Source organism: Thermostichus sp. MS-CIW-15 (assembly GCF_054060575.1).
This window is the reverse complement of record NZ_JBSSDI010000005.1, coordinates 1-112,208: the sequence shown is the minus strand read 5'-3', so window position 1 is coordinate 112,208 and position 112,208 is coordinate 1. Positions and strand designations below refer to the sequence as shown.

The window sequence follows — 112,208 nt, the reverse complement described above, 5'->3', positions numbered from 1 at the left end:
GATTATGGGCCAGAGGCCCGGCGAGAGGCCTCCGCAAACTGAGCGCTGGGTGGCTGCTGCTGTTTACTGGATCATCCTGGCTTTTGTGTTGGTGGCGGCGCTGAATGCCCTACAGCTTCAGGCTGTCTCCGATCCGCTCAACAGGTTTTTGGGGGAAATCTTCGTTTATCTGCCACGGGTGGGTGGGGCGCTGGTGCTGCTGGCTGTGGGCTGGGCGGTGGCTACAGTTGCCCGGCTGGCAGTCATCCAGGGGCTGCGGCGTTTCAACCTCGATGAGCAGTTGGCCCGGCCTCTACAGCAGGAAAGCGCTGCCGGTGAGGCAGGCGTAGAAGGAACCCCGACCGGCCAAGAGGGAGGTACAGAGGTCACCCCTTTCCTACTGAATGAAACCTTGGGCAATGCCCTTTACTGGCTGATTCTGCTGTTCTTTCTGCCGATCATCCTGGATACCCTGAACCTACAGGGGCCGCTGCAGCCGGTGCAAAACCTGCTGGATCAAATCCTGTCGATGGTACCCCGCATTTTGGGAGCGCTCATCATCGCTGTGGGGGGCTGGTTTCTGGCTCTCATCGTGCGTGGGATCGTTTCCAATTTGTTTAACCGCTTGGGGGCACGCTTTGGCATTCCCCAGCTGGCCCAAACGGTGGGCACAGTGGCCTACGTCTTGGTGTTGATCCCGGCAGTGATTGCCGCCCTCAAGGCCCTGGAAATCCGGGCCATCTCCGATCCAGCGGTGGCGATGCTGGAGCAGGTGTTGCGGGCCATTCCCCGAATTGCAGGATCTGCTCTCATCCTGGCCGTGTTCTACTGGCTGGGGCAGTTTTTGGCTGGCTTGGTGACCCAGTTGCTGCAGGCAATCGGTTTCGACCGCTTGGCTGCCGGCCTTGGTTTGCCCTCGGCCCCTGCTCCTGAAGCTCCCGCCGCCGAAGGGGATCCCTCAACCTTGGTGAAGCGGCGCACTCCCTCTGAGATTGCCGGCTTGGTGGTCTGGGTGGGCGTGGTCTTGCTCGGGGCAGTGCCGGCGGTGGAGCTGCTGCAGTTTGCTGCTTTGACCGACATCGTGGAGGGGCTGTTGGTCATTTCCGGGCGGGTGCTCATCGGCGCCTTAGTGTTTGGGATCGGTCTTTACCTATCCAATTTGGCCCATTCCATGATTAAGAGCCTCGGCAACCCCTCCTCAGGAATGCTGGCGCAGGCGGCGCGGGCGGCCATCCTGGTCTTTGTCGGCGCCATGGCCTTGCAGCAGATGGGCGTGGCCACCGATATCGTGGTGCTGGCCTTTGGCTTGGTGCTGGGCGCGATTGCCGTCGCGGTGGCCTTGGCTTTTGGCTTGGGAGGTCGCGATGTAGCTGCCGAGCAGATCCGGCAGTGGCTTAAGCGGGAGTGAAGTCTTGGAGACGGTTAACCCTGTCTAGCTTCCCAGAGCTGCAAGATAAAAGCCTGCCCCGCCTGGCAAAACGTCCGGCGGGGTTTCAATTGGATTGCGCTGAGACCTTTTAAGCTGCTTCCGGAACTTTGGCCTCTTCTGCTGCTGCTTCCTGCACCACAATTTTGCCCCGGAACACAACATAGTTGTAGATGTTGTAGGACAAGATAACCGGGATCAAAAAGCCAATAAAGGTAAGCATAAACACCAGCGAACTGGGAGAAGCTGCTGCCTCGTAGATGGTGACGCTGGGAGGAATAATGTTGGGGAAAACCATAAACCCCAGGCCAATAAAAGAAAGGGCAAAGATGAGAAAGGTATAAACCAACACGCTAGTTTCTTCTCGCCGGCGCAGGCTGCGCAGCAACAGAGCCACCAACAAAAGCCCCAAAACGGGGATGGCAGCAAAGATATAGAAAAGAGGAGGCGAGAAAAGTTGGGAGCGCGCTTGCTCCGACATGATGGGGGTGCTGATGGTGATAAACACTGCCCCCAGCAACGTTGTCCAGGTGGCGATGGTTGCCGTTTTGTAGTAGGTTTTCTGGAGTTCCCCCGTGGTCTTCACAATTAAGTAGGCCGAGCCAACTAAGACATAGCCCTGAATCAGGGTGAGGGCCACCAACACTGTCCGCCAGGTCAGCCAATCCCAGGGGCTGCCGGCAAAGTGGCCGGCTTCATCAACGCGGATCCCTTCGAAGACGCTGCCCAGGGCAAACCCCTGGCCCAGCGCCGCCAAAAAGCTACCCACCCCAAAGGCCAGGTTCCAGACCAGCTTGTTGTCGGCGTTTTCCCGAAACTCGAAGGAAACGGCCCGCAAGATCAGGCCCACCACCATGATCACCAGCGGCAGGTAGAGGGCGTTGAGAATGGTGGCGTAGGCGAGGGGGAAGGCCCCGAACAGGGATCCCCCCATCAGCACCAGCCAGGTCTCGTTGGCATCCCAAACATTGCCCAAGCTGGTCATGAGAATGCTGCGGCGCGTCTCGCTGGAAGCCGTCAGGGAAAGGATGCCAACCCCCAGGTCAAATCCATCGAGCAGAACATAGAGAAAGAGGAATAGACCGAGGATAAAAAACCAGACTTGAGGCAGAAACTGCTGCAAAGGCTCGAAAGATTCCATGGTCCTTCCCTCCGCTTTAGGTATTTCTAGCCAGGCTAGTTCGAGACAGTTCCCAACTGCGATGTCGCCTGGGCAGCGGCGCTACCGAGCTTCCGCCGGCCGGCGATCCGGCTCGTGGCTGGCAGGCTCGATCACGATCACCGGCTGGGTTGCCGGAACGGGGGCAGGCAGCTCCAGATTAGGCCCTTTGCGGATGATGCGGCTGCCAAAGTAAAGAGCGGCCACGAAAAACACCGTGTACAAGGCGCTCAGGCCGACCAAAGAAAACAGCACCTCTCCTGGCGGCAGCGGCGAAACCGATTCCGCCGTGCGCAGTTGCTCGTACACAATCCAGGGCTGCCGGCCCACACAGCGGACGATCCAACCGGTCTCCACGGCAATGTAGCCCAGCGGGCCAGCGAAGACCCAGGCCCACATCAGCCACTTCTGCTGGGAGAGGGCCTCCGCCGACAGCTTGCCCCTCAGCCACTGGATTAAGGTAACCCCCATAAGCCCGGCCAGAAAGAGGCCAATGGCCACCATCGTCCTAAAGGAGTAGTAGATCAGGCCAATCAGGTGAGGACGATTTTGCGGCTCCCAAGCCTTCAAACCATAAACCGGTCGATCCAGCCTGGGCTTAAACTCCAGCAGATAGCCCAGGGCACCAGGGATCTTCACCTCCCACTCGTTGCGCTCCTCTCGGTCGTTGGGCAAGGCCAACAGGCTCCAATCCGCCCGCTCGCCGGCGGGGATCGTCTCCCACTGCGCCTCCATGGCCGCCAGCTTGGCCGGTTGATAACGATACACTTGCTCCGCGCTCAAGTGGCCGATAAACACCTGCAAGGGGGCCACCACCAGAGCCATCGCCAGGACCACTTTGAGGGAACGGGAAAAAAACTCGCCATGCCGCCCCTTGAGGATGTACCAGGCACTGATGCCACCAACCACAAACAAAGAAGTCTCCAGGGTGGCAAAGAACATGTGGAGAAAGCTGTTGAGCATAAAGGGATTAAAAATGGCCTGCAGGTAGTCGCGCACCACAAATTTTCCATCGACAAATACCCCACCTGCCGGCGTCTGCAGCCAAGAGTTGGCCGTCAGGATCCAAAAAGTGGAGAGATTGGCGCCGAAGGCCACCAGGATTGTCGAGATCCAGTGAATGATCGGCGGCACGCGCTCCCAGCCAAAAAGCATGATCCCCAGGAAGCTGGCCTCCAGCATAAAGGCCATTGTGCCCTCAAACCCCAGGACGGTTCCAAAAAAGTCTCCCACTGCTTCCGAAAAAGGGGCCCAGTTCATGCCAAATTGAAAGGCCATCGGCAAGCCAGAGGCCACGCCAATGCCAAAGTTCAACACATAGATCTTCGACCAAAAACGGGCGTGGCGATAGTAATCGAGGTTGCGAGTCTTCAGCCAGAGCCCCTCAATAACCACAAGATAAATAGACATTCCTGTGGTTAAAACCGGCCACAGCATGTGAAAAATGGCCGTGAGGGCAAACTGGAGACGAGAAAGTGCAAGGGTATCTAGAAACATGATTGGCACCAAGTTTGGATGGGCGAATTCGACTTTTCCCGACAATCTCTGCTACAGCTTGTGCAGGCACATCCCTATGTAGGGGGGATATCTCCTCAGCTGCAGACATCCCTACCCATTTGAATGAGGCCGGGAAGGCTATCCTCTTTGTTCCTTCTAAGATCGCATCTTGACCAAGACCATCGATGGGCTGCTCGATTCTAAAGGTTAACTTTAGGATCCTGAGAGGAGGGGTTCTCTTCGTGTAAAGCAGACTACAGAATAAACAGGGTTCTAAACTCGGCAGCCTAGGGATCCGCGTCCGGGCTCCCGAAATGGCTGGTGGAGAGGCGGGAGTAACGTCATGCAAATTGGCCGCAGAGCCTGCCAGAATTGGGATCCCGGCTTGAGTTGGCAGTGTGGGAGGAAAATGTCGTTTGTCCCGCTGGTGCACTTTCTTGCCCGATCGGGCTCGATGCAAGAGTTGGCCGCCCGCTTGAGATCGCGGCGGCGGGCTGCCATTCAGGGGGCAGGTCGGATCGCGAAGGGGCTAGTTGCCTCGGCTTTGGCCCAGCAGGAGGGAAGATCCCTATTGGTGGTTACCGCCACGCTGGAAGAGGCGGGCCGCTGGACAGCCCAACTGGAGGGCATGGGCTGGGAGAGCGTGCAGCTTTATCCCACCTCCGAGGCTTCCCCCTATGAGCTGTTTGACCTGGAGCCGGAGTTGGTGTGGGGACAATTTCAGGTGCTGGCCGACTGTCTCCAGGGCAGAAAGGGCATGGCCATTGTGGCTACGGAGCGGGCCTTACAACCCCACCTTCCCCCACCAGAGGTGTTTCAGTCCTTCTGCCTCAAGCTGGAACCCGGCGCGGAGCTGTCGCCGCAGCAGTTGGGGCAGCAGTTGAGTCGTCTGGGCTATCAGCGGGTAAGCCTGGTGGAAAGCGAGGGACAGTGGAGCCAAAGGGGCGATATTCTCGATATTTTCCCGGTGGCCTGCGAATGGCCGGTGCGCCTGGAGTGGTTTGGCAATGAACTGGAGCGGCTGCGGGAGTTTGACCCGGTGAGCCAGCGCTCTCAAGACGGGATCCCCTCTGTCTGGCTGACCCCCACCGGCTATGGACCCATCCTCTGGCCGGCTCTGCAGGAAAAAGCCGATCAGCTTTCCCAGGGTCTGCGGCAGCAGTTGGAGCAGTCGTCCCCTCCCCCAGAGGGCTTGCGCCGCTTTCTTGGCCTACTTTACGATCCGCCGGCCAGCCTGCTGAGCTATTTGGATCCCAATACCTTGATCCTGATCGACGAGCCAGAGCAGTGCCAGGCCCACAGCCGGCAGTGGCTAGACCACGCCCAGGAGCAGTGGCAGTTGGCCCAAGCTGCTGAGCCGGCTCTAGTGCCCTTCCACCGTCCCTTTGATCTTGCGGCTCCCGACTGGGATCCCTTCCCCCGCCTGTTGGCCCGGGCTTTTGCCCCTGCCGGCGAGGTTGAAGCGGCCCTTGACCTCAAAAGCCGGCCTGTCCCTGCCGCTCCCCACCAGTTTGGATCCCTGGCCAAAACCCTGCGCGAGTACCGCAAGCAGCAGTTGCGGGTGTGGATCCTCTCCGCCCAGCCCTCCCGCACGGTGGCCTTGCTGCAAGAACACGACTGCCCGGCCCAGTACGTGCCCAACCCCAAAGATTTTCCAGCCATTGAACGCCAGCTCCAGTCCTACACGCCGGTGGCCCTGAAGTACTCCGGCTTGGCAGATCTGGAGGGGTTTCTCCTGCCCACGCTGGGGTGGGTGGTGCTCACCGACCGCGAGTTTTTCGGCCAGCACAGCCTGGCCACCCCCACCTATGTGCGCAAGCGCCGCCAGGCCAGCTCCCGCCAGGTGGATCCCAACCTGCTCAAGCCGGGGGATTTTGTTGTCCACAAGGCCCATGGCATCGGCCAGTTCTTACGGCTGGAAAGCCTCACCATTGGCGGCGAAACCCGAGAATACCTGGTCATTCAATACAGCGATGGCTTGTTGCGGGTGGCTGCCGACCAGGTCAACTCCCTCTCGCGCTACCGGGCCAGTGGAGATGGGCCCCCTGCACTGCACAAAATGTCCGGCAGCACCTGGGAAAAGACCAAGCAAAAAGTCAAAAAGAGCCTGCGTAAAGTGGCCCTTGACCTGCTGCAGCTCTACGCCAAACGGGCCGAACAGGAGGGCTATGCCTTCCCGCCCGATTCTCCTTGGCAACAGGAGTTTGAGGAGTCTTTTCCCTATCCTCTAACACCGGATCAAATTCGCGCCGTCCAGGAGATCAAGCGGGATATGGAGTCTCCCCGCCCCATGGATCGGCTGCTGTGCGGGGATGTGGGTTTTGGCAAAACGGAAGTGGCCATCCGCGCCATTTTCAAAGCCGTAACCGCCGGCAAACAAGTTGCCCTTTTGGCGCCAACCACCATTCTCACTCAGCAGCACTACCACACCCTCAAAGAGCGCTTTGCCCCCTACCCCATTCAAGTGGGCCTGCTCAACCGCTTCCGCACTCCCGAAGAGAAAAAAGAGATCCTGGCCCGCCTCAAAAGTGGCGAACTCGATGTCATTGTGGGCACCCACCAACTTTTGGGCAAGGATGTGCAGTTTCGCGATTTGGGTCTTCTGGTCATTGACGAAGAACAGCGCTTTGGCGTCAACCAAAAAGAGAAAATTAAACTCCTCAAAACCCAGGTGGATGTGCTCACCCTTACGGCTACCCCCATTCCCCGCACGCTGTACATGGCTTTGTCGGGGTTGAGGGAAATGAGCCTGATCCAGACTCCCCCGCCCTCGCGGCGCCCGATTAAAACTCACCTTTCTCCCTACAATCCTGAGGTCATTCGCACGGCTATCCGCCAAGAGTTGGATCGCGGCGGGCAAGTCTTTTATGTGGTCAACCGCATTGAAGGGATCGAAGAGACCAGCGCCAAATTGCGGGAATGGGTGCCCGGTGCCCGCATTGCCATTGCCCATGGGCAGATGCCGGAAGGGGAGCTGGAAGCGACCATGCTAGCTTTTAACAACGGAGAAATCGATATCTTGGTCTGCACCACCATTATTGAATCCGGTTTAGATATTCCCCGTGTCAACACTATTTTGATCGAAAATGCCCAGGAGTTTGGTCTGGCTCAGCTTTACCAATTGCGAGGACGGGTGGGCCGGGCCGGGATCCAAGCTCATGCTTGGCTGTTCTACCGAGAAGATGGCATCCTCACCGAAGAGGCCCGCAAGCGCCTGCAGGCCATTCAGGAATTTACCCAACTGGGATCCGGCTATCAGTTGGCGCTGCGGGACATGGAAATTCGCGGCATTGGCAACCTCTTGGGAACTCAGCAATCCGGACAACTCAACGCGGTGGGCTTTGATCTCTACTTGGAGATGTTGCAAGAGGCGATTCGAGAAATTCGCGGCCAAGAGATCCCGCAGGTGGAAGACACGCAAATTGACCTCAATATAACGGCCATGATCCCGCAGAGCTATATCCCTGACGAAGATCAAAAGATGCAGGCCTATCGCCAATTGGCGGCTGCCGGCTCTCGGGTCGAACTGTTGCAAATTGCCCAGGAATGGCAGGATCGCTTTGGCCCCTTGCCCAAGCCCACCCAGGAGCTGCTGCGGGTGATGGAGCTGAAGATTTTGGCCCGCACGCTGGGCTTTTCCCGCATTAGGCCGGCCAAGGAGCATGTGCTTTTGGAAACCCCCATGGAGGAGCCGGCCTGGAACCGCCTCAAGGAAGCCCTGCCGGCCCATTTGCAGTCTCGCTTTGTCTATCAGCCGGGCAAGGTGACGGTGCGGGGCCTGGGAATGGTGCCTGCGGCCCAGCAACTGGAGAACCTTTTGCAGTGGCTGGACAAAATGAGCTTGGCCCTGATGGAAGCCCGGATCCCAACAGCCACCTAGTCCTGGCTGCGGGGGGGCTGGGCTCTGCCGTGAGAAACTGGGATGGATGGCCGGCCCTTCTCGGGTGGAACTTTTGCACTCCCTTTTGCCTCGTGTTTGCCCCATGAAGGTTCTAGAAGCCCACCACCTTCAGAAAACCTACCGGCAGGGGGGCAAGGAGGTTCGGGCAGTGGTGGATGTCTCCCTGGCGATTGCGGCAGGGGAGATCCTGGCTTTTCTGGGGCCCAACGGGGCCGGCAAGACCACCACCATCAAGATGATCGCCGGGCTGATCCAGCCCGATGCCGGCAGCGTGCGCATCCTGGGGCGGGATCCCCACGCCGATCCGGGTGCGCTGGCCCAGGTGGGAGCGGTGCTGGAAGGCAATCGCAACCTCTACTGGCGGCTTACCCCCTTGCAAAACCTGGAGTACTTTGGCGTGCTGCGGGGGTTATCCCCCAGAACGGCTCGCCAACGGGGGGCAGAGCTGCTGGAGACCTTTGGCCTGGGGGAGAAGCGGGATGTTGCCGTGCAAACCCTTTCGCGGGGTATGCAGCAGAAGGTGGCCATTGCTGTTGCCCTTCTGCACCAGCCGGCTCTGCTGTTGCTGGATGAGCCTACCTTGGGGTTGGATGTAGAAGCCGCCCAAGCGGTGAAATCCTTGATCCGCCAAATTGCCGCTTCAGGTCGGGCCATTCTCCTCACCACCCACCAACTGGATATAGCCGAGGCGCTCTCAGACCAAGTGGCTGTGATCGAGCGGGGGATAATTATTGCCCAAGCTCCCACGCAGGAGATGATCCGGCAGTTTGCCGGCGCCGCCGGCTCTTACCGGATTGAGTTGGAGCAGAAGCTGGATCCCAGCCGGGCGGAACGCCTGGCCCAGCAAGGGGTGGAGATCCTGGGATCCCATCAGCTGCGCTTCAGCGGCTCCTCGGAGACTTTGTATCAGGTGCTGGAGATCCTCAAGCCCTTGCCCTTGCTCAGGATCAAGCGCGAGGAAGCGGATCTCACCCACATTTTCCTCAAGCTGTTGAAAAGGAGAAGGGAGCAGGGATGAGGCCACTGCTGTACCTATTTTGGGCCGAGCTGAAGCGGGCCTGGATCCAGTACATCCGCTATCCGGCAGAAGCCCTGGGCGGGATCCTGATCACCACTTTTTTCTTCTATGCCCTCTTTGCCGGCGCTCAGTATGTGGCGGGGCCGGCCTCGCAGTTTGGACAACGGCTGGATGCGGTGGTGATTGGCTATGTGCTCTGGACGCTGGTCATTTTTGTGGTCAACGACATTGCCCTCAACCTGCAGGTGGAAGCCCAGACAGGCACCTTGGAGCAGGTGTTGCTCTCGCCCTTTTCGGCGGCCACCCTGTTTTTGGCGCGGGCCTGCGCCAGCTTGGTGCTGCGCTTTTCAACCGTTGTCGTTATCTTGGGGATCATCCTGTTGCTTACCGGCAGCCGGCTGCACTTTCCCCCCACCCTGTTGTTGCCGTTGGCGAGCGTGGTGCTGGGGGCCTATGGCTTCTCGTTTTTGCTGGGATCCGCCGCCTTGATTTGGAAGCGCATCCAACAACTGTTGATCCTCAGCCAATTTGGCCTGCTGTTTCTGTTGGCCACCCCCACAGAAGAGTGGTCGGGATCCCTGAAGTGGCTGGGGCAGATGCTGCCCATGACGGCGGGGGCCGGCTTGCTGCGAGATGTGATGGTGCGGGAGGCGGGTTTGGATCCCTTGCGGCTGCTCATGGCTCTGGCCAGCGGCGTGTTCTACTTCGCCTTGGGGCTGCTGGCCTTTCGCCGGGCGATGCAGCTAGCCAAACAGCGCGGCATCCTGGGATCCCAGTAGGACGTTGTCAGAGGGAGCGTCGGTCGCCAGGGGAGCGCAACAGGTGAGGGAAGTGGTACTCCACGGCGCCGGTGGTTAGGTTGTTCTCGGGGGAGGCAATGCCCCGGCGGCTCAGCTCTCGCAGCGCCTTTTCAATCTCGTCAAAATCAGCAGGCAGTTCGATGGCGATCTCCGAGAGGGTGAGGATCCCCTGCCGCTGCTGCGCCAGCCGCAGGATCTCCCGCATCAAAGCCTGACCCTTCAAAGGCTGAGGCGGCGCCGAGACCCCCTTGGCGGGAGCCGGAGAGGGGCGGATCCCCTGCAAGACGGCCAGCTTGAAGTTGTGGTCGTCCACCATGCCTGGGATCAGAAACAGGTCGATCAACTGGCCAAAGCCCAAGAGCCCAAAGGTCAAAAGCCAGAGAAGGCCCGTCACAGTCTTGCCCAAGTAGAGGCGATGGACACCGCAGATGCCGAATATGCCCAGCGCCCAGAGGAGATAGGCAATACCGACCGATTTGGGCTCGGCGGGGAGCAGCAGGTAGCGAGAGCTCATAGGGACTCGTCCAGAAGAGGTGGGGCAGGTAACCCTAGTCTGCCATCTTTTGCGTTGGACAACCCTCCTTCCCCTGTCCTAAAAAGCAGGCCTGGATGTGGCTTCAAGCAGAAAAGAGCCTGAAAATGGGATCCAACCCTTCCATCTTGCAAAACTTCGTCACACTGAGGAAGCGGGGGTCACGCCTACCGAAGGCCAAGGAAGCTCGATGCTTGAGCCCATCTTGATCGGGTTGAGTGCTGTGCTCTGGGGCCTCCTCTGGGGCTACGCCACGCTGCTGGTCCTGCTGGTGAACTTCAAAGAACAGGGATCCGTTTACGCCTACCCCATGCAGGCCGTGCTGGATCGCTTTGTGGAATCGCTGGGGCTGGGCTGGCTTAAGGATCTACATGCCATGCAACTGCAGCCGCTGCGCCGGATTAGCTACGCCCTCTTTGCCGCCGTTACCCTGGGCGTCGTCTTGATGCTCTGGGTCTTGGGGTAAGAGGCCTCCTCAACAATCCTGGGTCTGCCCCCGAGGGAGATGGAAAATAGACTGCAGCTTTTTCAGGCAAGCCTGGATCTGGGCCATCTCTTCTGGATCCAACTTCTGAAAGCGCTCCTTTAGGTAGGCCACATGGGCCGGGAAAACCTGCTCAAACAGTTTTTCCCCCTCTTCGGTAAGCACGATCTTGAAGCAGCGGCGGTTTTCTGGGGGTACCTCGCGGCGCACCAACCCCTTCTGCTCCAGGCGATCCACGATCCCGGTCAGCGTCCCCTTGGTAACCAGTGTCTTCTGGGCCAGGACATTCATCGTCAGGCCGGGGGTGTTGCCGAGGGTTACCAACACGTCAAATTGGGGGGCAGTCAGCCCCATCTGCCGAATGTGAGCGCCGGCGTAATTTTCAAAGGCTTGGTAAGCCCGTGCCAGATCCCTCAGCAGCCCCAAAAAAGGCTCCCGCGCCGCCACCACCGAGGGCTTGAGGGCCTCGCCTTGGGGAAGCGGAGAGGACAGAGACTCAGCAGAACTGGGCATCGCTGCAGATCGTCGAACGAGACTAATCCATCCGACAAGAACAGTTTTGGCTTCATGATAGCCGACTGCAATATAGTCCTAATGCAAATTGACGGCCATTACGCCAACTCCATGAAGCTATTCCATCCCAAGGCAGCGTACAAGAGCTCTCTCCATATCCAGAGGGGGCTTAGGGAAGCGGGGCGAAGACCGGAAACGGCCCAGTGTGTTTCCAGCTTATTTTCAGCGACCTCGAGCCTCAGCCCTGGGGATCCCGGCTGCGTCTGGGCGGATCCCTCGGACGAGATGTCGCCATCTGGCTGCTGCGGCTGCGGAAGTTGGATAGTAAACTACCCGACTCCGACCGCCCCCCTTCCCCCCGTATACGGGGGGATGTAGGGCGGCTGGTTTACAGCAGCCCCCAAAAGTGCAATGACATAGGCGCTACGCTTCGCTGATGCTAACGCTCCGTTGTAGTCTGCGTCCCACCACAACCTTCACCCCAGCCCGCAGCGCCTTGTAGTACACAAACTGCCTCAGTTGATAGAACGCCCAACTATTGGACCGCCGACGCTCGGTTTTGTTGCGCGGCTGTGAGTTGACACGCTCTCTGATTCCAGTGAGGTCTGCCCAGGCAATCGTGCTATCGGTCGCCTTTGCCCTGGAAACAATAGCCTTGGAGATGCAGGGATTGACCCAGGTTTGCAAGCGTCTCTCCTGACCAGACAGCCGTTGCAGCAGTTCCCGACATCTCCGCCGTGAACTGCGTCTGCCCTGACTGGCTTTTTGTTGGAGGATCGCTCTCAACCAGAAGTAGTGGTCTCTGACCTGGTTCAACGGCTGTCCATGCCAGTTATCCCCCTCTGAGGTGTGTGCAATGTCTTTTCTACCCAAGTCCACCCCCATGACCTTGGCGGTGTTTTGCGGCTCCGGCAGGTCATGCTCCACACAAATCTGGATGGAGTAAGAACCCTCTTTGCGTTTGACCACCGTGGCCGATTGGGGATTGGTGCCGGCCAGCATCCCTCGTTGATAGTTGCCGATGGACAGCTCCAACCGTTCCCGCCCCTCAACGGTGGTGAGCGATACTGTCCAGTCTTTCGCTCGGAAGGAGAAGATGCGGGCAGCGTAGGTCACGAAGCCCGCCTTGAAGGCTTTGACCGGACGGTTTTTTCTGGCTGGCAGTCTTGCGGGCAGATACCACCCATCTGCATACCTGTTGTGCCAGGTTGCTGGATAGGCCAAAGCGGGCACGGATGTCGCGGTAACCCAGAGATTGGAGCTTAAGGGCGTTGAGGATCTTCTCCGGCGTGTTTTGGTTGACCCAGTTCAAGGCCTGCACAAAGGCGTCCAGAGTCGCATCCAGCTTGGCGGCTTGGGAATTAGATACCTTGAGCTTGCAGGAGATGGTCAGGACTTGAGTCATGCTGTGATGGTACATCAACAGACCGCATTTCTCCCGTCACTGACCGGCCCGGCCCCCGGCCCCCCAGTCCCCCCGTATACGGGGGGGATATAGGGGGGTACGGAGCAGGGCTCCTGCGGCTTCTAGCTGAATGGAAAATCACCATCGAGGCTCAAACGGCAAGGTACCCATGGCACACGCTGCAATTATCCTTACGATCCTGCTGGGCTTTTGGGGAGTGGTGGTCAAGCGCAATCTGATCATGAAAATCTTGGCCATGGATGTGATGAGCACCGGGGTCATCGCCTTTTTTGTCATTTGGGCCGCCCGCACCGGCGTGTTCACTCCCATCTACAAGCCCTGGCGCCAGGTGGACTATGCCGACCCGGTTCCGCAAGGAATCATCCTCACGGCCATCGTCATCGGCCTGTCGGTACAAGCCCTGATGTTGGTGGGGGTGATGAAGCTGTCCCGCGATCATCCCACCTTGGAAGTGGAGAGTATTGAGCAGGCGGTAGCTGATGACTGAGCTGACGACCGAACTGACGTTGGTCTGGGTGGCACTGCCCTTTTGGCTGGCCTTTGCCACCTACTTGCTGCCGGCTTTGACCCGTCCCAGCCTGGTCATCATGGCTGGACTGACGATAGCCTACGCAGTGCAGCAGGGAGGCCTGCCAGGGGCAACTGCTGCGCCGTTGGAGCTCCAGTTGCTGGATCACTTCGGGGTGACGTTGCGGATCGATGGCAACGCCGCGGCCATGCTCCTGGCCCATGGCCTGGTCACCCTTGGGGTGGCCCTGTATTTGGATCGGCGCTTTGTGGGCAGCCGCTTTCTGGCCATGCAGTTGCTGATCGTCCACGGCAGCGCCAACGCCGTCGTCATCAGCGCTGACCTGATCAGCGTCTATGTGGCCCTGGAGGTGCTCAGCATCGGCGTGTTTTTGCTGCTCACCTACAGTCGCCGAGCAGAGTCCCAGCCGATCCTGGGGGAAAGCGCCCCGCACCGCTCTCGCGACCGTCAGCTCTGGGTGGGGCTGCGCTACCTGTTCATGAGCAATGTGGCCATGCTCCTCTACCTGGTGGGATCCATGCTGGTCTATGTGCGCACCGGATCCCTGGCGATGAGCGGCTTGGCCCTGGCCGACCCCACGGCTCTTGCCTTGATTGCCGTTGGCCTTCTGGCCAAGGGGGCAGTCTTCGTCGCCGGCCTGTGGCTGCCCCTCACCTACGCCACTGCCGATCCTGTCATTGCGGCGGTGCTCAGCGGTTTTACTACAAAAGCAGGCGCCATGGCCCTTGTGCGCTGCAGCGAGTTCTCGCCCGTCTTGGCGCAGGGGCTGCCCTACTTCAGCGCAGGCGCGGCGGTCTTTGGGATCCTTCTGGCTTTGATGGCCAGCACGCCCCAGCGCCTTTTGGCCTGGAGCTCGGTGTCGCAGATGGGATTTGTCATCGCTGCACCCCAGTGGGCGGGTTTGTACGGCCTGGCCCATGGGCTGGCGAAGCCCTTGTTGTTTGTCGGGGCTGCGATAACCAATCGCTGGCGCTGGTCGCTGCTGATCTTGGGGACGGCCTCGCTGGCGGGGGTGCCCGGCACTTTGGGCTATGCAGCCAAGGCCCTTAGCTTGTCAGCTCTGGATCCCTGGCACGAGTGGCTGCTGGTGGGGGTTACTGTCGGCACCACCTGCATAGCCGTGCGGGTGCTGCGAGCTTTTCCTTCTCAAACAAACGGGGACACTACCCCGGCAGCCGGTTGGCCAGACAAGGTGGCCCTAGTCCTTTGGGGCGGGGGCTTGCTCTGGTTCTGGCTGCCAGCGGCCTATGACGTCGATAATCTCATCAAGGCGTTCCTTAGCTTGGGCCTCGGGATCCCGCTGGGCTGGTTTTGGGAGCGAATTCCTGTGAAGGGATGGCGTCTGGATGAAGGGCTAGAGGCAGTGGTGGGCGGCTTGAGCGTGGTGTTGGTGCTGGCCTGGATTCTGCTAAGTGGAGTGAACCATGTGGCGCTACCCTGAGTTGGGCTTGCTGGAAATTGGCCTGCGGCTTTTGATTTGGTTTTTGCTGACGGGTAATCTGAGTTGGGACAATGTGGCCATCGGGGTGGCGGCGACGCTGCTGCTGCCTCGGCAGGCCTCTGCGCCGGTGCGGTGGCGGGATTGGGGGCGGGTGCTCAGGGAGATCGTTTTCGCCGTTCCGAAAGCTTACTGGGAGGCCTTTGAGATGATCCTCAGACCCCACACCGTAGAGGAGGTTGTATACAAACAAACTCTCCCCAATCGTTCGGCGGGACTAGTGTTTCTCGACATCTTTTTGATTACTTTTACGCCCAAAACCATTGTGCTCAATTGCGATGCCCAAGGCACCTACGAGGTGCATCTGCTCAAGCCGCGGGAGGAGGCGTGAATCTACTGCTGTTTCTGCTGACTTTGACCCTATGCCTGCCGCTGTATGCCGCCTGGCTGAAGGAGGATATTTGGCAGACGATGCTGGCTTTTGCCAGCTTATCGACCAAGACGGCCATCCTGGTTTTGGTGGTATCTGTGGTGCGGGATGACTGGATGATCGGGATTGTGGGGGTCTTGATTTTGTCGGTGGGCAATGCAGCCCTAATGCTGCTGGCCCACGTGCTCAAGCGCTTGGAAATGCTTTAAGGGGAATCAACATGGAAGTTTTGGTGGAGGCTCTCAGCTATCTTCTGTTTGGGATCGGGGTGCTGTTTTGGCTGTGGGGAACAGCGCCGCTCCTTGGGGATCGCTCGATTTTGTTTAAGCTGCACGGCCTTTCGGTGTCGGACACGCTGGGATCCATGAGCATCATGCTGGGGCTGTTGCTGCGGATCCCAAGGGAGTGGCCTCTGCTGGTGTTGGCCCTGATTTCCTTGGCCATTTGGAACACCATCTTGGGCTATGTGCTGGCCTTTTGCTCGCAGCGCAAGTCCCTATAGGAGGACAGGATGGAAGAGACTTTGTTGCTGGTGATCGCCCTGCTGTTGCCCTTGACGGCTGCCTTGGTGGTGACCCAGACCAATCCCTATCATGCCTTGGTGATGCGCGGCATTCTGGGATCCATCGCTGCTCTGATCTATGCCTTGTTTGGGGCGGCGGATGTGGCGCTTACTGAGGCGCTGGTGGGCACCATGCTGTCGATTACGCTCTATGCCATCGCGGTGCGTTCCTCGTTGAGTATGCGCTTGGGCGTTCTCGAAGACAGTCCTCTGTTGGCGGCCAGGACCTCAGCAGCACAGCAGTTGTTACAGCAGATGCGCCAAGGGCTACAGCAGTACCACATGCGTCTGGAGTTGGCCGTCTATGGAAGTGCAGAGGCGTTGTTGGCTGCCCTTCACAGCCGGGAGGTGCACACCATTGCCCTTGAGCCCGATGAGGAGGTGGCAGAGTATCGCTTGGTAACGCGCGTGCCCCGCCTGCAGGCCATCTTGACGCAACAAGCCCTGCTTTCTGAGGTCCTCCTGCCATGAGGTGGTTGTACGGGGTGGCGGCGCTGCTGGCAGCCTTGCAGCTCATGGTTGCCGACGCGGGAGCTGTTTCTCCTGCCTTTGAGCCTGTGGCGGTTCTGGCCGGAGAAAGCGGCGTGCCCAATACGGTGACGGGCTTGATCCTGCGCAACCGCCTTTACGACACCGTCTTTGAAGTCGTCGTGTTTTCTACGGCCATTCTGGGCGCGCAGTACCTGCTGGCGGATGAGCGACCGACGGCCAATGTAGCTCAGTTTACCGATATTCCCTCAATTGTGTTGGCGCGGGTGGGGGCCACCATCTCCGCTCTGATTGGGGTGGAGCTGGCCATTCGGGGTCACCTGACGCCGGGCGGGGGGTTTGCTGCCGGCGTGGCGGGAGGAACGGCGATTGGCTTGGTGGCGATCACCGCCTCTTCGACCTGGATGGAGGCCATCTACAAGCGGTGGCAAGCCGCGATGTGGGAGAAGCTGTCGGTGGTGACGTTTATCGGGGTGGCTGTAATCGCCCTGGCCGGTTGGGAACTACCCAAGGGCGAGCTGGGGGCACTTTTTAGCGGCGGCTGGATCCCAATCCTCAACATTTTGGTGGCCATCAAGGTGGCGCTGGGATCCTGGGCGGCGATTTTAATTTTTATTCGCTACCGCGGCTTGTTATGAAGGCTCGAACGGGTTGATAACGCTCGTGTCAAGGCAATACATCGTGGGCGGTGTTATCTTCTTGCATCCGCTCGAAGTCCGAATCTTCACCAATGTTTGGGATCGATCCGAGCACTTGGCAAAGGACTTTTTTGCAAGTTGGAGTAAGACTTGCTTGAGGATTTTGCGATGTTCGGCTTCTGCACTCCCACCGTGAGGCCTAGCCCTTTCTTTCAGAACTTTGACAATGGCCCCATCAACGTTGCGAACAATTGGAGTGGCCGTAGAGCGTCTCCTCGATCGGCAGATCCATGGATGGCTTTGCCGCAAAGATAGCGTTGACAGCAGGACGTTTCCCTGTCCGTTGAGCAACTTGACCTGCAGGCGACCTCTACAATAGAAGGCTGACCCTGCCACCCCTGGGATCCCTATGCCGCGCCGTACCGACATTCACAAGATCTTGCTCATCGGAGCGGGGCCGATCGTCATTGGCCAAGCCTGCGAGTTCGACTACTCCGGCACCCAAGCCTGCAAAGCCCTGCGAGAAGAGGGCTACGAGGTGATCTTGGTCAACTCCAACCCGGCCACCATCATGACGGATCCCAGTATGGCGGATCGCGTCTACATCGAGCCGGTGACGGCAGACTTTGTGGCCCAGATCATCGAGCGGGAGCGCCCTGATGCCCTCCTTCCCACCATGGGGGGACAGACAGCTCTCAATGTAGCGGTGGAGCTGGCCCGGCGCGGGATCTTGGACCAGTACGGGGTGGAGCTGATCGGGGCCAAGCGGGAGGCCATCGAAAAAGCCGAGGATCGGGAGCTGTTTAAGCAGGCGATGCAGCGGCTTGGCCTGGCGGTGCCGCGCTCGGGGCTGGCCCGCAGCCTGGCCGAAGCCAAGCAGATCGCTCACGAGATCGGCTATCCCCTCATCATCCGCCCCGCCTATACCCTGGGGGGCACAGGGGGAGGGGTGGCCTACAACCAAGAAGAATTTGAAGAGATCTGCGCCGCCGGCCTGGAGGCCAGCCCGGTCTCTCAGATCCTGGTGGAGGAGTCGGTGATCGGCTGGAAGGAGTTTGAGTTGGAGGTGATGCGGGATCTGGCGGACAACGTGGTGATCATCTGCTCGATTGAAAACATCGACCCCATGGGGGTTCACACTGGCGACTCCATCACCGTGGCCCCGGCCCAGACCCTCACCGACAAGGAGTACCAGCGACTGCGCGACTACGCCATCGCCATCATGCGCGAGATTGGGGTGGAAACGGGGGGATCCAACGTGCAGTTTGCCGTCAACCCCGCCAACGGCGAGGTGCGGGTGATCGAGATGAACCCGCGGGTTTCCCGCTCTTCTGCTTTGGCCAGCAAGGCCACCGGGTTTCCCATTGCCAAGATCGCCGCCAAGCTGGCCGTAGGCTACACGCTGCCGGAGCTCCCCAACGACATCACCCGCAAAACCCCGGCCAGCTTCGAGCCCACCCTTGACTATGTGGTCACCAAGATCCCCCGCTTTGCCTTTGAGAAGTTTCCCGGCTCGGAGCCGGTTTTGACCACGCAGATGAAGTCGGTGGGGGAGGCGATGGCCATTGGCCGCACCTTCCAGGAGTCCATCCAGAAGGCCTTGCGATCCCTGGAGATCGACCGCCCCGGCTTTGGCAGCGACCGGCCTGAAGTCTTCCCCACCCCAGAGGAGGTGCGGGCCAACCTGCGCACCCCCAACCCCTTGCGCCTCTTGACCATCCGCACGGCTCTGCTCATGGGCTTTTCCGTTCAGGAAATTGCTCAGCTTACCCACATCGATCCCTGGTTTATCGACAAGCTGCAGGAGCTGGTGGAGGTGGAGCAGGTCCTCAAGGGGCGGGAATTGGGATCCCTGAGTGCTGAGGATCTGCGCCACCTTAAGCAAATGGGCTTCAGCGACCGGCAGATCGCCCACCTGACCGGCTCCAGGGAAGCCCAGGTGCGGGCCCGTCGCCAGAGCTTGGGGGTGATCCCCACCTACAAGACGGTGGACACCTGCGCCGCCGAGTTCGAGGCCGCTACCCCCTACCAGTACTCCACCTACGAGAGCGAGTCCGAGACCTTCCCCACCGCCAAGCCAAAGGTGATGATCCTGGGGGGCGGTCCCAACCGCATCGGCCAGGGGATTGAGTTCGACTACTGCTGCTGTCATGCCGTCTTTGCTCTCAGACGCCTTGGCTATGAGACCATCATGGTCAACTCCAACCCCGAGACCGTTTCCACCGACTACGACACCGCTGATCGCCTCTACTTCGAGCCCCTGACCCATGAGGAAGTGATGAACCTGGTAGAAGCGGAGCAGCCGCTGGGCCTAATCGTGCAGTTTGGCGGCCAAACCCCCCTGAAGCTGGCCCAGGGGCTGGCAGCAGCCCAGGCCCCCATCTGGGGCACCTCTCCTGACTCCATCGACATAGCCGAGGATCGCGGCCGCTTTGGGCGCCTGCTCCAGGAATTGGGGATCCGCCAGCCGGCCCACGGCATTGCCCGCAGCGTGGAAGAAAGCCTGGAGATTGCCCGCCGCATCGGCTACCCGGTGGTGGTGCGGCCCAGCTATGTGCTGGGGGGACGGGCCATGGAGATTGTCTACTCGGATCAAGACCTGCGGCGCTACATGCAGCTAGCCGTGGCGGTGGATCCCGACCGTCCCGTGCTGGTGGACCAGTTTCTGGAAGACGCGGTGGAGGTGGATGTGGATGCCATTGCCGACCACACCGGGGCTGTAACCATCGGCGGCATCCTGGAGCACATTGAGCAGGCCGGGATCCACTCGGGCGACTCCGCCTGTGTCTTGCCCAGCCGCACTCTCAGCCCTGCTGTGCTGCAGGTGATCCGCGACTGGACGGTGAAGTTGGCCCAAGCTCTCAAGGTGGTGGGGCTCATTAACGTCCAATACGCCGTCCAGAAGGAGCAGGTTTACGTTCTGGAAGCCAACCCGCGCGCTTCCCGCACCGTGCCGTTTGTCAGCAAGGCCATCGGCCACCCCCTGGCCGGCTACGCCGCCCAGGTGATGAGCGGCAAAACCCTGGCGGAGCTGGGCTTTACCCAGGAGGTGATCCCACCCTACGTGGCGGTCAAGGAGGCAGTGCTGCCGTTTCACAAGTTCCCCGGTAGCGACGCCCTGCTGGGGCCAGAGATGCGCTCTACTGGTGAGGTGATGGGGATTGATACGGACTTTGGCCGCGCCTTTGCCAAAGCGCAACTGGCTGCCGGCCAGGACCTGCCCCTAGAGGGCACGGTGTTCATCAGCGTCAGCGACCGCGACAAGCAGGCGGTGATCCCGGTGGCCCAAGAGTTTGTCCAGCTGGGCTTTCGCCTGCTGGCCACTGCCGGCACCCAAAAAGTGCTGGCCGAGCACGGGATCCCGGTCGAGAAGGTGCTCAAGCTGCACGAGGGCCGGCCCCACGTCATCGACGCCATCAAAAACCGCCAGATTCAGCTCATCGTCAACACCCCTTCCGGTGTCGAGGCGCAGCAAGATGGCCAAAAGATCCGCCGCACTGCCCTGGCCTACAAGATCCCCTTGGTCACCACCCTGGCCGGGGCCAGAGCCACCGCTGCCGCCATCCGCGCTCTGCAGTCGGGATCCCTGGGGGTGAAGTCGCTGCAGGAGTTTCACGCCGAAATGGGACGATAGATCTCAGCCTTCTTGGGTTGCCTTTCTGAAGAAATTCTTAAGACCTTAACCTTAAGAAACTCTGAAGTTCTCGGTTGGCGAAAGTGGCTTTGGCTGCCCAGGAAAAGCTGAGACCAATGCATCAAAATCGCAACACTGATTTGCCTATTTGTATCGATAAATCAATTTGTTTCACATTCTGGCTGCGCAAGTTAGGGATCCCTGCCGGCATCCCGAAAACTGTCTAGTTTGGAAGAAAGCTCCCTCAGGCCAGGCCTTGTCGGGCGCTCTCCTGACGTCGGCTTGGCAAGCCCAAGAGAGAGGGGCTTTGGTGAAATTTTCTAGGAGTTGGCCTATGAGTACGGTCATTCGTCGCTCCGCGGCCGCGCGGCGGCTCTGGAGTTGGGAAAGTTTTTGTCAATGGATCACCAGCACCGAAAATCGGCTGTATATCGGCTGGTTTGGCGTATTGATGATCCCGACGTTGTTGGCGGCGGTCTTCTGTTTTGTTATCGCTTTTATTGCCGCTCCGCCGGTGGATGTGGACGGGATCCGCGAGCCGGTGATCGGCTCTTTGTTGGGGGGCAATAACCTCATTTCTGCGGCGGTGGTGCCCACCTCAGCCGCCATTGCCCTGCACTTTTACCCCATCTGGGAAGCTGCCTCTTTGGAGGAGTGGCTCTACAACGGCGGCCCCTACCAGCTCATCGTGCTCCACTTTTTAATCGGCATCTGGTGCTATTTGGGCCGGCAGTGGGAGCTGAGCTACCGGCTGGGCATGCGCCCCTGGATTGCGGTGGCTTTCTCCGCCCCAGCGGCGGCTGCGACGGCGGTGCTCTTGGTCTATCCCATCGGCCAGGGCAGCTTTTCGGAGGGGCTGCCGCTGGGCATTGCCGGCACCTTCCACTTCATGCTGGCCTTCCAGGCGGAACACAACATCTTGATGCACCCCACCAGTTGGCTGGGGGTGGCGGGGGTGTTTGGCGGCGCCCTGCTGGCGTCTCTGCACGGCTCGCTGGTGATCTCCAGCCTGATCCGGGAGACCTCGGAGGAGGAGTCGGCCAATGCTGGCTACCGCTTTGGCCAAGAAGAAGTTACCTACAACTTCCTGGCCGGCCACTACGCCTTCTTGGGGCGGCTGGGGATCCCCGGCCTTGGCTGGCGCAACAGCCGTTCCGTCCACTTCTGGATGGCGGCTCTGCCCACCGTAGGGATTTGGGCGGCAGCCATCGGCATTGGGATGATGGCCTTTAACCTCAACGGCTTTAACTTTAACCAGTCCCTCCTGGACAGCCAGGGCCGGTTCATCCCCACCTACGCCGATTTGATCAACCGCGCCAATCTGGGGATCCAGGCCATGCACGCCCCCAACGCCCACCACTTTCCTCTCTTGCTAGCGGCCAAGGTGGACTAGGGTCGATCCAGCCCGAAGGCACGGTGGGCGGCCTGGAGGGCACGCACCCCCTGCTCCCGCCGCACCACGCAGCTCACCTTAATCTCTGAGGTGCCGATCATCTCAATGTTGATCCCGGCGTCGGCCAGAGCCTTGAACAAACGGGCAGCCACGCCGGGATATGTTTCCATCCCGGCACCGACGATGCTGACTTTGGCAATGTCGTGGTCGGTCTCGACCCCCGCCGCCTGCAGCTCCTCGGCCACCTGCCGGCACACGGCCTCAGCCGCCCTGGCCTGATCCTGAGGCACCGTAAAGGCGATGTCGGTGCTGGGGATCCCGTTGTGGTAGCCCCGCTGGCTTTGGATGATGGTGTCGACGATGATACCGGCAGCGGCCAGGCGTCCAAACAGATGGGCAGCCGTCCCCGGGCGATCCGGCACCTTGCGCAGGCCCAGCCGCGACTGCTTCAAATCCAGGGCAACGCCGCGCACCGGGTGGTCGCTTGGGCGGGGATCCCCGCAAGGGGCTGCCTTGACCCGATGCAAATGGGGGATCACCTGGAACGCTTCCCCCAGCGCCAGGGCGGCCTCCCCGGCCCGCTCGTCAGCCACCACACAGCTCACCTTGATCTCCGACATGGAGATCATTTGGAGATTGATCCCAGCTTCTGCCAGCACCTGGAACATCTGGGCGGCAATGCCCGGGCGGCCCATCATCCCCACCCCGGCAATGCTGACTTTGGCCACCGCCTCATCGACGATGACTTCCCTACACCCCAGCTCCTGGCCCACCTGCCGCGCCACGGCTGCCGCCTGGGCCGCCTGCGCCCGGCTGACGGTAAAAGCAATGTCGTTGATAGGGGATCCCTCGGCTGCACTGAGGTGGAGCGACTGCAGGATTAAATCGACATTGATCCCGGCTGCCGCAATTTCCTGGAACAGTTGCGCGGCAATGCCCGGGCGATCCGGCACTCCCACCAGCACCAACTTGGCCTGATCCCGATCCAGCTCCAGCGTATCCACTGCCTGGCCCAGCTCAATGCTGCTGTCGGCGGGGCGAGGACGGGGAGGGGGAGCAAGAATGAGGGTGCCCTCGGATCCCGCCTGCAACGGTTCCAGGCTGGAGCGCACCCGCAGCTTGACGCCGTAGTTGCGGGCAATCTCCACCGAGCGGGGGTGGAGCACCTGCGCCCCCAGGCTGGCCAGCTCCAGCATCTCGTCGGCGGTAATCTCCGGCAACAGCCTGGCCTCGGGTACCTTGCGCGGGTCGGTGGTAAAGATCCCCGGCACATCGGTGTAGATCTCACACAGCTCTGCCCCCAAAGCCACCGCCAAGGCCACCGCTGTGGTGTCCGATCCCCCCCGCCCCAGGGTGGTGATCTCCAGCTCCGCCGGGCTGGTGATGCCCTGAAACCCGGCCACCACCACCACCTCTCCCCGCTCTAGGTGTTGCCAGAGGCGGTCGGTGTGGATGTGCAAAATGCGGGCCCGCCCGTGATCCCGGGTGGTAACAATCCCTACCTGAGCCGCCGTCAGCGAAACGGCAGGATAGCCCAAGCGCTGCAGCGCCAAGGCCAGCAGGGCAATGCTTACCTGCTCGCCCGTGGAAAGGAGCATGTCCCACTCCCGCCACTGGGCCGGTGTGGTCGGGGATCCCTGCAAGATCTGCTCCCCCAGCTCCACGAGGCGGTCGGTTTCGTCCCCCATGGCCGAGACCACCACCACCACCCGCTGCCCCCGATCCACCGTGTGGGCCACCCGCTGGGCCACGGCTTGGATGCGCTCGATGGAGCCGACGGAGGTGCCGCCGTACTTCTGGACAATTAAACCCGCTTGCATGGCTTGGGCTGAGCTGGTTGGACGTGGTTTGGATCCTACCCCGAACTAGGCCAAGGCCAGCCAGCTTTGCAAAAAGGGCGGCACCGGCAGCAGGATCAGCACCAGCAGCGTCAGCATCCCCAGCCCCAGCAGATCCCGCCCCTCGTCCAGCTCCGTGACGTCGTTGAGGGCCGGCTCGTCGGCGCTGGAGATGACAAACAGCAGCAGCGCCCACAAGAGTAGCCAGGGCTGCACCGTCAAAGCCAACAGCAGCACCAGCCAGCGAGCTACCCGGCCCACATTGGCTCCCATCTGCTGCCCGTACACCGCGTGGACAATGTGCCCCCCATCCAGTTGGCCCACCGGCACCAGGTTAAACGCGATCACCACCAGGCCCAGCCAGCCGGCAAAGGCCAGCGGGTGCAGATCGATCACCTGGCCCGGCTGCAACTGATCCCCCAGCACCATACGCGCCAAGATCGCCAGCAGCACCGAGAGGCGTGGGTCGATGCGATGGAAGCTAATTGGGGTGGGCTGCCCCTCCGGCACCGCCGGCGGATCCCCAGGCGCCGAAAAGGACAGCCCCAGCAGCAACATCGCCAAAGCAACCAGGCTGCCCGCCAGCGGCCCGGCAATGGCAATATCAAACAACACCTTGCGGTTGGGCACCGGCTCTTTCAGCTCGATGAAAGCCCCGAAAGTTCCCAACACAAAGGGCACCGGGATGAAATAGGGCAGCGAGGTTTTGATGCCGTGGCGGCGGGCCACCCAGTAGCGGATCCCCTCATGGGATCCCAGAATGGCCAGGATCCCAACTGCGTAGGGCAACCCCTTCAGCAGAGACGGGAGATGCAGCAGCCGGTCAGGGCCGACCCCAGCCGCCTGGGCCCCGGCAGTGAGAGTCGTCCAAAAGGTAAACAGCAGCAGCCCCAGCGCCAGCAGAGGCCACTCCTGCTGACGGGTTAGGGAGCGCCGTGCCGCCGGGTTGGGCACCAAGGCAAAAAAAGGCTTGCCGGCAAACCCCTCCTGCAGCACCACCAAGAAGCGTTTGCCAAAAGTGTTTTCTACATTGCGCTGCACCCGCTCATAGGCTTCCGTGGGATCCGCCCGCAAATTGCCGCGGCAGATGATGGCCTGGGGACGGTACTCCACGCTTTGCAAATAAAAAACATTCCAGGGGAAGCAGTGGTTGAGCTTTTCTCGCGGCACCTCCGAGATGGGGGTGTGGACAAGAGCCGCCGAGGCCAGATCTGCAGCACTGTCCTCCTTTTCTTCCTCTGCTTCAAGCAAAGACTCGCGATCCGATCCCGCAACCGGCGAGGTGTTTTCCGCCCCCGGTTGAGAGCCTGCCGTTGGAGGTCGGAGGCGCCCCCGGCGTACCAAAGTCATGCTGGTAAAATAGGAAGCCAGAAACAGCCCCAACATGAGCAGGGGGGGCATTTCGTACTGAAACACCTGACGCCCCAGCACCCAGATCAAAGGGGGCATCATCATCACCAGCCACAGGATCCGCCAGGGCACCTTGGAGAGGCGGGCCACACTTTTTTGCAGCAGCAGGTAGGTTGCAGAACCCACCAGTGCCAACAGGATCCAATCTGCCATGAGTTGCAAAAAACAGAGGAGAACACCTCTACCAAGCTAGCGGCAAACCCAATCTCCCTGCTATGGCCAGCAGGGGGGATCCCTCAAGAGCCAAACTTTTGCTTGGCCTGCTCGTAAACTGCCACTGTGATCTTCTGGATCCCGGCTTCGCGGGCAAACTGTTCAATCTTCTTACGGGCAGCCGGACGCACAAAGAAGGGGATTTCTTTAAGGCGCGCCTCTGCTTCTGGCGTCCACTCTATCGCTTCGTCCATCCCCCCTGCCCTCAACGCAACATCCACGCCGGCAGGAGAGTGTGCCCTGTCATGCCTCGCAGGGTGAAATAGACAAACAGCAGCAACAGCAGGGATCCCAGCACAACCAGGGCTGCCGAGGTCGGACTTTTGCGGTACAGGTTAACAAAAGGCTGTAAGCCAGCCCAGATCCCCCCCAGCAAGACGGTAATGAAGTAGGTAGGGTAGCGGGAGACATTCTCCACAAATTGATCTTCCAGTCGACGAGGAGGCTGCGGCTGTGGCATGGGCAGATCGCAATCCAACAACTTCCCCTCAGTTTGCCACAGAGACCGGTTTCTGTCCCCCCGGCTGAAGAGGGATAGGAACCAGGGGGAAGCCGCCCAGGCTCAGAACCGCGAGAACCTGATATGGTAGGCGTTATCCTGCCTGCTTAGCTCAGCCCAGCCACCCACTCTCTGGCCTGATGCGAGAATTGCCCCCCGATGCCCTCAATCGCGCCGGTGACCTGCATGGGGAACAGACCCTGGCGCTGATGCGCGTCCAGGAGGCTTTGGATCAACTGGAGGCAGCCATTCTCAGCAGTCCTCGTCTGTTCTGGTCTCGCACCCTTATCGACGAAGAGAAGATCCTGGAGCAGTTGGACTTCATCCGCCTCAACCTGCCCACAGCCTTGGAGGAAGCCGAGGAGGTGCTGCGCCAGCGGGATCAGATTTTGGCCGAGGCCCATCGTTACGCCCAGGAGATCGTGGCCGTGGCCCAGCGCCGCGCCGAGCAGCTCGTCAGCGAATCGACCATCCTACGCCAGGCTCAAGCGCAGGCAGAACAGTTGCTGCGACAAACCTACCAACAGAGCGAGGAGGTGCGGCGACAGACGCTGCAGGAGTCGGAGCGCCTACAACGGGAGGCCCATCATTACGTGGATCAGGTTTTGCAAGACCTAGAGCTGCGGCTGTTGGAGTCTCTGCGGGTGATCCGCAACGGGCGACAAAACCTTCAGACCTAAATTTGTGCTCGACCAGAGAGTGTTCATCGGTTCAGTTTTAGGCCAATATAAAAGGTAGCATCCGGGCTTCTTTACCCTGCGGATCTGTGGTAACCAAACTAACCTCCGCCAGGAAAGACGAAGACAAGTCTCGGATGGGCGGCCAGGAACTCGACGCGCTGTAGATTGCTGCTGCAGGCAAGGAACCTCGAGCTTTTGTGGCAAGCTGGCGCAGTTCTCCCTTCGCTTAACTGAGAGCGTGTGTTCCTCTTCTCAGCGATTGCCCCAACATTGGACTCATCGAGCTACCTTCCGCGGCGGGCTCTGTCCTCAGCCTGCGAGTTCCGGCTTTTACCCCTTTTGGGGAACCACTCAGTCGTCTAGGAGATTCTATGACCATTGAACCGAAAGCCCGTAAGAACCGCGAAAATGCCAACTCCCGTTCCCGCAGCCGTCGCCGTGAATCGGCCAAAGGGATCAAAGGGGCCAATCCAGCCGCCAGCCTCTCCCTGCCGAAGTTGATCCAAGAGAATGCTGTGCTCCAATCTCGCAGCCAGTTGTTGCTGATGTACAGCGACTTCCAAACCGAAATGCCCAACGACGGCAAAACCGGCGTTGGCACCTGGCTGCAGAACCGCCTCAAGGAGTACGGCATGCCCAGCCTGCTGCGTTTTGGCCCGCGCTCCTGCCCCCAGGTTTTCCGCCGCGATGAATTTTCTGAGTGGATGACGCTAGCCCTCAATGCCGTCAGCCCCAAAGACGAGAGCGCCAGCTAGGAGAGGTAGACTCTCGTCGGGGCAGACCTGAACTACGCTGAAGAGACTGCGCCATTGGGTTCAGCCGGGAAAGTTCCTTCTGCCTGCTTCTCTCAACATAAGGATGTCGTTGGGATTTTCCCGGCTTGCTCTTCTTAAGTTAGTGGCCGACACTCGCGGGGCAACCCAAAGCTTTTTCCCGGAGGCTGGTCTTGTTGCCCCGCAGAGCAGAAAGGTTCTGGTCTGTTCAGCGCAAGGGGAAGGTCAGGCAGCAGCAGGTTTTGCAGCTTTCATCGGCCCAGGGCTCCCGTTGTGCCCGTTTACGGGCTTTTTCTCATCCTCCGACAACAATAGGTCGCGGATAAGCCGGGCTGCCGAGCGTTGCAACCAGCGGGAGGCCAATTGCCGGCCCAGTTGCTGGGCTTCCGGCTTGGTGGCTATCTTGGCGACGATGGGCAGAAGCTGCAGCGGCTGAAAGGTCGGGTTGCGGCTGAGGAGTTCCCACAGACGTTGCAAATGAGCCAAGCCGTCTGAGGTGCCGTTCCCCGAGCTGGAGAACAGCACATCCACCAGCCGCTCCCGCAAGAAAGCCCCCCGCTCGGAAAAGATAAAATCGACGGCCTTTTCCAGGGATCCCTGCAGGTCAAAGTCTTCGCTGTTGGCGGCGTTGCGCAGCAGGTTCTCCAGGCGGTTCCAGCGGAATTGCCCCTGGTTAAACAGCAGCTCCCGCAGGGCGGCGCGTAGCTCTGAAGCCGGGTCGGTGAGCAGCCGCTGGGCCACATAGGGATAGGCCACGCTCAACACCTTGAAATTGGGATCCAAACTGATGGCGATCCCCTCCAGGGTGAGCAAAGAGCGGATGATCAGGGCGTAGTAGGCAGGCACGCGGAAGGGAAAATCGTACATCACCCCCGAGAGCTTATCCGTGATGCTTTTGAAGTTCAGCTCGGCCACGGAGCTGCCCAGGGCCTCGGCAAAGACAGCTTCCAAAGCGGGAATGATGGGGGTGAGATCCGTATCGGGATCCAGGAACTCCAGATCCACGTAGTCCTGCGCCAAGGCAACAAAATCCCGGTTCACCAAGTGGACGATGGCCTTGATCAGGCCGTAGCGCTGGTGGGGCTGGATGGTGCTCATCATGCCAAAGTCGATGTAGGCCAGCCGCCCGTCGTGCATGGCCAAGAGGTTGCCCGGATGGGGGTCAGCATGGAAAAAGCCATGCTCCAAAAGCTGCTTAAGGGAGCAGTTAACCCCAATCTCGATCAGGTGCCGTCCATCTAGCCCTGCAGCGGCAATTTTGTCGAGTTGGGTCAGCTTGATGCCGTCGATCCACTCCATCGTCAGCACCTTGGTGCGGGTGTACTGCCAATAGATTTTCGGGGCGTAGATGGAGGGGTGGCGGTACAGCTCCAGGAAGCGCTCAGCGTTGCGGCCCTCTTGGGTGTAGTCCATCTCCTCGTAAAGCCGCCCGGCAAACTCATCCACAATGCCCACCAAGTCGCTGCGGATGCGGCGGAAGGTGCGCTTGGCCCAGGCGGCCAGGCTGCGGATGATGTACATGTCCAGGGAGATGCGCCCGATCAAATCGGGCCGCTGCACCTTGACGGCGACTTTCTCCCCTGTGTGCAGATAGGCCTGGTAAACCTGCCCCAGGCTGGCAGCGGCAACCGGTTCCGGGCCGATCTCGCGAAAGATCTGCTCTACCGATTGGCCGATCTCCGACTGGATAAGGGCAAAGGCGGTGGCATTGTCGAAGGGGGGCAGCTCATCCTGAAGCTTGGCCAGTTCTTCTAAAAAAAGAGGCGAGACCAGGTCAGGACGGGTGGAGAGAGCCTGGCCAATTTTGATAGCTGTCGGCCCCAATTCCGTGAGGATCTCCCGCAGCCGCGCCGCGTGCTTGGGCCGATTTTTCAGCTCCACCCCTCGCCAGCGATCCCAAAACACCCAGGCCAACAGACCCAAAAAGGGGGTGATCAACTGGAATAGACGCCCCAGCACCAGATCCCAGCGCCCCCGGTATTGCTCGGCCAATTGCTCCGGATCGTAGCGCAGGGCTGGCTGCGACAGGGTAACCTCAGCCCCCGCCGCTGCCGAAGCCGGTCGAGGCTGGGTTGCCACTGGTTTGGTTACTGCTGCTGTTGACGGTATTGCGCCCATAGAAGTCCCGACGGATCTCGTAACACATCTTAACTTGCTAGCTCGGGTGCGGTAAAAATGGTCTTCTCGACAAACCTGCGGGCGAACTCAGGCGAAAAGTAACACCCAACCGCTCAAGGGAAGTCGCGTAGAAAAAAGCTTTGGGCCTGAGGCAGACCCCTTACGACTGCTTTCCTTGAGGACTTGCAACCCCTGGGGGGCGTCTTTGAGGCAGTCTTCCTCTCCTGGTTCACTTGCAAGCCCAAGACTGTGAGTGGGCCAGCCTCAAAAGGGTCTTTACGGCGCTCTTTGATAAGGATTAGGATAAGGGTGCAAACTGATACAAATTGGTGCGATCCTGGGCAAGGGATCCACCACTATGCATGACAGCTTCCTCCCCCACAGTTTTATTGGTTGACGGCTACAACATCATCGGAGCTTGGCCCACCCTAAAGAAGTTGGCACGTCGCTCCCTGCTGGACTTGGCGCGTCTGCGCTTGGTGGAATCTTTGGCCAGCTACGTGGCTTTCCGCGGCTACCGGGCGACTGTGGTGTACGACGCCTATACCCAGCCCACTCCTGCTCGACAGGAGCGTTCTCCCTCCGGCATCGAGATTTTCTACACTGCTTACGGGGAAACTGCCGACGCCTGCATCGAACGGCTCTGTGCTCAGTTGCAGGCAAAGGCTTATCGGGTACGGGTGGCCACCTCAGATCGCGTCCAGCAGTGGGTGATCGGCGGCTACAACGCAGAATGGCTCTCGGCAGAACAACTGTGGGCAGAAGTGCAGCAGGCTCAAGAGCAGATCCGGCGCATCCAGCCCAAGCGGCTGCCGAGCAGGCGGGGCATTGATTTCTATTTGAACCCGGAGACCTTCTCTCGCCTCAACCGCTGGCGACTCTCCGGTCGGGATCCCGTACATTAACTGGCGAGGTGCTCCGAGGCAAACCTGATACCGGAGCAGGGTCTTTCTCACCCTGGCTGATATGGGTTGCCAAAGCCCTTCTCAGGGTAGGCAAAGGCGGGATCTGGCTTCAGAGATCCAGATCTGCTTTAATGTAGCGAATGTAGTGACGCCCCTGTTCTCTCCTTGGGGGGCTCATTTCAGGGATCCGACTATGGCGGATGGCGAATACAGGCCGGGGCTAGAAGGCGTTCCGGCCACGCGCTCTAACATTAGTTTTGTCGATGGCCAGGCAGGGATCCTGGAGTATCGGGGCATTCCCATCGAGGAACTGACGGCCCAGAGCACCTTTCTGGAGACGGCCTATCTGCTGATCTTCGGCAAGCTGCCGACGCAAGCCGAGCTGGACAACTTCGATCAGGCCGTCCGCAGCCATCGGCGGGTGAAATACCGCATCCGCGACATGATCAAGTCGTTTCCCGAGTCGGGCCACCCCATGGATGCCCTGCAAACCTGTGTTGCCAGTCTGGGGATGTTCTATCCGGTGCGAGAGGCGGATCCCGACTACGTGTTCGGCACGGTTACCCGTCTGCTCGCCAAGCTGCCGACGATGGTGGCGATGTTTCACCAGATGCGCCAGGGCAACGATCCCATCCCCCCCGACGACAGCCTGGATCATGCCGCCAATTTCCTCTACATGCTCTCCGGCAAGAAGCCGGATCCCTGGCTGGCCCGCATCTTCGATACCTGCCTGATCTTGCACGCCGAACACACAGTCAATGCCTCTACTTTTGCCCTGCTGGTGAGCGCCTCTACCCTGGCCAGCCCCTATAGCAGCCTGGCCACGGCGGTGGGTACCCTTTCGGGGCTGTTGCACGGCGGGGCCAACCAACAGGTGATGAGGCTGTTGCGACAAATCGGCTCGGTGGAAAATGTGCGCTCGTTTATCGAAGAGAAGCTGGCCAAAAAAGAGCGCATCATGGGCATGGGCCATCGCGTTTACAAGGTGAAGGATCCGCGGGCCACTATCCTGCAGCGGCTGGCCGAAGAGCTGTTTGAGCGCTACGGCCACGACAAGTACTACGACATCGCCCTGGAGGTGGAACGGGTGTGTGAGGAGTTGCTAGGGCCGAAGGGGATCTACCCGAATGTGGACTTCTACTCAGGGTTGGTCTACGCCAAGCTGGGGATCCCAGAAGATTTGTTTACACCGGTGTTTGCCATTGCCCGAGCGGCGGGTTGGCTGGCCCATTGGCGGGAGCAGTTGTCCGATAATCGGCTTTTCCGACCCACCCAGGTGTACACAGGTGAACGCCAGCAACGCTATATCCCCATAGAAGAGCGGGGTTGAGAGCCGTTTGACAGGGCGCTGGGCCGAGATCCAAACTCAGTAAGGCCCAAGTCGTGCGTGAGGTGGTGTGTTGAGCCTCTTGGACTCTCCCCTTTGGCGAGACGGGTTCACCCTGTTTCTGAGCCTTGTGGTGCAGGCCATGCCATTTCTGCTGCTGGGGGTGTTTCTATCGGGGCTGATGGCGGTGTTTGTCGAGGGATCCCAGTTGGCCCGTTTCCTGCCCAAAGGCAAAATCGGCAGCGCGGTGGCCGGTGGCGCTTTAGGATTCTTTTTCCCGGTGTGCGAGTGCGGCAACCTGCCGGTGGCCCGTCAACTGGTGATCAAAGGGATCCCACCCCACGTGGCGGTGGCCTTTCTGTTGGCGGCGCCGGTGTTTAACCCGGTGGTGATCTTTTCCACTTGGATTGCCTTTCGCTCCATGCCGGAGCTGGTGATCTACCGAGTTCTCTTTTCCTTCGGCATTGCGGTTGTCGTCGGCTTGATCTTCAGCCTGCAAAAGGATTTCCAGCCTCTGTTGCAGCCGTCAGTCTGGCGGGAGCTGCAGCGCAATTGCTCCCAAGAAGCTGATCCGAAGAACATCTCCCGCTCGCCGTTGTTGCAGGGGGGCACCTTCTGGATTGGATCCCAGAGCCCTGCTCAAGGGGCCTCTGGCGGATCCCTGGCCACTTTACAAACGGCTGAAGATGTGTATCGCTCTGCTCTGGCCGCTGCGCCTTCTCCCTCCAGGGGACAAAAAGGAGTTCTCCTGCTGCAGACCTGGGCCAGGGAGATCCGCGAATTGGGATCCGTGCTCATCTTGGGCTCGGCGATGGCGGCCCTGATTCAAACGGTGATCCCGCGTTCGTTTGTGCTGGATTATGGCCAAGATGCATTGCTCTCAATCCTGATCATGATGGCCCTGGCCGGGATCATCTCCATCTGCTCGACGGTGGATGCCTTTTTCGCCCTCTCCTTTGCCGCCACCTTCACGCCGGGATCCCTGTTGGCTTTTATGGTGTTTGGGCCGATAGTAGACTTGAAAGCCATAGGCTTGATGCTCACTCTGTTCAAGCCCCGCGCCATTTTCTACTTCGTGATCTTGGTCTTTCAGCTTACTCTGGTGGGAGCTTTAGCCATCAACTACTATGGCAGTTAAAGCGTTTGTTTGAACCTTTCTCCACAGGGACACCCTCTCCATTCACTCTCCGTCAAATATTCGTCAAATATAGTTGCTTCAGTTTAGGGTAAGACGCCTGGGCTATTGAGAATAGCCTTCTGGCTCGGTGCACCCTAGGTGTGGGTGCAGTGTCCTGCTTTAAGTCGAAATGACCATAGAAAGAGTTGTCTGGATAAGGTTTGTCACCAGAGTGCTCTGCTCCCAGACGGTTGAGAACTCAGGTGTTACAGGTTTTATTGTAGTAAACTCAAGAAGGACGTAGTCTGGATTTCATAATTATCGCGACCCTATTTTTCAGCAGGACAAAGCTATGAGCAATCTATACTCGACAGACTTTAACTTGTGGATTGACCGAACAACCCGGCTATTGCGGGAAAGGCGCTGGCATGAAATTGACCTAACACACTTAATTGAAGAGGTTGAGAATTTGGGCAAGAGCGAACGACGAGGGATTACCAGTCAATTAACTCGCCTTCTGCTGCATCTACTCAAGTGGCAATATCAACCTCAGCGCCGTTCAGATAGCTGGCTAGATTCCATTACAGATGCGCGAACCCAAATCGGATTGGCCATAGAAGATAGCCCCAGCCTAAAAGGTTATCTGGTAGAGCAACTTGAAGAGAGTTATCAACGGGCGCGCCGCCAAGCAGCCAGGCAAACGGGGATAGAAATCTCGACATTTCCAGATGTCTGTCCCTACTCTCCAGAGTTGGTGCTTGCAGAGGACTGGCTGCCGGAAGTTTGACAGTCCACACCACAAAGCATTTAACGGTGGACAGCATTCCCACAGTACTGACTGTAGAGCTTTGGACTGGTGTTGTCCTGCCCAGACAATCCATCAGGGATTAAACATGGGCAATACAGATAGACCAAGGCCAATTGCTGTGCTACTGTTGCTATTCCTCAAGCAGAGGCGCGCTCCTGCCAGGTGCGCATCTTGCCCGGATTGAGCAGGCCATAGGGATCCACTTCTTCTTTAAAACGAATCTGGCGCGGATCCATCACTTTGCGCCCACCGTCTTCGATGATGAAAGTGTGGGGGTTGGCAATAAATACTCCCTGCTCTTCGTGGTAGCGCATGATCTCGTTTAGACGCTCTTCGGTGGTAAAGCGGACAATTTGCAGGCCGACAGGGGTAGCTTGCCCGTTGATGCGAATCCACTCCAGGTGCATCAGCACTTCGTCGCCAAAATACTCGTACATGTGCTGCACCAGCTTCAGCTCCCGATCGGCGGGAAAAGCCGATTGTAAATAAGTCAGGCTGGGATCCACGCTGCGGCAGTGCAAAGTGGTGTGGTTCCAAGAAAATTCCCCCAGCGAGATCCCCTTGCTGGCCTCCTGGGCCGTTTTGTTGTAGACCACTTGGCCCCCATGTTCCCGGACAAGCTCCAACAGCGGCTCCAGGCTGCATTCGGCCACCATCAACAGGGCCACAGCGGATCCTTCTGGCAAATGACCCCGCAGCGGTGCAAAGTAGCTGGGGATCGGCCAAGCGTGCAGGCTGACCAATTTCTTGAGGATCCCATCGGCATCTCCCAGGGCTTGGCCAAAATGGGCACAGGGCATAAAGCCCACTTCAGGGGGAAAGGCCACCACCAGCTCCGCCCAAGGATAAGCAGGCGCCAGCGGGATCTCCACCTCGGTGATGATCCCATTCAGGCCCCAGGCATGGCTCACTTGGAACACCTCGTCTCCCCGCAGCTCCAGCACCCGCGGCTCTTCCTCCAGGGTGACCACCCGCAAACCCAAGATGTTGCCCCGATCCCGCAGTTGGCCGTAGGTCACAGAGCCAATGCCGCCGCTGCCCCCGGCAATGAACCCCCCAATAGTGGCCGTACGGTAGGTGGAAGGGGCCATACGGATCTCCCAGCCCAGCTCGCGGGTGTGTTTGTCGATGGCCATCAACTTGGCCCCCGCCTGCACCCGCGCCAAGCCCGGCTTTGCCCAAAGCACCTGGTTGAGCTTGCCCATGTCCAGGATCACACCCCCGGCCAGCGGGATACATTGGCCGTAATTACCAGTACCGGCACCGCGCACCGTAACCGGGATCCGCAGCCTGGCACAGGCCGCTGCCACTCGCATCACCTCGGCCTCATCGGCGGGGCGCACCACCAAATCTCCCCGCTTGTCGCTCAGTTGTCGGCTCAGCACGGGGCTGTAGTGGTAAAAATCCAACGACAACTTGGCCACCTGAGCCGGATCAGTGATGATCTCAATACCCTCTAAGTCAGAACGCAAAGCCTGCAGCTTGTCAGGAGCGGCAACGATCATAGGTATCCGTATTTGGGTGCAACGGTTCTTCAGACTCCATCATCGGCAGAAATTGCCTGCAAAAGGGTTTGCCGAGAACAGTATGGGAAGGATCCCTGTCCGGCCAGGTCGATTAGCCGAAGCGGCCCTCCACATAATCTCTTGTGGCTTGCTTGGTGGGGCTGTTGAAGATGACTTCAGTTCTGTCAAATTCAATCAGCTCGCCCACACGGTTGGATCCCGACACCTCCACACTGAAGAAAGCCGTCATATCCGAGACGCGGCTGGCCTGCTGCATGTTGTGGGTGACGATGATGATGGTATATTCCTCCTCCAGCTCCTTCATCAGCTCCTCAATGCGGCGGGTGGAAATGGGATCCAACGCCGAACAGGGCTCATCCATCAAAATCACATCCGGCTGTACCGCCAGAGCGCGGGCAATACACAGGCGCTGCTGCTGCCCTCCCGACAGCGACTGACCATTTTCTTTCAACTTGTCTTTGACTTCATCCCAGAGGGCAGCCCGCCTCAGCGAGGTTTCCACCACCTCGTCCAAGTCTACCTTCATCCCCAGCACCCGCGGGCCGTAGGCCACGTTGTCGTAAATGCTTTTGGGGAAGGGATTGGGTCTTTGGAAGACCATGCCGATACGCCGCCGCACCGCCACCGGATCGACTTCTTTGGCGTAGAGATCCTTGCCGTGGTAGGTGAGCTTGCCCTCTACACGAGCACCGGGGATCAAATCGTTGGTGCGGTTAAAACAGCGCAGAATCGTGCTTTTGCCACAGCCGGAAGGGCCGATAAACGCAGTAATCTGTCGGGCTGGGATGTCCAGAGTAACATTTTTTACCGCCAGATTGGAGCCATAGTAGACATTCAGGTTCTCGGTCCTGAAAACGTAAGAGGTCTGGTTAAGAGATTGAGTTTGCATGGCAGCACTCACAAAAAGAGCTAGAGTTCGACGAAGAGTTCGATTCAAGACTTGTTGAGAATCCTCAGGCTATTTCCTGGTCTTGTACACCAAAAAGCGAGCGGTCAAGCTGGCCGCCAAAACAATGGCTAACAAAACCAAAGCGCCCGCCCAAGCCAGCTGCTGCTGCACCCTGTAGGGAATGATGGAGAAAAAGTAGACCATCACCGGCAAGGTAGCCACCGGGCCAAATAGATTAGTAGACCAGAAATTGTTGTTGAAGGCGGTAAAGAGCAGAGGTGCAGCCTCGCCTGCCGCTCGGGCCAAAGCCAGGATTAGCCCGGTTACGATGGCCGGTGCCGCTGCCGGCAAAACAACGCGCATTGTGGTCTGAAAGCGATTTGAGCCCAGGCCAAGGGAAGCCAAGCGCATGTCGGGCGAAACCAGCAGCAACGCCTCCTCGGTGGAGCGGATGACAATCGGCAGCATCAGCACGCCAAAAGCCACCCCTCCCGAGAAAGCCGAAAAGCCGGATCCCCTCACCACCACAGCATAGGCAAACAGGCCGCAGAGAATGGCCGGTACCCCCGTGAGCACATTGCAGGAAAACTTAACCAGATAAGCCAAGCGGGTGCCGCGACCGAATTCAGACAAGTACACTGCCGCCAAGATGCCGAAGGGAAAGCTCAAAGCCGCCCCCGTAGCCAGCACCATTAAACTGCCGACAATTGCGTGACCAAAGCCCCCTTCCGCCAGGCCAGGGGCAGGGTAGCGGGTCTGGGTGAGGACATCCCAATTTATCCGCTGGATGCCTTCCTTGCCCACATCCCACAGCACCCAAGATAGGGAAGCTATGATCACCGCCACAAAGAGGCCACTCAGCAGGGTTAGGACAATGCCTGTGTAATTGCGGACAGGGGCAATGGCGGCACGAGTAATGTCGATGTCAACCTTCTCAGGGGCAAGCTGTGCTGAGTCAGACATGATAACAGTGCTCCTTCATCTTCTTTCTGCTTCTGAAGTTACTGCTCCAAGTTTTGAAACTTGCGGATGATGATCTCGGCAACAATGTTGACCAATAACGTCAGCACCATCAGCACCACGCCGGCATACATGAGAGCCGAAACCTGCAAGCGTCCTGCCTCGCCAAACTGAGAGGCAATCAAGCCAGTAATGGTGGATCCCGGCTGCATTAGGGAGATATTGATGCGGTTGGCGTTGCCGGAAAGCATGGCCGCCACCATGGTCTCTCCCAGGGCCCGCCCCAGCGCCAGCATGATCGAGCTGACAATGCCCGACAGGCCGGCAGGGATCATCACCGTTAAGAGGGTCTCCCAGCGGGTTGCCCCCAGAGCCAAAGCGCCCTCTTTTAGGCTGCGTGGCAGAGATTCAAGGGTACTGCGGGTAATGGAGATGATGATGGGAGAGATCATGATCCCCAGCACCATAGCCACTATCAACAAGCTGGGCCCCCGCGGAGCCGGGCCACCCAAGAAAGGGATCCAACCCAGCGTCTGGTTAATGGCTCGAAAGATGGGCCGCACTGCTGGAATCAGCACAAAGATCCCCCACAGCCCCAGCACCACACTGGGAGTGGCCACGATCAGCTCAACGGCAAAGCTAATCGGCTCCGTTACCCACTTGGGGGCAAAACCTTCCGTCAAAAAAATGGCAGTGCCAATGCCCAGAGGGATGGCAAAAATCAAAGCCACCAGAGAGGTTACCAAACTGCCATAAATCTGTGGTAGCACCCCGTAGATGTTTTCCACCGGGTTCCAGCGGGCAGTAACCAGGAAGCCCAAGCCAAACTGCTGAATCGCCGGCAGAGCCCCTTCGGTGGTTTGAAGAATCACCCAGATGAGGATAATGCCGGCAAACCCTGCCAAGGCCAACGTCAGGCGGACAAAGCCCACATCAACAGCCCGAGACAGACTCGCCTTTTTCTCAATGTCAACATCGATATCCGGGTTTGGTGGTGAACCATAACCCGTAGCCGCTGAAGTCATAGCCTCTCTCCCATGATCATCTTCGGTTCAAAATCTTTCCTAAAAATCCCACCGTGCAAGGTAAGCCCACCAGCCGACCGAGAAAGCCTCATCTGCCTCCTCAGCCGGCCACCAGCTCCACTCTAGTGGAGTTCAGGCTGCAACCCAGTCATCGCACCGCATTGGGGTTAACGGTGATGGCATCCAGCTCTGCAAAGATCCGCTGGATAGCCGCCTCAGGCATAGGGATGTAGTCCAGCTCCTTGGTGATGGCTTGACCCTCTGGCCCCTGGGTCCACTTCAGAGCCTCCACCAGCTTGGTCAGCTTCTGCTGATCGGGATACTCGCGGTACAGCATCACCCAGAACAAGCCCACGATTGGGTAGTCATTTGGCCCTTCAGGGTCGGGCACCAACAGCGCAAAGTCATCAGGAATGGGAGCATCAAGCGCCGAGGTAGCTGCCTCAGTCGAGAACTTAACAATGTTGCCCGCTTTGTTTTCCAGGCGAGCAGTGGCCATCTTTTCCAGCTTGGCATAGGACTGGTTCACGTAGCCAATCGCCCCTGGCTCCTGCTTGATGGTGGCGGCTACGCCCTCATTCCCTTGGGCTCCAATGCCAACAGGCCACTCGACAGAAGTACCAGCACCGGCTGTCCAATTAGGGCAGACAGTTTTGATGTGGTTGGTGAACACAAAGGTAGTCCCAGAACCATCAGAGCGGTGTACCCAGGTGATGTCCAGGGGTGGCAGCTTGTTTGCTATACCTGGGTTCTCGGCCTTGATGCGAATGTCGTCCCAGCGAGTGATCTCGCCGGTCACGATGCCGCAGTAGGTTTTCCGCTTCAGGATGAGCTCTCCGTCTTCAATGCCGGGCAGGTTATAGGCAAACTCGATGGCCCCTCCCGCTAGAGGCAACTGTAGGGGATCATAGCCGTATTTAGCTCGGAAGCTTTCCAGGCGAGCACCGGAGAAAGGCGCCTCGGAAGCGCCGAAGTCCACAGTGCCATTGATCACCTGCTCTAGGCCAGCACCACTACCGACAGACTGATAGCTGACTTGCACAGTGGGGTCTACGGTGCGGTTGTAGGCGTCAAACCAACGTTGCAGCAAAGGAGCCGCAAAGGTCGCGCCCGCCCCGGAGATTTGCACGGTTTGGGCTTGAGCCGAGGTCGCTGTTAGAAATCCTACTGTTAGAGCGGTGAGGGAGAAAGCAGAAAGCAGGGTTCGCATAGGTAATATCTGTGGCAAATCAACATCTTCAACCCTATAACCTCAAAGTTAACGGAAGGATATCTAAAGGTTAACTTTGGGTTAAGTCAAGAGAAAAATCGATATTTTTGAGTGTGCTGGCTCGTTTCCAAACCTTGATTTTCCATCTGGTGGTCTTGGCCAGTTTGGATTTCAGCAAAATCAGGATCCTGGAGCCCAGGATCCGCGAAAAGGCTTATGCTGCTGAACTTCTATCTCATTTGACAACCAATCAAACGGACACAACTTGAATAAGAGCTAAGCTTAGACGGCTGCAAAAAAACTCGATCCAGATCCAAGATGTGTAAAATTTGATACAAAGATGTTACCCCCTTCTCGGCAAGCTTGGACATGATTTCAGCAGGGCGGGAAAAGCTCTGGCCAGAGCTTCTTCCGACTTTTGACAGAGAGAATTAGCTAGGAGATGGACTTCAACACTCCAGACGTGGGGCAGCTCTACATGTTCCCCGAGCAGAGAAAGATCTGGGCTCTAAGCTGGGATCCGCCCGCCCCCCATGAGGTACAGCAGGGCCATGCGCACCGCCACGCCGTGGGTGACCTGCTGCTCAATCAGGTTCAAGCCGGGATCCTCCATCACCTCGGAGCTGAGTTCCACACCGCGATTGACCGGGCCGGGGTGTAAAACCCTCACCTCTGGGTGGCACAGGCGCAGCCGCTGCCGCGTGAGGCCGAAGAAGTGATGGTACTCCTGCAAGCTGGGGAGAAGGAACTCGCTCATGCGCTCCTGCTGCAGGCGTAGGGTGATAACAAAACGCGCCCCTTCGAGGGCAGGCTCTAGCTGCCAATGGACAGGGAGCGTATGGCCGGGCACAAACTGGGCAAAATCTTTGGGCAACAGGGTGGGAGGGCCGGCTAAGTGAACCTCAGCTCCGGCAGCCACCAAGGCATAGATATCGGAGCGGGCCACCCGCGAGTGGAGAATATCGCCGACAATGGCGATTTTGATCCCTTGCAGCAACTCCAGGCGGGGACGCCGGGGATCCAGATGGCTGCAGAGGGTAAACAAATCCAGCAGGCCTTGAGTAGGATGCTCGTGAAGCCCATCCCCGGCATTGAGAACGCCCACAGGGGATCCGCGGCGGTCGATCTCGGCAGCTAATTGTTGGGGCACTCCTGCCTGGGCATGGCGAACGATTAAGAGATCGGATCCCATGGCCAGAAAGGTGCGGGCCGTATCCAAGAGCGTCTCCCCTTTGCTCAAGGAAGAGGTGCCTGGGGAAAAGTTGAGCACATCGGCCGAAAGGCGCTTGGCCGCCAGCTCAAAACTGGAACGAGTGCGGGTGGAAGGCTCGAAGAACAGCGTCACCACCACCTTCCCCTGCAAGGTGGGCACCTTGGGCAACCGCCGCGTCAACACCTCCTGGAAACTGGCGCTGGTCTGCAAAACCATCTGGTATTCTTCGGGAGTAAAATCCGCCAAGCCCAAGACGTGCTGCCGCTGCCAAACCATAGGGGATCCCTCAAATGCGCAAGCGGGCAAAGATCTCGTCCAAATGGGTTAGGTGGCGCCGCGGATCAAAACAAGCCTGCAGTTCCGCCTCGCTGAGGTGAGCCATCACCCGGGGATCCGCCAGCAGATTGGCGCGAAAGTCTCCCTGCGGCTGGTTCCAGGCGCGATGAGCATTTTCCTGCACCAGGCGGTAAGCTTCCTCGCGGCTAAGGCCCTTCTCCACCAAGGCTAGAAGCACCTGCTGGCTGAAGATGACGCCGCCGTAGAGGTTGAGATTGCGCTCCATGTTGCCGGTGTGAACCTGCAGGTGGCGCACCAGATCCGCCATGTTGACCAGCAGGTAGTGGCAGAGGATGGAGGCATCGGGCAGGATCACCCGCTCCACCGAGCTGTGGGAGATGTCCCGCTCGTGCCAGAGGGGGATGTTTTCCAGGGCCGAGACGGCATACCCCCGTAGAAGGCGGGCGATCCCTGTCAGTTGTTCAGACTTGATGGGGTTGCGCTTGTGGGGCATGGCGGAGGATCCCTTTTGGCCGGGGGCAAAGTACTCTTCGGCCTCCAGCACCTCTGTCCGCTGCAGGTGGCGGATCTCGGTGGCAAAGCGCTCCAGAGAAGAGCCAATCAAAGCCAAGGTATGCACATACTCGGCGTGGCGATCCCGCGAGATCACCTGGGTTGAGACCGTATCCGGCTTGAGCCCCAAGCGGGCGCAGGCCAACTGCTCCACCTGGGGAGGCACATTGGCGTAGGTGCCCACGGCGCCGGAGATCTTGCCCACGGCCACCACCTCCCGCAGGCGCGCCAGGCGCTCCTGATGGCGCAGGCACTCGGCCAGCCAGCCGGCCAGCTTGAAGCCAAAGGTGATGGGCTCGGCGTGGACGCCGTGGGTGCGGCCAATCATCAGGGTGTGGCGGTGTCGGCGGGCCTGCTCGCGCAAAGCAGCGATGAGATCGGCCAGGCGAGCTTGCAGGATCTCAACCGAGGCCACAAGCTGCAGGGCCAGGGCTGTATCCAACACATCCGAGCTGGTCAAGCCCAGGTGGATGTAGCGCCCCGCCTCGCCCACATGCTCGTTGAGGTTGGTTAGGAAGGCAATAACATCGTGCTTGACTTCCGCCTCGATTGCCAAAACCCGCGCCGGGTCAAAGGCGGCTTTGGCTTTGATCTCCTGCAGGGCCTCTTGAGGGATCCGCCCCAGCTCCGCCTGCGCTTCGCAGACGGCCAGCTCCACTTGCAGCCAGGTCTGGAGTTTGTGGGCGGTGGACCAGATCTGGCCCATTTCCGGCAGAGTGTAGCGCTCGATCAAGGTGCCTTTTCCGTCGGTACAGTAGGATGAGCTAGGCTATTTTAGCCTTTGGCGTCCCCCCTCGAGGAAAAGCCGCTGGGGGATCCCTGCGGGCTTGGCTTGCGGTGTCGAAGGAGCAGCAAGGAGTTTGCAGATGACCGTCGGAGCTGTGCCAACTCAGGGAAAAAGAGCTTGGACAGCCGAAGAATTCATGGCGTTGTCCAGGGAGGGACATCGCTACGAGATTGTTGATGGGAAGCCAATTGATATGGGAAGCGCGGGGGCACTCCATGGTTATGTCTGCAGCCTCCTATTAGCAGCTTTGACCCCCTACGTTTTGTCCAACAAGCTGGGGATCGTTTTAGATTCCAGCACTGCTTTTAAGATGAAGAGTGGAAATTGGCGCTCCCCTGACATCTCTTTTTTTGCTAAAGAACGCTTGCAGGGCATGGCTGAACTGCCCACAGGATTTTTGGAAGGCGCTCCAGATCTGGCTGTTGAAGTGCTTTCCCCCCGCAATACGGTTGAAGAAATTCATGACAAGCTGGTGGAGTACTTTGAAAATGGCAGCCGCCTGGTTTGGCTGGTTCACCCCAGCGAGCACTACGTCCTGGTGTATCGCAGCTCTCAAGAGCCTGACCGCCTCCTGAAATCGGTTGATCTTCTAGAAGGTGAAGAGGTTATTCCAGGATTTGCCCTGCCGGTGGCTCATCTATTCCAGAAGCTTTCCTTGTAACATCCCCCCGCCCTCACTCTAGCCAATAGAGCTTGGGCCTCCCAACCTTGCCATTGGGCATTCCTGCCCCGCGTCACAGAACGACTTGGCAGAGGAGTCGGTATCTCGACCGTAAACTACCCGACCCTGACTGCTTCGCAGTACGGGGCGGGCTTTCGGTAGCCCTGCAGTTGGCAAGCCAACCACGGACCTCTAGGCTGGTTTACGACAGCCCCAAGTTTGGCAATCATGTTGGCCCCATTCCAGTCCGCATCCCCTTCCCATCCACAGTGCCCACACTTGAACGACTTGCCACTGCGATAGGATTGCGCAGGGTCGGGATGGATGTGCAAACACTTGTGACAGGTCTGCGACGTGTAGGCAGGCGGCACCAGAATCAAAGCAACTCCTGCACGCAGAGTCTTGTATTCCAGAAACTGCCTCAGTTGGTAGAACGCCCAACTGTTGGCCCTGCGTCGCTCGGCTTTGCTGCGGGGTTGTTGGTTGATACGCTCCCGTATCCCTGTCAAGTCTTCCAGAGCAATAGCGCTGTTGGTAGCTTTTGCCCTAGAGACAATAGCTTTAGAGATGCGATGATTGACCCACGCTTGAAAGCGTCTCTCCTTGCCAGACAGCCGTTGCAGCAGTTCTCTGCATCTGCGCCGCGAACTGCGTGTGCCCTTACTGGCTTTGCGTTGGAGTGCCGCCCTCAACCGGGAGTAGTGGTCTCGGACTCGGTTCAACTGCTGTCCATTCCAGTTATCTCCTTCCGATGTATGGGCAATATCTGTCCTTCCCAAGTCCACCCCGATCACCTTGTCGGTATCTTGTTGCTTGGGTGGCTTTTCCTCTACGCAAATCTGGATGTAGTAGGAGCCATCTTTGCGCTTGACCAGCGTGGCAGCTTTTGGGTTGGAACCAGCCAGCATCCCACGCTGGTAGTTACCAATGGCTAGCTCAAAGCGTTCTCTCCCTTCAACCGTGGTCAGCGACACCGTCCAGTCTTTTTGACGGAACGAAAAGATGCGAGCGTCGTAGGTAACAAAGCCGCTCTTAAACTCCTTGACGGGACGCTTTTTCTGCTTAGCCACTTTGCGGGAACCCGCTACCCGTCTGCACACCTGTTGAGCCAAGTTACTGGACAAGCCAAACCGGGCTCGAATCTCGTAGTAGCAAAGGGATTGCAGCTTGACCGCGTTGACGATCTTCTCCTGCGTGTTCTGGTTGACCCAGTTCAATGCCTGTACAAAGGCATCCATCGTCGCGTCCAATTTGGCGGCTTGCGACGGGGACACCTTGAGCTTGCAGGATATGGTCAGGACTTGGCTCATAAGTTCATTGTACTTCATCAAAGCGCATTCCTCCCGGCACTGACCCTACGGGTACAGTGCGGGGCTCCTGCGATTTCTAGCTGACTTTCCCGCCAGAGCGCGGAACTTGTAGCTCCCCGCACCCCTTGCAAGTTAAGTGCAGGGGGTTGCCCCTCTCGCCGACGGTCTATATTGAACTAGTTCGGGATCCGAAGAGGACGTCATTAGCGGTGCGGAGCACAATCAAGTGTCGATGGGGAAGGATAGCTCTGATAGGTTTCTTGGCAGCATTCCTCGCTCCTGCCCCTGCCATCTCTTTGCCTGCCTTCCCACCTCCTCCTGAGAAGACCTCGGCCCCAAACACCGCTTCCGAGTTCAACTGGCAGGGATCCCTCAAGTTGCTGCGGGGGGATCCCGTAGCTGCCCTGGCGGATCTGGATCGGGCGGTGCAGTTGGATCCCAGCTATGCTCCGGCCTATGTGAACCGCAGCTACGTCTACAACCAGTTGCGCCAGCCGGAAGAAGCTCTGGCCGATGCGGAGCGGGCCATTCAGTTGGATCCGCGAATTCCAGAAGCCTACTTCAGCCGCGGCGTGGCCCACCTGCAACTGGGGGATCGAGAAGCCGCCATGGCCGACTTTCGCCAGGCCTTGGCTCTCTTTTCCAAGAGTGGCAACTTTGCCAACCAGGCCATCCTGCAGCAACTGCTGCGCCAGTTGGGGGTGGATTAGCCTTGAGTCTTTAGAGACTTGCGTTCTCCCAACCACTCTGATAAGGAAACTTCCTGAGCTTGCAGCCCAAAGACCTGACAAAAGGACTTCACCACCACCGGGGCCACTGCCGCCATCGTTACTCGGGGACAAAACTGAACCAGGGATCCCACGGGCCGGTCAGGGATCCCACAGGGCACGATGGCTTGGAAGGCAGCTAGATCCGGGCAGACGTTGAGGGCAAAGCCGTGGTAGGTCACCCAGCGGGAGACCTTGATGCCGATGGCCGCCACCTTGTGGCCTTGCACCCAAACCCCTGTTAGGCCAGGGATCCGCTCCCCCTGCAGGCCGAAGTGGGCCACAGTCTGGATGAGCACCTCTTCTAGGTGGCGCAGGTAGCGATGCAGATCCGGCTGGCCGTGGGAGCCGTAGACAGTCCTATGGCGCTTTAGGTTGAGCAGGGCATAACCCACCCACTGGCCCGGCCCGTGGTAGGTCACTTCGCCGCCCCGCTCCACCCGCAGGATCTCCGGCCCCTCAGTAACAGGGGACTCTGGCTGAGTGTCTGGAGATCCTATCTGTCCAGCCAGGCTTTTGAGAAACTTGGGATCGGCCCCCGCCCCCAGGGTGTAGACCGGCGGGTGGGTGAGCAACAAAAGCCCATCTGGCACCTGGGGATCGCGGATCATCTGGGCCAACCTGACTTGCTGCCAAGCCCACGCCCTGCGGTAGGGCACCTCTCCCGCCTGGTGAACTTGGAGAACCGGCCCCGCCTCAAGCTCCTGCCAAAACGCCCTCAAGGTCTATCTGCCCTTAGCTGACCGACAGGCCGATCTGCGCCCGCAACCGCTCCACCAGGGCGCGAGGCTGCAACAGCCCCTCGATGCGGTCAACCGGCTTCCCGTCTTTGAACAGGATGAGAGTCGGCACAGCGTAGATCCCCCAGCGGGCAGCAATGTTGGGGTATTTATCTATATCCACCTTCACGAAGGAAATAGCATCCCCCACCTGCGGCTTCACCTGCTCCAACACCTGAGCCATCACCTGACAGGGACCACACCAGGTAGCGTAAAAGTCCACCAGAATGGGAGTTTTGGATCCCTGGATCATGTCGTCAAAGCTCTTGAACTGCTGTTTTTGGGCCATGGGCAACCTCCAAAGGATGCGGCAGGAAACTTAGGGTGCAATCTATTTTTAGTCTAACTGTTTGAGATGAAGGTGTAGATAGGGATCCTGCTACAGGGTGCTGGCGGTTTCCCGGTAGGATGGCTAGGGCTGGGGAGCGTACCTGTAGTCTAGGGTGCAGGCCTGAAGGAAGGGGCAGACTTGAGCAGGGTTTAAGGAGTGGGATCCCAATGGCAACCATTCGGATAGTGAGCCGAGGTGTGGTGGCTGGCGTATTGGCTGGCATGGTCTTGAGCCTCTGGGGGATCGGGCGCTGGCTTTGGGATCCCTCGGCCTGGATCCAGGTGGTGGCCGGGCTGCTCCTAAGTGTGGCGACGTTGCTGTACTGGCTGAAGACCCGCCCCGCCGACTGTCTGCTGGTGGAGCCCCAGAGCTGGCGCCTCAGCCGCCTCAGCCCTCATCGCTGGCTTATCCAGGCCGAGTTTGTGGCCCGCAACCTCAACCCCCTTTTTGAGGTCACCTTGGCCCAGGTGCAGCCGCGGCTGCATCTGCTCAGCGCCGGCTCCCTCGAAGGGATCCAAAGTAGGATCCGCCTGCGCTCCCGCCATCCGGATCTGCCCCCCCGCCCAGACAACTACTGGCAGGCCTACATCATCTCCCCCCAAAGCCAGACCGGCTTAGAAGTCGAGATCGAGCTAGAGGGGGAAGGGCTGGCAGATTTGCGCTCGGCCTGGCTGGAGTTGGACTACATCCAGTACGGGCGGCAGCGGCGTACCCTCAAGACTAGCCACCTCATCTTGCCGCTGCAGGAAGTGAATCCCTTACCGGAGCTGCGCTGGCAGCAGCAGGGGCCGGTGAGTTGGGCTGCCATTCCCACCCATCTGCTCACCCCCAGCGATGACTTAGCCGAGGTGCTGCGTCGCTACGTGGGCCCTCATATCCAGCCCGGCGATATTGTGGCCATCTCGGAAAGCGCGGCGGCCATTGTCCAGGGCCACTTTCGCCATCCCCTGCAGGTGCAGCCTGGCTGGCTGGCTCGCACCCTGTGCTACTTCTTCCCCTCCAAGACCAGTCTCTCAAGCTGCTACGGGATGCAGACGCTCATTGACTGTTCGGGGGCCTGGCGAGTACTGGGGGCCTTTGTGGCGGGATCCCTGGCTAAGCTGCTGGGGATCCCAGGGGTGTTCTATGCCCTGGCGGGGGAGCAGGCGGATCTCATCGACGATGTCACCGGCACCTTGCCCCCCTATGACCAGTTCATTGTCTTGGGACCACGGGATCCGGCCAAGCTGGTGGCCGAGCTCCATGCCCAGACCGGCTACGAGGTGGCCATTGTCGATGCCAACGATCTAGGCGAAGTAAGCGTTCTGGCAACCAGCCCTGGCGTGGAGGAGGAGCTGGTGGAGCAGGCGCTGCGCAAGAACCCAGCCGGCAATGCGGCAGAGCAAACGCCGATTGTGCTCATCCGGAAGCGGCTGCCGGCATAGAGTTCGTCTGAGACTTGAGAACCTGCATCGCCTGGTGGGTCGACAAGAAGAAGCGCTCGGCGCCCACTTTCTCCACAAACCCAGCCCTTTTGAGGCGATCCATCACCGGCCCCTTCACCTCGGCCAGGGCAAAGCCCACCCCCATTTGCTGCAGACGTTCTACCAACTGGGCCAGGGCCTCCAAAGCGCTGCCGTCGACGAAGTTAATGGCGCTGGCCACCAGCAGCACCTGTTCCACTGCTGGCCGCGCTGCTACCTCCTGCAGGATGGACTCCTGCAGGTAGGCCGCGTTGGCAAAAAACAGGCTTTCATCCACCCGCACCGCCAAGATGCGCGGATCGGTAATCACCTCATGGCGCAGCACGTTGCGGTAGTGCTCGGTGCCCGGCACCTGGCCAACAATGGCGATGTGGGGACGGCTGGCCCGCCAAAGAAAGAGCAGGATGGAAACCAGCACCCCCAGCCCAATCCCCGGCTCCACCCCGATCCCCAACACGCTGGCAAAGGTGACCAGCCAAACCAAGGCATCGCCGCGGTCGTAGCGCCAGCTCTGCAGCAAGGGGTGAAAATCCACCAACCCCAACACGGCTACCAAAACAATAGCTGCCAAGGTCGTCTGGGGCAGGAAGGTAAACAGGGGCATCAGCCAGATCACGGCCAGGGCTATCAGGGATCCCGTGACCACCGAGGCCAGGCCGCTGTTGGCCCCGGCCTGAGCGTTAACCACCGAGCGGCTGATCCCACCGGTTACCGGGTAGCCACCACTCACGGCTGCCGCCAGGTTGGCCACCCCCAGGGCCACCAGATCCTGGTTGGGATCCACTTTCTGGCGCCGCTGGCTGGCCAGCGACTGCCCCACCGCATAGCTTTCCGTAAAGCCCACCAAGCTGATGGCCAAAGCTGTGGGCAGCAAAGCTCTCCACTCTGCCCAGCTCAGCCAAGGGAAGGCCAGGGAGGGCAGGCCAGCCGGAATGGATCCCACCACCGCCACCCCCGCTCTCTCTGAGAGGTTCAACCCCCACACCAGCAGCGTCGTCAGGAAGACGGCCCCCAAGGGAGCGCTCTTGGTGAGGATCAGGACCCAGAGGGGCGGGAGGCGGCGCAGTTGCGCTGGGAGCTTCCGCTGGGCGTACACCAAGAGGGCGATGGATAACAGCCCCAGCCCCAGGGTGGCCCAGTTGACTCCCTCCAAGCTCTGCCAGAGCCGTTGCAGCAGCAGCCAGAAGGACTCGGTGTTGGCGATCTTCACCCCCAGCAGATGGCGGAGCTGGCTGAAGGCGATGATCAAGGCTGCCGCGCTGCCGAAGGCCGTTACCACTGAGTGGCTCAAGAAATTGGCCAGAAACCCCAAGCGCAGCAGACCTACCCCTACTTGGATCAAGCCCGCTTCCAGGGCCAAGCCCAGCGCCAGCCGGCCATACTCCGGGCTGCCCGGCTCCGCCAGCGGCTCCAAGCCCGCGGCCACCAGCAGGGAGATGATGGCCACCGGCCCCACCGACAAAGCCCGGCTGGATCCCAGAAAGCCGTAGGCGATCACCGGCAGGATGCTGGCGTAGAGGCCCGCCTGGGGAGGCAGCCCGGCCAGCAGCGCGTAGGCCATGCTCTGGGGCACTAGAAGAGTGGCTGTAACCAGTCCGGCAATGAGATCCCCCGGCAGATCCTCTCGCCGATAGCGAAGCCACCACAAGGAATCCTTGGCAAAGGGCAGGTAGCGCGCCCAGATCCCCTGCTTTGTAGAAGAGGCGGACGGGATCTCGCTGCTCATAGCGTCTGACCTCGGTTCCAGGGCATGCGGGCCAACAGCAGCGCCAGGCCGCAGGTGTTGGTGATCCCGGCAAACACCAGCCCAGCTCCCACAAAGCCGCTCAACACCAGCCAGGCCGGATGGACAAAGGCTCCCAGCAAGGTTCCGCTGAGCACCAGGGATCCCGCCGCAATTTGCACCTGCCGCATTAGCGAAATGGGCGCGTTGCGGGTGCGGGTGGTGGGCAGCTTGGCAGCCTTCCAAGCCTCAATCCCGCCTTTTAGACTAAGCACCTCCGGCCAGCCGTGGTCTAGCAACTGACAGGCAGCGCGGATGGAGCGACTGCCCATGCGACACTGCAACACTACCGGTTTTTCCGGCGTCGAGGCCGGCACCCTGGCCGGGTCAAAGGTAGATAGAGGCATGTTGATCGCCCCTGGGATCCGCTCATCGGCATATTCTCCCGGCTCCCGCACGTCGATGAGCTGTACCCGCCCTTGATCCAGCCACTGCTTTAAGGTCAGGGCGTCGATCTCCTTAAGACGGGGATCCCGTTCCTGCTGAGCGGAAGGCGTAGGATTTTGTCGGGCTACAGTCATTGGTTTCCTCCTCGGGTAACTAACCTTCTTCCTCAAGCAACCTGCTGGGCTCGCCGGGGTAAAACTGGCTATCCAGGATTTGCTCGGGAGCGTAAGGACACGTCTTGGGAAAAGTCTTTCTGGGCAGCTTGGTCTCTTCCAGGGCTAGCTGCAGCGCCCTCAAGTAAGACTTGGAGATGGCCTCCGGCAAATAGGGCCTCAAGCTGGGGTTTTCTTCCAATAGATCCAGAACTTCCTGTCGCTGCACCTGTAGGGTAAGAAGCCAGCTTACAGATCTAGCCTGCGGCTGATACTCCCATTTCAGAAGGTGCCCCACCAAAACCCCTAGCCGGTTGCGCAGCTCTTGCCGCTGTTGCCTGCCCAACGATTCCATCTCCTCAATCAAATGGGGCAGGTCTAGCTTCTCCCAAGCCCGCTCCCGCAGAAATTGAGCTTGTTGCTGAGTCCAAGCATAGAAATCCTTCTCATAGAGACTTTCTGGATCCACTCTCAACCCTCCCATTTCTGACCCGCCGGCTCAGAGAAGTCTAGCTAGCCCCGCAGGCTTTACAGCCAGGCTCTCCCACCCAAGAGGGTTTGCCCCACTAAACCGCGGCTGCCACTTGGCCGCACTGCTCGTTGGCGGGCACTGCTTCCTGGATCTTCTTGGGCTGAGGTAGGTTGAGGCTGTTCATCAGGGCGATGAAGCTCTCCCGCGAACGCAAATTTCCGGTCTCCGGATCCACAAAGCGGGGGTTCCAGCGCTTCTCTTCGCCAATAGTGGAGACGGTGTGCCCCCGGTAGTCATGGCCGGGATAGACCAACGTCTCGTCCGGCAGGGTAAACAGGTGCTGGGTAACATGGTCATACATCAGGCCGGGATCCCCACTTTGGAAATCCGTGCGCCCACAGCCGCGAATGAGCAGGGCATCGCCGGTAAGAACGCGATCCCCATTGACGCGATAGGTCATGTGGCTGTCGGTGTGGCCCAGGGTGGCGATGGCCTCGATGACAATGGATCCCACCTGCAGCGTTTCCCCATGGCCGATAAAGCGATCCGCACATTGCGCCTTGGCCTGAACCGGCACCACCCCTTGGCAGCCGGTCAGCTCGCGCAGCTTGCCAGTGCCGGTGATGTGATCGGCGTGGACGTGGGTTTCCAAGCAGTACTTCAAGGTCAGACCCAGCTCTCGAATTAACTTCAAGTCCCGCTCCACCTGCTCCAAAACGGGATCCACCAGAGCTGCCTCGCGGGTGTCTGGGTCTGCGATTAAATAGGTGTAGGTGCTCGTCTCGGTGTCGAACAGTTGGCGAAATAGCATGCTGCCCTCCTGTCTGTTGGCAAAACCCGAACGCGATCCAATTCGGGCCTCTAGATCTACTGTATAACTATTTAGTGTTAAAATCAAGCCAGCGCATCCCTCAAGACAGGCTATGGATTGGGACGAGCTCGTGAAAGGTGGCAAAGACGAGTGCCAGTTGACTCTGACGCCGGAAGTGCTGACCAGCGTAGCGGATTACTTCAAGGTTTTGGCGGAGCCCAGCCGGCTGCAGATCCTGTGTCAGTTGCGCTCGGGACCCAAGAACGTCACCCAGATCTTAGAGGCCACCGGCATGGGCCAGGCCAACGTTTCCAAACATCTCAAGATCTTGGCGCAGGCAGGGATCGTCAGCCGCGAGCCCAGGGGCGTGAGCGTCTACTACCAAATTGCCGATCCCATCTGCTTTGAGCTGTGCGAGGTGGTGTGCAAGCAGTTGATCGAGCGGCTCAAGCAGCAAGCCCGGCAATTGCAGCCGCTGGCAGCCCTTCACTCCGGCAGGCTGAGCCGGGAAGGCTCCTGAGGGCGGGGGCGGCGCAGCATCAGGGGAAGGCTCAGCAGCCCAAACAGGGCCACCACCGCAGCCATGATCCAGACGAGAAAACGGCTGGGGGGAAAGTTGCCCGCCTCGATTTGCCGCATCACCTGGTTGTAGCGCCAGGTTGAAAGGCCAATTGTCAGGATCCCAAAGATCACCAACAGGAGGCCCAGGTTCTGGGTACTCAAGAGGCCGTGGCTCGGGGAGGGCTGCTCGGGGGAGCTGGAAGCTTCGATCTGCTGCAGAAAGAGGCTGAAGCGGGTGAGGGCAAAACCAAAGGCAATGAGAGCCACAGAGGTGCGCAGCCAAGCCAGAAAGGTGCGCTCGTTGGCCTGGTGTTCCCGTTGGCGATCCGGGGGCAGGTTCATGGGCTGAAGGGATCCCTCAGGGGCTAATTTTAAGGCAGCGGGGATCGGGCAAGCTGGCCTTTTCCGGCTGGCGGGGGAAATAAAAGGCGGTACGCCGGCAGATCTCCACCAACATCAACATCACCGGCACCTCGATCAACACCCCTACGACGGTGGCCAGGGCGGCCCCTGAGTTCAAGCCAAACAGCACCACCGCCGTTGCAATGGCCACCTCAAAGTGGTTGCTGGCGCCGATTAAAGCTGCCGGAGCCGCATCCTCATAGCACAAGCCCAGTTTCTGGGCTGCCACATAGGTGATGCCGAAAATGAGGTTGGTTTGAACGAAAAGAGGCACTGCGATCAACAAAATGTGGAAGGGATTTTCCACAATGAGATCCCCTTTAAAAGCAAAAAGAAGCACCAACGTCACCAGCAAGGCGGCGATGGCAATGGGGTTGAGGTAGCGCAAAAAAGCTTTTTCAAACCATTCCCGGCCCTTGGTTTTGAGAATCCAATAGCGGGAGGCTGCTCCTGCAACTAACGGTAGGCCCACATAGACGGCCACCGACAGCAAAATGGTTTGCCAGGGCACCGTTAAATCGCTCATGGCCAGCAGCCAGCGGCCCAGCGGTGCGTAGAGGAAGAGCATGGTTAAAGAGTTCACCGCCACCATCACCAGGGTGTGGCCCTGGTTGCCATAGCTGAGATAGCCCCACATCAGCACCATGGCTGTACAAGGAGCAATGCCCAACAAAATGGCCCCGGCAATGTAGGAGCTGCTGAGGCTAATCTCTGTGCCGCGGATGATTTCCGTGCCGGTTATCCAAGGGGCAAACAGCCACCCCAAAAAAAACTGGGCGATCACCACCATGGTAAAGGGCTTCACCAGCCAGTTCACGGCCAGGGTCAACAGCACTGGCTTGGGAGATTTCAAAGCATAGGCTGCCTGGCCGAAGTCAATTTTCACCATGATGGGATACATCATGAAAAACAGGCAGACGGCAATGGGAAGGGAGACCTGATAGAGGCTCAAGGCATCCAAAGCCTCGGCCACGCCCGGAAACCATCGCCCCAGGAGGATCCCGGCAACAATACACAGGGCCACCCAAAGGGTGAGATAGCGCTCAAAAAAGCTCAGGGAGCCGCCGCTGGGGAGAGCTTTGGGGTCAGATGCGGTTAGGGCCATGATCAAAAGCCGCGTTCCTGTGTGCTCTGTCAGGATATATCAAAACAACTTGTTTGGTATGCCCCCAACTTACCCAGAGGCGGGATCCCTCCGGAGAAAGGTAGTGGCAGCGGCGTAAAATGGAGCTGGCAAGCGGAGGAGAAGCAAAAAGTGATCAAACCCCACTCTGCCCATCTGTTGACCCCCGACTTCCGCCTCAGCTTGGCAGTGCTGGCTTTGGCGGTGCCGCTGTTGTGGCTCTCGTTTTGGCTAGGGTTGGGAGTGGGGTTGTTTGGCCTGTTTTTGCTGGTACAGACCTGTCTGATCGGGCTGGCCTTTACCCGCACGGCGCTGCAGGTCTACAGCGGCTCCCGGCGCATCCGCGAGTTCCCCTACAGCGAGTGGCAGGACTGGCAGATCTTCTGGCGGCCGGTGCCGATTTTGTTTTTCTTCCGAGAAAGCCGGAGCATTCACTTTTTGCCGATGCTCTTCAACCCGGTCGAGCTGCGCATCTGCCTGGAGGAGCGGCTAGGCCACCTGCACGCCCGACGGCAGGGATCCCCTTTCCACCCATCAGGCCGATGAGCGGTTCCGGGGGCTGGGTTTGGCAAGAGGTAGGGAGATGGCGTTGGCTGCAGTGTCAACTGCTGGCGGGGTGGCCCCATGCTTTTGGCTGTCGTCAAGCTTCCCCCTATCAACCAGCCGATATGGCCGACCAGTTGCAACTCCTCCCAGAACGAGCTGCGTGGGGCCACCAGGTGCATGGCTGTCGCTGGACGTGGGCGGATGCAGTTGTCTTCTCCCAGGGGAGGGCTTCAGGTTCTCACGTCGGGGAAGGGAGTTTCGCCCGTCCCGAAGCAGATGCCGTGATCGCCCGTCGCCCAGGGGACTCGGCCTGGGTTTGCACTGCCGACTGTGTGCCCATTTTGGTGGCCAGCCCCCACTGGGTGGCCGCAGTTCACGCCGGCTGGAGGGGGACGGCTGCCGGTATCCTGACTAAGGTGCTGCAGGCCTTTCTCCAGGGGGGGATCCCTGCCAGCCAAATCCGCATTGCCCTGGGGCCGGCCATCTCCGGGCCAGCCTACCAGGTTTCTCAGGAAGTGGCCGAGCAGGTGCTGCAGTCGCTGCCTTCAGGGGTAGACCCACAACCTGCCCTCTGGCCAGATCCTCTGCCGGGTAAGGTGCGCCTGGATCTGCGCTGGATCAACCGCGCCCAGGCCGAAGCTCAGGGGATCCCGCCGGAGCACATCGCCATCAGTCCTCATTGCACCTTTGGCCAGCCTCAGGATTTCTTTTCCTATCGCCGCGAGGGGGCCTTAGAGGATGACCAGGGCCGTCGTTGCGTGCAGTGGTCGGCGATTGGCCTGCCAAAGGCGGCTTTTGACAAATCCTAGCTGCCAAAAATAGCAGCTATAATTGCCCTCAAAACTCAACCCTATCTCGCGGGGGAGGGATCCCATGCTTTGCCGGCTTCCCCTTCGGGGGTTGGTTTGGGTGGCTTTGTCTTTCCCTTTTGCCTTTGTCGGAGAAGCCCCTGCCCAGACCTCTCTGACGGGCATCAACCGCGACAACGTACTGCAACTGAACATCGGGCCCGGACGCCGCCTGGCTCCAGGGCCCGCAAAGGGTTCCGGCTCCGAGCAAGGCCAGGATCCCACCGTTCCCTCGGCGCTGATGTGGGCAGAGTGGCATATCCGCGCCAATGTTTGTACCGGCAACCTATCTGCCGAAGAATTGGCGGAGCTGTTTCCCTTGGTCAACCAAGAGTTAGTAGATGCCGTTTGTCAAGGGGGAAGTTAGCCGGCTTGCCCAGGCAAGCGGTAAGGTGAAAAGAAAGCTCTCAGGTTGCTGCTGCATGGATTTTGAGAAGCTCTTGGAGGAATGGGTGGCAGCCTTCACCCAGGCGGCGGAAGAAAGCCTCACCGCTTTGGAAGCCGCCCTGACGGAGTTGGCGGAACACCTGGCCGCGCCTCTCCAAGAAACCCTTCGGCAGTGGGAAGCCTTCTGGAGCCTGGAGGAGGAGCCGCAGCCCGGTTCAGAGCTCGATGAGGAAACGTTCAACCCTGCTGGGGGGGAGTCCTTCAGCACCAGCCGTTTCTTCGTCAGCCCACTGGGGTTCGGGGGTGTAGTTGTTTATACTTATGTCGCTTCGCCGCCTGGCTGGATTGGGGATCCCACCTGTCGCTACAATGCCCTTTCCCCGGAGTTGCGCTGTGCCGTCAACCCCTATGGCCCCTGTGAAGGCTGCCCCCACTATGAGCGGCGAGAGCGGAGCCCTTCGCGTTAGCCGGCCTGAGGGCTTTCGCCATGCAGGGTAGCCGCCTCATTGTTGCTCTAGATACCGCTTCTTGGGAGCAGGCCCTGAAGTGGGTGGATCGCCTGCCCCAGGTGCTGTGGTGGAAGGTGGGCCTGGAGCTGTTTACGGCTGTTGGCCCTCAGATTTTGCAGGCCCTTAAGGAACGGGGCAAGCGCATTTTTCTCGATTTAAAGCTGCACGACATTCCCCACACAGTGGGGCGGGCCGCTCAGGTGGCCGTTGGTTATGGGGTGGATCTGCTCACCGTTCATGCCGCTGGCGGCAGTGCCATGTTGCGGGCAGCAGTGGCCGCCACCCAGGGCAGTTCTTGCCGGCTGTTGGCAGTTACTCTTCTCACCAGCCTTGGCCCCGACCAGGTGCGGCAGGAGTTGGGCGTTGAACGAGATCCCGGCGACTATGTGTTGCAGTTGGCGCGGCTAGCTCTGGATCAAGGCGTGAGCGGGCTGGTCTGCTCCCCCCAGGAAGTGGGACGGCTACGGCAGGCTTTGGGGCCGGAGGTGCTGCTGGTAACCCCAGGGATCCGCCTTGGGGATCCAGAAGCGGAGGACGACCAGCGGCGGGTCTGCACCCCCGCGGCAGCGCTGCGGGCGGGGGCCGATTATTTGGTGGTGGGCCGCCCCATCACGGCGGCTGCGGATCCCGTTTCGGCCTGGCAACGCTTTCAAGCTGTAGAGGAAGCGATCGGCTGAGGATTGGGGCAATGCCGTTCCTAGGCTGGTGTAGCCGGCGAAGAAGACAAGCGGGCGGGTATCTTTTCCCCCACCCCGCCCGAGGGGGGTGGCGGATAGGTTTGTCGGCGGCTTTGGGGTTGTGCTGCCTTACTGCCACAGCAGCCAGAGGAGAAGTTTGTGCTGCCGATCCGCAAACCTGGGCTGAAGCCCTGACAGAGCAGTTGCCCTTGTTTCTCAATTTGGCCTTGAGCCGCGCCCGCTCAGACTTTCAGGTGGTGTTGGTGGGCCGGCCAGAGGCCGAACTCCTCTCTGCCGAGGAGCTGGCCCAGCTTCTGCCGGATAGCCCAGCCGCCTCGGCTTCCCAAGGCTTTCGCTTGTATTTCACCACGCTGGAGCGCCGCTTGGTTCTGCCCCAGCAGCCCGAGCGGGAGGATAACCCCCTAGCCGGTCGGCGCAGCGAAACCCTGCAACTGGCTTATGAAGCTTATGTGCTGCGGGCTACACCTGGGGATCCCTGGCAACTGGTGCGCCTGCAGGTTACCGGCGCCGGTGTTCCTGTCCGCGACGTCACCGAAGGACTGACCGCCCAAGCCATTCGTCGCTGGCAGGAGGCTGGGTGTCCCTTGACGGGCGATCTAGAGTTGACTAGGCCTACCCTATGAAGTTTCCCCCCGCCATGCCTCCTCAGGGCAAACGGCTGTCTCGTCCCTCTTTTCCTCAACTGAGCCTGTCCAGGGCGGACAAACGTCGGCACCACCGCCCAGACGGGCTCAGTTGGGTGAGCCACTGGCTGCTGTGGGGAGGGATCGGGTTGCTGCTGGGTCAGCGGCTCCGCTTTGTGGGGCAACCGGCTCAGATGCTGTGGTGGCGCGCTGTGCCCATCAGTGGCCCTGAGGGATCCCTGCCCCCTGTCCAAGCGGAACTGCCTCTCTACCATTCAATTGCAAACGGGCTACTGCCCTGGCTGGCTGAGGGAACCGGGATCCCCCCCGAAGGGATCCTGCGAGCTGTCTCGGCCCTGGCCTGCCTGGTAATCCTGCTGTTGTGCTGGAGCTGGGGCAATTTCTGGAGCGCTGGCCTGTGGGGACTCAGCCCCTGGGTGCTGACCCAGGGTTTGGAGCCGGGCAACGAGATCTTGGCCAGCCTGGTCTTGTTGGTCAGCAGCGGTGTTGGACCGGGATCCCGCCTGCGCTGGGGGGGTTTGGCGCTGGCCTGTGCCTTGAGCTACAAAGTTTGGCTCTTGGCCCTGCTCTGGGGGGCGCTATGGACTAGCCAACACTGGCCGCGGCAGCGGTTGCAAGGGCTACTCTGGCTGCTGCTGGTGATTGGCCTCTCCTGGTTGCTGCGGGTCGAGCTGCCCGCCGATCCCTTCACCGGGACAGAGCGCTTTCCTACGGCGACGGTGTCCTATTCGCTCACCAGCCAAAGCGGCCTGGCTGTTCTGGCCACCTTGATGTTGCCCTTGGGGCTGGCCTTGGTGCGGCTGGGTTGGCCCTGGGCGGAACGCCAACAAACCCTGCTCAGCTTGGCTGGTTTGGGCCATGTCCTGTGGATGGGGGTGCTAGCAGCTTGGCTTTGGGATCCCCAGATGAACCTGTTGCAGCAAAGCGCCCGTTGGGGCCTGGTGGCCCTGCCCTTTTTGTGCCTGAGTGCCGGTGGCGTCTTGGCGGAGATCCCCTGCCGGGGCTGGCGACAGTTTTTGGGATCCCTGCTCTTAGCCAGCTCGTTCTTGTTATCGTGGCAAGCGTTGGCCTGAGTTCTTCTCCTGCCTTGAAGATTCGGATGCGGCCCCTCTTAGAGACCCTGTTCGCCCGGCGGGCCCAGGCGGTGATCCCGCCTCCTGTTGGCGCGGAGATCGCTGGGGCGGTGCCGGTAGTAACCAGTTTTACCTTTGGCCTGGCGGATCCGCGGTTGTTTCCCAAGGCCGACCTGGCGCGGGCGACAGCGGAGGTGTTGGCGGAAGATGGGGATGCTGCCCTCAATTACGGCGGCACCTTTGCCGGGTTGATCGAGGTGGTGCAGCAGTTGATGCGGGCCAGAGGGGTGGAGGCGCAGCCGGAAAACCTCTTGATCGGCTATGGCTCTGGGCAGATCCTTGGCCTCTTGCCCCAGGTCTTTGTGGAGCCGGGGGATGTGGTGATCGTGGAGGGGCCCACCTTCATGGGGGCGGTCAGCCGTTTTGCGGCGGCAGGGGCGCGTCTGATCTCGATCCCGGTGGATGGGGAGGGCATGGTGGTGGATCGCCTGGAAGAGGTGTTGCGCGAGCTAGCCCGCCAAGGGATCCCACCCCGCTTTATCTACACCATTCCCACCTTTCACAACCCTAGGGGCTGCACCCTCTCTTGGCCGCGGCGGCAGAAGCTGCTGCAGTTGGCGGCTGAATACAGCGTGGTGGTGGTGGAGGACGAGGCCTACTACGACCTGCGCTTTGTCGGGGATCCCTTGCCCAGTTTGGCCGCGCTGGATAAAGAGGGCTGGGTTCTGCACGTGGGCACCTTTTCCAAGATTGTGGCGCCGGGGGTGCGGGTGGGCTGGGCCTGTGGCCATCCCGAGATCATCCGCCGCTTGGAGATGTTTCGCAGCGAGGGATCCCTGGGGCCTTTTTTGGGCCGGGTGGTGGCCCGATACTGCGGGGAAGGCCGCCTAGAGAGCCACATTCAGCTTTTGATCCGCCGTTACCGAGAAAAGTGCCACCTGATGTTGGAGGCCATCGCTCAATGTTTTCCCCCTGAAGTCAAGGTGGAGGCCCCTGGGGGTGGATTCTTTATCTGGTGCGAGCTGCCCCCTCCCCTGAGTGCCAACACCTTGCTGTCGGCCACCCGAGCGCTGGGGGTAACTTTCTTGCCGGGTACCCACTGCTTTGCTGATGGCCAAGGGGATCACGCCCTGCGCCTCGCCTTCAGCTACCAACCGGAAGAGCGCATCCTCAGCGGCATCCAGATCCTCGGAGAGCAACTGTACAAACTCATGGGCCAACGATCAATATAGGAAAAAGAATCTGCTAGGGCAGCCACAAAGCGGCTCTTAACCTTCGGGGATTAGTAGGTTGGTCGCTCCAAATTGCGTTGAAACCGTTTGCCTTGATCCCCAGCTCCTTTTGTCCTTCGGGAGAGAAGTTGGGGGTGAGGGGAAAGTAAGAGGAATCGAGACAAGCTATTTCGCTGCTCTTCGGAGCAGCCATATTTGAATGGATGCAGCAGCGCTGCAAGCTCTTTGCTGTGCCGGCAGAGGAACTCTTAAAAACCTGCCACTTGCCGTCTGGGACGTCGCCCCAGCACGTTGAGGATGAAAACTCCCGCCACACCCAAACAGAGGAGCAGCGCCACCGGATTATGCACTATCGATGAGACTAAAATAGTCGTCCCTGTTAAAACCAAGGCTATGAAAAAGGTGACCACTCTCGTCATAGATCGCCCCAGGCCGCTTAGAAAAGGAAAGATGCTGAGCATCGTATGAAGGGGGACGAAGAAAGAGTCGGCCCCGATCCACATCATCAAGAATCCCACAAAGCGCAGGATCCAAGTCAGGGCATTGTGTTCGGCAGCAAGACGCTCAATGGCTGCAAATCGATCGCTGGCAAATAGCCGATAAAATCGAATGCTGCGCGGCCCCAGGTAGCTCTCTAGGCTGTTAGGGGTGGCCAAACGACCAAAGACAGTTACTTGAGTTCCGCTGTACAAGGCAGTGTACGAAGTTCGCATATCGCCAATTTGTGGATTGGCCAGGGTTCCCCGCCCCTTGAAAACATAAGAGCCTTCCACCCTAGCTGGGATCCCCAGGATCAACGTTTGGGGCTCCAGAGGAACAGCGTAGGGAGTTTCGATCTGCAAATCTTGCATTCCAATTCGGTAATTCCCAATTTGAGCCTGGCTGACTCGAAAGAGTTGGCTGGAAAAAGCCATCGGTGGGTTGACGTGCTCACTGCTGCGATAAAACCGGCTTGAATCTTCGGGGTTTTCCGTCCAGACTTTGGTGTAAGTATAGATTGTCTCTCTGACTTCCTATCCGCCAAACTCCTCTTGAGTGCGAGTTTCTTTTTCCTCTTCCCAAGCATACATTTCCGCCTTGCGCCTGACGGCAATATACGGCCCTGGCCGCAGGAAGAGATTATCGCCCAAAAGCTCATTGCTGGTAATTGGGCCTGTGAGCGATACTAAGCTTCCAAGAGGCGCAGAGGGCGAGCCCAATGGACTGATTTCAATGGCCCCAGTTGCCACTTGGGCAAGGTTGACCCGCCCCTCATTCCAAAACAAAAGCCAGAACGATCCCAAAACAATCCAACAAACACTGATACAAAAGAACTGGCCAGCCGCGAGCCAAACCCAACCCGCTCTACCTGTCTATAACGCTCAGCCATAGCCCTGTCCCCAGCGATGGCTTCAGTCTAGCACAGCCCCTTCTATTTATCCATGAAATCTAGCCGTTTTATAGAATTATAGAATTCAGAGCAAGTTTTTAACTTTTCCAAACTTATGTCTATTCCAGAAGTAGATTGCACCTCGTACAGGTTATGAGAACCCTATTTTTCAGCTAAGAATTGATTAAGCAATGTCCCCCCTTACAGCCTTGACCAGGCGCCGGAAAAACTGCCCCACGCCCTTCACCAGATGGGGTGCCGATTCTGGGCGAGGCGGGATCCCTGCCATTAGGGTGTAGTAGTCATCCAAAAGGTCGTGCTCTTCCGGAGAAACGGCGTTGTCGGCCATCATCAGGTTGCCGATTGCCCCCAGAAGTTGTAGGCGCTCGGTTTCGGTGGCCTGGGCGAGATAATCGGCCATCCAGCGCTCCGTTTGCGCCATCGGAATGGGCTCTTGGATCAGCTCTCGCAGCTCGGCATCGTGCTCCAAACCATAGCGGCGCAGCAGGGATCTCAGATAGGCCAACTCCTGCGGCTCTAGGTGCCCATCGGCCCAGGCGGAGCCGGCCACAATTTTGAGGATGAGCCGATGTTGGGTTGTCGGGTTCATGGCGGGATCCCTTGTCGCTAGAGGTGCCGCTGGCGGTCGGGGTTCTGGGGCCCTGAGCGAGCTGGGAAGGGGCTGGCCAGGGGCAGTCTCACTCGGCGAGGCCGCAGGCGCGTTTTAACCAGGCGGCATCTTGTTCTGACAAGGTGGCGTGGTGAATGGCGTAGACCTGGCGGTGATACTCCTCAAGCCAAGCCCGCTGTGCCTCGTCCAAGAGATCCCAATCGATCAGCCGCCTATCGAAAGGGATCCAAGTCAGGGAGCGAAAGCCCATCCAGCCCTCTGGCTCCGGAATTGCAATCACTTCGTAGAGGTTCTCTAGGCGAATTCCACCCCAGCCCGGCTGGTAGTAGCCCGGCTCGATACTGGTGATCATGCCTACCTTGAGGGGGGTGCTGGCGCGGCGGTGGATCCCGTTGGGCCCCTCGTGGACGTTCAAAAAGGCGCCGACACCGTGGCCGGTACCGTGGCCGTAGTCCAGCCCCGCTTGCCAAAGGCTGGAACGGGCAATGCCATCCAAGGAGACGCCGTAGGTATCGGGGGGGAAGATCTGACGGGCGCAGTGAATGTGGGCTTTGAGCACCTCGGTGTAGCGCCGCCGGCACAGGGGATCCGCCGGTTGCGGGCCAATCCAGAGGGTGCGGGTAGCGTCGGTCGTGCCCCCCAGGTAGTGGGATCCGGAATCCAACAGAAACAACTCGCCTGTCTGCAAGAACTTCTGGGGATCGGGGGTGCCGTAGTGGACGATGGAGCTGTTGGCGCCGGCCCCGGCAATGGTGTTGAAGCTCAGGCCCACCCAATCCCCTTCCTCGCGGTAGTGGGCCTCCATAACAGCGGCCACATCGGCTTCGCTGATGGGGATCCCTGCTTGGATTTGCCGGTCAATCCAGGCCAGGGTGCGGATCTTGGCCCGGCTGGCTTTGCGGTTGGCCAGGCGCATCTGCTCCAGCTCGGTGGGGTTTTTGACCGCCTTGAGGAGATCCACGGGGTGATCCAACTCGCGACAGGTTGCCCCCCGCAGCAGCTCTTGCGTGCCCTGGGTAGTCTGCTTGGGATCTACTCCCACTGGCCCGTAGCGCTCGGCCCACTGGGGCAGTTGTTCCCGGTAGGCCTCGTAGGGCCAGAGCTCTACCCCTGCCTCAGCCAGCACTTGCTTTGCGGAGGGAGTGAGGCGCTCCAGATCAGTAAACAGGGCAACCCTCTCCAGGGCAACTAGCGCATAGGCGCGGAAGACCGGGTTGTAGGGAATGTCGGAGCCGCGCAGGTTAAACAGCCAAGCTACCTGATCCAGTTTGGTTAGGGGCAACAGTCCCACCCGCTTGCGGCGCATCTCCTGGCGCACCTGGGCCAGCTTGTCGCTGGGGGGGGCTCCGCAGAGCTGGGCAGGGACAGGGTAGATGGGTTGCTCCAAGAGAGCTTGGCTAGATTCCTTGGCCAGCTTGTCCAGTGGGTTTTCGCTAACCGGCACCAGCAGCACTCCTCCGGCTTGGGCGTGGGCTTGCAACTGGCGGTAGGTGGCCACCGACACCGTAAAAGGATCCACCCCCAGGCGAAAGCCGGATCCCAGCTCTTCCACGATCTCCATCAGGCTGGGCTGCTCCGGCAGGCCGCCTTTGATCACCGTAAACAGGTTGGGATCCACCTCCCGCTCCGCCTGCTCGTGGTAGCGGGGATCCACCCACAGCCAGGCGCGGTCTTGGCTGATTAGGGCATCGCCCACCGAGCCGGTAAAGCCCGTGATCCACTGCCGCCGCTTGCGATATTCCAGCAAATACTCATTGAGGTGCTCATCAGCCGAGGGCACCCAAAAGCCATCGAGATTTTGTTCCTGCAAAAGCTGGCGCAACTGCTGCAAACGAGTGGCAATATCCAGGCGGGGCAGGGTTTGGAGCATGGTGGGGATGAGAGGGAGATCTGGGCCGATGACCTTAGAGACCAATATAGTTCTCTTTACCTTGGGAAAGCAGATGGGAAGAGAGGAACCGGCTACCTAGGCCGCTGGTCAACTGCGAAGCAGTAGCCAAGGGCTTCTGCGTTATTGCTAGGCGACGCGGTTGCGAACGCACTGCTCTAACTCCCCTCTCCCTCTGGGAGAGGGGCTGGGGGTGAGGGCTGAGATTCGGGAAAGCCGGCCTCTCGCCAAGCGCGGATCCCGCCGTCCATGGAGATCACGCGGCGGTAGCCCATCTTTTGCAGGTTATCGGCTGCCAGCGCCGAACGAAAGCCGCCGCCACAATAGAGGACAATCTCGGCTTCTTTGTCTGGGATCACCTTCTCGATGTCCCGCTCGATAATGCCTTTGCTGAGGTGAATGGCGCCGACGATGTGGCCGGCCTGCCACTCCGACTCTTCCCGCACGTCGACCAAATAAAAGGGATCCCCTTGCAGTTGTTTCTGCCTGACTTGCTCGACTGTCAGCTCTTGGATGCGGCTTTTGGCCTCGTTGACCAAAGCTAAGAAAGCAGGGGAGTGGTGGGACGCCATGCACACCTCGCCGAGAACCCAGCTCCCAGGATAAACCCAGGCCCACTCCAGTGAGGCAACGCCAAACCTCAAAACCTCGATCCTCAGCAAGCTAAACTAAAGAGAGGCAGATTTGCCGCCGGAGGCCCCCAGTTTGAGCTTCCAATCCACCCTTTCCCAACTGCTTGGGTTCCTTGCTCTGACTTTGAGCTGGGGGATCCCTTTGCCCAGCAAGGCAGCGGCCCAGGCTGCCCCCTTGCCTCTGGAAAGCGGGATCCAAAAACAGGTCTCCGCCCCGGCACCGGCTCCCTTGGTGAAGTGGCTGCAAGAGCAAATAGAGGCCGCCAACCGGCGGGATCTGGAGGAGGTGATGGCCGGCTATAGCCCCGACTTCCGCCACCGCGACGGCCTGGATCGGCAGGGGGTGGAAAGGGCCATTCGCAAGCTGTGGGAGGCCCATCCCCAGCTGACCTACGCAGCGGAAATTCTCTCTTGGCGGCGGCTAGGCCCTGAGATCGTGGCCGAGATCGCCAGCCAAGTGCAGGGATCCCAATCTTCAGCGCGGGGGGAGTTTCAGGTGCAGGCCTCTGCCCTGGTGCGCAACCGCTACCGCCCGAATGCGGCCAAGCCGGAGCAACTGCTGTTGGTGGAGCAGGAAGTGCTGCGGGAGGCCAGCACCCTCACCTCCGGCTCGGCGCCCCCCACCGTCACCTTCAGGTTGCCGGAGGTGGTCAAGCCGGGATCCCCCTACTCGCTGCAGGCCATTGTGGCCGAGCCCCTCGCCCAATCTTTGCTGTTGGGCGCCGTCGAGGAGCAGCCCGTGGCTGCGGCCGGCTACTTAGATCTAACTTCGTTTGCCCTTGAACCTCTGCAGGCGGGCGGGCTCTTCCTGCAGGCAGATGCGCCGCCAGAAGCTGGCGCCCGCTGGCTCTCGGTGATGCTAGTCAACCAGAGTGGCCTTGTTGTCGAAAGCCGGCGCCTCGTCATTCAACCCTGAGGGATCGACAGCCCTTAAGGACTCTTGACCTGGGTAGTTGTTGAGATCTTTTGGGCGAAGCTGAGATTTGAGAGGTCTGGAAGCCCTCGGAAGATTTCTGCTCGACTCCAAGCCCCGGCGGTCGTCGAAAACTTGCAGAAAAACTATCCGCTCTCCCCCACCACCCAGGCAAAACAGGCGGTCCAGGAGAGAGCGGTCTAGCGGGCCTTCAACTGGAACCTGACTGCCGGGAGGAACTCCAAGCGAGCCAGAACGCGAAGACTCCTCAGCAAGCTAAGGATCTGAGTTCAGGCCGTTAGAGAACAGCCCCGGCGCACAGCCGGCTGAACCCAACTTGACGACCCTTACAACAACTACTATCTGGCATCCGCTGGAACCTCCCTTACTCAACGACATCCTGAGGCTAGCACAAATCTTTACCAAGGTGGCGGGCCGGATCCCTTCCCCTCAGGCCAAGGAGACTGAGAACGAGGCAACGGCGTAGGATAGAAGGACGCCCTTTAGCCTGCTCAAGTTGCCGTGGACTACAAAAGTACCCTCAACCTGCCGCAAACCCAGTTTCCCATGCGGGCGGAGGCTGCCAAGAGGGAGCCCGCCATCCAAGCCTTTTGGCAGGAAGAGCAAATCTATCAGCGTCTGTCGGAGAACAATCCTGGGGATCCCTTTGTGCTGCACGATGGGCCGCCCTATGCCAATGGCGACATCCACATGGGCACCACCCTCAACAAGATCCTCAAGGACATCATCAACAAGTACCACCTCCTGCAGGGGCGCAAGGTGCGCTATGTGCCCGGCTGGGATTGCCACGGTCTGCCCATCGAGCTGAAGGTGTTGCAAAGCCTCTCCCCCCAGGAGCGGCAGAGCCTCACCCCCCTACAACTGCGGCAAAAGGCCAGAGAGTACGCCTTGCACTACGTCAACGTGCAGCGGGCCAGTTTTCAGCGGCTGGGGATATGGGGAGATTGGGATCGGCCCTACCTGACCCTATCGCCGGAGTACGAGGCGGCCCAGATCGAGGTGTTTGGCCAGATGGCCCTTAAAGGCTACATCTACCGCGGCCTCAAGCCCGTCCACTGGAGCCCCAGCTCCCAGACAGCCCTGGCGGAAGCGGAGCTGGAATATCCCGACAACCACATCTCCCCCAGCATCTACGTAGCTTTTCCTCTGCAGAGCCTCAGCCCGGCGGCGCAGCCGATTTTGGAGCCCTTCTTGCCAGGCCTGCGGGCGGCCATCTGGACGACTACCCCGTGGACGATCCCGGCCAACTTGGCTCTCTGTTTCAATCCCAAGCTTACCTATGCGGTGGTGGAGTCTCCCCGCTTCGGCCTACTACTGATTGCCGCCGATTTGCGGCAGCGGCTGGAGAAAGTCCTGGAGACCCCCTTAGAGGTCAAGGCCACCCTGCCGGGATCCGCCCTGGAGTACTGCCAGGGACGCCACCCCCTCTTCGACCGCAGCAGCCTCTGTGTGCTGGGGGACTATGTTACCACCGAGTCCGGCACCGGCATTGTCCACACGGCGCCGGGGCATGGGGAAGAGGACTTCAAGACCGGCCAAAAATACGGCCTGCCCATCCTCAGCCCTGTGGATGAGCAGGGGAGATTCACCGCCGAGGCCGGATCCCAGTTTGTCGGGCTAGATGTGCTCTCCAAAGAACCAGAAACCAGTGGCAACCTAGCTGTCATTAAGGCTTTGCGGGCTGTCGGCGCCCTGCTCAAGGAAGAACCCTACAACCACAAATACCCCTACGACTGGCGCACCAAAGAACCAACCATCTTCCGGGCCACCGAGCAGTGGTTTGCGTCCGTAGCCGGCTTCCGGGAGCTGGCCCTGCAGGCCATCAAAACCGTGAAGTGGATCCCACCGGAAGGGGAAAACCGCATCACCGCCATGGTCAAGGAGCGCTCCGACTGGTGCATCTCCCGCCAGCGGGCCTGGGGGGTGCCCATCCCCGTCTTTTACGACGAGGAGACCGGCGAGGTGCTGCTCACAGCCGAAACTATCGACCACATCAAGGCCATCTTCGCCCAAGAGGGATCCGACGCCTGGTGGAAGCGCCCGGTGGAAGAGCTGCTGCCGGAGCAGTACCGCCGCCATGGCCGCACCTACCGCAAGGGCACGGACACCATGGATGTTTGGTTTGACTCCGGCTCCTCCTGGGCGGCGGTGGCCCGGGCACGCGGGCTGGGCTACCCCGTGGATCTCTACCTGGAGGGTTCGGATCAGCACCGAGGTTGGTTCCAGTCCAGCTTGCTGACCTCAGTGGCGGTCAATGGCTGTGCCCCCTACAAGGCGGTGCTCACCCACGGCTTTGTGCTGGACGAAAAGGGCCAGAAGATGAGCAAGTCCCTGGGCAACGTCATCGATCCCCTGCTGCTCATCAACGGCGGCAGCAATCCGCAGACGGATCCCGCCTACGGGGCCGATGTGCTGCGGCTGTGGGTCTCCAGCGTCGACTACTCCGGCGATGTGCCGATAGGCAAGACCATTCTGGGGCAGATGGCGGATGTCTACCGCAAGATCCGCAACACGGCCCGCTTTTTGCTGAGCAACCTCTACGACTTCAACCCGGCGCAGGATGCTGTTCCTTTTGAAGCGTTGACGGAGTTGGATCGCTACATCCTGCACCGCCTGCAGGAGGTGGGAGCGGAGATCACCGAATCGTTTGAAAACTACCAGTTCTACCGCTTTTTCCAAGCGGTTCAAAACTTCTGTGTGGTGGATCTCTCCAATTTCTACTTGGATATCGGCAAGGATCGCCTCTACATCAGCCACGCCCGCAGCCTGCGGCGGCGGCAGTGCCAGACGGTGCTGTCGCTGGTGCTGGAGAACTTGGCCAAGGCCATTGCCCCCGTGCTCTCCCACCTAGCCGAAGAGATCTGGAGCTACCTGCCCTACCCCAAGCCCACCCGCTCGGTGTTCGAAGGGGGCTGGATGCGGCTGCCGGAGCAGTGGCGGGATCCCCAGTTGGCCGCCACCTGGGAAAAGCTGCGGGCGGTGCGGCAGGAGGTGAACAAGGCCCTGGAGCAGGCCCGCACCGACAAGGTCATCGGCGCTTCCACCGAGGCCAAACTCATCCTCAAGGTGGCGGATCCCCACCTACATGCCCTGCTGGAGGAGCGGGCAGCCGAGCTGCGCTACCTGTTTATCACTTCCCAAGTCGAGTTGGTCAAGGCCGGCCCTGGAGAGGAGGATCTACAGGTTGCCGTTCAGCCAGCGGAGGGGAAAAAATGCGTGCGCTGCTGGAACTATTCCACCCGGGTGGGCGAGTTTGCCGAACACCCAGAGCTGTGCGAGCGCTGTGTGGCAGCCCTGGCTGGCGAATTTTGAACGTCGGATGGATTGTCGGAATTGTTGGCCTAGGTTGGGTTGGCCTGCAGGATCCCGGCGTCGGCCTCCTCCCGCTCCAGGTTGCGGAAGAGGGGCGTGCTCAGGTAGCGCTCGCCAAAGCTGGGCTGGATCATCACGATCAGCTTGCCGGCGTTTTCCGGTCGCCGCCCCACCTGGATAGCGGCAGCCAGGGCTGCCCCGGTGGAGATGCCGGAGAGGATCCCTTCTTCTTTGGCCAGGCGGCGGCTGTAGACCATGCTCTCCTCGTCATCTACCGCAATTACCTCGTCCAGCAGGTCGCGCCGCAACACCTCCGGCACAAACCCCGCCCCGATGCCCTCGATGCGGTGAAAACCGGGCCGCCCTCCACTTAAAACAGCACTGGCCTTGGGCTCGACGGCCACCAGTCGAATGGAGGGTTTTTGGCTTTTGAGGAAGCCGCCTGCCCCTGTGATGGTGCCGCCGGTACCCACCCCCGCCACCAAGATGTCCACCTGGCCATCGGTATCCTCCCAGATCTCCGGGCCAGTGGTGCGGGCGTGGATTTGAGGGTTGGCCGGATTGGTGAATTGGCCCAGCATATAGGCATTGGGGGTGCGGCGCACGATCTCTTCGGCCTTCCAGATGGCCTCCCCCATGCCGCCGGCGCTGCTGGCCAGGTGCACCTCTGCTCCGTAAGCCTTCAGCAGCCGCCGCCGCTCCAGGCTCATGCTCTCAGGCATAACGATGATCAGCCGGTAACCCTTGGCAGCAGCAGCCATGGCCAGGCCAATGCCGGTATTGCCAGAGGTGGGCTCCACCAAGATGGTCTTGCCGGGGGTGATCAAGCCAGCTCGTTCGGCAGCCTCGATCATGCTCACGGCAATGCGATCTTTCACCGAGGCGGCAGGGTTAAAGCTCTCCAATTTCACGACGATCTCAGCCAGACACCCTTCGGATTGAGGGATCCGGTTTAGCCGCACAAGAGGGGTACGACCGATGAGCTGAGTGATGTTGGCGGCAATTTTCATGGTTCACAAAAAGGCAGAAACCGATCGCGACAGCAGGCCGTCGGCCTCAAGTCCAGAGCAGCCGAGGGCCTTGTGCGATGCTAACCCCTGCATGAGCTCCTTGGTGCTCCCTCTCAGGATCTCACTGCCCTTGGACCAGGGGATCCCGATGTTTTCCGAAGTTCCGCAGGGGATGGCAACAAAACCCGCCCAGAAAATGATTTAGCTGAAGGGGGTTCGGGGGTAGATCAGCCCCGCACTGTACTGTCGAGAGGCAGTCAGTGCCAGATACCCCCGTCGCAGACTCGCAACAATAAAATGGATCTAGTTGTACAAAACGGCGTTGCCGGAACCTGGTGCAACTACGCGGTAGGGCATTCCATGTCTGCATCCCTAACGGCACGGCAAAGCCGAACGCAGAGGGTTCTTGCAGAAGCTCCCCGACGAAGCGAGAAGCCCGCACTCTATACGTCAGCATGAGTGCGGGAGTATGTCACAGTGAGATTACACCGGAAGGACAAGTCCCCTATGCACCTGAGTGAGATCACTCACCCCAACCAGCTCCGCAACCTCAGCCTCAGCCAGTTGCGCAGCCTAGCCCGCCAGATTCGCGAAAAGCACTTGCAAACGGCTGCCAACTCTCCAGCCGGCTGTCACCTGGGGCCGGGGCTGGGCGTGGTGGAGCTGACCTTGGCGCTCTACAAAACCCTCGACCTGGATCGCGACAAGGTGATTTGGGATGTGGGCCACCAAGCCTATGCCCACAAAATGCTTACTGGCCGCTACCACAACTTCCATACCATTCGCCAGAAAGGAGGGATTTCCGGCTACCTCAAGCGGAGTGAGAGCCGCTTCGACCACTTTGGGGCCGGGCACGCCTCCACCAGCATCTCGGCAGCCCTGGGCATGGCCATCGCTCGGGATCGGCGGGGAGAAAACTTCAAGGTGGTGGCCATCATCGGGGATGGCGCCCTGACTGGGGGCATGGCCTATGAAGCCATCAACCACGCCGGGCACCTGCCCAAGACCAACTTGATGGTGATTCTCAACGACAACGGCATGTCGATTTCCCCCAATGTGGGGGCCATCCCGCGCTATTTAAACCGCCTGCGCCTCAGCCCACCGGTGCAGTTTTTGGCCGACAGCCTGGAGGAGCAGCTAAAGAACCTACCTCTAGTTGGCTCCAGCCTCAGCCCGGAAATCGACCGTCTCAAGGAGACGGTGAAGCTGGTTACTGCCGTGCAGAACAACAAGGCCGGCATCATCTTTGAGGAGCTGGGCTTTACCTACGTAGGGCCGGTGGACGGGCACAACCTGGCGGAATTGTTGGATGCTTTTGAGCTGGCCCACGGCATCTCTGGGCCGGTGCTGGTGCACGTGGCTACGGTCAAGGGCAAGGGCTACCCACCGGCAGAGGCTGAGCAGGTAAGCTATCACGCCCAATCCCGCTTCGACCTAGCCACCGGCAAACCCTATCCTCCTACCAAACCCACTCCCCCTAGCTATAGCAAGGTCTTCGGCCACACTCTTTGTAAACTGGCGGAGCGGGATCCCCGCATCATTGGCATCACGGCGGCTATGGACACCGGCACCGGCCTAGACAAGCTCAAAGAAAAACTGCCGGATCAGTTCGTGGATGTGGGGATTGCCGAGCAGCACGCTGTTACTTTGGCTGCTGGCATGGCCTGCGAGGGGATGCGACCGGTGGTGGCCATCTATTCCACCTTCCTGCAGCGGGCCTACGACCAGATCATCCACGATGTCTGCATTCAAAAGCTGCCGGTCTTTTTCTGCTTGGATCGGGCAGGGGTGGTGGGAGCGGACGGCCCCACCCACCAGGGCATGTACGACATTGCCTATCTGCGCTGCATTCCCGAGATGGTGCTGATGGCTCCCAAAGACGAGGCGGAGCTGCAGCGCATGGTGGTGACCGGGATCCAGTACACAAAGGGCCCCATCGCCATGCGTTACCCGCGCGGAGCTGGCGTGGGGGTGCCTCTGGCCGAAGAGGGGTGGGAGCCCATTCCCATCGGCAAAGCAGAGGTGCTGCGCAGCGGCGGCGAGGTCCTGATCCTAGCCTATGGGTCGATGGTGCATCCCAGTTTGCAGGCAGCGGAGATCCTCAAGGAACACGGCATCTCCACGACGGTAGTCAATGCCCGCTTTGCCAAGCCTCTGGATACCGAGCTGATCCTGCCCCTGGCCCAACAGAGCCGCCTGGTGGTGACGGTGGAAGAAGGCTGCCTCATGGGCGGGTTTGGCTCGGCAGTGGGGGAAGCTCTCCTGGATGCCGATATCCGAGTGCCGCTGTTGCGCCTGGGGGTGCCGGATGTGTGGGTGGAGCACGCCACTCCTGAAGAATCGCTGGCGGAACTGGGCCTGAACAGCGTCGGCATTGCCGAGCGCATCCGGGCCAAGGTCGAGGCCCTTCAGGGACAGAGGGCCTCGCAGGCTCAAGCTATTCTGGGCAGCTCCTGAGCCTACTCTTTCCCAAGGCCCATCTGCTGGTTGAACTGCTCGATGGCGGCTTGCTGCAGAGCCTCTGCAACAGGACGGGTGCGCAGGAGGATTTGCACATCCCGCAGCAGGTTCTCCCGCCACAGGTTCTCCCGCAGCACCTCTAGCCGGGCATAGCTGGGATCCAGGCGCATGGCCTTGGCCCCCAGTTCTTCCGCCCGTTCGGTTTCGCCGCGAACGTAGAGGGCCGTAGCCAGGGCTAGGTAGGGCTCTGCCACCGCGTCGTTCATCTCGATGGTGCGTTCCCAACGCTCGATGGCCGCCTCCAGATCCCCTTGTTCATAGTCCACCAGGCCGATGTTGTTCATGGCCGGCCAATAGGCGGGATCCAACTCCAAGGTTTTCTCATACTCCTGCCGGGCGCGATCCCATTGGTCGAGCATGAGGTAGGCATTGCCCAGTTGAAAGCGGGCGTTGGGGCTATCTGGCTGCAAGGCAACAGCCCGTTCCAGGGTTTCAGCGGCGGCAAAATAGCTGCCCTGCCGCAAGTAAGCAGATCCCAGCGAGTAGAGAATGTCGGCGTCGTCGGGAGCCAGGGCGCGGGCCTTTTGCAGCGCTTGGATGGCTTGGCCATAGTCTCCTAGCTCCAGGTGGACGTTGCCCAAAACGTAGAGCAGCTCGGAAGAGGTGGGCACCATGGCCACCGCCAGTTGCAGGCGGCGCAGCGCCTCTTCCGTCTGGCCAAACTGGGCCAGCCGCAGCGCGTCCGTGGCCAGTTGCAGCCCCTGCGCCCGCATCAACTCCCCATTGGGCAGGGGAACACGCAGCAACACCTGGGCTCGAGCGGGATCCCATTTCCCTCTCCCCAACACCATGGCGAGGCCCAGCGGCAAGGTTAGCAAAAACCGGACAGACAACCGGAATAACAGTGGCGGCATGACACCCACGCAAAAACAGGCCATGCCCATGTTAGCTGCAGCAAGCGGGGATCCTTCCTGCCAGGACTGGTTTCAACCATATTGCTATCCAACGCTGTCGCGAACGTGTCGGCGGCCTCCAACTCCCCCCTCCCTGAGGAAGAGGGGCTGGGGGTAAAGGCAGCGATTGAAACAAACTAGAGGCGTCGCCACCGCCGCCCCGACTGGGCCAGCAGGTCTTCGGCGGCCTTCGGCCCCCAGGTGCCGGCTTCGTAGGTGTACAGCGGCGGCGCAACGCTGCTGCCATTGCCGCCGGGCTGGGCTTCCCAGGCCGATAAAACCGGCGTCACCACCCGCCAGGCGGCTTCCACCTCGTCAGCGCGGGTGAACAGGGTGGGATCCCCCAGCAGGCAGTCCAACAGTAGGCGCTCGTAGGCATCTGGCGTGGTTGACCCAAAGGCTGTCCCGTAGCGAAAATCCATTTCCACCGAGCGGGTGCGGATCTCCGGCCCCGGCATCTTGGCCTCAAAGCGCAAGGAGATGCCCTCGTTGGGCTGTATGCGCAGCACCAGGATGTTGGGGCTCACCTCCCGCGCTGCCGAAGGAAAAAGAGATAGCGGCACCTGCTTAAAGTAGATGGCCACCTCGGAGACCTTCTTGGCTAGGCGCTTGCCGGTGCGCAGGTAAAAGGGCACCCCCTGCCACCGCCAGGTGTCGCATTCCAGTTTCAGGGCAACGTAGGTGGGGGTTTGCGAGTTGGGGTTAACATTGGGCTCTTGGCGATAGCCTGGCACCGGCTTGCCGCCAATCCAACCAGGGCCGTACTGGGCCCGCACTGCTGCCGCAGCTACATTGCGAGTGTCCGCCAGGCGGGTGGCCTGCAGCACCTTAGTCTTTTCGTTGCGCACGCCGTCGCTGCGCAAGGAGACGGGCGGCTCCATGGCAGTCAGGCAATAGATCTGCATCAGGTGGTTTTGCACCATGTCCCGCAGAGCGCCGGCAGCGTCGTAGTAGCCGGCCCGATCCTCCACCCCCACCGTTTCCGCTACCGTAATCTGCACGTGGTCGATGTAGTTGCGGTTCCAGAGAGGCTCAAAGATGGCGTTGGCAAAGCGAAAGACCAGCAGGTTTTGCACCGTCTCTTTGCCCAGGTAGTGGTCGATGCGGTAAACCTGCTCTTCCTGACAGATGCGCTGCACAAGGCGGTTCAGCTCCTGGGCCGAGGTGAGGTCGTGGCCAAAGGGCTTTTCGATCACCACCCGCGTTTTGGTTGGATCGGCCAACATCCCCGCTGCCCCCAACTGCTGGATGGCCTGGGCGTAGAAGTCCGGCGCCACCGCCAGATAAAACACCCGGTTGCCGCGGGTGCCCCGCTCCTCATCCAGTTGGCCGAGGAGTTGCTTGAGACGCAGGTAGCCCTCGGCCTCTCCGATATCGAGGCGACAATAGAACAGGCGGCTGGCGAAGTCCTGCCAGAGGGCTTCTGGCCCCAGATCTTGGGGGGCAAATTCTTCCAGGGCCGCCCGCATCTTGTCCCGATAGACCTCGTGGCTCCAGTCGCGCCGGGCCACCCCCACCAGGGTAAACTCCGGCGGCAGCCGTCGCTGCACGAATAGCCGGTAGTAGGCCGGGATCAGCTTGCGGGCGGCCAGATCTCCGGAAGCACCAAACTGCACCAAAATACAAGGATCCGGAATGCGCTCTTGGTTGAGGCCAACGCGCAAGGGGTTTTCAGTCAGGGTTGCCATAGGGTCGGCTCAGCTTGGGTGGGCGGGGTTGGGAAGGGTGGCTAGGGGGTCAACGACCCTTCCAGGCAGCGCAACACTTCTTCCACATTCTTGCGGCTGCCGATAATCAAAGGCACTCGTTGGTGCAGGGATTGGGGCACGATGTCCAGGATGGCCTCGGTGCCGGTGGTGGCTACGCCTCCCGCCTGCTCAGCCAAAAACGCCAGCGGGTTGGCCTCGTACATCAGCCGCAGCTTGCCCTCTGGTTTTTGCCGGGTGCCAGGGTAGAGATACACTCCTCCCTGCAACAGGATGCGGTGAAAATCCGCCACCAGAGCGCCGCTGTAGCGGGCGGTGTAGCCATCGCGGCGGTGGACATAGCGGACATAGTTCTGGATCCCTTCGCTCCACTGACAGAAGTAGCCCTCGTTAAGGCTGTAGACGGAGCCGCGTTCGGGAATGCGAAGGTCGCTCTTGGAGAGGATGAACTCGCCCAAGCTGGGATCCAGGGTAAAACTGTGTACTCCCTTGCCGACGGAATAGACCAGTTGCGTGCTGGGGCCGTAGAGGATGTAGCCGGCGGCCAGTTGGCGACGGCCTGGCTGGAGGAGATCTTGGTTGTCTGCTTCCGGACGATCCTCAAGGGGGTGAAGAACGGAGAAGATAGAGCCGACGCTGAGGTTGGCGTCAATGTTGGAGGATCCATCCAAGGGATCGATCAGCAGGGCCAAGCGGCTGAGGGAGCAGTTTTCCGGCAGGCGGGCCGGCGTTTTCAGCTCTTCTGATACCAGCCGGCACACCAGGCCGGTCTGCTCCAAAGCGCGGATGAAGGCCCGGTTGGCGTAGTCGTCCATCCGCTGCTGCTCTTCCCCCTGCACATTGACGCTGCCGGTTACCCCCAGCGTCCCCTCGATCAGCCCTGCCTGGCTGAGGCGGCGGGCGATCATCTTGCCGGCCAGAGCAATGCGGTTCATCAGGGCGCTGAAGTCTTGGGCCTCAGGGGTAAAGCCGCTAAACTGCTGCAGCACATGCCGGGAGAGGGTAAGCACATCCCGCGCCATCTCGCGCTCGGCGCTGCTGGGCACTACGGGCGGAGAAGAACTGACCACCATAATCGCAGGCTTCCTCAGGATTCTTACTAGCTAGGCTGGCCAATCCCGACAGCGAGAGCCGAGAACTTACAGGGTTGCTTTAGATTTGGCCTGCCGGCAGGGTTCTCGTTCGGCTTGCCTGGCGAAAAACCGAGTAGGATAGGTTCTACTTGTTTTTTTTGAATTGGATCCCAGCGCGGGCTTATTGTCCCGCTCTTTACCTATGATGGCCAACCCTCCTTTTCCGCTGCGCAGCCAAGTGGTCACCCAGGGGGTGCAGCGCTCTCCCAACCGCGCCATGCTCAGGGCCGTGGGCTTCCGTGATGAGGACTTCGGCAAGCCCATCGTCGGCATTGCCAACGCCCACAGCACCATCACTCCCTGCAACATCGGCATCCAAACCCTGGCCGAGCGCGCCGAAGCTGCCCTCAGGGCCGCCGGCTGCATGCCTCAGGTCTTCGGCACCATCACCATCAGCGACGGCATTTCCATGGGTACGGAGGGGATGAAATACTCCTTGGTGTCGCGGGAGGTGATCGCCGATTCTATCGAGACGGTGGTCAACGGCCAGAGCATGGATGGTCTCTTGGCCATCGGCGGCTGCGACAAAAACATGCCGGGGGCGATGATCGCCATGGCCCGTCTCAACGTGCCCGCCATCTTCGTCTACGGCGGCACCATCAAGCCGGGGCATTACAACGGCCGCGACCTCACCATCGTCAGCGCCTTTGAAGCCGTAGGGGAGTACAGCGCTGGCCGCATCTCCGAGGACGAGCTGCTGGCAGTCGAGCGCCATGCTTGTCCCGGTGCTGGATCCTGCGGCGGCATGTACACGGCCAACACCATGTCCAGCGCCTTTGAGGCCATGGGCATGAGCCTGCCCTACTCTTCCACGATGGCGGCAGAGGACGAAGAGAAAGCCGAAAGCGCTGCCCAATCGGCCAAGGTCTTGGCTGAGGCCATCCAAGCCAATATCCGACCCCGGGACATCATCACCCGCCAGAGCATTGAGAACGCCATCTCGGTCATCATGGCGGTAGGGGGATCCACCAACGCCGTGCTCCACTTTTTGGCCATTGCCCACGCAGCAGAAGTGCCCCTGACGCTGGATGACTTCGAGACCATCCGCGCCCGCGTGCCCGTCCTCTGCGACCTCAAGCCTTCAGGCCGGTTTGTTGCCACCGATCTGCACCGGGCCGGCGGGATCCCCCAAGTAATGAAGATCTTGCTCAACCACGGCCTGCTGCACGGCGACTGCCTCACCATCTCCGGCCAGACGATTGCCGAGGTTTTGCGGGACGTGCCCGACGAGCCCAGCCCCGACCAAGAGGTCATCCGCCCCTGGCACAGCCCCCTTTACCCCCAAGGGCACATCGCTATCCTCAAAGGCAACCTCGCGCCCGAAGGGGCGGTGGCCAAGATCAGCGGCGTCAAGACTCCCAAGATCGCGGGGCCGGCGCGAGTCTTCAACTCAGAAGAATCCTGCCTGCAGGCCATCCTCGCCGGCCAAATTCGACCGGGGGACGTAGTGGTGATCCGCTACGAGGGCCCCAAGGGCGGCCCCGGCATGCGGGAGATGCTCTCCCCCACTTCGGCCATCATCGGCGCCGGCCTGGGGGACAGCGTGGGCCTGATTACCGATGGCCGCTTCTCCGGCGGCACCTACGGCATGGTGGTGGGCCATGTGGCCCCTGAGGCCTACGTAGGCGGCCCCATTGCCCTGGTGGAGGAAGGGGATCTCATTACCATCGATGCCCCCGCTCGCCTGTTGCACCTGCATGTTAGTGAGGAAGAGCTGGCCCGCCGCCGCGCCCGCTGGGCTCCGCCCGAGCCCCGCTACAAACGGGGTGTTCTGGCCAAGTACGCCAAGCTGGTCTCCAGCAGCAGCCTGGGGGCGGTGACGGATTTGAACTTGTGGGATTAGGCCCTTCACCCCCGGCCCCTCTCCCTCAGGGAGAGGAGAGGTTTGAGTACGACTCTTGCAGGAACAGAGACAAGAAAGCGGCAGGGATCCCTGCCGCTGGGTTTTATTGGCTGACTGCATCAGCGCCAGTTAGGCACCGATGATGCCGCCGTCATTTTTGGTGATCACCACCACCGCCGAGCGGGGGTAGACGTCGTCCTTGTAGTCGGGCCAGCGAGAAATGATCTTGCCGGCGGCAAAGTCCTCGTCACTGGTGGTGGAGCCGGGGTGCTGCACGTTGATGAACATGGTGCGCTGATCAGGAGTGGTAACCACACCGGTAATCTCCTGTCCAATCGGCCCTACCAAGAAGCGGCGAATTTCTCCCGTGTCGGGATCGGCGGCCAGCATCTGGTTGTTGCCGAACTGGGCGAAGTCCCCCTTGTTAAGGCTGCTTTCGCTGATGTCGGTCTGGATCCAGAGGCGACGGCTGGCGTCGAACCACAGCCCATCGGGAGAATTGAAGATGTTGTCTGCGTTGAGAGGCTGCCCTGACAGGGTACGGCTGTCGGCGGAGGGGCCGGCCAAGACAAAGATGTCCCACTCGAAGCGGGTGGACTGGGGACTGCCCATCTCTTTCCAGCGGATGATGTGGCCCCACTGGTTCTTGGGACGGGGGTTGGCGGCGTTCACCTGGTCTGGTTCCCGGCGGCTGTTGTTGGTCAGGGTGAAGTAGACCATGCGGGTCTTGGGATCCACCGCTCCCCATTCGGGCCGATCCATCTTGGTGGCGCCGACGAAATCCGCCGCCGTGCGGGTGTTCACCAACACGTCCGCCTGGCTGGTGAAGCCATTCTCGGGCGTGAGGCCGTTTTGCCCAAACACCAGCGGGATCCACTCCCCTGTGCCGTCTTCGTTGAACTTGGCCACGTAGAGGGTGCCTTTATCCAACAGGTGGCCACCTGCCGTCTCCTTGCGGTAGGGCTCGGCAGAGACGTACTTGTAGATGTACTCGAAGCGGGCATCGTCCCCCATGTAGAGCACAATCGGCTGCCCTTCCACCGGCGGCTGGAACACCACGCCCTCGTGGGCAAAGCGGCCCAGAGCCGTGCGCTTCTTGGGCGTGCTGCTGGGATCAAAGGGATCGATCTCCACCACCCAGCCGAAGGTGTTGGGCTCGTTGCGGTAGTCCTGGGTGGGATCGGCGCCCGTGGGGGTGGCGTTGAAGCGGATGAACTCGTCGGCTTTGTTGCTGGCCAGCTCCCAGCCGTAGCGGGAGGTCTCGGTGCTCACGCCGTAGCGCTTGTGCTCGCGGGGCAGGTTGGGCTTTTGATCCGGCCCTTTGCTGGTGTTGGTGAAGTAGCCGGCCCAGTTTTCTTCGCAGGTGAGGTAGGTGTTCCAGGGGGTAACGCCGTGGGCGCAGTTGTTCAAGGTGCCCCGCGTCATCGTGCCATCGGGGCTGAACTTGGTCTTGACGAAGTCAGATCCCCGCACAGGCCCGTGGATCTCCATGAGGGTGAGGCCGGTAATGCGGCGGTTGAGGCGATCCCGCACCACAGTCCAGTTGCCGTCCCCCTGCTGCTTGATGTGGACAATGCTCACCCCGTGGGCGTTCAGCTCTTTGAGTACTTGATCGGGATCGCGGCTGCCGTCGGGATTGACCGGATAGTCCTCGTCGTCAAACTTTTGCCCCTTGGCGGCAGCGTGCATGAAGCGCGGCTCCACATACTCGTGGTTGAACACCAACAAGCCCTCATCAGAGCGGCCCTGCCAGGGATCCTTCCCATCAATGGGGAAGAAGTGCATGCCGTCGTGGTGGCTGCCCACCTGCATCCCTTGCTCGGCGCCGGTGTTTTCCAGCTTGAACTGTGGGTAGGTGCCGGTGATGGGGGTACCCCAGGCCAGCAGCGGTCGAGCCGTGTAGCCTTCGGGCACCACCACTTTGTCTTCTGCACTCACGGGGATCGCCTTGAAGCCCAGCAAGGAGCTGCCGCTGGCCGCTTTGGCAGATTTGGAAGCGCCGTTTAGCGCCGGCAGGCCGAAAAAGGTGGCCACTGCCGCCGCAATGCCGCCCTGCAGCACTTGGCGCCGCTGCAGGCGGGTTTCCAGAATGCTGCTGAAGGTAGGGTTGGGCGAATGATTGCACAGAGGCTCGTCCCCATGACGGAGCCGGGGGCCATGCGGATTGCTATTCACTTTGGTTCTCCTCTTCTCTTGTCTTGTCGGTCTTCTAGAAGCTAGATGTTTTACAAAAAACATCTATTCCCCGCGTGACTGTTTTCACGCATAAGGATAGGCACTACAAAACTAGTGGCTCGAAGTTAAGGAGAGACCAAGCCCAGGTTAAGCCTTGCCGATTTGGAGAATTTCTTTAGATCGACGTAACAATTTTTTTTAACGATTTGTTGCGATGAGGCAGGGCATTGCTGCGGCTGCCTGTCAGGATCTTTCTCGTAGCCTGGAGAACAGATACACCCCATCGCGATGGTAGAGAAGTCGAAATGAGGTTTCGTTTTGTAAAGCGGCAATCAGGGTCTGGGAGAACTCTGGGCTGCTGCGCCACCCCGGATGGCGGCTGTTGAGCAAGACATAATCAAAGGGATCCCATTGGTCGGGAGGGGATCCCTTAAAGCGGCTCTCGTCGGTAAAGTAAATAACCCGCCGATGGGTGAGGTGGGGGCTGATCTCATGGGTGGTGAGAACGCCCCCTGAGGTGGCGATCTGGGCAAGGGCCTCACGAGTGGCCTGCCAAGTGTCGAGAGACTGGAGATAGAGGGAGCCGAAAAAGGTATACTTGGCCAAAGCCAAAAAAGCCAGCAAAGACCAGATCAGGGCTGTTTTGTTTACTTTCGCAGAAGAGGCGGGAGGGTTGGTCGTCTTCCCGTTTTCGATAACAGCTAGAAATAGAAAAGGAACAACAGGCAGCGCGTACTGGTGCACCAGGTCCCGATAAGCAGGATTGCTAGAAAGGATATTCAGCCCCAAAGTTGGCAGGGCAGGGATCCAGGGATCCCAGTGGCGCCAAGAGAGGCCCCAAGCCACAGGGATGACTAACAAAAATCCATAGAATAGGGTGTCGAGAGAGAAGACCTTGCCCAGGACTAATGTTGGCTTGAGAACCAAGTTTTGGATAATTTCAGGAACAGAACTGCCCAAATAGCTATAGTGAGAAACGGCTGCCGGCTCGCTGCCACTGAAGTGAGGAATAATCCAAAAAGTAGCCACGCCAAACCAAGCCGACCCTGCCGCTATGGCAAGCCAGCCGGCCACTTGGCAGCGCCGTTGCCAGCGCTTGTCAATCCGCCGGCTTTCCCAGATCAAAAGCCAAACTCCCAGGGCAGCGACATTGAGAGACAATGCCGCCTTACAGCCGAGGATGCCGCCTAGGCACAGCAAAAACCCCCACAGCTTGCCAGAGCGAACACAGAGTATAGCGGCCAAAAAAAGGGGAACGGCCAACACTTCTGGATGAAAATCAAAAAGGTTGGCGTTGAAGATGGCTGGGTAGAGAAGATAGGCGGCGGCAATTGTTCTCGCCCTGCCAGAATCAATCTCGGCCTGGAGCGCCAGATGGTAAACGGCCAGCGCTCCCAGCGTTAGTGCCAGAGCTTGGATGCCAAACAGCCAATATACAGAGGGAACAATGCGATACAAGAGACTGAGAGGATACAAGATAAAAGCTGCGTGATCCCCAAGAATGTGGATCCCGCGAATAGTAGAAAAAGGAACCTCGCCACGGCTGATTAAATAAACAGCTTGGTCGAAAATACCGAGATCATACCCTCCCGACTGAAACAAGTGGTGCCGCACAACGCTGCAGCCTAAAAGAACAAAGAAGGCTCCAACCAGCGTTGCCAAGAAAGACTTGGACAGAGGATGTTCCTTCATTGCCGCCTACAACTTGTTTAGCGTAGAATCCAAGCTCTGCCAGCTAGCAGTAAGACCGCAAGCCAGCTCAAAGACAGCCCCTTTTTCTCTGGCAAGAGAGGCTCGAATCCGGCTAGCTGGAAAAATTGCAGGAAGGAGGGATCCCTACCCAAGCAAGGCAAGAGGCTGGGGGTGGGCCCCCGCGGGGAGAACGCCCAAAGCCTTGAGAAGGTCTAAAGTTTTGGGATCTTTCCACTTTTCCTTTCTAGGATACGGGCAGACTCTCCAGAGCCACTGGGTGGGGAATTTTGCATGAGTGACGCCATCCGCTACGACCTGCTTTTGGTGGGGGGGAGCTCCTCCAACCTGATCCTGGCCCATCGCCTTTTGGATCTGGCCAAGCTCTCGGGGCTCAAGCTCTCCATCGCCCTTTTGGAAAAAGCCCGGCAATTCGGCGGGCACATCATCAGTGGTGCCATCTGCAATCCCCAGGTAATCGCCAGGCTTTTCCCGGATTTTGAGAGCCAAGGATTTCCCCACGAGGGGCGGGTGGAGGTGAGCCACCTGAGCGTACTGGGATCCCAGGAGCGCTGGGACTTGCCAGAGGCGGCGATCCCAAAGGGGCTGCGCAAACAGGGGCAGCTCATCCTCACCCTCAGCCATGTCATTCGCTGGCTGGCCGAAACCCTACAAGAAAAGGCTAAAGGGATCCCCAACGTCACCCTGGACGTATTCCCTGGCTTTGCCGCCCATGAGATCCTCTATGAGGGGGAGCGAGTCATTGGGGTGCGGGTGAGCGACTCCGGCCAGGTTTATGAAGATTGCGTCTTTGCCGAGCTCACCTGCTTCGGGGACAAGGGATTTATCTCCAAAGATCTGGTCGAGAAGTTTCACCTGCGCCCCCGCCCGCAACTGTGGTCGGTGGGGGTCAAAGAGCTGTGGCAGATCCCTTGCTCACTGCAGGGGCAGGTGTGGCACACCCTGGGCTACCCGGTTTTGGATGGCAGCTTCAGCGGCGGCTTTGTCTATGGTCTCAAAGATAACCGCCTGGCCCTGGGCTTGATCATCGGCCTCGACAGCAAAAATCCCAACCTCAACCCGCAGCAGCGCCTGCAGGAGTTCAAGGCCCACCCCTGGATCCAGTCCCTCATTGCCGGCGGCAAGTTGCTCAAATATGGGGCTGCCGTCATTCCTGAGGGGGGCTACTACAGCTTGCCCAGCCGCTTTGGCGTCGAAGGGGCTTTGCTTTTGGGCGATGCCCTGGGGGTGCTGGATGTGGGCAGCCTGGCCGGGATCAACAACGCCATGGAGACCGGCTACCTGGCGGCGGGCCTCATTCACGACGGCTTCTTGAAAGGAGATCTGCGGATCCAAGAGGCCTACCAAAAGGCGGTGATGGAGAGCTCCGTTGGCCAAGATCTCTACCGTAGCCGCTACTTCCGGGAGGCCTTTTTGGAAAACTCCCGTCTGCTGGAAGCGTACCTGCCCCAGATCTGCCGCAGCGTGGATGCCGGCCATCCCTGGCTGGGATCCCTGCGCTGGGGCCTGCAGGATCCCGTGCGTCGTGGCGGAGAACTCCTGCGCGCCTACACCTTGCTCAGCGGACGGGTCAGCGCCGGCGAGCCGCCCCCCCAAGGCTATGTCGCCCCCCATGCCGCCATCCAAGCGGACTTTGTGGCCCCCAGCGTTGTGGATCCCGAAACATTGACCACGCGAGCGGGCTATTTCTCGCGATCCGATGCCGTCTTTTTTGCGGATCCCCGCTACCCCGAAGGCAACCGGCACATCCTCGAGTTCAGCGCCGAGATCTGCCGCCAGTGCATTGCCACCTACGACAAGCTCAACCGCCCCACCCCCTGCGTGGCCGATTGCACCGCGGAAGTCCACCACATCCGCGAGCAAAACGGCATCCGCTCCCACGCCATGTCGCTGGAAAACTGCATCCAGTGCCGCACCTGCGAGATCGTCTGCCCCCACTTAAACCTGCGGGTTAACCCCAGCTACGAGGGATCCGGCCCCGACTTTTATGGGCTCTAGCCGAGCTGTGGCCAGCGAAATAGGGGCTCAGCCTTGCTGGCATTATTGACGTTCTCTCCAGGGCCCCCCGTAGACGGGGGGTTGGGGAGGACGCCATAACCCCAACTACTGGGCCAAGCCGAGATACTTGCGTCGGATATTGCTCGAACCAATACCGTGGATCGAAATCCGCAGGCGCTCGTGACATCATCATAAAGTCGAGATAAGGCGGCTTATCCCCAGGGCTAAAGTCCGGGGCTTGCGCCGCCCGACCTTTGGTTACAGCTAGAGTTGCAGGGAGCAAGGCCGTTGAATTCCGCCCCGCTGATCCCACCCGCCCCCAGTCCTGAGTTGAGCCGCGAGCAATCTTGTGAGCTCTTGCGCGGCCAGCTCAGCTTGGCCTTAAAGGAAAACAACTTGGAACAGGCCAAATCTCTCCTGCTGCCGGTGCAGCCGGTGGACATTGCCGAGGTCATTGGGGAGTTGCCGGAGGCGCAGCAGGCTCTGGCCTTTCGCTTGCTGCCCAAGGATCTGGCTATCCGCGTTTACGAACACCTGGACATAGAGCTGCAACAGACGCTGCTGCGCGAGTTCAGAAGCCAAGAGATCCAGGACATCCTGGACAAGATGTCGCCGGACGACCGGGCCCGCCTCTTCGACGAACTGCCGGCCAAGGTGGTTGCCGAACTGCTGCCGCAGCTCAGCCCCGAAGAGCGGGAAGCCACAGCCTTGCTGCTGGGCTATGCCCCCAACACCGCGGGGCGGATCATGACTCCGGAATACATTTCCCTGCGAGAGAACCTGACCGCAGCCGAGGCGCTGGAGCGGGTGCGCCTCTTGGCCCGCGAAACCGAGACCATCTACTACCTCTACGTCACCGACCAAGAGCGACACCTGACGGGAACCCTGTCCTTGCGGGAGTTGGTGATGGCCGACCCGGCCCAGCGGCTGGAGGAGGTGATGAACCGGGAGGTGGTGTTTGTCAGCACCCACACCGACCAAGAAGAAGTGGCGCGGGTCATCCAGCGGTACGACCTGTTGGCGGTGCCGGTGGTGGATGCCGAGCGGCGACTGGTGGGGATCGTTACGGTAGATGATGTACTGGACATCCTGGAGCAAGAGGCCACCGAAGACATCTACTCCTTGGGGGGGTTGCAGTCTGGAGAAGAGGACTATTTCGACCTCAGCTTTTGGCAGGCGGCCCGCAAGCGGGTGGTGTGGCTGCTGATTTTGCTGTTTACCAACACCTTTACCAGCACGATTATTGCCGGTCAGGAAGAAGTCTTAAGCCAGGTGATTGCCCTGGCGGCTTTTATCCCCCTGTTGGTGGATAGCGGCGGCAACGTCGGCTCCCAGTCTTCGACGGTGGTGATTCGCGGCCTGAGCACGGCGACGGTGCGCCTCAAGGACGGGTTTGGGGTGCTGGCCCGGGAAGCGGCGGTGGGAGCCATGCTGGGGATCATGCTCAGCTTGATCACCATCGGCTGGGCCTATGCCCTGCAGCGGGATCTCTTGGTGGCGATCAGCGTCGGGCTGAGCCTATTTGGGATTTCTGTTCTCTCTTCGGTGTCGGGGGCGGGGCTGCCCTTTTTGTTCCGCTCCTTCGGCTTCGATCCCGCTTTGATGGCTAACCCCTTCATCACCACGATTGTGGATGTGCTAGGGGTGTTGATCTACTTCTCCGTTGCCCGCTTAATCCTGGGAATCTAGCCCCGGCTGGCAACCCCTCCAAGCCCTTGCCGAACTTGGGCTAGGTTGGATCTGGTCTTGTTGCGGATCCCTGCCGATGTCTGACCATTCTGTGGAGGTCCAGGCGGCTCTCCCGGAGATCGTGGCTCGCTTGCAAGCAGCCCTGGGATCCCAGGGGCTGGGACATCTGCAGGTGCAGGCGCGTCTTTCCGGACACCGCCTGTTGCTGCGCCTGGAAGGGGATCCCCTTCCGGATGCGGATCGGCTGCTGCAGGGCCTCTTGCCAACCCTAGAGGAAATAGCGTTGAGCTACCGGCAGCGCCAGGTGGAGCTGTTTGGCTTTCCCCCCAACGAAGGGATCCCGGAGTGGCACCGCGAGTGGCGCTACCAGCCGCCGCCCAACCCCAACAGCCCCTTGTATCGCGCCCAACGCGGGGATGGAGAAGCCATCCAGTATGTGCTCGACTACCTGCTGCGCCCGCAGGGGATCCAGGCCCGCGTCCATCTGCACCCCAAGCTGGGCCTCTTACAGGTGAACTTGCAGGCAGCGGAAGTTCCGGATCCGGCTTGGGCCAAGGACTTTGTGCGGCGGGCCTTGACCCGTCTGGAATGGACCTTTGTGCAGCGGCTGCGGCTTTCCGGGCAAAAGCTGGGCTCCTTCTTGCCGGCCTGGAGCCAAGAGTTCGATCTCAAACAGCCCGCCTTTTGGCAGGCTTCCCCGACCAGGCTTTCTCCCTTTCCTTCTCCAGCAGCCGACGCCGCCGAGGGCGAGCCCTCTCCACCTTCCCCGGCCGCTCTAGACTAAAGGGCAGGGCTCAGGGGGTCGGCCATGCGGGTTGTTTTCTTTGGCACGCCGGAGTTTGCTCTGCCCTCGCTGCAGATCTTGTTGCAGCCGCAGTCTCCCTTTGAAGTGGTGGGATTGGTCTGCCAGCCGGATCGGCCGCAGGGGCGAGGACAGAAGGTGCTCCCCCCGCCCACCAAGATCCTCGCCCAAGCCCACGGGATCCCGGTTTGGCAGCCTGGCCGGCTGCGGCGGGATCCAGAGGTGCTGGCGGCGCTAGAGGCGCTGGCTGCCGATGTGTTTGTGGTGGTGGCCTACGGCCAGATCTTGCCGCCGGCGGTGCTGCAGATGCCCAAGCTGGGCTGCATCAATGTCCACGCTTCCCTCCTGCCGGCCTATCGCGGCGCCGCCCCCATCCAGTGGGCCATTGCCAACGGCGAGACCGAGACCGGCGTCACCACCATGCTCATGGACGAAGGCATGGATACGGGGGCCATCTTGCTGCAGGCCAAGCTGCCCATCGAGCCGGAGCAGACCGGCTTGGAGCTGGCCTCCCAACTGGCCCAACGGGGGGCAGAGCTGCTGGTGGAAACCCTGGTGAAACTGGAAAAAGGAGAGCTGACCCCCATTCCCCAGGATGACTCGCGGGCAACCTATGCCCCCCTGCTTAAAAAACAGGACTTCCAGCTCGACTGGCAGCGCCCGGCCCAGGCCTTGCACAACCAAATCCGCGCCTTTTCCCCGGACTGTTTTACCGGCTTGCAGGGGCAGCGGATTAAGATTGTCCGCTCCGCCGCTCCCCAGTTGCACCCGCCACCTGCCGAGCTTCCCCCGGGCAGCCCCGGAGAAGTGGTGGGACTGGCCAGGGGAGAAGGGGTGTATGTGGCCACAGGGGAGGGATCCCTCCTCATCCGGCGGGCCCAACTGCCCGGCAGGAAGGAACAGTCGGCCTGGGATCTGGTCAACGGCGGCCAACTCAGGGTGGGCATGCGCTTTGAGGTGCTGCCGGATCCCTAGCCCCGGCCCCCCTCTTGTCCCCCCGCCTGCGGGGGGATGTAGGGGGGCGGGGGTGGTCGCGTTAGCGGCGCGGAGCGCTTGGAACTACTCGGGCTGGGGAAATTCCTCCCACAGGCGGGTGTGTTGGCGCAGGCTGAGGAACTGCCCGCCGCCGAGGATGAGGTGATCCAAAACCGGGATCTGCAGCAGTTGCCCCGCCTGCAAGAGTTGCCGGGTGAGAGCAAGATCTTCCGGGCTGGGATCCAAGCTGCCGGAGGGGTGGTTGTGGGCCACCAGGATGCGGCTGGCCCCTTGCCTAATGGCGCTGCGGAAGGTTTCCCGCGGGTGGGTGAGGGTTTCCGTGGCGGTTCCCCGGGTTACGATCTGCTGGCCGATGAGGCGGTGTTTGATGTCCAGGTGCAGGACGGCAAAATGCTCCTGGGGCTCCCACATCAGGTCGCCGCTTAGGGCCATGGCCGCCTGTTCCGGCGATTCAATCACCGTCCGCTCGGGGGGTCGGGCCAAAAAGATCCGCCGCCCCAGCTCGATGGCGGCCAACACTGTTGCTGCTTTGGCTGGGCCAATGCCCTCAATTTGCAGCAGCTCTCCGGCCTCCACCTGGCGCAGTTGGGCCAGGGGATCCCCTTGGGCTTCCAATGTTTTCAAGAGCAACTGGGCCAGGCCCACAGCCGAGAGCTTGCCCGGCCCCTGGCCGGTATTGAGCAAAATGGCCAGCAGCTCGGCGTGGGAGAGGCTTTTGGCCCCTTGGCTGAGCAGCCGCTCGCGCGGGCGATCCTGAAGGGGAAGGTCGCTGATCCGCAACACGTACTGGCCCATATCTTCCCTAGGTTTTCTTCAACAGCCAAAAGGGGCTGCGGCGCTCCACGGCCTGCCAAGCTGCCGCTGGGATCCCTGGCTCCGTTAGCTCAGCTACAAAGGGATCCCAGGTCACCAGATAGTCGGGCACCTGGCCTTGGGCTTGCCAGGCAGCCAGCTCCTCCAGCTTGGCGGCATAGGGCACCCGCAGCGGACCATAAAAATAGGGTACAAACGAGCGGAGCCCGTAGAGGCCAACCCTTCCCGAAAGAGCCGGTTCTGGGCCGGCAAACTGGCGGAAAAAGTAGACGGATCCCCCCTGGGTATGCTGCAACACCCTTGGGAAGATGCAGCTCCAGGCCAACTGGGCGCTGAGTCCAGTGGCCAAGAGCAAGATGGCCCATCCCCGAACGCTCTGCCGCGCCCTGATCCAGGCCAGTCCCCCCAGCACCAGGAGCAAAGCAGGGCCATAGGTGAAGAAGGGCCATTCCACCTCGGCCTGTAGGTATCCCAGGGCCAAACGGCCGGTTAGGCTGTCGGGGATCCCCAAGGCGGCCCCCACTTGGGCCCGCAAAGCCGGATCCTGGGATCCCAGCCACGGCAATAGCAGCCACAGGGCCAGCCAACCCAGGCCGCTGAGCAGGATCCAGGCAGTTTCCCCAAAGCTGGGCCCCCTTTTCTCGGCAACCAGGCCTTGCAGGCGCAGGGCGGCAAAGTAGGCGCCGATGGGGTAAAGCAGCGAGGTGTAGTGGATCAACTTGGTTTGCACCAGGAGCGAAAACAGGGCCAGCACCACCCCAAAGGCCACCAAGAGCAGGCGTTCTGCCCGCTGAGTTAAATCCGCAGCCGCCGAGTCAATACTCCTGGGGATCCTCTCCAGGATCCCGGCCAGGGCCAAAGCCCCCCAGGGAAAGCACCCCCAGGCAAAGGCCAAAAGATGCAGGTAGACCGGGCCCGGATGGCCGCTGGGGGTACTCACCAGACCCCACTGGTAGTGCCAAAACGCCGCCAGCCACTGCAGCCCCCGCGCTGTCACTTCCAGCACCAGCCAGGCCAGGGGAACAGCCGCCGCCAGGCCCAAAAAGATCACCATCTCCCCCCACCCCATTGGCGGATCCCGCTGCCAGAGCTTGTAGAGGATCCAGATGGCTAGCGGCAACACCAGCCCCACCGGCCCCTTGGCCAACACCGCCAGGCCCAAAGCCAGCGCGCCCAGAGCTCTCCACCCCTGACCGGAGCGCCCGGCCCGACGCGCCTCCTCAGCAGCCCAAAGGGATCCCAGCCCCACGCCCATACCCAAATTCAGCAGCGGGTCGATGAGGCCGGTTTTGTAGAAAAACAGGGGCAGGTAGCCCGTCAGGAGGAGGATCCCCCAGAGGCAGCCAAACCCCGCCCCGCGCAGCCGCCCTCCCCACGCCACCAAAAGGGCTACGGTGATCCCGCCAACCCAGGCATTGGGCAGCCGCGCCGCCCCTTCGTTGACCCCCAGGGCCGCCATCGCCAGGGCCTGCAGCCAAAAAAAGAGGGGGGGCTTTTCGAAAAAAGGCTCGCCGTTAATTTGCAAAGCCAGGGGATCGCCGCTGGCCAGCATCTGCCGCGCCAAGCTGGCGTAAATGAGCTCGTCCCAGTCAAACAGGTAAGGGATCCCCTGGCCCGCCCACAGCCATAGGCCGGCCAAAAGCCCCAGGGATCCCTTGAGGCGGCCCAGAAGCTTAGCCATGGACAGCTTCTAGAGGCACCACCCGGCCCACACTCTCGGGCAAGTGCAATAGCCGCAGCAACTGGGCTGCCAGAGCGGATCCCTCGATCTCTGCAGGAATCTCCACCCCACACCAGCGGCTGGAGCTCTCCCGCAAGGCCGCCACCCAATCGGGAGTTAGGGATCCCCGCGCCACCCCCATCAGTTGCGGCAGCGGATCGCGGCGGTAGAGCCCGATCCAGCGCAGGCCCAGTTGGAAGGGCCCAGGCCGAAAGCGGGGGTTGGGGCTGCCGTCCGCCTCAAACTTGCTCAGCATCAGTTGCAGGGAATAGATCTGGCGGGTATTCAAAGGGGGAGCAGCAACCCGGCGGGCGCGAAAGGTAGGCACCATCTCGGCAAAAGGCACCTGGACGGTCTGCTCTTCCCCTGGGGTGGTGTCGAAGGCATAGCCGTAGGCCGGGCTGTCCCAACCCCCTTGATCCCGCAGCAGAACCTTGTAGCGCTGCCCATCCCCCCGCAGCCGCAGCTCCAGGCCGGCAAACCCCGACACATCCAAGGGAGGCTGCCAGTTGCGGGTGCGCGTGGAAACAAAGCCGCCGAAGTTGGCCGTGGAAACCTGCCCCGTAAACAGCAGCTCGCCCTCGCCCCAGAGCAGTTGGCTTTGGCTCACCCCGCCCATCACCACATCGTCTAGGATGCCCCAGAACTGGTTCACCTGGGGGTCAGGCCGGCGAAAGTCAAAGAGCATCTGTTCCGTCTGGCCGCTGCGGCGCAGCCGCTCCAGGTGGGCCTTAGCTTCCTCCCGGTTCTCCAGACCCAGGATGACCCTGGCTGTCACCTCATCCCCTCTCTCCTGGACTTCCGCCCCCTGCTGTTGCAGCGCCTCCGCCAGCCCCACTGGTAGGCCATCGCCCAAGAAGATCACGGGAAGAGGAGCTGAAGTCGCCAGGGAAGGAGGCATGAAGTCAACCGCTGCTGCTTGGAACCCATTCTGAACCCAGCGCCATAGGTCGGCAAAGGGCAGCGCTTCGTAGTAGGTCAGCGTGTTCCAAAACCGCCCCAGGTCCCAAGGCATTGCCTACCCACTTAGAGAACGCACGCAGGAGAGATGCTTACAGGATAGCCCCAGCCAGGGGATCCCTGGCAATTGAACCGCCTTTGAGGACTCCTCAACCCTATCTGTCCCAACCTCTGCTGTCCTCTCCAGGAGGAAAGAGATCCCTTCTCCGAGTTTGCTTTTGTGTATCGCATTGCCGATCTCGGCAGGGTGGGGGCAATAACCCGACCGTTGAAGGGGCCCTGAATTCGCAATCAAACTTAACACCAAGGTCGAAGAGAACGCCTTGCAAAACGGATCCCGGATCCCATCTGCAAATGATCTCGCAATGGTCTATTCTTGATCCTGTTGTCGGGTTTGTCGCTGGAGCAGAGCTGACCCCTTTTCTAAGATCGAACTACGGAGAACCATGTTTAGCAAATTTTTTTCTCTTCAGAAAGCGTTCGCGGCGGCGCGTCGTCGGTTACTGATCCTGATCTTGGTTTTGGGGATGGCCGGGTATGCCTGGGGGCCGGCCTTGGCGGCCAGGCAGATTCCTCCTGTAGCCTTGTCGCCAACCGAGTCCATCACTTTCACGGAAGCGCAACTGGCCAGAGGAAAGCAGTTATTCAACAGGGCCTGTGCCCAGTGTCATGTGGGTGGACAGACCTATCCCAATCCGGATGTTACCTTGAAGCTCTCGGATCTGGAGGGGGCAACACCTCCCCGCGATAATGTGTTGGCGATCGTGGACTACATCAAGAACCCGGTCACCTATGACGGGGTAGAGTCCCTGGTGGAATATCATCCCAACACCCAGCTTCTAAGTGAGTATCCTCGCCTGCGCAACCTCACCGATGAGGATCTGAAGTTAATTGCCGGCTACATCCTAGTGCAGGCTAAGACCGTGCCCGGCTGGGGCGGCACCAAGAGCGAATCCCACAGTGACCTTTCGGCCTATCTCTGATGCCTGGGCAAACTCAAGGGGCAAAGCGGTGGCGGGTCCCGGGCCGTGGCTGGAGGTGGGCCGGGATCCTGCTTCTGGTATGGCTAGGGCTAGCTAGCCCAGCAGCAGGCCGCATTGATCCTTACGTGAGCCACTATCTGCGAACCACTGAGCCGATAGAGCTGCCCTGGGATGCGGAAGGGCACATGCTCACCTTTACTCCAGAGCAACTTACCGACGGGAAAAATCGCTTTCAGTCCGCCTGTCTGAACTGCCACGTGGGTGGCTCTACCCTACCGGCCCCCAACATTTCCCTTTCGCTCAAGGACTTGCGCGGCGCCACCCCACCCCGCGACACCATTCAAGCCTTGGTGGAGTACCAACGGGATCCCCGCAGCTACGATGGCACCGAGGTTAGCTATGGCTGCCGCCCCGTGCCCCCCTCCTGGATGGATGATGAAGCGCTGCGCAACCTGGCTGCCTTTATCCTCAGGGCGGCTCAAGTGGCTCCGGGCTGGGGATCCAACGCAATCGGAGGTGGCTGAGGAGTCGGGGTTTCCTCCGCCGCTCCTTGCAGGGGTGGTGGTAGCCTGGTGAAGAGGGAAGGTGGCGGCCATGCTCCAGAATATCCGCTCCATACTCCTGGGCCTGTGGATACTGACCCTGCTCGTTTTCCTTGTCCAAAACTGGGGATCTGCGGCAGCCGTAGTCGTAGCCGGGCAAGCTGGCGCTGCGATTCCTTTGTCGCTGACGCTCTTGACGGCCTATGGGGTAGGAGTGGGCTTGGGGTTTCTGTATGTGGGCGCTTGGCGGCTGCACGACCGGGTATTCCAGCGACAGGCAATCCGCAAGTTAAACCAGCTCATCGAGCGAGTGCGCTTTTTGGAAGCGCAGATGATTCCCCCTGACCACTATTTGCCTCAGGATCTGCCGGATCCCCAGGCAGGCCGCTATTCCTACTCCAATATCCCGCCGGAACGCATTCGCGACCCGGCTCCTAAATCTGCCAATCCTGAGGAAGAACTTGAGGAGGAAGACGACGCGGCCACAGCCCCCAACTGGCGGATCGTCCGACGGCCCTATTCTGCCCAGGAGGAAGAGGAATGGGACTCTTGAACTGGTGGCGATCTTCTGCGGCTCCCTCGTCTGAGTCCGACCCTCGACCGGAACCCCAGGGACAGAATAACTATCTGCTGATCGTTCTCGACAGTTGCCGTTTCGACAGCCTGCTGGCCGCCAACCCCAAGCATCTGCTCAAGCTGGGATCCCTGGAAAAGCGCTGGAGCTACGCTTCCTGGACGGCTCCCGCCCACTACAACTTGCTCATGGGCCTGCTGCCCCACACCAGCCCCACCCAGGTTTTCGCGTCTGAACACTACAAGCAGGAGTATTTGCGCTACAACGAGCGCCTCGGCACCCGGCAGCCGATTGAGTTCAAGCACCTGCTGCCTCACCTCTACCTGCCAACGCTCCTGAAGCACCAACTGGGCTACACCACCCACGCCCTGGTCTCCCTGCCGGTGCTCAATCCCAGCACCCTGCTCAATCGCGACTTCGATTCCTACCGCCTCATGCCGCGCCACAACGACATGGCAGCCATGGTGGAGCAGTTGCGCTTTGATCCGGATCGCCCCAGCTTTTACCTGTTGAATGTGGGCGAAACTCACTATCCCTACGCCCTGCCCGATGAGGATCCCAGCCTGTGGCCCCGCATCTCTGGGGTGAATGGCGTGTTAAAGCGCCTGGATGAAGGGGAAGAGGCCGGGATCCCCTTTTTCAGCGCCGCCCAGTTGGAGGAGCTGCGCCAGCGGCAGATCGAGGCGGTGCGCTACCTAGATGGGGTTTTTGAACAATTGTTCGATCTGGTTCCCAAAAACACCTACATCACCGTTACCGCCGACCACGGCGAATTGTTCGGGGAAGGGGGCTATTTTGGCCATGGCCCCATCCACCACGAAAAGGTGCTGGAGGTGCCTTTTATCGAGGGAAAAATTCGCTGAGGCCCTCACCCCCGGCCCCTCTCCCAAAGGGAGAGGGGAGATACGGATTCGGGTTCGGCTCCGCTTGGAACGTCAGCACGCTAAACCTGTTGGGTCTCCGGTTTGGGCAAGGTGGGATCCCGGCGAGTTTCTCTGCGACTTTCGCCCAGAGAGGTCACTCTCGTGGTCGAGTCCAAGCCCTCTTCGGCGGCCAAGTCGGCGGAACGCGCGATCTCGTAGAGGCTTTTCACCACACTGGTTAGGGGAATCGCGACGATGACGCCCAGGATGCCCCCCAGTTGCGCCCCCACCAACAGGGCGATCAAGATCCACACCGGGTTGAGGCCGATCAGTTCCCCCATCAGGCGGGGGGCGATGACCCGATCCTTAACCTGCTGCACAATTAGGGAGACCAGCACCACCTTGAGGCTGAGCCAGATATCCTGAAAGGCCAGCAGCACCGCTGCCGCGCCGATGCCAATAAAGCCCCCCACCAGTGGGATCACCTCCAGCAGGCCGATCAACAGGCCAAACAAAAGCCCGAAGGGCACGCGCAAAAACCCAAAAATTGGCACCAGCATCAGGGCCATGATGAACCCCAACACCAACTGGCTGATGAGAAAGTTCTGGAAACTCAGAGCCAGGGCTTCGCCGATGCGCGGTCCCCAGGGCTTGGGGAAGAGGCTGAGCAACCCCTGCCAGAACTGCCCCCCGTAGAGCAGCATGTAGAGGGCCAGCACCAACACCAACACCAGATCGATCACCTGATTGAAGGTGCCCAGGAGGATGTCCAGGGATTGGCCGGCAATTTTTTCGGCGCTGGCCTGCAGGCGGTTGAGGAGGGTGTTCACCAGCTCTGTCTGGCCGAGGTTGATGTTGCGCTCTGCCGCCCACAGGCTGATTTGATCCAGCCAGCTTTGTAAGGTATCCACCCACTCCGGGATCCGCGCCCCCAACTGCACCACCTGCTTGGCCAGGATGGGCACCACAGCGATCCCCACCAAGGCCAGCAGCACCACCGACAGGGCAAAAACCAGGGTGACTGCCAAACCGCGGCTTACCCGATAGCGCCGCAGCACCTGCACCGGATAGTTGAGCAAAAAAGCCAGCACCGCCGCCGTCAGGATGGTGGTGAGCAGATGGCCAAACAGCCGGCCCACCTGTAGGGCCAGCCAGCCGCTGATGACGATCAAAATCCAGGTGAGCAGCAGCCGCTGCAAAGGCGAGAAGCGATTCATGCCAGGGGGATCCCCAAAAGCCTAAAAACCCAGGATGCTATATCCACTATCCACATAGATCACCTGGCCGGTAATGCCGCTGGCCAGGTCGCTGGCCAGAAAAGCTGCCACATTGCCCACCTCGAGCTGGGTGATATTGCGCCGCAGCGGAGCTTTCTCCTCGACCGCGTGCAGCATGGCATGGAAATCAGCAATGGCCGAAGAAGCCAAGGTGCGAATGGGTCCAGCGGAGATGGCATTCACCCGGATCCCGGCGGGGCCCAGCTCGGCCGCCAGGTAGCGAACGCAGGTTTCCAGGCCCGCTTTGGTGACAGCGGCCATGTTGTAGTTGGGCACCACCCGCACCCCCCCCAAATAGGTGAGGGTGAGGATGCTGCTGCCGGATCTCAAGAGAGGCTTGGCGGCCCGGCAGAGGGCAATCAGGGAGTAGGTGCTCACATCCATGGCCAGGGCAAACCCTTCCCGCGAGATATCGCTAAAGTTGCCGCTCAGCTCTTCTTTTTTGACGAAAGCCAGGCAGTGAACCAAGATATCGACCTGACCCCATTTCTGGGCTATTGCCTGAAACAGCTCGTCAATCTGCTGGTCGCTTTGCACGTCGCAAGGGAGGAGAAAATCCGGCTGCAGGGGCTCGGTGAGCTGCTGGACTTTGGTCTTGAAGCGATCCCGCTCGTCCGGCAGATAGGTAACCCCCAACGTCGCCCCCGCTTTGTGCAGTTGCTGGGCAATGCCCCAGGCGATGGAGCGCTCGTTGGCAATGCCGGTTACCAAGGCTTTTTTTCCGGTCAGGTCTAGCATACGGAAAGGTGGGGTAGGTTCTTCTCTATCCTTCCACAGTCCGGAACAGGGGATCCTGTTCAGCCGGGCTGATAGGTGGAGGCCACGTGCAGTTCTTTGAGCTGCTTGGCCTCGACGCCGGAAGGGGCACCGGTGAGCAAACACCTGGCCTGCTGGGTTTTGGGAAAGGCGATGACATCGCGGATGGAATCTTCCCCCGCCAAGAGCATCACCAGCCGGTCTAGGCCATAGGCGATGCCGCCGTGGGGCGGGGTGCCGTACTCGAAGGCTTCCAGCAAAAAGCCAAACTTGTCCCGCGCCTGCTCAGGGGTAAGGCCAATGGTCTGGAAAACCTGCTCCTGGATCTCGCGCTGGTAGATGCGCAGGGATCCCCCTCCTACTTCCACGCCGTTCCAGACCAGGTCGTAGGCCTGGGCCCGCGCCGTTTTCAGGTCGGCCAAGTCGTCGGGGTGGGGGGCGGTAAAGGGATGGTGCAGGGCTTCCAGGCGGTTTTCCTCGGCATTGAATTCAAACAGGGGAAAATCGGTGATCCAGAGGAGATTCAAGGCGTTCTCCGGGATCAAGCCCAGCTCCTGGCCCAGGTGCAGCCGCAGGCGGCCCAGCGACTCGTTGACCACGGCAGCCGGCCCTGCTCCAAACAGCAGCAGATCCCCCGGCTTGGCGTTGGTAAGCTGCAGCAACTGCTGTTCCTGCTCGGGGCTGAGGCTTTCTTTGAGGGCGCCGATGGTGTCGAGGCTGCCGGGCCGCACCCGGATGAAGGCCAGGCCACCCGCCCCGTACTGGGTGACCAGCTTGAACAGATCCCCGCCCGGCTTGATGCGGGTGTTGGAGATCTTTTCGTCGCCGCCCGGCACCGGCAGAACTTTGATCACACCGCCCTCTTGCAAGGCCTTGGCGAAGACCTTAAAGCCGGATCCCTGAAACAGCGGCGAAACATCCACCAATTCCAGCCCAAAGCGGGTGTCGGGCTTGTCGGAGCCGTAGCGGGCCATGGCCTCGGCATAGGTCAGCCGCGGGAAAGGGCGGGGCAGGTCGATGCCTTTGACGGTTTTGAAGATATGGCAGAGGAGCCGCTCGTTGAGTTCCAGGATCGCCTCCTGATCCATAAAGCTCATCTCCATGTCCAGCTGGGTAAACTCCGGCTGGCGATCCGCCCGCAGATCCTCATCCCGAAAGCAGCGGGCAATTTGGTAGTAGCGATCCACGCCGGCCACCATCAGCAACTGCTTAAAAAGCTGGGGCGACTGCGGCAGGGCAAACCACTCCCCGGGGTTGACGCGGCTCGGCACCAGGTAATCTCTGGCACCTTCGGGGGTAGAGCGGGTGAGGATGGGGGTCTCCACCTCGATAAAGCCTTCTTCGTCCTCCAGGAAGCGGCGGATGGCCTTGATGACCTGGTGACGCAGCTGCAGGTTGCGGGACAGGCGCTCTCGCCTCAAGTCCAAGTAGCGGTAGCGCAGGCGGATCTCTTCCCGCACCTCTTCCCCTTCCTCCCCCGAGACGCTGAAGGGAAGCTGCTTGCCCACCCGGCTGAGAATTTCCAACTCTTCCGCGTAGACCTCCACCTCGCCGGTGGCCAGGCGGGGATTAAAGGAGTCACTAGGTCTTTGGTGAACCGTTCCCGTTACCCGCACCACATATTCGCTGCGCACCTGCCCCGCCAGCTCGTAGGAGAGGGGGGTTTTCTGGGGATCGGCCACCAGTTGCACGATGCCGGAGCGATCCCGCAGATCCAAGAAGATCACACCGCCGTGGTCGCGGCGGCGGTCGATCCAGCCGTAGAGGGTGACGGTCTGGCCGATGTGGGCCGGGCGCACTTGGCCACAGTAGAGGGAACGAGGCGGGCGACGGATGGCAGCAGGCATGGACGCGGTGAGATAACGAGGGTCTGAGCCCCTATCATACAAAACTCAGCCCCACCGTCTCGATGCTGCCCCTCAAGGACAGTCAGGGGATCCGCCCAAGGCCGCCACGATGGTGCAGGTGTTGAGGCGCATCATGGCGACGTAGGTTTCGGCGCCGCTGCCTGCTTCCCCCAAAGAGTCCGAGTACAGTTCCTGTTCAGCTACCTGCACCCCGGCTTCGGCGGCCACCGTCTGGATGAGAGCGGGGTTAAGGGTGGTCTCGGCAAAGACCGCCGGCACCCCCAGGGCGCGGATCTCCTCCACCAACTGGGCCACCGTCTGGGCGCTGGGCTGTTCCTCGGTGCTGATCCCCAGGAGGGATCCCCCCATCTTCAGGCCGTAGGCTTGGGTGTAGTAGGCAAAGGCATCGTGGGTGGTCACCAGAACCCGGTTGGCGGGGGGAATGGTCTGAATCTGTTCCCCGATCCAGGTGTGGAGCTCCTCCAGCTCCGCCCGATAGGCGGCGGCATTGGCCCGGAAAAAAGCGGCTTCGTTGGGGACTTGCTCCGTCAGCTCCTGGGCAATGTGCTCCACCATGAGGATGACGTTTTCCACATTGCCCCACACGTGGGGATCCGGCGTCGGGATCCCGTCTTCATCGGCGACGATGGGCTCAAGGATCTCGGCCAGGGCAACCCGCCGCGCTCCTTGGGCCGTGGCCTCGATAAGACGAATTAACCCCGGCTCCAGGTTGTAGCCGTTGTAAAACACCAGATCCGCTTGCTCCAGGGCCGCGGCATCGGCCGGCGTCGGCTCATAGACGTGGGGATCCACGCCCGGCTGCAGCAGGCTGCTGAGCTGGATGCGATCCTGCCCCACCTGCCCTACCCAATCGGCAATCAAGGTGGTGGTGACCACGACGCGGGGACGCGCCACAGCCAAGCCAGCCAGGGACAGCCAACCCCCGATCACCAGGCCAAATCCCACCGCCAAGTGGCGCCCAGCAAAAAACAAAGCTTTCATTTTCATAATCGTTTCATGATTCATGTACCCCCCTAGGTTACACTGGTCTTGATGAAAATGAAAGGAAAATGAAAAAACCAGCGGTTTCTCTCCCGCTTCGTCCGGCCTCCCTGGTGGTGCGGGATCTGACGGTGCGCTACGGCAAGTTGCTGGCGTTGGAGAGGATCGGCGCCGAGATCCGGCCGGGGCGCATCACGGGCATCCTGGGGCCCAACGGGGCCGGCAAGAGTACATTGCTCAAGGCGCTGTTGGGGTTGGTGCCCAAAGAGGGGGGCGAGGTGCGCTACGGCGGCCAGGTGCTGCGGGGGGAGCAAGTGGCCTATGTGCCGCAGCGGTCGGCCATCGACTGGAGCTTTCCGGCCACGGTGTGGGATGTGGTGCTGATGGGACAGGTAAGAGCTGCCGGCTGGTTGCGCCGCATCGGGCCAGAAGGTCGGGAGCGGGCCGCGCAAGCCCTGGAGCGGGTGGGGATGGGAGCCTATCGGGATCGGCCCATTGGTCGGCTATCAGGGGGACAGCAGCAGCGGGTGTTTTTGGCGCGGGCTCTAGCGCAGGAAGCGGAGATCTACGCCCTGGACGAGCCGCTGGCCGGGATCGACCAGCCCAGCGAGGCCATTGTGTTTCAGGTGTTGCGGGAGCTGGCCGACGCCGGCCATATCGTGATGGTGGTGCACCACGACCTGGGGCAGGCGCTGGCCTACTTTGACGAGGTGCTGCTCCTCAACCGCGTGCTGATTGCCCAGGGATCCCCGCAGCAGGTGTTGCAGCCGCAGGTGTTGCAGCGGGCCTATGGCCGTATCCTGCCCTTGGACTCGGCTGCCTAGGGGGTGAGAGCATGACTCTAGTCAATAATAAGCTCAACTATACTGAAAATAATGTATAATATGTTCAGTACGGATTACTACCAGTTGATCTTTCTGTTTACTTTCGAGTCTGCCAACATGGTAGCCAAAGCAAAGCAGAAAATTGGTAGTAAGACGACACGGAAACTGCGCTTTGGGTATTCTACTCAAAGCTTTGCGGGATACCGCCATTCTGTTTGGAAACAAACAGAATGCTATCGCTGCATAGTTGAACAGTGATGTTCAGCAGTGTTCAGCGTAAATGTATCAGGTGGTATGGAAGGGCTCTGGCACACCCTGGCGGATCCCTTGCGCTTTGCCTTCATGCAGCGGGCCCTGTTGGTGGCCGTGGCCATCGGCATGCTCTGCGCCGTGGTGGGCAGCTATCTGCTGGTGCAAAGCTTGGCCCTGCTGGGAGATGCCCTCAGCCATTCGCTGCTGCCGGGCCTGGCCATTGCCTACATGCTGGGCCTAAACCTTTTTGTCGGCGCCTTCGTGGCGGGGTTGCTGAGCGCTCTGCTCATCCAGTGGATCCGCTCCGCCACTTCCCTCAAGCCCGATGCGGCCATGGGGATCGTCTTTTCTGCTTTCTTTGCTTTGGGGATCCTGTTGATCACCCTGATCCAACGGCGGGCCCGCATCGATCTCAACCACTTCCTCTTCGGCAACCTGCTGGGGGTAAGTGCTGCCGACGTGTTGACGGTGGTGGGCATCACCGCTCTGGTGCTGGGATTGGTGGCCCTCTTTTTTAAAGAGCTGACTTTTTACACTTTCGATCCCCTGGGAGCCAAGGCAGCCGGCCTGCCCACCGAGGGACTGGGCTGGGGGCTGATGGCGCTCACCTCCCTAACTTTGGTGGCCAGCATGAAGGCGGTGGGGGTGCTGCTGGTGCTGGCCATGCTCATCACGCCGGCAGCAACAGCCTACCTGTTGGTGCCTCGCCTGCAGCAGGTGATGCTGCTGGGATCCCTGTTTGGCGTCAGCGCTAGCTTGCTGGGGATGTACGCCAGCTACTACCTCAACGTCGCTTCTGGCCCGGCTATTGTCCTGGTGGCCTCCACCTGGTTTGGCTTGGCCTTTCTGGCCAAAGTCATCTTCGGCCAAAGCTAAAGGCCGGGGAGAGGGATCCCCGGCCCAGAGCCTATCGGATTAGAAGCGGGAAGAACGGCTATCCCGCCTGCCGCCGCCTGCGCCGGCCTGACGCGGCATGGCCTTGTTAACCCTCAGATCCCGGCCCATCCAGGTGGCGCCATCCAACTCATCGATGGCTTTTTGCTCGTCGGCCTCGTTTTCCAGTTCCACAAAAGCAAAGCCGCGCTTGCGGCCCGTCTCCCGATCCACCGGCAGCTTGATTTGCTTGACGGTGCCGTACTCGGAAAACACAAGCCGTAGGTCTTCTTCACTGGCCTTGAAGGACAGATTGCCCACAAAAATGGTCATAACGTAGCGAACTCCGAACCTTAACCTTTAGCGCTCAGTTCGGAAGCTCACCTGGTTAGACCATTGGCTCAATCCGAACCTGATGCCATCCACATCTTAGTCTCCCCGACGGCATTTGCAAACTACCTGTCCAAGATCTTTCTCCAGGAATGTGCAGAAGCTTTTTTGAACTAGGAAATTAAGGATCCCAACTTTTAGCGGCGCTTGTCCTGTCCCAGGGGTTGGCGTTTGGGAATGCCGGGAGGACGGGGATAGCAAGCTGGTGTAGGGGCGACTTTCTCCAACAGCAGGCAATGCCGCATCCCGTGGCTGTGGGGGGTAGTGAAGGCTTCGACATGGATCAGCTTCCCCCCCAAAAGAGAAAGGGCCCGCTTCAGGGTTTGGGCTTCTGCCTCGGTCCAATGGCCGCGGTAGAGAATGGCGCGTCCCCCCACCTTGAGCAGGGGCAGGCAATACTCGGCGCAGATCTCCGCCGCTGCCACGGCTCTGGCCAAGGCCAGATCGTAGCTGCCGCGTTCCTGCGGGTCTTGCCCCCAGATCTCTGCCCGTTGGGCCACCGCCCGCGCCTGGGCGAGGGAAAGCTGCTGCAAAACTTCTTGCACAAAGGCGATCTTGCGTTGGCTGCTGTCTAGGAGGGTGAAGTGGGCCTGGGGCAGGGCGATCTGGGCCGGGATCCCTGGAAACCCTGCCCCGGTGCCGATGTCGATCCCGCGCCAGGGCTGAGCTTGGATTGCCTCCCAGGATCCCAGCAGGCGCAGGCCCCGCAGCGAATCCCACAGGTGTTTCTCCCAAAAATCGATGGGATCGGTGATGCGGGTGAGGTTTTGGGTGCGGTTTCCGGCCATCACCAGGGAATAGAGCTGTTGCAGTTGCTGCTGCTGCGGCTCAGAAGGCTGCCAGCCCAGATCCACCAGCCAGCTTGACCACAGGGCCTCCAGTTCTGGGGGCTCAGAAGCAGGCGGGTCAGCCTTCTTCATCCCAGGGATCGCAGCCATGGCAATCCCAGTTTTAAGCCGGCGGGGATGGCTTTGTCGGCCCAGCCCTTGAGCTCTTCGGCCAAGCCCTGCAAAGAGCGATCGGCCCCCAGCAGCTCCTGGTTCAGGCAAACCAACTCCTGCAAATCCAGCTCCTGACAGTGGATCCCCTCTTCCACCAGCAGGTTAATCGGCTGTGGCTGGGCCTGGAAGGATTGACGGGAGGCCAACTCCAGCTCCACATCTAGAAGCACCTGCTCCAGTCGCTCCACCTGCTCTTGCATCTGCGCCAGCAGGGCTGCCAACTGTTGGCAGTAGTGGTGAACCCGCTGGGCATAGACCTTGAGCGGCAAGGTCAGCGGCAACAGCGATTCAGAGAGCACCTGGATCAGGTGCTGGGCTTCCAGCTCTTCCAGTTGTAGGTCTTGCCAAATGGCCTGATAGAGGCGCAGCGAATGGCGGCAGCTTTCCAGGCGCCGGTAGCAGGGCTGTAACACCGAGGCTCGCAGCTCCTGCAGATAATCCCTCCACAGCTGCCCCACCTCCACGATCCAGTGGGAGCGAAGAAAACTCCACCCCTGAGCCAACAGCCAACTCATCACCAGGCCCGCCAATAACTGGTTTTTTTGTCGTAACAGGAAAGGCGAAAGCTGCTCTCCCCAGATAGCCAGACCCAGCCAGAGCAGGGCGGCCAAAGCCAAGTGGGGCAAGCTGATCATCTCGGCCAAAAGCTGGGCAGAGCAGCGCTGGCGCAGCATCCAGACCATCCCAGCGCCCAAGCTGTAGAGTCCTCCCCCCAACAGAGGGATCACCACCAGCCATAGGGGTTGCCCTCTCCCCAAGTGCAGCAACGACCCACCCTCGCTCAGCGCATCCCAACTGACCAAGTACAAGGCCAACAAAGCCAAAACCACACCCCACCCTTGCTGCCGCTTGAGACGGCGAGCCAGCAGACGACGGCGACGACGAAGATACGTTTGAAAGGACTCAGCAACAACGGACATAAAACGATGGCACTGCGGATCTTTGCCAGTATCTCCACCGGTCTGGATGGCTTCTTTTTTCGATCATAAGTCTTGCCTTTACCTGGTCATCTGGGTTCCCCGTTGCGATGGTTGCTGGGAATCATTGCCTAGCCAGTGAGCGGTTTTTTAGCGAAAACTCTCTTCCCACCCGATAGGGACTCTCCAGGACAGGCAACTGCAAGCAAGCGCCTCCATCCCTGTTACGATGGAAGAGCCCTTAATGTTTCTTATCCACAGCCGAGTTAGTCGCTAGGCCCGGCTTTCTCATTCTGCACTTGCGAGGTTTTGTGAACTCTTCTACCTCTCCCCTCCCTCCCGGCCTTTTTCCTTCCTCCCTCAAGGTGCAGCGCCAGATGATTGTTATTCTCGATTTTGGATCCCAGTACTCTGAGCTCATTGCCCGGCGTATTCGCGAAACCCACGTCTATTCGGAAATCCTTTCCTACCGCACCACTGCCGAGCAACTGCGGCAACTGCGGCCCCAGGGCATCATCCTCTCCGGCGGCCCCAACTCGGTCTATGAGCCGGGCGCTCCCGCTTGTGACCTGGAGATCTGGAACTTGGGGATCCCCATCCTGGGCGTGTGCTACGGTATGCAGCTTATGGTGCAGCAGTTGGGGGGCAAGGTGGAGCCGGCCCAGAAGGGGGAATACGGCCGTGCCGCCCTGCACATTTTGGATCCCACCGATCTGCTCACCAACCTGCCAGAAAGCAGCATCATGTGGATGAGCCACGGAGACTCGGTGACCGAGTTGCCCCCGGGCTTTCATTCGCTGGCTTACACTGACAACACCCCCTTTGCCGCCATTGCCGATCCGGCGCGCCGTCTCTACGGGGTGCAATTTCACCCAGAGGTGGCCCACTCGGAGGCCGGTGCCTTTCTCATTCGCAATTTTGTCTATCACATCTGCGGCTGCGAGCCCACCTGGACAACGGAAGCTTTTCTGGAGGAGGCCATTCGGGAAGTCCGTGCCCGCGTGGGCGACAAGAGGGTGCTGTTGGCCCTTTCGGGGGGGGTGGACAGCTCTACTTTGGCTTTTCTGCTACACAAGGCCATTGGGGATCAGCTCACCTGCGTGTTCATCGACCAGGGGTTCATGCGCAAAGATGAGCCGCAGCGGCTGCTGCGCCTTTTCCAAGAGCAATTTCACATCCCTGTCCACTACGTGGACGGACAAGAGCGCTTTCTCCGCCAGTTGCAGGGGGTCACCGATCCCGAGGAGAAGCGCAAACGCATCGGGGCAGAGTTTATTCGCGTGTTTGAGGAGGAGTCGCAGCGGCTGGGCCCCTTCGAGTACCTGGCCCAGGGCACCCTTTACCCCGATGTGATCGAGTCGGCCAACACCAATGTGGATCCGGTTACCGGAGAGCGCATTGCCGTCAAGATCAAAAGCCACCACAACGTCGGCGGCTTGCCGGAGAATCTGCGCTTTAAGCTGGTAGAACCTCTGCGCAAGCTCTTCAAAGATGAGGTACGGCAACTGGCCCGTTCGTTGGGCTTGCCGGAAGAAATTGTTGGCCGCCATCCTTTCCCGGGGCCGGGCCTGGCCATCCGCATTGTGGGCGAGGTCACCAAAGAGCGGCTGGAGATCCTGCGCGAGGCCGACATGATTGTCCGCCAGGAGATCAACCGCTCCGGCTACTATCCCAAGCTGTGGCAAGCCTTTGCCGTGTTGCTGCCGGAAGTGCGCTCGGTGGGGGTGATGGGGGATAAGCGCACCTATGCCTGCCCGGTGGTGGTGCGACTGGTCACCAGCGAAGACGGCATGACGGCGGACTGGGCTAGGGTGCCCTACGACCTCTTGGCCACCATCTCCAACCGCATCGTCAACGAGGTGCCGGGCGTCAACCGCGTAGTCTACGACATCACCTCCAAGCCCCCCGGCACCATCGAGTGGGAGTGATGCTGGTCGGGCGGGATCCCTTGCCTCTGGCCTCAAGGCCGGACTGGAGCGATTACCTATGGCCTGCTTCCGGCAGGGAATAGGAAGGGCTTGAGCTGAAAGGCTGAGCGGCTTGCACTTCCATACGGGCCAGGGTTGTGGCCGCGTCGGCCAGTTGTAGGGCTAGGTTGGCACGGCTAATCGGATCCCGGGCATTCCAGAGATCTTGTCCCAGACAAAACACTCGATAGCGAAAAGCTTTGATGGAGTGCGATGGGATCACTTTGACGGTCATGGTTACAACCTTTTTTCCACAGCAATCTGAGCGTTCAGCAGAACCCGCTCCGGCTCGAGGTAAACAAATGTTACCAAAACAACTTCGTTGGCACCCCTAATCGCAACCGGGCAGGTGGCTTTTTGCGGTTCCACCCGTTCATGCCGTACCCCCACAGTGTATTCTCCAATCGGCAGGTCATCAAAGCCGGCGTCGGCGTAGATTAACTCGATGGTTTCTTCGGCAATCAGTTGCCCCTCCCGCTCCAGAAAGGCGACAAAAGGGATCCCGTCGATGGAAGTGAGGGCGTTGTTGGCCTGGTTGCGGATCATCACAAAGATGTCGGACATAGCTGGGATGCCCTCTCTCAAGGCTCCCCTCGCGAGGCTGCCGGAACAGGGCCCGACGATTCTAAGCCGCCACCCAGTTCTTAGCCCTGGACGGGCGCCGGGACAAGACAGGCTTCCAACTTTTGCCGCAGCTTGGCCGTATCGAGGTGCTGGCCGATGAGCACCAACTGGTTTTTGGGCTGGCGAGGCCAGGCGTCGCTGCTGAGGGTGTAGCGCCGACCGCTGAGGTGGAAGATATGTCGCTCTGGGCTTTCCTCAAACCACAGGATCCCTTTGGCCCGAAAGACTGCATCGGGCAACTCGTTGAGAAAGTTCTGGAAAGCGTCTAGAGAGAAGGGGCGATCGCTCTCAAAGGCCAGGGAGTTAAAACCATCGACCTCGATGTGGCTGCGGTGCGAGTGGCCGTGATCATGGCCGTGTTCGTGGTCATGCTCATGGTCATGCTCAGCGTCGGGAGCCTCCTCCTGGGGCAGAGAGCTGGACTGAAACAGGTCTGTATCCAGGATCAGCTCTAGGGGCACTGCGCTGTTGACCGTGCGCAAAATGCGGGCATCTTCCTTGATCTCGCGAATGCGTTTTTCCAGGCGCTCGATCTCCGCCGGCTCAACCAGGTCGGTTTTGTTGAGGAGAATGACATCCCCATAGGCAATTTGGCTGTAGGCCACGTCACTGTTGAACAGATCAGGAGCGAAGTTGCTGGCATCCACCAGGGTGATAATCGAATCCAGCCGTGTCAGATCCCGCAGTTCTGGCCCCAAAAAGGTGAGGGCAACCGGCAAGGGATCCGCCAGTCCTGTGGTCTCCACCACCAGGTAGTCGATTTTGTCGGAGCGCTCCATCAGGCGCAGCACACTCTCGACAATGTCGTCGCGGATGGTGCAGCAGATGCAGCCGTTGTTGAGCTCTACGAGGTCTTCTTCGCTGGAGACAATCAGCTCGCCGTCGATGCCAATCTCCCCAAATTCGTTGACCAGCACCGCTGTGCGCATCCCTTTCTGGTTGCGGAGGATGTGGTTGAGCAGAGTGGTTTTCCCGCTCCCCAGAAAGCCAGTGATGATGGTGACAGGCAAGCCTCGCTTGGGCACTTCAATGGTGGTGGTCATGGAGGAACCGCAATCTGCTAAAGAGGACCCTTCCACTTTATCCTCATTGTAATGACGCTCTTTGAAGACTCGCTGCCCCAGCGGAGATGTTGAGGCAGCCATCTAGACGCTGTGGTTCCGACCTGAAGAGGGATCCCCGCTGCTTTCGGGGCGTTTGAGGTCGGCCAAATCGTTGAGGCGACGCAGGATCCCCCACCCCTGCAGAGCTTCCAGCAGGGCTTCCCGGACGACAGCCACGGTTTCTTGGTCAAGGGCGAGGCGGAGGTAGTCCACCGCTAGCCGCGTCTGCTCGGCATCCAGGTATGGCATCAAGCTCTGCAGCCGACGCACGCCCAGCAGCCGTCGGTAGGAGTCGGGGGAAGCGATGTCGCTGAGATCTCGCTCCAGTTGGGAACGCTGCCGCTCTTGGCGGCGGCTAAGCCACTCCCAAAACAGCAGCGCCAACAAGGCAAAGGTGGCTAGCCCCTGCAAAATGGCGCCCGTGGCCAGCCAGCGCTGGCTGGATTCTGCCCAGATGGAAACCACGATGTAGGTGCCCAGAGCGGCGCCTGCCCCCCCGACAACAGCAAGCAGCAGGGAGCGATCGGCTTGGCGAAACCAGGCTTGCAACTCCTGCCAGCGGCGGCTGAACTCAGGGCTGCGCGCAGCATACAGCCCCAGCATTGCCCCACTGCCCACAGCTAGAGAAAGAGCTAGCCGCCAGTGCCAAAAAGCCAGCCCCGCCAAGGCCAAGCCCGACAGGGCCAAAACCCGCCATTGCGGCCCCGAGAGTAGCCACAGGGCCACCTGGGATCCCCTCTCCACTGCCCCTTTCTGAACTCGCTGCAGATATTCCCGCCAGGATCCCTGTCCGGAAGAGGGGCGACCCGATCCATCCTTCACCGCTGGCAACTCCCCCAACTTCGTTCCATCTGATCCCTGTCAAGACAGGCCAACGCTCTCTCACTCAATAATTATGCTCTGCCGGCGGAGCTGAGATAGGCTTTCCACCCCTGAGTTTGCAACTGGGCGTTTTTCTCTTGCACCGCTTGCTTGAGGCTTTCCCGGTAGGCCAGCACCCGTTGTTGCAGGGCGGGATCGCCGCTGGCCAAGATCTGCACGGCCAAGAGTCCAGCGTTGTAGCCATTGCCGATGGCTACAGTAGCCACCGGGATCCCCTTGGGCATTTGCACGATCGAATATAGGGAGTCCAGCCCCTGCAGAGATTGGCTGAACACCGGCACCCCGATGACCGGCAGAGGGGTAAGGGAGGCTACCATCCCCGGCAGATGGGCCGCCCCGCCGGCGCCGGCGATAATGACGCGGATCCCTTGGATATGGGCGCGGCGGGCAAAGTCCACCATCGCCTCCGGGGTGCGGTGGGCGCTGAGGATCTGCAGTTGGTAGGGGATCCCAAACTCCTCACACACCTGGGCAGCGGGTGCCAGGGTGGGCAGATCGGAATCGCTGCCCATTAGGATGGCGACGAGAGGGGAGACTTCCATGAGCGGCTGGCCCGTCGTAGCCGATCCATGATCGCATAACCTAGGCCAGTGACAACTGGTGGCGGTTCAGCCAACAGCAAGGTGGCCGCTCCCTCATCCAGGCGGCGCAGGCTGGCAAAGAAGGCGTGGGCCGCCGAGTTGGGATCCGGGCCCAGACATTCTAGGGTAAAGGTGACCTCAGGACAGTGGCGGGAGAGGCTTTCTGCCAGCGCTTCTGGTTTGGCGGCGAAACTGAGAATGCCTAGGTGCGAGTGGCCAGTGGCCAAGCGCCGCAACTGTTGCCAATCCTCAGGCTGAAGCTGGGCAAAGGCAGTGGGCAAAAGCCAGATGGGCTTACCGGGAGCGTAGTGGCTGCTCAGTTGGCCGGGAGCCTCTGGACTCTCCTTGCCGTCTGGGGCAGGGGGAGAGCTTAGGGGCAAATTGAGGTGGGATTCCAAAACTTCCCGCGGGATCCCGCCAGGGCGCAACAGGGTGGGCGTGCCGTCGGGGCTGAGCTTGAGCACTGTCGATTCCAGGCCCACGCTGCACTCTCCCCCGTCCAAAATGTAAGGGATCCGCCCCGCCAACTCGGCATAGACGGCCTGGGCCGAGGTAGGGCTGAGGCGGCCAAAGCGGTTGGCGCTGGGGGCAGCCAAAGGCACCTGAACTGCCCGCAGCAAAGCCTGGGCCACGGGGTGGGCGGGCATCCGCAGCGCCACCGTGGGCAAGCCACTGGTGACGAGATCCGGCACCCGGGATCCCTTGGGCAGCACCAGCGTCAGCGGCCCCGGCCAAAAGGTGTCGACAAGGGATCCCAGGCGAGCGCGAGCGGCGGGAGTAAAAGCCTCCAGATCCACCAGCCAGCCCTGCAGTGTCTCTAGATCCAGCCCAGCCGGCAGATGCAGGATCAGGGGATTGAAACGGGGGCGCTCCTTGGCGGCAAAGATCTCTGCCACCGCCTGTTCGTTGAGGCCGTGGCCCGCCAGGCCGTACACCGTCTCTGTAGGTATGGCCACCAACTGGCCCCGCCGCAGCGCTTCAGCCGCCAAGGCAATGTGCTCAGGGGTGGGGGGGAGGATCTGCGTTTGCATGAGGGGTGGGGGAGCAGTCCCGAATCCATTGTCGGGCCTGGTAGAGGGCAATGTTAATCTGATCCCCAAACAGCAGCGCCAAGGAAGTGAGCCAAACCCACAGCAATAAGACAATAACTGCCCCCACGGCTCCGTAGACTTGGTTGAGCTGGCCGAAGTGCTCCACATAAACCCGCAGCCCCCACGACACCCCAACCCAAAGCAGGCTGGCCACAATCGCTCCTGGCCAAATCGGCATTTGGGGCCGGCGCAAGCTGGGGCCGAATCGGTACAGCACCCAACAGGAGACGACGATCATCCCCAACGAGATAGGCCAGGTGAGCGCTTCCCACAACTTCAGCGCCAGCTCCCGCCAGGGATCCAACTGATCCGGCCCGGCAACCCCCTCCGCTAGGGATTTCGCTTGGGCGGACAAGAAGCGGAAAAAGCTGGCACTGAACAAGAAGATCAAGCTGGCCAAACCGGTTAACCCCAGGGTAGCTAGCATCCAAACCATCGAGATCAGCTTGCGTCTCCAAAAGGGGCGGCGCATCTCCTGGGGGATCTCGTGGCTGAGATCCAAAGCCGTCATCACTGCTCCCAAGGCCCCAGAGGCAGCCCACAGGGTTCCTAAGAAGCTGAAGGAGAGCAAGCCTCGGTTTTCCCCAAAGCGGAGCTCTCGCGCATACCGTTCCAGAAGCACCAGGGCTTCTTGGGGGGCAATCTGCCCCAATTGCTCCATCAGGCGCTGAAAAGCTTGCTCAGAGGAGCCGACAAACAGCCCAATCCCGGTCAAGAGGGTGAGGATAAAGGGAAATAGGGCCAACATCGAGCTGTAGGCCATCTCGGAGGCTAGGCCAAACAGCCGGTAGCGCATCGCGTTTTCCCAGGCCAGCCGTAGTGTACGCCAGGCCAGCTCCCCTTGGCGACTCCACTCTCCCCATGCCCAGCGGATCCCTTGCAACTGCCGGAAGCTCGGCAGCGTCCCCAGCCGCTTCCCTAGCTTCATGGGCCCCTACCCCCTTGAGCCTAGCTCCCAGGATAATTCAAGGCCCTGCGCCTCTTGGCACAGAGAAGGGGTTTTGCCGGTCTCAGGTTCAGGGCTGGCTTCCTTCTTCAACATGGGTGTGCAACACCTTGCCGCGCAGGGTCCTGCCCAGCCAGGGAGTGGCCAGGGATCGCGAGCAAAGGGTGGCTGCCGAGACCGTCCAGGTATGGCCCGGATCGAACAGCACCCAGTCACTTCCGGGAGCTAGGCTGGGCGGCTCCAACCCCAGGCAGCGGGCCGGGTAGAGGCTGAGGGCCGACCAGAGCTGGAGCGCCGTCAGGGATCCCGTCTCTACCAGGTTCTGCCACAGCAGGGGCAGCGCCAGCTCCAGGCCTATGGCCCCAGGAGGGGCTTCGGCAAAGGGCAGGGTTTTCTCCTCGTAGGTGTAGGGGGCGTGGTCGGTGGCAATACCCAGGCTGCCGCTGCGGATGCCGGCGATGAGGGCCTCGCGGTCGCTGCTGCGGGGGAGAGGAGGCAAGAGGCGCAGGTGGGGATCGTAGCCGTGCTCCAAGACGGCTTCCTCCGCCAAGAGCAGGTGCATCCAGGTGGTGCTGGCGCTAACCGGCAGCCCCTCTGCTTGGGCCTGCTGGACAAGCTCCAGGCTGCGGGCTTGGCTGAGGCGCATCACATGCACCGGCGCCGGCGAAGGAACGCTGCGCACTACTTCCAGGAGACGGGCCAAGGCCGCGGTTTCGGCACTGGTTGGGATCCCCTTCAGCCCCAAGCGCAGCGCCCACACCCCCTCGTAGAGGCTGCCCGAGCCAGCCAGGCTGGGATCCCAGGCCCACACCAGCAGCGGCTTATTCCAAGGCCGCAAATACTCCAGCGCCCGCCGCAGTAGGGCCAACGACCGCAGCGGCTCTGATCCTTCAGTCCGGGCCACAAAGCCAATGGCGCCGGCGCGGGCCAGCTCTCCCCAGAGGCTGGGAGCTTCTTCCCGGTCACCCAAGCTCAAAGCAGCCCAGGGCAGCCAGCGGGAATCCCCCGCTCGGCGGCGGTAGCGGCCCACCTGCTCCGGCTCGTCCAGCACCGGGAAAGTTGCCGTTCCGGGCAGGGGGGCAGGGAGAAGACCCACTTGGGTAAACCCCCCTGCCAGAGCTGCTGCCCCCAGAGAGGCGAGGGTTTCGCGGCAGGGGGAGAGCTCTTGATCAGCGATCTCGCCACTGTGGGCGTACAGATCGATCAAGCCCGGCCCCAGCACCCAGCCAGCAGCCTCCAGGCGGGGGATGTCGGCAGGGATCCCCGCCGGCTCGGTGGCCCGGAGGCGGCCCTGCTGCAGCCACACGTCGGTCACCTCATCCCGCTGTTGCCAGGGATCCAACAGGCGCACCCCACGGAGGCAGAGATTGAGCAGGCTCAGGTCGGCAGGGAGGGTGGATCCCATCTTCCACCTCCCTAAAGCGCACCCGCTGTGGTGCAGTCGAAAATCTGGCCGGACAGGTGAGTGGTGAGGTTCAACACCTTGAGAACAGGGGTGCCGTCCTTTCCTTCCGGGTAGTCGATAACGGTAATGCCGCCATTGCCCTGCTTGAAGATCCAAAAGGCGTGGGGGGAAAGGCCGAACAACTGGCAGATGATCGCCTTGTTGATGGCGTCGTGGGCCACCACCACGGCCGTGCCTTCGGGAAATTGGGCGGCGGTGATGGCCAAAATCTCTTCCCAGGCCGAGCGCGTGCGATCCCACACTTGGTACAGATTTTCCCCGTTGGGCATTTGCACCGCGGCCGGATCCCGCTGCCAGCGCTCCAGCTCGCCGGGGTATTCGGCTTCCACCTCGCTCTGGAGCTTGCCCTCCCAGTCGCCGTGGCAGATCTCCTGCAGCTCCGGCATCGGGCGTAGGATCAGGTTGGGGTGGTTGCTGCAGATGGCGTCCGCCGTAGCCCAGGGGCGCTTCAGCGGGCTGGAAAAAGCCAGGTTCAGCGGCTGGTCGGCCAGAAACTCCGCCACCCTAGCTGCCTGCTCCTCGCCAGTGGCGTTGAGAGGAATATCGCGCTGCCCCTGAAAGCGCTGCTCCCGGTTCCATTGCGTCTCGCCGTGCCGCACCAGCAGGATACGCATCCCCTGCTTGCGTTTGGGCAGAGGCTGGCCCAGATGGGCAGTGATATTCAAAGATTCCAGTTGCGGCAGCGCCCCCAGGCCCTGGGGAAAGTTGAGAACGCTGATGGCGCAGTTATCTTGCCCAAGACGGTGGTAGTGAACCGGCCCCAAGCCAATGGCGGTGCTGACCAGGGCGCGGTTAATGCCGCTGTGTCCGACAACGAGAACGGTGAGGGGATGCCTTGGATCGGTTCTCCGATCAGAGGAGGCGGGGGGCACTGACTTCACTTGCTCGGCCAGCAGTTGCCAAAACTCCTGCGCCTGCTGCCAGAGATCCCGCACCGGAAAGCGCCCCTCCAGCTCCAGCTCGTCGGGACGGTGCCGCCATAGGTGGTAATCTTCTGGGTATTTCTCCTTCACCTCGGCAAAGGTCAAGCCCTCCCAAGCTGTCAGGTCGATCTCCCGCAGGTACTCGCTGATAAACAAAGGGATCCCCGCTCGCTCCTTGAGAATGATACGGGCGGTGTCGAGGGCACGGGAGAGAGGGCTGCAGTAGGCATAATCCAAGGGGATCCCGGCCAGAACCTCAGCTACCCGCTGTGCCTGCGCTTCTCCACCGGGGGTGAGGCGAGAGAGATCGGAGCGGCCTTGGATGCGATTTTCGACGTTGAAGGTGCTCTCACCGTGGCGCACGAGCAGGATGCGCAGGGCAGGCTGAGCCATTGTTTGCACGGACTTACTCAAGAACACCTTCTAGAGTATCGCCTAGAGTATCGCTGTTGGGCTGGGCTTGCCCTGCCAGTGGGGTTCTTTCTAGGGGTTGGGTCCCGGATTCTGGCCTCAACAGATCGGGCAGTCAAGTTTTCAATTGGGATGAGCCGCCCAAGCCACTGAGAAAACTCTGCCAGCTCTTCAGGAGCGGGAAGACGCGAACAAAGAGCAAGCCAGCTAGCCCCCCTATATCCCCCCTTGCGGCTGGGGCAGGAACCCTCTGGCTTGGCATAGGCTAGTTCAGGCGGCCACTGCGGCTTTTCCAGTCCAGCTTCTGATCCAGAAGAAACTCCAGATAAGGGAGATAGGCTTCATAGCTGTGCTGATACATTTACGCTGAACACTGCTGAGCATTACTGCTCAGCGGTGAAGCGATAGCATTCTGTCCGTTTCCGTTGTCACTACGCGACGCTGAC

102 protein-coding genes and 1 pseudogene (1 of these 103 running past the window's edge) are annotated in these 112,208 nt (G+C 60.3%); 47 read left to right on the top strand and 56 right to left on the bottom strand.

Features of this window, described 5'->3' with window-relative positions; genetic code table 11:
* Positions 1-1,387, top strand: partial view of a mechanosensitive ion channel gene (locus ACVW0R_RS03220; protein WP_457501632.1) — the 3' portion only. Its footprint begins 200 nt before the window's first position; only the last 1,387 of its 1,587 coding nucleotides appear in the window; its start codon lies beyond the left edge, outside the window; it ends in the stop codon at positions 1,385-1,387.
* 109 nt (positions 1,388-1,496) lie between these two features.
* On the opposite strand, the gene cydB is transcribed toward ACVW0R_RS03220, so the two are convergent.
* Together cydB and ACVW0R_RS03210 are read right to left on the bottom strand one after the other, a co-directional pair.
* The gene (cydB, locus tag ACVW0R_RS03215; RefSeq protein ID WP_099813124.1) at positions 1,497-2,546 is read right to left on the bottom strand and encodes a cytochrome d ubiquinol oxidase subunit II; all 1,050 of its coding nucleotides are present in this window, start codon (positions 2,544-2,546) and stop codon (positions 1,497-1,499) included.
* 81 nt (positions 2,547-2,627) lie between these two features.
* Positions 2,628-4,061, bottom strand: coding sequence for a cytochrome ubiquinol oxidase subunit I (locus tag ACVW0R_RS03210; RefSeq protein WP_457501631.1), 1,434 nt, complete (start codon positions 4,059-4,061; stop codon positions 2,628-2,630).
* A 409-nt stretch (positions 4,062-4,470) separates the two neighbouring features.
* On the opposite strand from ACVW0R_RS03210, the gene mfd reads away from it, so the two are divergent.
* The 3 genes from mfd (at position 4,471) to ACVW0R_RS03195 (ending at position 9,759) form a co-directional block, all read left to right on the top strand.
* Complete coding sequence (gene mfd, locus ACVW0R_RS03205; protein WP_457501630.1) at positions 4,471-7,941, top strand: transcription-repair coupling factor; 3,471 nt, start codon at positions 4,471-4,473, stop codon at positions 7,939-7,941.
* A 103-nt stretch (positions 7,942-8,044) separates the two neighbouring features.
* Positions 8,045-8,980 carry an ABC transporter ATP-binding protein gene (locus ACVW0R_RS03200; protein ID WP_011430592.1) on the top strand — a complete coding sequence of 312 codons (936 nt, stop codon included), beginning with the start codon at positions 8,045-8,047 and terminating at the stop codon, positions 8,978-8,980.
* Complete coding sequence (locus ACVW0R_RS03195) at positions 8,977-9,759, top strand: ABC transporter permease (protein WP_011430591.1); 783 nt, start codon at positions 8,977-8,979, stop codon at positions 9,757-9,759. Before ACVW0R_RS03200 ends, ACVW0R_RS03195 begins: the two co-directional genes overlap by 4 nt.
* A 7-nt stretch (positions 9,760-9,766) precedes the next feature.
* Here the strand turns inward: ACVW0R_RS03195 and ACVW0R_RS03190 are convergent, their stop codons facing one another.
* A complete protein-coding gene (locus ACVW0R_RS03190; protein WP_099813127.1) occupies positions 9,767-10,294 on the bottom strand; it encodes a TM2 domain-containing protein in 528 nt (175 codons plus the stop codon).
* Positions 10,295-10,502: 208 nt separating this feature from the next.
* Between ACVW0R_RS03190 and ACVW0R_RS03185 the strand changes: the two genes are divergently transcribed.
* Positions 10,503-10,778 (top strand): hypothetical protein, encoded by a 276-nt coding sequence (locus ACVW0R_RS03185; RefSeq protein WP_099813128.1) that lies wholly within the window; start codon positions 10,503-10,505, stop codon positions 10,776-10,778.
* A gap of 9 nt (positions 10,779-10,787) precedes the next feature.
* On the opposite strand, the gene ACVW0R_RS03180 is transcribed toward ACVW0R_RS03185, so the two are convergent.
* Positions 10,788-11,243 (bottom strand): MarR family winged helix-turn-helix transcriptional regulator, encoded by a 456-nt coding sequence (locus ACVW0R_RS03180; protein WP_011430588.1) that lies wholly within the window; start codon positions 11,241-11,243, stop codon positions 10,788-10,790.
* Between the two features lie 531 nt (positions 11,244-11,774).
* Positions 11,775-12,714: pseudogene (locus ACVW0R_RS03175) on the bottom strand (RNA-guided endonuclease TnpB family protein); the annotation flags it as partial.
* A 169-nt stretch (positions 12,715-12,883) separates the two neighbouring features.
* On the opposite strand from ACVW0R_RS03175, the gene ACVW0R_RS03170 reads away from it, so the two are divergent.
* The 7 genes from ACVW0R_RS03170 to ACVW0R_RS03140 are packed head-to-tail and all read left to right on the top strand — an operon-like array spanning position 12,884 to position 16,821.
* The gene (locus tag ACVW0R_RS03170; protein ID WP_011430587.1) at positions 12,884-13,222 is read left to right on the top strand and encodes a cation:proton antiporter subunit C; all 339 of its coding nucleotides are present in this window, start codon (positions 12,884-12,886) and stop codon (positions 13,220-13,222) included.
* Entirely contained in the window at positions 13,215-14,705 is a 1,491-nt protein-coding gene (locus tag ACVW0R_RS03165) for a cation:proton antiporter (protein WP_011430586.1), read from the top strand. Before ACVW0R_RS03170 ends, ACVW0R_RS03165 begins: the two co-directional genes overlap by 8 nt.
* Positions 14,689-15,093, top strand: coding sequence for a Na+/H+ antiporter subunit E (locus tag ACVW0R_RS03160; RefSeq protein ID WP_041438403.1), 405 nt, complete (start codon positions 14,689-14,691; stop codon positions 15,091-15,093). Before ACVW0R_RS03165 ends, ACVW0R_RS03160 begins: the two co-directional genes overlap by 17 nt.
* Positions 15,090-15,341 carry a hypothetical protein gene (locus ACVW0R_RS03155; RefSeq protein ID WP_011430584.1) on the top strand — a complete coding sequence of 84 codons (252 nt, stop codon included), beginning with the start codon at positions 15,090-15,092 and terminating at the stop codon, positions 15,339-15,341. Before ACVW0R_RS03160 ends, ACVW0R_RS03155 begins: the two co-directional genes overlap by 4 nt.
* An 11-nt stretch (positions 15,342-15,352) precedes the next feature.
* On the top strand, positions 15,353-15,634 hold the full coding sequence (locus ACVW0R_RS03150) for a monovalent cation/H(+) antiporter subunit G (protein ID WP_011430583.1): 282 nt from the start codon (positions 15,353-15,355) through the stop codon (positions 15,632-15,634).
* A 9-nt stretch (positions 15,635-15,643) separates the two neighbouring features.
* Positions 15,644-16,165, top strand: a complete 522-nt coding sequence (locus ACVW0R_RS03145) for a DUF4040 domain-containing protein (protein ID WP_011430582.1) — start codon at positions 15,644-15,646, stop codon at positions 16,163-16,165.
* A 44-nt stretch (positions 16,166-16,209) separates the two neighbouring features.
* Positions 16,210-16,821: a Na(+)/H(+) antiporter subunit B gene (locus tag ACVW0R_RS03140; RefSeq protein WP_457391038.1), complete on the top strand. Its 612-nt coding sequence runs from the start codon at positions 16,210-16,212 to the stop codon at positions 16,819-16,821.
* Here ACVW0R_RS03140 and ACVW0R_RS03135 read toward each other — a convergent pair.
* Entirely contained in the window at positions 16,816-17,250 is a 435-nt protein-coding gene (locus ACVW0R_RS03135) for a FitA-like ribbon-helix-helix domain-containing protein (RefSeq protein WP_457501629.1), read from the bottom strand. The genes ACVW0R_RS03140 and ACVW0R_RS03135 overlap by 6 nt on opposite strands.
* On the opposite strand from ACVW0R_RS03135, the gene carB reads away from it, so the two are divergent.
* Positions 17,231-20,455: a carbamoyl-phosphate synthase large subunit gene (gene carB / locus ACVW0R_RS03130; RefSeq protein ID WP_457501628.1), complete on the top strand. Its 3,225-nt coding sequence runs from the start codon at positions 17,231-17,233 to the stop codon at positions 20,453-20,455. The two genes, ACVW0R_RS03135 and carB, sit on opposite strands and share 20 nt — an antisense overlap.
* Positions 20,456-20,789: 334 nt before the next feature.
* Positions 20,790-21,848: a photosynthetic reaction center family protein gene (locus ACVW0R_RS03125; RefSeq protein ID WP_414388432.1), complete on the top strand. Its 1,059-nt coding sequence runs from the start codon at positions 20,790-20,792 to the stop codon at positions 21,846-21,848.
* Here ACVW0R_RS03125 and ACVW0R_RS03120 read toward each other — a convergent pair.
* The 4 genes from ACVW0R_RS03120 to ACVW0R_RS03105 all read right to left on the bottom strand — a co-directional run bounded on the left by ACVW0R_RS03120 (position 21,845) and on the right by ACVW0R_RS03105 (position 25,769).
* Positions 21,845-23,668 (bottom strand): aspartate kinase, encoded by a 1,824-nt coding sequence (locus ACVW0R_RS03120; RefSeq protein WP_457501627.1) that lies wholly within the window; start codon positions 23,666-23,668, stop codon positions 21,845-21,847. The two genes, ACVW0R_RS03125 and ACVW0R_RS03120, sit on opposite strands and share 4 nt — an antisense overlap.
* 45 nt (positions 23,669-23,713) lie before the next feature.
* Positions 23,714-25,249 (bottom strand): site-2 protease family protein, encoded by a 1,536-nt coding sequence (locus ACVW0R_RS03115; protein WP_099813133.1) that lies wholly within the window; start codon positions 25,247-25,249, stop codon positions 23,714-23,716.
* 83 nt (positions 25,250-25,332) lie between these two features.
* Positions 25,333-25,503, bottom strand: a complete 171-nt coding sequence (locus ACVW0R_RS03110) for a PCP reductase family protein (RefSeq protein WP_011430576.1) — start codon at positions 25,501-25,503, stop codon at positions 25,333-25,335.
* Between the two features lie 11 nt (positions 25,504-25,514).
* Positions 25,515-25,769: a DUF751 family protein gene (locus ACVW0R_RS03105; RefSeq protein WP_041439081.1), complete on the bottom strand. Its 255-nt coding sequence runs from the start codon at positions 25,767-25,769 to the stop codon at positions 25,515-25,517.
* A 179-nt stretch (positions 25,770-25,948) separates the two neighbouring features.
* On the opposite strand from ACVW0R_RS03105, the gene ACVW0R_RS03100 reads away from it, so the two are divergent.
* Both ACVW0R_RS03100 and ACVW0R_RS03095 read left to right on the top strand, forming a co-directional pair.
* Positions 25,949-26,488: an ATP synthase F0 subunit B gene (locus tag ACVW0R_RS03100; RefSeq protein ID WP_457501626.1), complete on the top strand. Its 540-nt coding sequence runs from the start codon at positions 25,949-25,951 to the stop codon at positions 26,486-26,488.
* A 371-nt stretch (positions 26,489-26,859) separates the two neighbouring features.
* Positions 26,860-27,243 (top strand): hypothetical protein, encoded by a 384-nt coding sequence (locus ACVW0R_RS03095; RefSeq protein WP_011430573.1) that lies wholly within the window; start codon positions 26,860-26,862, stop codon positions 27,241-27,243.
* Between the two features lie 243 nt (positions 27,244-27,486).
* Here ACVW0R_RS03095 and ACVW0R_RS03090 read toward each other — a convergent pair whose 3' ends face one another.
* Positions 27,487-29,379 (bottom strand): ABC1 kinase family protein, encoded by a 1,893-nt coding sequence (locus tag ACVW0R_RS03090; RefSeq protein ID WP_457501625.1) that lies wholly within the window; start codon positions 29,377-29,379, stop codon positions 27,487-27,489.
* Positions 29,380-29,741: 362 nt separating this feature from the next.
* On the opposite strand from ACVW0R_RS03090, the gene ACVW0R_RS03085 reads away from it, so the two are divergent.
* The 4 genes from ACVW0R_RS03085 to ACVW0R_RS03070 all read left to right on the top strand — a co-directional run bounded on the left by ACVW0R_RS03085 (position 29,742) and on the right by ACVW0R_RS03070 (position 33,515).
* Entirely contained in the window at positions 29,742-30,284 is a 543-nt protein-coding gene (locus ACVW0R_RS03085; RefSeq protein ID WP_011430571.1) for an NYN domain-containing protein, read from the top strand.
* Positions 30,285-30,477: 193 nt separating this feature from the next.
* Positions 30,478-31,614 carry a citrate synthase gene (locus tag ACVW0R_RS03080; RefSeq protein WP_099834862.1) on the top strand — a complete coding sequence of 379 codons (1,137 nt, stop codon included), beginning with the start codon at positions 30,478-30,480 and terminating at the stop codon, positions 31,612-31,614.
* Positions 31,615-31,693: 79 nt separating this feature from the next.
* On the top strand, positions 31,694-32,749 hold the full coding sequence (locus ACVW0R_RS03075) for a permease (RefSeq protein ID WP_457501637.1): 1,056 nt from the start codon (positions 31,694-31,696) through the stop codon (positions 32,747-32,749).
* Between the two features lie 331 nt (positions 32,750-33,080).
* On the top strand, positions 33,081-33,515 hold the full coding sequence (locus tag ACVW0R_RS03070) for a DUF29 domain-containing protein (protein ID WP_011433505.1): 435 nt from the start codon (positions 33,081-33,083) through the stop codon (positions 33,513-33,515).
* Positions 33,516-33,673: 158 nt separating this feature from the next.
* Here ACVW0R_RS03070 and ACVW0R_RS03065 read toward each other — a convergent pair whose 3' ends face one another.
* From ACVW0R_RS03065 to purB, 7 genes are all read right to left on the bottom strand, one after another.
* The gene (locus tag ACVW0R_RS03065; RefSeq protein ID WP_457501624.1) at positions 33,674-35,041 is read right to left on the bottom strand and encodes an FAD-binding oxidoreductase; all 1,368 of its coding nucleotides are present in this window, start codon (positions 35,039-35,041) and stop codon (positions 33,674-33,676) included.
* A gap of 112 nt (positions 35,042-35,153) precedes the next feature.
* Positions 35,154-35,951, bottom strand: coding sequence for a phosphate ABC transporter ATP-binding protein PstB (pstB, locus tag ACVW0R_RS03060; protein ID WP_457466212.1), 798 nt, complete (start codon positions 35,949-35,951; stop codon positions 35,154-35,156).
* A 69-nt stretch (positions 35,952-36,020) separates the two neighbouring features.
* Positions 36,021-36,914 carry a phosphate ABC transporter permease PstA gene (gene pstA, locus ACVW0R_RS03055; RefSeq protein ID WP_457398131.1) on the bottom strand — a complete coding sequence of 298 codons (894 nt, stop codon included), beginning with the start codon at positions 36,912-36,914 and terminating at the stop codon, positions 36,021-36,023.
* Positions 36,915-36,952: 38 nt separating this feature from the next.
* Positions 36,953-37,936 carry a phosphate ABC transporter permease subunit PstC gene (pstC, locus tag ACVW0R_RS03050; RefSeq protein WP_457501623.1) on the bottom strand — a complete coding sequence of 328 codons (984 nt, stop codon included), beginning with the start codon at positions 37,934-37,936 and terminating at the stop codon, positions 36,953-36,955.
* A gap of 148 nt (positions 37,937-38,084) precedes the next feature.
* Complete coding sequence (pstS, locus tag ACVW0R_RS03045; RefSeq protein WP_457501622.1) at positions 38,085-39,146, bottom strand: phosphate ABC transporter substrate-binding protein PstS; 1,062 nt, start codon at positions 39,144-39,146, stop codon at positions 38,085-38,087.
* A 508-nt stretch (positions 39,147-39,654) separates the two neighbouring features.
* Positions 39,655-40,635 carry an aspartate carbamoyltransferase catalytic subunit gene (locus tag ACVW0R_RS03040; protein WP_457501621.1) on the bottom strand — a complete coding sequence of 327 codons (981 nt, stop codon included), beginning with the start codon at positions 40,633-40,635 and terminating at the stop codon, positions 39,655-39,657.
* Between the two features lie 10 nt (positions 40,636-40,645).
* Positions 40,646-41,941: an adenylosuccinate lyase gene (purB, locus tag ACVW0R_RS03035; protein WP_457501620.1), complete on the bottom strand. Its 1,296-nt coding sequence runs from the start codon at positions 41,939-41,941 to the stop codon at positions 40,646-40,648.
* 133 nt (positions 41,942-42,074) lie between these two features.
* Here purB and ACVW0R_RS03030 point away from each other — a divergent pair, with 133 nt between their 5' ends.
* Positions 42,075-42,656, top strand: a complete 582-nt coding sequence (locus tag ACVW0R_RS03030) for a Uma2 family endonuclease (RefSeq protein ID WP_011430559.1) — start codon at positions 42,075-42,077, stop codon at positions 42,654-42,656.
* A 116-nt stretch (positions 42,657-42,772) separates the two neighbouring features.
* Here the strand turns inward: ACVW0R_RS03030 and ACVW0R_RS03025 are convergent, their stop codons facing one another.
* A complete protein-coding gene (locus ACVW0R_RS03025) occupies positions 42,773-43,966 on the bottom strand; it encodes an RNA-guided endonuclease InsQ/TnpB family protein (RefSeq protein WP_414508825.1) in 1,194 nt (397 codons plus the stop codon).
* Between the two features lie 260 nt (positions 43,967-44,226).
* Here ACVW0R_RS03025 and ACVW0R_RS03020 point away from each other — a divergent pair, with 260 nt between their 5' ends.
* Positions 44,227-44,676, top strand: a complete 450-nt coding sequence (locus tag ACVW0R_RS03020; protein ID WP_168173345.1) for a tetratricopeptide repeat protein — start codon at positions 44,227-44,229, stop codon at positions 44,674-44,676.
* On the opposite strand, the gene lipB is transcribed toward ACVW0R_RS03020, so the two are convergent.
* A complete protein-coding gene (gene lipB, locus ACVW0R_RS03015) occupies positions 44,673-45,455 on the bottom strand; it encodes a lipoyl(octanoyl) transferase LipB (RefSeq protein ID WP_457501619.1) in 783 nt (260 codons plus the stop codon). The genes ACVW0R_RS03020 and lipB overlap by 4 nt on opposite strands.
* 13 nt (positions 45,456-45,468) lie before the next feature.
* Entirely contained in the window at positions 45,469-45,801 is a 333-nt protein-coding gene (gene trxA, locus ACVW0R_RS03010) for a thioredoxin (RefSeq protein WP_457501618.1), read from the bottom strand.
* A gap of 209 nt (positions 45,802-46,010) precedes the next feature.
* Here trxA and ACVW0R_RS03005 point away from each other — a divergent pair, with 209 nt between their 5' ends.
* On the top strand, positions 46,011-47,267 hold the full coding sequence (locus ACVW0R_RS03005) for a hypothetical protein (protein ID WP_457501617.1): 1,257 nt from the start codon (positions 46,011-46,013) through the stop codon (positions 47,265-47,267).
* Here the strand turns inward: ACVW0R_RS03005 and ACVW0R_RS03000 are convergent.
* The 4 genes from ACVW0R_RS03000 to ACVW0R_RS02985 form a co-directional block, all read right to left on the bottom strand.
* Positions 47,242-49,032, bottom strand: a complete 1,791-nt coding sequence (locus ACVW0R_RS03000) for a SulP family inorganic anion transporter (protein ID WP_457501616.1) — start codon at positions 49,030-49,032, stop codon at positions 47,242-47,244. The two genes, ACVW0R_RS03005 and ACVW0R_RS03000, sit on opposite strands and share 26 nt — an antisense overlap.
* Positions 49,029-49,610: a rhodanese-like domain-containing protein gene (locus ACVW0R_RS02995; RefSeq protein ID WP_457501615.1), complete on the bottom strand. Its 582-nt coding sequence runs from the start codon at positions 49,608-49,610 to the stop codon at positions 49,029-49,031. Before ACVW0R_RS02995 ends, ACVW0R_RS03000 begins: the two co-directional genes overlap by 4 nt.
* Positions 49,611-49,629: 19 nt before the next feature.
* Positions 49,630-50,112 carry a DUF29 domain-containing protein gene (locus ACVW0R_RS02990; protein WP_457501614.1) on the bottom strand — a complete coding sequence of 161 codons (483 nt, stop codon included), beginning with the start codon at positions 50,110-50,112 and terminating at the stop codon, positions 49,630-49,632.
* 82 nt (positions 50,113-50,194) lie between these two features.
* Complete coding sequence (locus ACVW0R_RS02985; RefSeq protein WP_414346457.1) at positions 50,195-50,911, bottom strand: MBL fold metallo-hydrolase; 717 nt, start codon at positions 50,909-50,911, stop codon at positions 50,195-50,197.
* 112 nt (positions 50,912-51,023) lie between these two features.
* Here ACVW0R_RS02985 and ACVW0R_RS02980 point away from each other — a divergent pair, with 112 nt between their 5' ends.
* The gene (locus ACVW0R_RS02980) at positions 51,024-51,431 is read left to right on the top strand and encodes an ArsR/SmtB family transcription factor (RefSeq protein ID WP_049749757.1); all 408 of its coding nucleotides are present in this window, start codon (positions 51,024-51,026) and stop codon (positions 51,429-51,431) included.
* On the opposite strand, the gene ACVW0R_RS02975 is transcribed toward ACVW0R_RS02980, so the two are convergent.
* Entirely contained in the window at positions 51,398-51,814 is a 417-nt protein-coding gene (locus tag ACVW0R_RS02975) for a YidH family protein (protein ID WP_457501613.1), read from the bottom strand. The two genes, ACVW0R_RS02980 and ACVW0R_RS02975, sit on opposite strands and share 34 nt — an antisense overlap.
* A gap of 16 nt (positions 51,815-51,830) precedes the next feature.
* Positions 51,831-52,979 carry an ACR3 family arsenite efflux transporter gene (arsB, locus tag ACVW0R_RS02970; RefSeq protein ID WP_099813388.1) on the bottom strand — a complete coding sequence of 383 codons (1,149 nt, stop codon included), beginning with the start codon at positions 52,977-52,979 and terminating at the stop codon, positions 51,831-51,833.
* Between the two features lie 150 nt (positions 52,980-53,129).
* Between arsB and ACVW0R_RS02965 the strand changes: the two genes are divergently transcribed.
* From ACVW0R_RS02965 to ACVW0R_RS02930, 8 genes are all read left to right on the top strand, one after another.
* A complete protein-coding gene (locus tag ACVW0R_RS02965; RefSeq protein WP_011430547.1) occupies positions 53,130-53,543 on the top strand; it encodes a DUF3119 family protein in 414 nt (137 codons plus the stop codon).
* Positions 53,540-54,352, top strand: a complete 813-nt coding sequence (pgeF, locus tag ACVW0R_RS02960; RefSeq protein WP_457390949.1) for a peptidoglycan editing factor PgeF — start codon at positions 53,540-53,542, stop codon at positions 54,350-54,352. The genes ACVW0R_RS02965 and pgeF overlap by 4 nt, the downstream gene beginning before the upstream one ends.
* A gap of 64 nt (positions 54,353-54,416) precedes the next feature.
* The gene (locus tag ACVW0R_RS02955) at positions 54,417-54,758 is read left to right on the top strand and encodes a hypothetical protein (protein WP_457501612.1); all 342 of its coding nucleotides are present in this window, start codon (positions 54,417-54,419) and stop codon (positions 54,756-54,758) included.
* Positions 54,733-55,245: a DUF6464 family protein gene (locus tag ACVW0R_RS02950; RefSeq protein WP_457501611.1), complete on the top strand. Its 513-nt coding sequence runs from the start codon at positions 54,733-54,735 to the stop codon at positions 55,243-55,245. Before ACVW0R_RS02955 ends, ACVW0R_RS02950 begins: the two co-directional genes overlap by 26 nt.
* 20 nt (positions 55,246-55,265) lie before the next feature.
* The gene (pyrF, locus tag ACVW0R_RS02945) at positions 55,266-55,964 is read left to right on the top strand and encodes an orotidine-5'-phosphate decarboxylase (RefSeq protein WP_011430543.1); all 699 of its coding nucleotides are present in this window, start codon (positions 55,266-55,268) and stop codon (positions 55,962-55,964) included.
* Between the two features lie 101 nt (positions 55,965-56,065).
* Positions 56,066-56,608 (top strand): hypothetical protein, encoded by a 543-nt coding sequence (locus ACVW0R_RS02940; protein WP_187147154.1) that lies wholly within the window; start codon positions 56,066-56,068, stop codon positions 56,606-56,608.
* On the top strand, positions 56,605-57,702 hold the full coding sequence (locus tag ACVW0R_RS02935; protein ID WP_240527864.1) for a hypothetical protein: 1,098 nt from the start codon (positions 56,605-56,607) through the stop codon (positions 57,700-57,702). Before ACVW0R_RS02940 ends, ACVW0R_RS02935 begins: the two co-directional genes overlap by 4 nt.
* A gap of 26 nt (positions 57,703-57,728) precedes the next feature.
* Positions 57,729-58,934 (top strand): aminotransferase-like domain-containing protein, encoded by a 1,206-nt coding sequence (locus ACVW0R_RS02930; RefSeq protein WP_457501610.1) that lies wholly within the window; start codon positions 57,729-57,731, stop codon positions 58,932-58,934.
* Positions 58,935-59,182: 248 nt separating this feature from the next.
* Here the strand turns inward: ACVW0R_RS02930 and ACVW0R_RS02925 are convergent, their stop codons facing one another.
* From ACVW0R_RS02925 to ACVW0R_RS02910, 4 genes are all read right to left on the bottom strand, one after another.
* Positions 59,183-59,932 carry a TMEM43 family protein gene (locus ACVW0R_RS02925; RefSeq protein WP_099813152.1) on the bottom strand — a complete coding sequence of 250 codons (750 nt, stop codon included), beginning with the start codon at positions 59,930-59,932 and terminating at the stop codon, positions 59,183-59,185.
* 555 nt (positions 59,933-60,487) lie between these two features.
* Entirely contained in the window at positions 60,488-60,913 is a 426-nt protein-coding gene (locus tag ACVW0R_RS02920) for a tellurite resistance TerB family protein (protein WP_011430539.1), read from the bottom strand.
* A gap of 88 nt (positions 60,914-61,001) precedes the next feature.
* On the bottom strand, positions 61,002-62,849 hold the full coding sequence (locus ACVW0R_RS02915) for an aminopeptidase P family protein (RefSeq protein WP_457501609.1): 1,848 nt from the start codon (positions 62,847-62,849) through the stop codon (positions 61,002-61,004).
* Between the two features lie 131 nt (positions 62,850-62,980).
* A complete protein-coding gene (locus ACVW0R_RS02910) occupies positions 62,981-63,394 on the bottom strand; it encodes a rhodanese-like domain-containing protein (RefSeq protein ID WP_099813392.1) in 414 nt (137 codons plus the stop codon).
* A gap of 202 nt (positions 63,395-63,596) precedes the next feature.
* On the opposite strand from ACVW0R_RS02910, the gene ACVW0R_RS02905 reads away from it, so the two are divergent.
* A complete protein-coding gene (locus tag ACVW0R_RS02905) occupies positions 63,597-64,370 on the top strand; it encodes a Cif family virulence factor (protein WP_240527866.1) in 774 nt (257 codons plus the stop codon).
* A 564-nt stretch (positions 64,371-64,934) separates the two neighbouring features.
* Positions 64,935-67,700 carry an isoleucine--tRNA ligase gene (gene ileS / locus ACVW0R_RS02900; RefSeq protein WP_457501636.1) on the top strand — a complete coding sequence of 922 codons (2,766 nt, stop codon included), beginning with the start codon at positions 64,935-64,937 and terminating at the stop codon, positions 67,698-67,700.
* A 29-nt stretch (positions 67,701-67,729) separates the two neighbouring features.
* Here ileS and cysK read toward each other — a convergent pair whose 3' ends face one another.
* On the bottom strand, positions 67,730-68,710 hold the full coding sequence (gene cysK, locus ACVW0R_RS02895) for a cysteine synthase A (RefSeq protein ID WP_011430534.1): 981 nt from the start codon (positions 68,708-68,710) through the stop codon (positions 67,730-67,732).
* Positions 68,711-69,217: 507 nt separating this feature from the next.
* Here cysK and dxs point away from each other — a divergent pair.
* Positions 69,218-71,167, top strand: a complete 1,950-nt coding sequence (gene dxs / locus ACVW0R_RS02890; RefSeq protein ID WP_414402844.1) for a 1-deoxy-D-xylulose-5-phosphate synthase — start codon at positions 69,218-69,220, stop codon at positions 71,165-71,167.
* A gap of 2 nt (positions 71,168-71,169) precedes the next feature.
* Here the strand turns inward: dxs and ACVW0R_RS02885 are convergent, their stop codons facing one another.
* From ACVW0R_RS02885 to fbp, 3 genes are all read right to left on the bottom strand, one after another.
* A complete protein-coding gene (locus ACVW0R_RS02885) occupies positions 71,170-72,084 on the bottom strand; it encodes a tetratricopeptide repeat protein (RefSeq protein WP_240527867.1) in 915 nt (304 codons plus the stop codon).
* A 176-nt stretch (positions 72,085-72,260) separates the two neighbouring features.
* Positions 72,261-73,811, bottom strand: a complete 1,551-nt coding sequence (zwf, locus tag ACVW0R_RS02880; RefSeq protein ID WP_457501608.1) for a glucose-6-phosphate dehydrogenase — start codon at positions 73,809-73,811, stop codon at positions 72,261-72,263.
* A 41-nt stretch (positions 73,812-73,852) separates the two neighbouring features.
* Positions 73,853-74,851: a class 1 fructose-bisphosphatase gene (fbp, locus tag ACVW0R_RS02875; RefSeq protein WP_011430530.1), complete on the bottom strand. Its 999-nt coding sequence runs from the start codon at positions 74,849-74,851 to the stop codon at positions 73,853-73,855.
* A gap of 256 nt (positions 74,852-75,107) precedes the next feature.
* Here fbp and ilvD point away from each other — a divergent pair, with 256 nt between their 5' ends.
* On the top strand, positions 75,108-76,805 hold the full coding sequence (gene ilvD, locus ACVW0R_RS02870) for a dihydroxy-acid dehydratase (RefSeq protein WP_011430529.1): 1,698 nt from the start codon (positions 75,108-75,110) through the stop codon (positions 76,803-76,805).
* Positions 76,806-76,934: 129 nt separating this feature from the next.
* Here the strand turns inward: ilvD and ACVW0R_RS02865 are convergent, their stop codons facing one another.
* Positions 76,935-78,980, bottom strand: coding sequence for a PhoX family protein (locus ACVW0R_RS02865; RefSeq protein ID WP_457501607.1), 2,046 nt, complete (start codon positions 78,978-78,980; stop codon positions 76,935-76,937).
* A 243-nt stretch (positions 78,981-79,223) separates the two neighbouring features.
* The gene (locus ACVW0R_RS02860) at positions 79,224-80,594 is read right to left on the bottom strand and encodes a DUF2079 domain-containing protein (RefSeq protein ID WP_240530389.1); all 1,371 of its coding nucleotides are present in this window, start codon (positions 80,592-80,594) and stop codon (positions 79,224-79,226) included.
* Between the two features lie 369 nt (positions 80,595-80,963).
* Here ACVW0R_RS02860 and ACVW0R_RS02855 point away from each other — a divergent pair, with 369 nt between their 5' ends.
* From ACVW0R_RS02855 to fmt, 4 genes are all read left to right on the top strand, one after another.
* Entirely contained in the window at positions 80,964-82,688 is a 1,725-nt protein-coding gene (locus ACVW0R_RS02855) for an electron transfer flavoprotein (protein WP_457501606.1), read from the top strand.
* Between the two features lie 288 nt (positions 82,689-82,976).
* Entirely contained in the window at positions 82,977-84,377 is a 1,401-nt protein-coding gene (mgtE, locus tag ACVW0R_RS02850; protein ID WP_414388495.1) for a magnesium transporter, read from the top strand.
* A gap of 76 nt (positions 84,378-84,453) precedes the next feature.
* Positions 84,454-85,161: a hypothetical protein gene (locus ACVW0R_RS02845; protein ID WP_071813519.1), complete on the top strand. Its 708-nt coding sequence runs from the start codon at positions 84,454-84,456 to the stop codon at positions 85,159-85,161.
* Between the two features lie 24 nt (positions 85,162-85,185).
* Complete coding sequence (fmt, locus tag ACVW0R_RS02840; protein WP_099813161.1) at positions 85,186-86,154, top strand: methionyl-tRNA formyltransferase; 969 nt, start codon at positions 85,186-85,188, stop codon at positions 86,152-86,154.
* A gap of 84 nt (positions 86,155-86,238) precedes the next feature.
* On the opposite strand, the gene radC is transcribed toward fmt, so the two are convergent.
* Genes radC through ACVW0R_RS02825 form a run of 3 tightly spaced genes read right to left on the bottom strand, consistent with a single transcriptional unit; the run spans position 86,239 to position 89,723 of the window.
* Positions 86,239-86,970, bottom strand: coding sequence for a RadC family protein (gene radC, locus ACVW0R_RS02835; protein ID WP_011430522.1), 732 nt, complete (start codon positions 86,968-86,970; stop codon positions 86,239-86,241).
* Between the two features lie 7 nt (positions 86,971-86,977).
* The gene (locus ACVW0R_RS02830; protein WP_011430521.1) at positions 86,978-88,669 is read right to left on the bottom strand and encodes an ArnT family glycosyltransferase; all 1,692 of its coding nucleotides are present in this window, start codon (positions 88,667-88,669) and stop codon (positions 86,978-86,980) included.
* Positions 88,662-89,723, bottom strand: a complete 1,062-nt coding sequence (locus ACVW0R_RS02825; protein WP_457501605.1) for a CIA30 family protein — start codon at positions 89,721-89,723, stop codon at positions 88,662-88,664. Before ACVW0R_RS02825 ends, ACVW0R_RS02830 begins: the two co-directional genes overlap by 8 nt.
* A gap of 391 nt (positions 89,724-90,114) precedes the next feature.
* Here ACVW0R_RS02825 and psbV point away from each other — a divergent pair, with 391 nt between their 5' ends.
* From psbV to ACVW0R_RS02805, 4 genes are all read left to right on the top strand, one after another.
* Positions 90,115-90,651 (top strand): photosystem II cytochrome c-550, encoded by a 537-nt coding sequence (gene psbV / locus ACVW0R_RS02820; protein ID WP_011430519.1) that lies wholly within the window; start codon positions 90,115-90,117, stop codon positions 90,649-90,651.
* Positions 90,651-91,175: a photosystem II cytochrome PsbV2 gene (gene psbV2 / locus ACVW0R_RS02815; RefSeq protein ID WP_011430518.1), complete on the top strand. Its 525-nt coding sequence runs from the start codon at positions 90,651-90,653 to the stop codon at positions 91,173-91,175. The genes psbV and psbV2 overlap by 1 nt, the downstream gene beginning before the upstream one ends.
* A gap of 70 nt (positions 91,176-91,245) precedes the next feature.
* Positions 91,246-91,746 carry a hypothetical protein gene (locus tag ACVW0R_RS02810; protein ID WP_011430517.1) on the top strand — a complete coding sequence of 167 codons (501 nt, stop codon included), beginning with the start codon at positions 91,246-91,248 and terminating at the stop codon, positions 91,744-91,746.
* The gene (locus ACVW0R_RS02805; RefSeq protein WP_457501604.1) at positions 91,734-92,630 is read left to right on the top strand and encodes a sulfatase-like hydrolase/transferase; all 897 of its coding nucleotides are present in this window, start codon (positions 91,734-91,736) and stop codon (positions 92,628-92,630) included. Before ACVW0R_RS02810 ends, ACVW0R_RS02805 begins: the two co-directional genes overlap by 13 nt.
* 80 nt (positions 92,631-92,710) lie before the next feature.
* On the opposite strand, the gene ACVW0R_RS02800 is transcribed toward ACVW0R_RS02805, so the two are convergent.
* From ACVW0R_RS02800 to ACVW0R_RS02785, 4 genes are all read right to left on the bottom strand, one after another.
* The gene (locus ACVW0R_RS02800) at positions 92,711-93,847 is read right to left on the bottom strand and encodes an AI-2E family transporter (protein ID WP_011430515.1); all 1,137 of its coding nucleotides are present in this window, start codon (positions 93,845-93,847) and stop codon (positions 92,711-92,713) included.
* 21 nt (positions 93,848-93,868) lie between these two features.
* Positions 93,869-94,645 (bottom strand): enoyl-ACP reductase FabI, encoded by a 777-nt coding sequence (gene fabI / locus ACVW0R_RS02795; protein WP_011430514.1) that lies wholly within the window; start codon positions 94,643-94,645, stop codon positions 93,869-93,871.
* 59 nt (positions 94,646-94,704) lie between these two features.
* Positions 94,705-96,510 (bottom strand): aspartate--tRNA ligase, encoded by a 1,806-nt coding sequence (aspS, locus tag ACVW0R_RS02790; protein WP_011430513.1) that lies wholly within the window; start codon positions 96,508-96,510, stop codon positions 94,705-94,707.
* 72 nt (positions 96,511-96,582) lie between these two features.
* Complete coding sequence (locus ACVW0R_RS02785; protein WP_457501635.1) at positions 96,583-97,518, bottom strand: metal ABC transporter solute-binding protein, Zn/Mn family; 936 nt, start codon at positions 97,516-97,518, stop codon at positions 96,583-96,585.
* 62 nt (positions 97,519-97,580) lie between these two features.
* Between ACVW0R_RS02785 and ACVW0R_RS02780 the strand changes: the two genes are divergently transcribed.
* Complete coding sequence (locus tag ACVW0R_RS02780; RefSeq protein WP_011430511.1) at positions 97,581-98,336, top strand: metal ABC transporter ATP-binding protein; 756 nt, start codon at positions 97,581-97,583, stop codon at positions 98,334-98,336.
* Between the two features lie 294 nt (positions 98,337-98,630).
* Positions 98,631-99,464 (top strand): metal ABC transporter permease, encoded by an 834-nt coding sequence (locus ACVW0R_RS02775; protein WP_457501603.1) that lies wholly within the window; start codon positions 98,631-98,633, stop codon positions 99,462-99,464.
* A gap of 39 nt (positions 99,465-99,503) precedes the next feature.
* Here the strand turns inward: ACVW0R_RS02775 and ACVW0R_RS02770 are convergent, their stop codons facing one another.
* From ACVW0R_RS02770 to ACVW0R_RS02760, 3 genes are all read right to left on the bottom strand, one after another.
* Entirely contained in the window at positions 99,504-99,794 is a 291-nt protein-coding gene (locus tag ACVW0R_RS02770; protein ID WP_011430509.1) for an RNA recognition motif domain-containing protein, read from the bottom strand.
* Positions 99,795-99,988: 194 nt separating this feature from the next.
* Positions 99,989-100,771: a 16S rRNA (guanine(527)-N(7))-methyltransferase RsmG gene (gene rsmG / locus ACVW0R_RS02765; RefSeq protein ID WP_457501634.1), complete on the bottom strand. Its 783-nt coding sequence runs from the start codon at positions 100,769-100,771 to the stop codon at positions 99,989-99,991.
* A complete protein-coding gene (locus tag ACVW0R_RS02760) occupies positions 100,768-101,772 on the bottom strand; it encodes a hypothetical protein (protein ID WP_099835893.1) in 1,005 nt (334 codons plus the stop codon). Before ACVW0R_RS02760 ends, rsmG begins: the two co-directional genes overlap by 4 nt.
* 374 nt (positions 101,773-102,146) lie before the next feature.
* Between ACVW0R_RS02760 and guaA the strand changes: the two genes are divergently transcribed.
* Positions 102,147-103,697 (top strand): glutamine-hydrolyzing GMP synthase, encoded by a 1,551-nt coding sequence (guaA, locus tag ACVW0R_RS02755; RefSeq protein WP_099813400.1) that lies wholly within the window; start codon positions 102,147-102,149, stop codon positions 103,695-103,697.
* A gap of 52 nt (positions 103,698-103,749) precedes the next feature.
* Here the strand turns inward: guaA and ACVW0R_RS02750 are convergent, their stop codons facing one another.
* From ACVW0R_RS02750 to ACVW0R_RS02710, 9 genes are all read right to left on the bottom strand, one after another.
* Positions 103,750-103,971 (bottom strand): hypothetical protein, encoded by a 222-nt coding sequence (locus ACVW0R_RS02750; RefSeq protein WP_011430503.1) that lies wholly within the window; start codon positions 103,969-103,971, stop codon positions 103,750-103,752.
* A 2-nt stretch (positions 103,972-103,973) separates the two neighbouring features.
* Complete coding sequence (locus ACVW0R_RS02745) at positions 103,974-104,300, bottom strand: hypothetical protein (protein WP_228375221.1); 327 nt, start codon at positions 104,298-104,300, stop codon at positions 103,974-103,976.
* A gap of 80 nt (positions 104,301-104,380) precedes the next feature.
* Complete coding sequence (locus ACVW0R_RS02740; RefSeq protein ID WP_041438383.1) at positions 104,381-105,403, bottom strand: CobW family GTP-binding protein; 1,023 nt, start codon at positions 105,401-105,403, stop codon at positions 104,381-104,383.
* A gap of 102 nt (positions 105,404-105,505) precedes the next feature.
* Positions 105,506-106,285 carry a hypothetical protein gene (locus ACVW0R_RS02735; protein WP_071813555.1) on the bottom strand — a complete coding sequence of 260 codons (780 nt, stop codon included), beginning with the start codon at positions 106,283-106,285 and terminating at the stop codon, positions 105,506-105,508.
* A 71-nt stretch (positions 106,286-106,356) separates the two neighbouring features.
* Entirely contained in the window at positions 106,357-106,887 is a 531-nt protein-coding gene (purE, locus tag ACVW0R_RS02730; protein WP_011430499.1) for a 5-(carboxyamino)imidazole ribonucleotide mutase, read from the bottom strand.
* Entirely contained in the window at positions 106,857-107,957 is a 1,101-nt protein-coding gene (locus tag ACVW0R_RS02725; RefSeq protein ID WP_011430498.1) for an L-threonylcarbamoyladenylate synthase, read from the bottom strand. The genes purE and ACVW0R_RS02725 overlap by 31 nt, the downstream gene beginning before the upstream one ends.
* On the bottom strand, positions 107,926-108,945 hold the full coding sequence (locus ACVW0R_RS02720) for a YihY/virulence factor BrkB family protein (RefSeq protein WP_168173347.1): 1,020 nt from the start codon (positions 108,943-108,945) through the stop codon (positions 107,926-107,928). Before ACVW0R_RS02720 ends, ACVW0R_RS02725 begins: the two co-directional genes overlap by 32 nt.
* Positions 108,946-109,033: 88 nt before the next feature.
* Positions 109,034-110,368, bottom strand: coding sequence for a dihydroorotase (locus ACVW0R_RS02715; protein WP_414346845.1), 1,335 nt, complete (start codon positions 110,366-110,368; stop codon positions 109,034-109,036).
* A gap of 11 nt (positions 110,369-110,379) precedes the next feature.
* A complete protein-coding gene (locus tag ACVW0R_RS02710; protein ID WP_011430495.1) occupies positions 110,380-111,744 on the bottom strand; it encodes a histidine phosphatase family protein in 1,365 nt (454 codons plus the stop codon).
* Between the last annotated feature and the right edge of the window lie 464 nt (positions 111,745-112,208).

What these genes read in the sequence shown, in the direction of transcription:
- ACVW0R_RS02800 (WP_011430515.1), bottom strand. Translation starts at nt 93,847, where the DNA reads ATGAATCGCTTCTCGCCTTTGCAGCGGCTGCTGCTCACCTGGATTTTG.
- carB (WP_457501628.1), top strand. Translation starts at nt 17,231, where the DNA reads ATGCCGCGCCGTACCGACATTCACAAGATCTTGCTCATCGGAGCGGGG.
- ACVW0R_RS02745 (WP_228375221.1), bottom strand. Translation starts at nt 104,300, where the DNA reads ATGTCCGACATCTTTGTGATGATCCGCAACCAGGCCAACAACGCCCTC.
- ACVW0R_RS03070 (WP_011433505.1), top strand. Translation starts at nt 33,081, where the DNA reads ATGAGCAATCTATACTCGACAGACTTTAACTTGTGGATTGACCGAACA.
- ACVW0R_RS03135 (WP_457501629.1), bottom strand. Translation starts at nt 17,250, where the DNA reads ATGTCGGTACGGCGCGGCATAGGGATCCCAGGGGTGGCAGGGTCAGCC.
- psbV (WP_011430519.1), top strand. Translation starts at nt 90,115, where the DNA reads ATGTTTAGCAAATTTTTTTCTCTTCAGAAAGCGTTCGCGGCGGCGCGT.
- ACVW0R_RS02720 (WP_168173347.1), bottom strand. Translation starts at nt 108,945, where the DNA reads ATGAAGCTAGGGAAGCGGCTGGGGACGCTGCCGAGCTTCCGGCAGTTG.
- ACVW0R_RS03065 (WP_457501624.1), bottom strand. Translation starts at nt 35,041, where the DNA reads ATGATCGTTGCCGCTCCTGACAAGCTGCAGGCTTTGCGTTCTGACTTA.
- ACVW0R_RS02805 (WP_457501604.1), top strand. Translation starts at nt 91,734, where the DNA reads ATGGGACTCTTGAACTGGTGGCGATCTTCTGCGGCTCCCTCGTCTGAG.
- ACVW0R_RS02935 (WP_240527864.1), top strand. Translation starts at nt 56,605, where the DNA reads ATGAAGTTTCCCCCCGCCATGCCTCCTCAGGGCAAACGGCTGTCTCGT.
- ACVW0R_RS02845 (WP_071813519.1), top strand. Translation starts at nt 84,454, where the DNA reads ATGTCTGACCATTCTGTGGAGGTCCAGGCGGCTCTCCCGGAGATCGTG.
- pstC (WP_457501623.1), bottom strand. Translation starts at nt 37,936, where the DNA reads ATGACTTCAGCGGCTACGGGTTATGGTTCACCACCAAACCCGGATATC.
- pstA (WP_457398131.1), bottom strand. Translation starts at nt 36,914, where the DNA reads ATGTCTGACTCAGCACAGCTTGCCCCTGAGAAGGTTGACATCGACATT.
- ACVW0R_RS03090 (WP_457501625.1), bottom strand. Translation starts at nt 29,379, where the DNA reads ATGGGCGCAATACCGTCAACAGCAGCAGTAACCAAACCAGTGGCAACC.
- ACVW0R_RS03150 (WP_011430583.1), top strand. Translation starts at nt 15,353, where the DNA reads ATGGAAGTTTTGGTGGAGGCTCTCAGCTATCTTCTGTTTGGGATCGGG.
- ACVW0R_RS03125 (WP_414388432.1), top strand. Translation starts at nt 20,790, where the DNA reads ATGAGTACGGTCATTCGTCGCTCCGCGGCCGCGCGGCGGCTCTGGAGT.
- ACVW0R_RS03110 (WP_011430576.1), bottom strand. Translation starts at nt 25,503, where the DNA reads ATGGACGAAGCGATAGAGTGGACGCCAGAAGCAGAGGCGCGCCTTAAA.
- ACVW0R_RS02950 (WP_457501611.1), top strand. Translation starts at nt 54,733, where the DNA reads ATGCCGTTTGTCAAGGGGGAAGTTAGCCGGCTTGCCCAGGCAAGCGGT.
- ACVW0R_RS02955 (WP_457501612.1), top strand. Translation starts at nt 54,417, where the DNA reads ATGCTTTGCCGGCTTCCCCTTCGGGGGTTGGTTTGGGTGGCTTTGTCT.
- fabI (WP_011430514.1), bottom strand. Translation starts at nt 94,645, where the DNA reads ATGCTAGACCTGACCGGAAAAAAAGCCTTGGTAACCGGCATTGCCAAC.
- ACVW0R_RS02715 (WP_414346845.1), bottom strand. Translation starts at nt 110,368, where the DNA reads ATGGGATCCACCCTCCCTGCCGACCTGAGCCTGCTCAATCTCTGCCTC.
- ACVW0R_RS03160 (WP_041438403.1), top strand. Translation starts at nt 14,689, where the DNA reads ATGTGGCGCTACCCTGAGTTGGGCTTGCTGGAAATTGGCCTGCGGCTT.
- ACVW0R_RS02710 (WP_011430495.1), bottom strand. Translation starts at nt 111,744, where the DNA reads ATGGCTCAGCCTGCCCTGCGCATCCTGCTCGTGCGCCACGGTGAGAGC.
- ACVW0R_RS02995 (WP_457501615.1), bottom strand. Translation starts at nt 49,610, where the DNA reads ATGACTGTAGCCCGACAAAATCCTACGCCTTCCGCTCAGCAGGAACGG.
- ACVW0R_RS03120 (WP_457501627.1), bottom strand. Translation starts at nt 23,668, where the DNA reads ATGCAAGCGGGTTTAATTGTCCAGAAGTACGGCGGCACCTCCGTCGGC.
- trxA (WP_457501618.1), bottom strand. Translation starts at nt 45,801, where the DNA reads ATGGCCCAAAAACAGCAGTTCAAGAGCTTTGACGACATGATCCAGGGA.
- ilvD (WP_011430529.1), top strand. Translation starts at nt 75,108, where the DNA reads ATGGCCAACCCTCCTTTTCCGCTGCGCAGCCAAGTGGTCACCCAGGGG.
- ACVW0R_RS03005 (WP_457501617.1), top strand. Translation starts at nt 46,011, where the DNA reads ATGGCAACCATTCGGATAGTGAGCCGAGGTGTGGTGGCTGGCGTATTG.
- ACVW0R_RS03140 (WP_457391038.1), top strand. Translation starts at nt 16,210, where the DNA reads ATGGTTGCCGACGCGGGAGCTGTTTCTCCTGCCTTTGAGCCTGTGGCG.
- ACVW0R_RS03080 (WP_099834862.1), top strand. Translation starts at nt 30,478, where the DNA reads ATGGCGGATGGCGAATACAGGCCGGGGCTAGAAGGCGTTCCGGCCACG.
- ACVW0R_RS02775 (WP_457501603.1), top strand. Translation starts at nt 98,631, where the DNA reads ATGGAAGGGCTCTGGCACACCCTGGCGGATCCCTTGCGCTTTGCCTTC.
- ACVW0R_RS03195 (WP_011430591.1), top strand. Translation starts at nt 8,977, where the DNA reads ATGAGGCCACTGCTGTACCTATTTTGGGCCGAGCTGAAGCGGGCCTGG.
- ACVW0R_RS02975 (WP_457501613.1), bottom strand. Translation starts at nt 51,814, where the DNA reads ATGAACCTGCCCCCGGATCGCCAACGGGAACACCAGGCCAACGAGCGC.
- fmt (WP_099813161.1), top strand. Translation starts at nt 85,186, where the DNA reads ATGCGGGTTGTTTTCTTTGGCACGCCGGAGTTTGCTCTGCCCTCGCTG.
- ACVW0R_RS02760 (WP_099835893.1), bottom strand. Translation starts at nt 101,772, where the DNA reads ATGTCCGTTGTTGCTGAGTCCTTTCAAACGTATCTTCGTCGTCGCCGT.
- guaA (WP_099813400.1), top strand. Translation starts at nt 102,147, where the DNA reads ATGATTGTTATTCTCGATTTTGGATCCCAGTACTCTGAGCTCATTGCC.
- ACVW0R_RS02825 (WP_457501605.1), bottom strand. Translation starts at nt 89,723, where the DNA reads ATGCCTTGGGACCTGGGGCGGTTTTGGAACACGCTGACCTACTACGAA.
- ACVW0R_RS03210 (WP_457501631.1), bottom strand. Translation starts at nt 4,061, where the DNA reads ATGTTTCTAGATACCCTTGCACTTTCTCGTCTCCAGTTTGCCCTCACG.
- arsB (WP_099813388.1), bottom strand. Translation starts at nt 52,979, where the DNA reads ATGGCCCTAACCGCATCTGACCCCAAAGCTCTCCCCAGCGGCGGCTCC.
- pstS (WP_457501622.1), bottom strand. Translation starts at nt 39,146, where the DNA reads ATGCGAACCCTGCTTTCTGCTTTCTCCCTCACCGCTCTAACAGTAGGA.
- cysK (WP_011430534.1), bottom strand. Translation starts at nt 68,710, where the DNA reads ATGAAAATTGCCGCCAACATCACTCAGCTCATCGGTCGTACCCCTCTT.
- fbp (WP_011430530.1), bottom strand. Translation starts at nt 74,851, where the DNA reads ATGGCGCGGGATGTGCTTACCCTCTCCCGGCATGTGCTGCAGCAGTTT.
- ACVW0R_RS02750 (WP_011430503.1), bottom strand. Translation starts at nt 103,971, where the DNA reads ATGACCGTCAAAGTGATCCCATCGCACTCCATCAAAGCTTTTCGCTAT.
- ACVW0R_RS03100 (WP_457501626.1), top strand. Translation starts at nt 25,949, where the DNA reads ATGCGAGAATTGCCCCCCGATGCCCTCAATCGCGCCGGTGACCTGCAT.
- ACVW0R_RS03165 (WP_011430586.1), top strand. Translation starts at nt 13,215, where the DNA reads ATGACTGAGCTGACGACCGAACTGACGTTGGTCTGGGTGGCACTGCCC.
- ACVW0R_RS03190 (WP_099813127.1), bottom strand. Translation starts at nt 10,294, where the DNA reads ATGAGCTCTCGCTACCTGCTGCTCCCCGCCGAGCCCAAATCGGTCGGT.
- ACVW0R_RS03185 (WP_099813128.1), top strand. Translation starts at nt 10,503, where the DNA reads ATGCTTGAGCCCATCTTGATCGGGTTGAGTGCTGTGCTCTGGGGCCTC.
- ACVW0R_RS03145 (WP_011430582.1), top strand. Translation starts at nt 15,644, where the DNA reads ATGGAAGAGACTTTGTTGCTGGTGATCGCCCTGCTGTTGCCCTTGACG.
- ACVW0R_RS02885 (WP_240527867.1), bottom strand. Translation starts at nt 72,084, where the DNA reads ATGCCGCCACTGTTATTCCGGTTGTCTGTCCGGTTTTTGCTAACCTTG.
- ACVW0R_RS03040 (WP_457501621.1), bottom strand. Translation starts at nt 40,635, where the DNA reads ATGGTTTGGCAGCGGCAGCACGTCTTGGGCTTGGCGGATTTTACTCCC.
- ACVW0R_RS02785 (WP_457501635.1), bottom strand. Translation starts at nt 97,518, where the DNA reads ATGAAAATGAAAGCTTTGTTTTTTGCTGGGCGCCACTTGGCGGTGGGA.
- zwf (WP_457501608.1), bottom strand. Translation starts at nt 73,811, where the DNA reads ATGGCAACCCTGACTGAAAACCCCTTGCGCGTTGGCCTCAACCAAGAG.
- ACVW0R_RS03085 (WP_011430571.1), top strand. Translation starts at nt 29,742, where the DNA reads ATGACAGCTTCCTCCCCCACAGTTTTATTGGTTGACGGCTACAACATC.
- pstB (WP_457466212.1), bottom strand. Translation starts at nt 35,951, where the DNA reads ATGCAAACTCAATCTCTTAACCAGACCTCTTACGTTTTCAGGACCGAG.
- pgeF (WP_457390949.1), top strand. Translation starts at nt 53,540, where the DNA reads ATGAGCGGTTCCGGGGGCTGGGTTTGGCAAGAGGTAGGGAGATGGCGT.
- ACVW0R_RS03170 (WP_011430587.1), top strand. Translation starts at nt 12,884, where the DNA reads ATGGCACACGCTGCAATTATCCTTACGATCCTGCTGGGCTTTTGGGGA.
- dxs (WP_414402844.1), top strand. Translation starts at nt 69,218, where the DNA reads ATGCACCTGAGTGAGATCACTCACCCCAACCAGCTCCGCAACCTCAGC.
- ACVW0R_RS02985 (WP_414346457.1), bottom strand. Translation starts at nt 50,911, where the DNA reads ATGCTATTTCGCCAACTGTTCGACACCGAGACGAGCACCTACACCTAT.
- ACVW0R_RS02855 (WP_457501606.1), top strand. Translation starts at nt 80,964, where the DNA reads ATGAGTGACGCCATCCGCTACGACCTGCTTTTGGTGGGGGGGAGCTCC.
- ACVW0R_RS02830 (WP_011430521.1), bottom strand. Translation starts at nt 88,669, where the DNA reads ATGGCTAAGCTTCTGGGCCGCCTCAAGGGATCCCTGGGGCTTTTGGCC.
- ACVW0R_RS03115 (WP_099813133.1), bottom strand. Translation starts at nt 25,249, where the DNA reads ATGGCAGATTGGATCCTGTTGGCACTGGTGGGTTCTGCAACCTACCTG.
- psbV2 (WP_011430518.1), top strand. Translation starts at nt 90,651, where the DNA reads ATGCCTGGGCAAACTCAAGGGGCAAAGCGGTGGCGGGTCCCGGGCCGT.
- ACVW0R_RS02980 (WP_049749757.1), top strand. Translation starts at nt 51,024, where the DNA reads ATGGATTGGGACGAGCTCGTGAAAGGTGGCAAAGACGAGTGCCAGTTG.
- aspS (WP_011430513.1), bottom strand. Translation starts at nt 96,510, where the DNA reads ATGCCTGCTGCCATCCGTCGCCCGCCTCGTTCCCTCTACTGTGGCCAA.
- rsmG (WP_457501634.1), bottom strand. Translation starts at nt 100,771, where the DNA reads ATGAAGAAGGCTGACCCGCCTGCTTCTGAGCCCCCAGAACTGGAGGCC.
- ACVW0R_RS02810 (WP_011430517.1), top strand. Translation starts at nt 91,246, where the DNA reads ATGCTCCAGAATATCCGCTCCATACTCCTGGGCCTGTGGATACTGACC.
- pyrF (WP_011430543.1), top strand. Translation starts at nt 55,266, where the DNA reads ATGCAGGGTAGCCGCCTCATTGTTGCTCTAGATACCGCTTCTTGGGAG.
- ACVW0R_RS03200 (WP_011430592.1), top strand. Translation starts at nt 8,045, where the DNA reads ATGAAGGTTCTAGAAGCCCACCACCTTCAGAAAACCTACCGGCAGGGG.
- ACVW0R_RS03105 (WP_041439081.1), bottom strand. Translation starts at nt 25,769, where the DNA reads ATGCCACAGCCGCAGCCTCCTCGTCGACTGGAAGATCAATTTGTGGAG.
- cydB (WP_099813124.1), bottom strand. Translation starts at nt 2,546, where the DNA reads ATGGAATCTTTCGAGCCTTTGCAGCAGTTTCTGCCTCAAGTCTGGTTT.
- radC (WP_011430522.1), bottom strand. Translation starts at nt 86,970, where the DNA reads ATGGGCCAGTACGTGTTGCGGATCAGCGACCTTCCCCTTCAGGATCGC.
- ACVW0R_RS02725 (WP_011430498.1), bottom strand. Translation starts at nt 107,957, where the DNA reads ATGCAAACGCAGATCCTCCCCCCCACCCCTGAGCACATTGCCTTGGCG.
- ACVW0R_RS02990 (WP_457501614.1), bottom strand. Translation starts at nt 50,112, where the DNA reads ATGGGAGGGTTGAGAGTGGATCCAGAAAGTCTCTATGAGAAGGATTTC.
- ileS (WP_457501636.1), top strand. Translation starts at nt 64,935, where the DNA reads ATGCGGGCGGAGGCTGCCAAGAGGGAGCCCGCCATCCAAGCCTTTTGG.
- ACVW0R_RS03000 (WP_457501616.1), bottom strand. Translation starts at nt 49,032, where the DNA reads ATGAGCAGCGAGATCCCGTCCGCCTCTTCTACAAAGCAGGGGATCTGG.
- ACVW0R_RS02770 (WP_011430509.1), bottom strand. Translation starts at nt 99,794, where the DNA reads ATGACCATTTTTGTGGGCAATCTGTCCTTCAAGGCCAGTGAAGAAGAC.
- ACVW0R_RS02920 (WP_011430539.1), bottom strand. Translation starts at nt 60,913, where the DNA reads ATGAACCCGACAACCCAACATCGGCTCATCCTCAAAATTGTGGCCGGC.
- ACVW0R_RS02930 (WP_457501610.1), top strand. Translation starts at nt 57,729, where the DNA reads ATGCGGCCCCTCTTAGAGACCCTGTTCGCCCGGCGGGCCCAGGCGGTG.
- ACVW0R_RS03025 (WP_414508825.1), bottom strand. Translation starts at nt 43,966, where the DNA reads ATGAGCCAAGTCCTGACCATATCCTGCAAGCTCAAGGTGTCCCCGTCG.
- mfd (WP_457501630.1), top strand. Translation starts at nt 4,471, where the DNA reads ATGTCGTTTGTCCCGCTGGTGCACTTTCTTGCCCGATCGGGCTCGATG.
- purE (WP_011430499.1), bottom strand. Translation starts at nt 106,887, where the DNA reads ATGGAAGTCTCCCCTCTCGTCGCCATCCTAATGGGCAGCGATTCCGAT.
- ACVW0R_RS02910 (WP_099813392.1), bottom strand. Translation starts at nt 63,394, where the DNA reads ATGGCGTCCCACCACTCCCCTGCTTTCTTAGCTTTGGTCAACGAGGCC.
- ACVW0R_RS03030 (WP_011430559.1), top strand. Translation starts at nt 42,075, where the DNA reads ATGACCGTCGGAGCTGTGCCAACTCAGGGAAAAAGAGCTTGGACAGCC.
- ACVW0R_RS03095 (WP_011430573.1), top strand. Translation starts at nt 26,860, where the DNA reads ATGACCATTGAACCGAAAGCCCGTAAGAACCGCGAAAATGCCAACTCC.
- ACVW0R_RS02740 (WP_041438383.1), bottom strand. Translation starts at nt 105,403, where the DNA reads ATGACCACCACCATTGAAGTGCCCAAGCGAGGCTTGCCTGTCACCATC.
- ACVW0R_RS02780 (WP_011430511.1), top strand. Translation starts at nt 97,581, where the DNA reads ATGAAAAAACCAGCGGTTTCTCTCCCGCTTCGTCCGGCCTCCCTGGTG.